Origin of the sequence: Rhizobium johnstonii 3841, assembly GCF_000009265.1 — a bacterium.
GTDB lineage: Bacteria > Pseudomonadota > Alphaproteobacteria > Rhizobiales > Rhizobiaceae > Rhizobium > Rhizobium acaciae.
This window is the reverse complement of sequence record NC_008381.1, coordinates 1-115,343: the sequence shown is the minus strand read 5'-3', so window position 1 is coordinate 115,343 and position 115,343 is coordinate 1. Positions and strand designations below refer to the sequence as shown.

General features: G+C 58.1%; 90 protein-coding genes and 27 pseudogenes (1 of these 117 running past the window's edge). 58 read left to right on the top strand and 59 right to left on the bottom strand.

Going from position 1 to position 115,343, the window contains the following annotated elements; genetic code table 11:
• The 4 genes and pseudogenes from RL_RS27975 to RL_RS27960 all read right to left on the bottom strand — a co-directional run.
• Positions 1 to 1,491: the 5' portion of an acyl CoA:acetate/3-ketoacid CoA transferase gene (locus RL_RS27975; protein ID WP_011654165.1), read on the bottom strand. It extends 183 nt beyond the left edge of the window; the window shows 1,491 of its 1,674 coding nt (coding positions 1-1,491); it begins with the start codon at positions 1,489 to 1,491; the stop codon falls past the left edge of the window.
• A gap of 263 nt (positions 1,492 to 1,754) precedes the next feature.
• Positions 1,755 to 2,928: pseudogene (locus tag RL_RS27970) on the bottom strand (iron-containing alcohol dehydrogenase).
• 121 nt (positions 2,929 to 3,049) lie between these two features.
• Positions 3,050 to 4,677, bottom strand: a pseudogene (locus RL_RS27965) (acetolactate synthase large subunit).
• A gap of 46 nt (positions 4,678 to 4,723) precedes the next feature.
• Positions 4,724 to 4,981, bottom strand: a complete 258-nt coding sequence (locus RL_RS27960; RefSeq protein ID WP_011654164.1) for a hypothetical protein — start codon at positions 4,979 to 4,981, stop codon at positions 4,724 to 4,726.
• 1,220 nt (positions 4,982 to 6,201) lie between these two features.
• Between RL_RS27960 and RL_RS27950 the strand changes: the two genes are divergently transcribed.
• Together RL_RS27950 and RL_RS27945 are read left to right on the top strand one after the other, a co-directional pair.
• Positions 6,202 to 6,843, top strand: coding sequence for an HAD family hydrolase (locus tag RL_RS27950; protein WP_011654162.1), 642 nt, complete (start codon positions 6,202 to 6,204; stop codon positions 6,841 to 6,843).
• Positions 6,830 to 7,675 (top strand): phosphoribosyltransferase family protein, encoded by an 846-nt coding sequence (locus RL_RS27945; protein ID WP_028744274.1) that lies wholly within the window; start codon positions 6,830 to 6,832, stop codon positions 7,673 to 7,675. Before RL_RS27950 ends, RL_RS27945 begins: the two co-directional genes overlap by 14 nt.
• A gap of 900 nt (positions 7,676 to 8,575) precedes the next feature.
• Here the strand turns inward: RL_RS27945 and repA (RL_RS27940) are convergent.
• From repA (RL_RS27940) to RL_RS39930, 9 genes and pseudogenes are all read right to left on the bottom strand, one after another.
• On the bottom strand, positions 8,576 to 9,823 hold the full coding sequence (gene repA / locus RL_RS27940; protein WP_011654159.1) for a plasmid partitioning protein RepA: 1,248 nt from the start codon (positions 9,821 to 9,823) through the stop codon (positions 8,576 to 8,578).
• A 379-nt stretch (positions 9,824 to 10,202) separates the two neighbouring features.
• Positions 10,203 to 10,412, bottom strand: a complete 210-nt coding sequence (locus RL_RS27935) for a hypothetical protein (RefSeq protein ID WP_011654158.1) — start codon at positions 10,410 to 10,412, stop codon at positions 10,203 to 10,205.
• Between the two features lie 80 nt (positions 10,413 to 10,492).
• On the bottom strand, positions 10,493 to 11,296 hold the full coding sequence (locus RL_RS27930) for a hypothetical protein (protein ID WP_032993738.1): 804 nt from the start codon (positions 11,294 to 11,296) through the stop codon (positions 10,493 to 10,495).
• A gap of 519 nt (positions 11,297 to 11,815) precedes the next feature.
• Complete coding sequence (gene phaC / locus RL_RS27925) at positions 11,816 to 12,922, bottom strand: class III poly(R)-hydroxyalkanoic acid synthase subunit PhaC (protein ID WP_011654155.1); 1,107 nt, start codon at positions 12,920 to 12,922, stop codon at positions 11,816 to 11,818.
• A gap of 3 nt (positions 12,923 to 12,925) precedes the next feature.
• Positions 12,926 to 13,585, bottom strand: coding sequence for a poly(R)-hydroxyalkanoic acid synthase subunit PhaE (locus RL_RS27920; protein ID WP_244432405.1), 660 nt, complete (start codon positions 13,583 to 13,585; stop codon positions 12,926 to 12,928).
• 35 nt (positions 13,586 to 13,620) lie between these two features.
• Positions 13,621 to 14,793, bottom strand: coding sequence for an iron-containing alcohol dehydrogenase (locus tag RL_RS27915; RefSeq protein WP_011654153.1), 1,173 nt, complete (start codon positions 14,791 to 14,793; stop codon positions 13,621 to 13,623).
• A 57-nt stretch (positions 14,794 to 14,850) separates the two neighbouring features.
• Positions 14,851 to 15,987 (bottom strand): annotated as a pseudogene (locus RL_RS27910) (thiamine pyrophosphate-dependent enzyme); the annotation flags it as partial.
• 133 nt (positions 15,988 to 16,120) lie between these two features.
• A pseudogene (locus RL_RS27905) lies at positions 16,121 to 16,762 on the bottom strand (thiamine pyrophosphate-binding protein); the annotation flags it as partial.
• An 81-nt stretch (positions 16,763 to 16,843) separates the two neighbouring features.
• Entirely contained in the window at positions 16,844 to 16,993 is a 150-nt protein-coding gene (locus tag RL_RS39930) for a hypothetical protein (protein ID WP_155251706.1), read from the bottom strand.
• A 745-nt stretch (positions 16,994 to 17,738) separates the two neighbouring features.
• On the opposite strand from RL_RS39930, the gene RL_RS41055 reads away from it, so the two are divergent.
• The 5 genes from RL_RS41055 to RL_RS27890 all read left to right on the top strand — a co-directional run bounded on the left by RL_RS41055 (position 17,739) and on the right by RL_RS27890 (position 22,578).
• Positions 17,739 to 17,867, top strand: a complete 129-nt coding sequence (locus RL_RS41055; protein ID WP_259671699.1) for a hypothetical protein — start codon at positions 17,739 to 17,741, stop codon at positions 17,865 to 17,867.
• A 549-nt stretch (positions 17,868 to 18,416) separates the two neighbouring features.
• Positions 18,417 to 18,566 (top strand): hypothetical protein, encoded by a 150-nt coding sequence (locus RL_RS39925; protein WP_155251706.1) that lies wholly within the window; start codon positions 18,417 to 18,419, stop codon positions 18,564 to 18,566.
• A gap of 127 nt (positions 18,567 to 18,693) precedes the next feature.
• Positions 18,694 to 19,104 (top strand): Nif11-like leader peptide family natural product precursor, encoded by a 411-nt coding sequence (locus tag RL_RS27900; RefSeq protein ID WP_011654152.1) that lies wholly within the window; start codon positions 18,694 to 18,696, stop codon positions 19,102 to 19,104.
• A gap of 67 nt (positions 19,105 to 19,171) precedes the next feature.
• The gene (locus tag RL_RS27895; protein ID WP_028744288.1) at positions 19,172 to 20,632 is read left to right on the top strand and encodes a radical SAM family RiPP maturation amino acid epimerase; all 1,461 of its coding nucleotides are present in this window, start codon (positions 19,172 to 19,174) and stop codon (positions 20,630 to 20,632) included.
• Complete coding sequence (locus RL_RS27890) at positions 20,629 to 22,578, top strand: RiPP maturation radical SAM C-methyltransferase (RefSeq protein WP_011654150.1); 1,950 nt, start codon at positions 20,629 to 20,631, stop codon at positions 22,576 to 22,578. Before RL_RS27895 ends, RL_RS27890 begins: the two co-directional genes overlap by 4 nt.
• 492 nt (positions 22,579 to 23,070) lie before the next feature.
• Here RL_RS27890 and RL_RS39415 read toward each other — a convergent pair.
• Positions 23,071 to 24,209, bottom strand: a pseudogene (locus RL_RS39415) (IS3 family transposase).
• 111 nt (positions 24,210 to 24,320) lie between these two features.
• Positions 24,321 to 24,521: pseudogene (locus tag RL_RS40020) on the bottom strand (IS6 family transposase); the annotation flags it as partial.
• A 24-nt stretch (positions 24,522 to 24,545) separates the two neighbouring features.
• On the opposite strand from RL_RS40020, the pseudogene RL_RS38320 reads away from it, so the two are divergent.
• Positions 24,546 to 24,770: pseudogene (locus RL_RS38320) on the top strand (hypothetical protein); the annotation flags it as partial.
• 53 nt (positions 24,771 to 24,823) lie between these two features.
• Here RL_RS38320 and RL_RS39410 read toward each other — a convergent pair.
• Together RL_RS39410 and RL_RS27870 are read right to left on the bottom strand one after the other, a co-directional pair.
• Positions 24,824 to 24,994: pseudogene (locus RL_RS39410) on the bottom strand (transposase); the annotation flags it as partial.
• A 78-nt stretch (positions 24,995 to 25,072) separates the two neighbouring features.
• Positions 25,073 to 25,273 (bottom strand): hypothetical protein, encoded by a 201-nt coding sequence (locus RL_RS27870; protein WP_028744322.1) that lies wholly within the window; start codon positions 25,271 to 25,273, stop codon positions 25,073 to 25,075.
• A 699-nt stretch (positions 25,274 to 25,972) separates the two neighbouring features.
• On the opposite strand from RL_RS27870, the pseudogene RL_RS38310 reads away from it, so the two are divergent.
• Positions 25,973 to 26,361 (top strand): annotated as a pseudogene (locus tag RL_RS38310) (AraC family transcriptional regulator); the annotation flags it as partial.
• A gap of 218 nt (positions 26,362 to 26,579) precedes the next feature.
• Here RL_RS38310 and dnaE2 read toward each other — a convergent pair.
• From dnaE2 to RL_RS41180, 3 genes and pseudogenes are all read right to left on the bottom strand, one after another.
• Positions 26,580 to 27,339, bottom strand: a pseudogene (gene dnaE2, locus RL_RS39405) (error-prone DNA polymerase); the annotation flags it as partial.
• 247 nt (positions 27,340 to 27,586) lie between these two features.
• Positions 27,587 to 27,838 carry an IS5/IS1182 family transposase gene (locus RL_RS41185; protein ID WP_011654147.1) on the bottom strand — a complete coding sequence of 84 codons (252 nt, stop codon included), beginning with the start codon at positions 27,836 to 27,838 and terminating at the stop codon, positions 27,587 to 27,589.
• Positions 27,810 to 28,202, bottom strand: coding sequence for an IS5 family transposase (locus RL_RS41180; RefSeq protein WP_281409974.1), 393 nt, complete (start codon positions 28,200 to 28,202; stop codon positions 27,810 to 27,812). The genes RL_RS41185 and RL_RS41180 overlap by 29 nt, the downstream gene beginning before the upstream one ends.
• A gap of 94 nt (positions 28,203 to 28,296) precedes the next feature.
• Here RL_RS41180 and RL_RS27845 point away from each other — a divergent pair, with 94 nt between their 5' ends.
• Positions 28,297 to 29,316, top strand: coding sequence for a 1-aminocyclopropane-1-carboxylate deaminase (locus RL_RS27845; RefSeq protein ID WP_011654145.1), 1,020 nt, complete (start codon positions 28,297 to 28,299; stop codon positions 29,314 to 29,316).
• Between the two features lie 15 nt (positions 29,317 to 29,331).
• Here the strand turns inward: RL_RS27845 and RL_RS40800 are convergent.
• The 12 genes and pseudogenes from RL_RS40800 to RL_RS27790 form a co-directional block, all read right to left on the bottom strand.
• A pseudogene (locus RL_RS40800) lies at positions 29,332 to 29,498 on the bottom strand (DUF4158 domain-containing protein); the annotation flags it as partial.
• Between the two features lie 421 nt (positions 29,499 to 29,919).
• Positions 29,920 to 30,898: pseudogene (locus RL_RS27835) on the bottom strand (IS5 family transposase).
• Positions 30,899 to 31,064: 166 nt separating this feature from the next.
• Entirely contained in the window at positions 31,065 to 31,409 is a 345-nt protein-coding gene (locus tag RL_RS27830; RefSeq protein ID WP_011654143.1) for a hypothetical protein, read from the bottom strand.
• A gap of 49 nt (positions 31,410 to 31,458) precedes the next feature.
• Positions 31,459 to 31,749 (bottom strand): helix-turn-helix domain-containing protein, encoded by a 291-nt coding sequence (locus RL_RS27825; protein ID WP_011654142.1) that lies wholly within the window; start codon positions 31,747 to 31,749, stop codon positions 31,459 to 31,461.
• A gap of 70 nt (positions 31,750 to 31,819) precedes the next feature.
• Positions 31,820 to 32,692, bottom strand: a complete 873-nt coding sequence (locus RL_RS27820; protein WP_011654141.1) for a glycine betaine ABC transporter substrate-binding protein — start codon at positions 32,690 to 32,692, stop codon at positions 31,820 to 31,822.
• 136 nt (positions 32,693 to 32,828) lie between these two features.
• Positions 32,829 to 33,638, bottom strand: a pseudogene (locus tag RL_RS27815) (ABC transporter permease); the annotation flags it as partial.
• 22 nt (positions 33,639 to 33,660) lie between these two features.
• Positions 33,661 to 34,893, bottom strand: coding sequence for a glycine betaine/L-proline ABC transporter ATP-binding protein ProV (gene proV / locus RL_RS27810; protein WP_011654139.1), 1,233 nt, complete (start codon positions 34,891 to 34,893; stop codon positions 33,661 to 33,663).
• 293 nt (positions 34,894 to 35,186) lie between these two features.
• A complete protein-coding gene (locus RL_RS39920; protein ID WP_131604168.1) occupies positions 35,187 to 35,405 on the bottom strand; it encodes a putative metallopeptidase in 219 nt (72 codons plus the stop codon).
• A 573-nt stretch (positions 35,406 to 35,978) separates the two neighbouring features.
• Complete coding sequence (locus RL_RS38290; protein WP_077979373.1) at positions 35,979 to 36,161, bottom strand: aminoglycoside phosphotransferase family protein; 183 nt, start codon at positions 36,159 to 36,161, stop codon at positions 35,979 to 35,981.
• A gap of 97 nt (positions 36,162 to 36,258) precedes the next feature.
• Positions 36,259 to 37,150, bottom strand: a pseudogene (locus RL_RS27800) (antitoxin).
• Entirely contained in the window at positions 37,147 to 38,229 is a 1,083-nt protein-coding gene (locus RL_RS27795) for a hypothetical protein (RefSeq protein WP_011654136.1), read from the bottom strand. Before RL_RS27795 ends, RL_RS27800 begins: the two are co-directional and overlap by 4 nt.
• Positions 38,230 to 38,477: 248 nt before the next feature.
• Positions 38,478 to 38,891 (bottom strand): annotated as a pseudogene (locus tag RL_RS27790) (flavin reductase family protein); the annotation flags it as partial.
• A gap of 2 nt (positions 38,892 to 38,893) precedes the next feature.
• On the opposite strand from RL_RS27790, the pseudogene RL_RS27785 reads away from it, so the two are divergent.
• The 10 genes and pseudogenes from RL_RS27785 to RL_RS27740 form a co-directional block, all read left to right on the top strand.
• Positions 38,894 to 39,505 (top strand): annotated as a pseudogene (locus RL_RS27785) (GlxA family transcriptional regulator); the annotation flags it as partial.
• Between the two features lie 668 nt (positions 39,506 to 40,173).
• A complete protein-coding gene (locus RL_RS27780; protein WP_041936818.1) occupies positions 40,174 to 40,941 on the top strand; it encodes a transporter substrate-binding domain-containing protein in 768 nt (255 codons plus the stop codon).
• A 54-nt stretch (positions 40,942 to 40,995) separates the two neighbouring features.
• Positions 40,996 to 41,646 carry an amino acid ABC transporter permease gene (locus tag RL_RS27775; protein WP_011654132.1) on the top strand — a complete coding sequence of 217 codons (651 nt, stop codon included), beginning with the start codon at positions 40,996 to 40,998 and terminating at the stop codon, positions 41,644 to 41,646.
• Positions 41,647 to 41,668: 22 nt separating this feature from the next.
• Positions 41,669 to 42,433 (top strand): amino acid ABC transporter ATP-binding protein, encoded by a 765-nt coding sequence (locus RL_RS27770; RefSeq protein ID WP_028743859.1) that lies wholly within the window; start codon positions 41,669 to 41,671, stop codon positions 42,431 to 42,433.
• Between the two features lie 16 nt (positions 42,434 to 42,449).
• Complete coding sequence (locus RL_RS27765; RefSeq protein WP_011654130.1) at positions 42,450 to 42,926, top strand: RidA family protein; 477 nt, start codon at positions 42,450 to 42,452, stop codon at positions 42,924 to 42,926.
• Entirely contained in the window at positions 42,926 to 44,425 is a 1,500-nt protein-coding gene (locus tag RL_RS27760) for an amidohydrolase family protein (RefSeq protein WP_011654129.1), read from the top strand. The genes RL_RS27765 and RL_RS27760 overlap by 1 nt, the downstream gene beginning before the upstream one ends.
• 65 nt (positions 44,426 to 44,490) lie before the next feature.
• Positions 44,491 to 45,243, top strand: coding sequence for a maleate cis-trans isomerase family protein (locus RL_RS27755; RefSeq protein WP_028743861.1), 753 nt, complete (start codon positions 44,491 to 44,493; stop codon positions 45,241 to 45,243).
• A gap of 3 nt (positions 45,244 to 45,246) precedes the next feature.
• On the top strand, positions 45,247 to 46,767 hold the full coding sequence (locus RL_RS27750) for an amidohydrolase family protein (protein WP_011654127.1): 1,521 nt from the start codon (positions 45,247 to 45,249) through the stop codon (positions 46,765 to 46,767).
• A gap of 100 nt (positions 46,768 to 46,867) precedes the next feature.
• Positions 46,868 to 47,545: a GntR family transcriptional regulator gene (locus tag RL_RS27745; RefSeq protein WP_049778464.1), complete on the top strand. Its 678-nt coding sequence runs from the start codon at positions 46,868 to 46,870 to the stop codon at positions 47,543 to 47,545.
• 17 nt (positions 47,546 to 47,562) lie between these two features.
• Positions 47,563 to 47,970: a DUF3830 family protein gene (locus RL_RS27740; protein WP_011654125.1), complete on the top strand. Its 408-nt coding sequence runs from the start codon at positions 47,563 to 47,565 to the stop codon at positions 47,968 to 47,970.
• 318 nt (positions 47,971 to 48,288) lie between these two features.
• On the opposite strand, the gene RL_RS27735 is transcribed toward RL_RS27740, so the two are convergent.
• Together RL_RS27735 and RL_RS27730 are read right to left on the bottom strand one after the other, a co-directional pair.
• Positions 48,289 to 48,981, bottom strand: a complete 693-nt coding sequence (locus RL_RS27735) for an ABC transporter permease (protein ID WP_011654124.1) — start codon at positions 48,979 to 48,981, stop codon at positions 48,289 to 48,291.
• Positions 48,963 to 49,895 (bottom strand): ABC transporter permease, encoded by a 933-nt coding sequence (locus RL_RS27730; protein WP_032993430.1) that lies wholly within the window; start codon positions 49,893 to 49,895, stop codon positions 48,963 to 48,965. Before RL_RS27730 ends, RL_RS27735 begins: the two co-directional genes overlap by 19 nt.
• A gap of 159 nt (positions 49,896 to 50,054) precedes the next feature.
• Here RL_RS27730 and RL_RS38285 point away from each other — a divergent pair.
• Positions 50,055 to 50,378, top strand: a pseudogene (locus RL_RS38285) (ATP-binding cassette domain-containing protein); the annotation flags it as partial.
• Positions 50,379 to 50,499: 121 nt separating this feature from the next.
• Here the strand turns inward: RL_RS38285 and RL_RS27720 are convergent.
• A pseudogene (locus tag RL_RS27720) lies at positions 50,500 to 51,480 on the bottom strand (aldehyde dehydrogenase family protein); the annotation flags it as partial.
• On the opposite strand from RL_RS27720, the pseudogene RL_RS27715 reads away from it, so the two are divergent.
• Positions 51,481 to 52,077, top strand: a pseudogene (locus tag RL_RS27715) (aldolase/citrate lyase family protein); the annotation flags it as partial.
• On the top strand, positions 52,077 to 52,427 hold the full coding sequence (locus tag RL_RS27710; RefSeq protein ID WP_011654121.1) for a hypothetical protein: 351 nt from the start codon (positions 52,077 to 52,079) through the stop codon (positions 52,425 to 52,427). The pseudogene RL_RS27715 and the gene RL_RS27710, both read left to right, overlap by 1 nt.
• A gap of 9 nt (positions 52,428 to 52,436) precedes the next feature.
• Here the strand turns inward: RL_RS27710 and RL_RS27705 are convergent, their stop codons facing one another.
• Positions 52,437 to 52,925 (bottom strand): Lrp/AsnC family transcriptional regulator, encoded by a 489-nt coding sequence (locus RL_RS27705; RefSeq protein ID WP_028743864.1) that lies wholly within the window; start codon positions 52,923 to 52,925, stop codon positions 52,437 to 52,439.
• 133 nt (positions 52,926 to 53,058) lie between these two features.
• On the opposite strand from RL_RS27705, the gene RL_RS27700 reads away from it, so the two are divergent.
• The 4 genes and pseudogenes from RL_RS27700 (at position 53,059) to RL_RS27685 (ending at position 57,601) form a co-directional block, all read left to right on the top strand.
• Complete coding sequence (locus RL_RS27700; RefSeq protein ID WP_011654119.1) at positions 53,059 to 54,246, top strand: amino acid aminotransferase; 1,188 nt, start codon at positions 53,059 to 53,061, stop codon at positions 54,244 to 54,246.
• 31 nt (positions 54,247 to 54,277) lie between these two features.
• Positions 54,278 to 55,906 carry a thiamine pyrophosphate-dependent enzyme gene (locus tag RL_RS27695; RefSeq protein ID WP_041936817.1) on the top strand — a complete coding sequence of 543 codons (1,629 nt, stop codon included), beginning with the start codon at positions 54,278 to 54,280 and terminating at the stop codon, positions 55,904 to 55,906.
• 23 nt (positions 55,907 to 55,929) lie between these two features.
• Positions 55,930 to 56,334 (top strand): annotated as a pseudogene (locus RL_RS27690) (Glu/Leu/Phe/Val dehydrogenase); the annotation flags it as partial.
• A 943-nt stretch (positions 56,335 to 57,277) separates the two neighbouring features.
• Positions 57,278 to 57,601, top strand: coding sequence for a helix-turn-helix domain-containing protein (locus tag RL_RS27685; protein ID WP_011654115.1), 324 nt, complete (start codon positions 57,278 to 57,280; stop codon positions 57,599 to 57,601).
• A 168-nt stretch (positions 57,602 to 57,769) separates the two neighbouring features.
• Here RL_RS27685 and RL_RS40795 read toward each other — a convergent pair.
• Positions 57,770 to 57,850 (bottom strand): annotated as a pseudogene (locus tag RL_RS40795) (type II toxin-antitoxin system RelE/ParE family toxin); the annotation flags it as partial.
• Positions 57,851 to 58,157: 307 nt separating this feature from the next.
• Here RL_RS40795 and RL_RS27675 point away from each other — a divergent pair.
• Together RL_RS27675 and RL_RS27670 are read left to right on the top strand one after the other, a co-directional pair.
• Positions 58,158 to 58,361, top strand: coding sequence for a cold-shock protein (locus RL_RS27675; RefSeq protein WP_011654114.1), 204 nt, complete (start codon positions 58,158 to 58,160; stop codon positions 58,359 to 58,361).
• Between the two features lie 298 nt (positions 58,362 to 58,659).
• Positions 58,660 to 59,136, top strand: coding sequence for a hypothetical protein (locus RL_RS27670; protein WP_011654113.1), 477 nt, complete (start codon positions 58,660 to 58,662; stop codon positions 59,134 to 59,136).
• A 114-nt stretch (positions 59,137 to 59,250) separates the two neighbouring features.
• Here RL_RS27670 and RL_RS27665 read toward each other — a convergent pair whose 3' ends face one another.
• The 3 genes from RL_RS27665 to RL_RS40790 are packed head-to-tail and all read right to left on the bottom strand — an operon-like array spanning position 59,251 to position 61,723.
• The gene (locus tag RL_RS27665) at positions 59,251 to 60,246 is read right to left on the bottom strand and encodes a tyrosine-type recombinase/integrase (protein ID WP_011654112.1); all 996 of its coding nucleotides are present in this window, start codon (positions 60,244 to 60,246) and stop codon (positions 59,251 to 59,253) included.
• Positions 60,243 to 61,163, bottom strand: a complete 921-nt coding sequence (locus tag RL_RS27660; protein WP_028743868.1) for a tyrosine-type recombinase/integrase — start codon at positions 61,161 to 61,163, stop codon at positions 60,243 to 60,245. The genes RL_RS27665 and RL_RS27660 overlap by 4 nt, the downstream gene beginning before the upstream one ends.
• Entirely contained in the window at positions 61,160 to 61,723 is a 564-nt protein-coding gene (locus tag RL_RS40790) for a tyrosine-type recombinase/integrase (RefSeq protein ID WP_244432404.1), read from the bottom strand. The genes RL_RS27660 and RL_RS40790 overlap by 4 nt, the downstream gene beginning before the upstream one ends.
• A gap of 916 nt (positions 61,724 to 62,639) precedes the next feature.
• Between RL_RS40790 and RL_RS27650 the strand changes: the two genes are divergently transcribed.
• The gene (locus RL_RS27650) at positions 62,640 to 63,518 is read left to right on the top strand and encodes a tyrosine-type recombinase/integrase (protein WP_011652218.1); all 879 of its coding nucleotides are present in this window, start codon (positions 62,640 to 62,642) and stop codon (positions 63,516 to 63,518) included.
• Positions 63,519 to 63,524: 6 nt separating this feature from the next.
• Complete coding sequence (locus RL_RS27645; RefSeq protein WP_011652217.1) at positions 63,525 to 64,721, top strand: IS91 family transposase; 1,197 nt, start codon at positions 63,525 to 63,527, stop codon at positions 64,719 to 64,721.
• A gap of 334 nt (positions 64,722 to 65,055) precedes the next feature.
• Here the strand turns inward: RL_RS27645 and RL_RS27640 are convergent.
• The 3 genes and pseudogenes from RL_RS27640 to RL_RS27630 all read right to left on the bottom strand — a co-directional run bounded on the left by RL_RS27640 (position 65,056) and on the right by RL_RS27630 (position 70,496).
• A pseudogene (locus RL_RS27640) lies at positions 65,056 to 68,308 on the bottom strand (error-prone DNA polymerase).
• Positions 68,308 to 69,820, bottom strand: a pseudogene (locus RL_RS27635) (DNA polymerase Y family protein). Before RL_RS27635 ends, RL_RS27640 begins: the two co-directional pseudogenes overlap by 1 nt.
• Positions 69,741 to 70,496, bottom strand: a complete 756-nt coding sequence (locus RL_RS27630; protein ID WP_011654108.1) for an ImuA family protein — start codon at positions 70,494 to 70,496, stop codon at positions 69,741 to 69,743. The pseudogene RL_RS27635 and the gene RL_RS27630 overlap by 80 nt, the downstream one beginning before the upstream one ends.
• A 204-nt stretch (positions 70,497 to 70,700) precedes the next feature.
• On the opposite strand from RL_RS27630, the gene RL_RS27625 reads away from it, so the two are divergent.
• The 3 genes from RL_RS27625 (at position 70,701) to dinB (ending at position 72,876) form a co-directional block, all read left to right on the top strand.
• The gene (locus tag RL_RS27625; RefSeq protein WP_011654107.1) at positions 70,701 to 70,961 is read left to right on the top strand and encodes a hypothetical protein; all 261 of its coding nucleotides are present in this window, start codon (positions 70,701 to 70,703) and stop codon (positions 70,959 to 70,961) included.
• Between the two features lie 77 nt (positions 70,962 to 71,038).
• Positions 71,039 to 71,716, top strand: a complete 678-nt coding sequence (locus tag RL_RS27620; protein WP_011654106.1) for an SOS response-associated peptidase — start codon at positions 71,039 to 71,041, stop codon at positions 71,714 to 71,716.
• A 77-nt stretch (positions 71,717 to 71,793) separates the two neighbouring features.
• A complete protein-coding gene (gene dinB / locus RL_RS27615) occupies positions 71,794 to 72,876 on the top strand; it encodes a DNA polymerase IV (RefSeq protein ID WP_028743870.1) in 1,083 nt (360 codons plus the stop codon).
• Positions 72,877 to 72,942: 66 nt separating this feature from the next.
• On the opposite strand, the gene RL_RS27610 is transcribed toward dinB, so the two are convergent.
• Positions 72,943 to 74,667 carry a hypothetical protein gene (locus RL_RS27610; RefSeq protein WP_011654104.1) on the bottom strand — a complete coding sequence of 575 codons (1,725 nt, stop codon included), beginning with the start codon at positions 74,665 to 74,667 and terminating at the stop codon, positions 72,943 to 72,945.
• 417 nt (positions 74,668 to 75,084) lie between these two features.
• On the opposite strand from RL_RS27610, the gene RL_RS27605 reads away from it, so the two are divergent.
• The 5 genes from RL_RS27605 to RL_RS40780 all read left to right on the top strand — a co-directional run bounded on the left by RL_RS27605 (position 75,085) and on the right by RL_RS40780 (position 80,240).
• Positions 75,085 to 75,342 (top strand): hypothetical protein, encoded by a 258-nt coding sequence (locus tag RL_RS27605; RefSeq protein ID WP_028743871.1) that lies wholly within the window; start codon positions 75,085 to 75,087, stop codon positions 75,340 to 75,342.
• A gap of 207 nt (positions 75,343 to 75,549) precedes the next feature.
• Positions 75,550 to 76,533 carry an AAA family ATPase gene (locus tag RL_RS27600; protein WP_011654102.1) on the top strand — a complete coding sequence of 328 codons (984 nt, stop codon included), beginning with the start codon at positions 75,550 to 75,552 and terminating at the stop codon, positions 76,531 to 76,533.
• A gap of 15 nt (positions 76,534 to 76,548) precedes the next feature.
• Positions 76,549 to 79,011, top strand: coding sequence for a S8 family peptidase (locus RL_RS27595; protein WP_011654101.1), 2,463 nt, complete (start codon positions 76,549 to 76,551; stop codon positions 79,009 to 79,011).
• Positions 79,012 to 79,089: 78 nt separating this feature from the next.
• A complete protein-coding gene (locus RL_RS40785) occupies positions 79,090 to 79,677 on the top strand; it encodes a phospholipase D family protein (protein ID WP_244432403.1) in 588 nt (195 codons plus the stop codon).
• Positions 79,674 to 80,240: a hypothetical protein gene (locus RL_RS40780; protein ID WP_244432402.1), complete on the top strand. Its 567-nt coding sequence runs from the start codon at positions 79,674 to 79,676 to the stop codon at positions 80,238 to 80,240. The genes RL_RS40785 and RL_RS40780 overlap by 4 nt, the downstream gene beginning before the upstream one ends.
• Positions 80,241 to 80,311: 71 nt before the next feature.
• Here RL_RS40780 and RL_RS27585 read toward each other — a convergent pair whose 3' ends face one another.
• Entirely contained in the window at positions 80,312 to 81,301 is a 990-nt protein-coding gene (locus RL_RS27585; RefSeq protein ID WP_032993442.1) for a hypothetical protein, read from the bottom strand.
• A gap of 942 nt (positions 81,302 to 82,243) precedes the next feature.
• On the opposite strand from RL_RS27585, the gene RL_RS27580 reads away from it, so the two are divergent.
• From RL_RS27580 to RL_RS27560, 5 genes are all read left to right on the top strand, one after another.
• Positions 82,244 to 84,232: a hypothetical protein gene (locus RL_RS27580; protein WP_244432401.1), complete on the top strand. Its 1,989-nt coding sequence runs from the start codon at positions 82,244 to 82,246 to the stop codon at positions 84,230 to 84,232.
• Positions 84,233 to 84,234: 2 nt separating this feature from the next.
• Positions 84,235 to 88,461 carry a DEAD/DEAH box helicase family protein gene (locus RL_RS27575; protein WP_011654098.1) on the top strand — a complete coding sequence of 1,409 codons (4,227 nt, stop codon included), beginning with the start codon at positions 84,235 to 84,237 and terminating at the stop codon, positions 88,459 to 88,461.
• A 3-nt stretch (positions 88,462 to 88,464) separates the two neighbouring features.
• On the top strand, positions 88,465 to 90,717 hold the full coding sequence (locus RL_RS27570) for a hypothetical protein (protein ID WP_011654097.1): 2,253 nt from the start codon (positions 88,465 to 88,467) through the stop codon (positions 90,715 to 90,717).
• Positions 90,718 to 90,932: 215 nt separating this feature from the next.
• A complete protein-coding gene (locus tag RL_RS27565; RefSeq protein ID WP_122330917.1) occupies positions 90,933 to 91,547 on the top strand; it encodes a phospholipase D-like domain-containing protein in 615 nt (204 codons plus the stop codon).
• Positions 91,547 to 93,244: an Eco57I restriction-modification methylase domain-containing protein gene (locus RL_RS27560; RefSeq protein ID WP_011654095.1), complete on the top strand. Its 1,698-nt coding sequence runs from the start codon at positions 91,547 to 91,549 to the stop codon at positions 93,242 to 93,244. Before RL_RS27565 ends, RL_RS27560 begins: the two co-directional genes overlap by 1 nt.
• Before the next feature lie 13 nt (positions 93,245 to 93,257).
• On the opposite strand, the gene RL_RS27555 is transcribed toward RL_RS27560, so the two are convergent.
• From RL_RS27555 to RL_RS27530, 6 genes and pseudogenes are all read right to left on the bottom strand, one after another.
• Positions 93,258 to 93,971, bottom strand: a complete 714-nt coding sequence (locus RL_RS27555) for a hypothetical protein (protein ID WP_011654094.1) — start codon at positions 93,969 to 93,971, stop codon at positions 93,258 to 93,260.
• 44 nt (positions 93,972 to 94,015) lie between these two features.
• The gene (locus tag RL_RS27550; RefSeq protein WP_244432400.1) at positions 94,016 to 94,591 is read right to left on the bottom strand and encodes a hypothetical protein; all 576 of its coding nucleotides are present in this window, start codon (positions 94,589 to 94,591) and stop codon (positions 94,016 to 94,018) included.
• A 101-nt stretch (positions 94,592 to 94,692) separates the two neighbouring features.
• On the bottom strand, positions 94,693 to 95,682 hold the full coding sequence (locus RL_RS27545; RefSeq protein ID WP_011654092.1) for a DUF4238 domain-containing protein: 990 nt from the start codon (positions 95,680 to 95,682) through the stop codon (positions 94,693 to 94,695).
• Positions 95,667 to 96,743: pseudogene (locus tag RL_RS27540) on the bottom strand (RHE_PE00001 family protein); the annotation flags it as partial. The pseudogene RL_RS27540 and the gene RL_RS27545, both read right to left, overlap by 16 nt.
• A 329-nt stretch (positions 96,744 to 97,072) precedes the next feature.
• On the bottom strand, positions 97,073 to 97,921 hold the full coding sequence (locus RL_RS27535; protein ID WP_011654090.1) for a bile acid:sodium symporter family protein: 849 nt from the start codon (positions 97,919 to 97,921) through the stop codon (positions 97,073 to 97,075).
• Between the two features lie 132 nt (positions 97,922 to 98,053).
• Positions 98,054 to 98,569: a DUF1269 domain-containing protein gene (locus RL_RS27530; protein ID WP_011654089.1), complete on the bottom strand. Its 516-nt coding sequence runs from the start codon at positions 98,567 to 98,569 to the stop codon at positions 98,054 to 98,056.
• A 393-nt stretch (positions 98,570 to 98,962) separates the two neighbouring features.
• Here RL_RS27530 and RL_RS38260 point away from each other — a divergent pair.
• Positions 98,963 to 99,298, top strand: a pseudogene (locus RL_RS38260) (transposase); the annotation flags it as partial.
• Between the two features lie 185 nt (positions 99,299 to 99,483).
• Complete coding sequence (locus RL_RS40775; RefSeq protein ID WP_244432399.1) at positions 99,484 to 99,672, top strand: hypothetical protein; 189 nt, start codon at positions 99,484 to 99,486, stop codon at positions 99,670 to 99,672.
• A gap of 6 nt (positions 99,673 to 99,678) precedes the next feature.
• Here RL_RS40775 and RL_RS27520 read toward each other — a convergent pair whose 3' ends face one another.
• Positions 99,679 to 100,017, bottom strand: a complete 339-nt coding sequence (locus tag RL_RS27520; protein ID WP_041936816.1) for a hypothetical protein — start codon at positions 100,015 to 100,017, stop codon at positions 99,679 to 99,681.
• A 277-nt stretch (positions 100,018 to 100,294) separates the two neighbouring features.
• On the opposite strand from RL_RS27520, the gene RL_RS27515 reads away from it, so the two are divergent.
• The 3 genes from RL_RS27515 to RL_RS27505 are packed head-to-tail and all read left to right on the top strand — an operon-like array spanning position 100,295 to position 103,808.
• The gene (locus tag RL_RS27515; protein ID WP_122330909.1) at positions 100,295 to 101,881 is read left to right on the top strand and encodes a Mu transposase C-terminal domain-containing protein; all 1,587 of its coding nucleotides are present in this window, start codon (positions 100,295 to 100,297) and stop codon (positions 101,879 to 101,881) included.
• Between the two features lie 2 nt (positions 101,882 to 101,883).
• A complete protein-coding gene (locus RL_RS27510) occupies positions 101,884 to 102,765 on the top strand; it encodes a TniB family NTP-binding protein (RefSeq protein ID WP_041936815.1) in 882 nt (293 codons plus the stop codon).
• Positions 102,762 to 103,808, top strand: coding sequence for a TniQ family protein (locus RL_RS27505; RefSeq protein WP_011654085.1), 1,047 nt, complete (start codon positions 102,762 to 102,764; stop codon positions 103,806 to 103,808). The genes RL_RS27510 and RL_RS27505 overlap by 4 nt, the downstream gene beginning before the upstream one ends.
• A gap of 19 nt (positions 103,809 to 103,827) precedes the next feature.
• Here the strand turns inward: RL_RS27505 and RL_RS27500 are convergent, their stop codons facing one another.
• The gene (locus tag RL_RS27500) at positions 103,828 to 104,517 is read right to left on the bottom strand and encodes an SMC-Scp complex subunit ScpB (protein ID WP_041936814.1); all 690 of its coding nucleotides are present in this window, start codon (positions 104,515 to 104,517) and stop codon (positions 103,828 to 103,830) included.
• A gap of 2 nt (positions 104,518 to 104,519) precedes the next feature.
• Positions 104,520 to 105,470: a DUF1403 family protein gene (locus tag RL_RS27495; RefSeq protein ID WP_041936846.1), complete on the bottom strand. Its 951-nt coding sequence runs from the start codon at positions 105,468 to 105,470 to the stop codon at positions 104,520 to 104,522.
• Between the two features lie 124 nt (positions 105,471 to 105,594).
• On the opposite strand from RL_RS27495, the gene RL_RS27490 reads away from it, so the two are divergent.
• Positions 105,595 to 106,749, top strand: coding sequence for a site-specific integrase (locus tag RL_RS27490; RefSeq protein WP_011654082.1), 1,155 nt, complete (start codon positions 105,595 to 105,597; stop codon positions 106,747 to 106,749).
• A gap of 5 nt (positions 106,750 to 106,754) precedes the next feature.
• On the opposite strand, the gene RL_RS27485 is transcribed toward RL_RS27490, so the two are convergent.
• Together RL_RS27485 and RL_RS27480 are read right to left on the bottom strand one after the other, a co-directional pair.
• Positions 106,755 to 107,105, bottom strand: a complete 351-nt coding sequence (locus RL_RS27485) for a type II toxin-antitoxin system RelE/ParE family toxin (protein ID WP_173364459.1) — start codon at positions 107,103 to 107,105, stop codon at positions 106,755 to 106,757.
• Positions 107,086 to 107,361, bottom strand: a complete 276-nt coding sequence (locus tag RL_RS27480; protein WP_011654080.1) for a type II toxin-antitoxin system ParD family antitoxin — start codon at positions 107,359 to 107,361, stop codon at positions 107,086 to 107,088. Before RL_RS27480 ends, RL_RS27485 begins: the two co-directional genes overlap by 20 nt.
• A 123-nt stretch (positions 107,362 to 107,484) precedes the next feature.
• Between RL_RS27480 and RL_RS40770 the strand changes: the two are divergent.
• From RL_RS40770 to RL_RS27445, 8 genes and pseudogenes are all read left to right on the top strand, one after another.
• Positions 107,485 to 107,715: pseudogene (locus RL_RS40770) on the top strand (integrase); the annotation flags it as partial.
• 353 nt (positions 107,716 to 108,068) lie between these two features.
• Positions 108,069 to 108,359 carry a type II toxin-antitoxin system Phd/YefM family antitoxin gene (locus tag RL_RS27475; protein WP_011654078.1) on the top strand — a complete coding sequence of 97 codons (291 nt, stop codon included), beginning with the start codon at positions 108,069 to 108,071 and terminating at the stop codon, positions 108,357 to 108,359.
• The gene (locus tag RL_RS27470) at positions 108,356 to 108,733 is read left to right on the top strand and encodes a type II toxin-antitoxin system VapC family toxin (RefSeq protein ID WP_011654077.1); all 378 of its coding nucleotides are present in this window, start codon (positions 108,356 to 108,358) and stop codon (positions 108,731 to 108,733) included. The genes RL_RS27475 and RL_RS27470 overlap by 4 nt, the downstream gene beginning before the upstream one ends.
• 11 nt (positions 108,734 to 108,744) lie before the next feature.
• The gene (locus RL_RS27465) at positions 108,745 to 109,074 is read left to right on the top strand and encodes a type II toxin-antitoxin system Phd/YefM family antitoxin (protein ID WP_011654076.1); all 330 of its coding nucleotides are present in this window, start codon (positions 108,745 to 108,747) and stop codon (positions 109,072 to 109,074) included.
• The gene (locus RL_RS27460) at positions 109,071 to 110,213 is read left to right on the top strand and encodes a site-specific integrase (protein WP_011654075.1); all 1,143 of its coding nucleotides are present in this window, start codon (positions 109,071 to 109,073) and stop codon (positions 110,211 to 110,213) included. The genes RL_RS27465 and RL_RS27460 overlap by 4 nt, the downstream gene beginning before the upstream one ends.
• Positions 110,214 to 110,331: 118 nt before the next feature.
• Positions 110,332 to 110,580 carry a type II toxin-antitoxin system VapB family antitoxin gene (locus tag RL_RS27455; protein WP_003555240.1) on the top strand — a complete coding sequence of 83 codons (249 nt, stop codon included), beginning with the start codon at positions 110,332 to 110,334 and terminating at the stop codon, positions 110,578 to 110,580.
• On the top strand, positions 110,577 to 110,963 hold the full coding sequence (locus RL_RS27450) for a type II toxin-antitoxin system VapC family toxin (RefSeq protein WP_011654074.1): 387 nt from the start codon (positions 110,577 to 110,579) through the stop codon (positions 110,961 to 110,963). Before RL_RS27455 ends, RL_RS27450 begins: the two co-directional genes overlap by 4 nt.
• Positions 110,964 to 111,150: 187 nt before the next feature.
• Positions 111,151 to 111,565: pseudogene (locus RL_RS27445) on the top strand (transposase); the annotation flags it as partial.
• Between the two features lie 67 nt (positions 111,566 to 111,632).
• On the opposite strand, the gene repC reads toward RL_RS27445, so the two are convergent.
• From repC to repA (RL_RS27430), 3 genes are all read right to left on the bottom strand, one after another.
• On the bottom strand, positions 111,633 to 112,940 hold the full coding sequence (gene repC, locus RL_RS27440) for a plasmid replication protein RepC (protein WP_011654073.1): 1,308 nt from the start codon (positions 112,938 to 112,940) through the stop codon (positions 111,633 to 111,635).
• 199 nt (positions 112,941 to 113,139) lie between these two features.
• A complete protein-coding gene (gene repB / locus RL_RS27435; RefSeq protein ID WP_011654072.1) occupies positions 113,140 to 114,129 on the bottom strand; it encodes a plasmid partitioning protein RepB in 990 nt (329 codons plus the stop codon).
• Positions 114,126 to 115,343, bottom strand: a complete 1,218-nt coding sequence (gene repA, locus RL_RS27430) for a plasmid partitioning protein RepA (protein ID WP_011654071.1) — start codon at positions 115,341 to 115,343, stop codon at positions 114,126 to 114,128. The genes repB and repA (RL_RS27430) overlap by 4 nt, the downstream gene beginning before the upstream one ends.

Below are 115,343 nucleotides of genomic sequence, written 5' to 3'. Positions count from 1 at the left end.
ATCGATCCCCGGCGCGACTTCGATTAGTTCCAGCCCCTCGGGGATTAGCGAGAAGACGCAGCGCTCGGTTACGTAGAGCACAGACTGGTGCGTCTCGCGGGCAATTTCGCCCGAGAAAGTGATCTGCTCGACCTCTTTGATGAATTTCGCCTGCCGGCCTTCCTGCAGGATGGCAAGCTTGCCGTCCCGGATCTCGATGCGCAGGCCCCCGTCCGTGAACTTGCCGCAGAAGGCGACGTGGCGGGTGTTTTGCGAGATGTTGATGAAGCCGCCGGCGCCGGCGAGGATGCCACCGAACCGGCTGGCATTGACATTGCATTGAGCATCGACCTGCGCGAAGCTGAGACAGGCGAAGCTCAGCCCGCCGCCGTCGATGAGATCGAACATCTGGTTCTGGTCGATGATCGACTCGAGGTTTTTGGCCGCGCCGAAATCCATCCCGGTCTGTGGGGTGCCGCCGATGGTACCGGATTCGGTAGTGAGCGTGATCTTGTCGATGATCCCCTCTTCCGCCGCTACCGCAGCAATCCCTTCCGGCATCCCGATGCCGAGATTGACGACACCGCCCATCCGCAGTTCGAAAGCGCAGCGCCGCGCGATGATCTTGCGTTCGTCCAGTTTCATGGAGGCGGCGCTGTCCGGCGGCGCACGGAATTCGCCGGAGAAGGCACCGCTGTAATGGGTCGCATAGGTCTGCATGTGATCTTCCGGCTGGGCCACAACGACGCGGTCGACTAAGTGGCCGGGGATTGCGATGTCACGCGAGTGCAGCGAGCCGGCGGGGGCGATGCCCTCGACCTGCAGGATGACGATACCCCCACCCGCCTTGGCGGCCATGGCGAGCGACAGGTTGTCGAGCGTCGCGGCCTCCTTCTCCATCGTGACGTTGCCGGATGGATCGGCCGTCGTGCCGCGCAAGATGACGACATCGATGGGGAACGCATTGTAAAGGAGCCGCTCCTCGCCGTGGGTTTCCACCATCTCCACGAGGTCTTCCGTCGTGTTGGAATTCATCTTGCCACCGCTGTTGCGCGGGTCCACGAAGGTTCCAAGCCCGACTTTCGAGATCAGCCAGGGCTTGCGCCCAGCGATCTCGCGGTAGAGATGGGAAATGACCCCGAGCGGCAGATTGTAGATCTCGCACTTGCCGCTGGCTGCCAGTTTCGCCAGCTTTGGCACCGGCTTGAAATGCCCGCCGATGAGGCGTTTCACCAGCCCGTCATGCGCCAGTCGGTTGAGGCCCTTGTCTTTGCCGTCGCCCGGGGCGGCGGCAAAGACGAGGGTGAGATTGCTCGGCTCGCCCGTTTCGAGGAAACGCTTCTCAAGGGCGCAGATCACCGCCTCCGGCGTACCGATTCCGACGAAGCCGGAAAAGGCGACTGTATCGCCCGAGCGGATCATCGCGACGGCTTCGGCGCCGGAGACAATCTTGGTAGCGGATTTGTCAATTCCGCCCTTTCCATAGAATGCAATCTGATGCCGTTCTGGCATATTTTGTTTCCTTCACGTGTTCGAACCAATGCGGTTAAACCGCAATGTGGATGGCGCCGGTCCCTCCCGCCGCCTCTCAATAGATTTCAAGATTCGTGCCAATCAGGCCGATTGAGCTGACGAACAATTATTTGCTGCTGTTTCAGCTACGTGGGCGGAAAATACGGGATCGGGCGAAGTGGAATGGGTGTTGCGAAGCCGACAAAGGTCACGACGATGTCGTAAGTTGAATGTGGAGATTCCGGTTGGTCGTCCGAGCTCGGTCATGGCCTGCTCGCTCCCGCAAGTGCTTTGGCATAGATCGCCCGGGCCTGATCGTCGTCGAGCTCGCGCGGATTGTTGACCAGTAGGCGCTCCGCGTGCTTCATCGCACCCTTCGCCAGCTTGGAAAGATCGCCTTCGCCGATTCCAACCGCCGAAAGCGAGCCGGGCACCCCGCAGTCTCGGCAGATCGCCTCGATCTCGGCGATGAAGGCCGCCGCGTCCGCCGCATCGGACTGCCGGCGATAGCCGGGCTGGATAACGTCGGAGAGCTCGGCATAGAGCGCTTCGGCCGCCGGCCGGTTGAATTCCAACACGTAGGGCAGGACCAGCGCAATGGAGAGGCCGTACCCGACATCGAAGATCTCGCCGATCGGATAGGCGAGCGCGTGCACCGCGGCAACCGGCGAGTTGGCAAACGCCATGCCGGCCAGCATGGAGCCGAGCAGCATTTCCGAGCGCGCTTCGAGGTCCGAGCCCGTCCGTGTAGACTTTCCTGAGATTGGCCGACAACAGCGCCAGCGCCTTCAGCGCGAACTGGTCGGAGGTCGGGTTCTTCTTGATCTTGCCGGTATAGGCCTCGATCGCGTGCGCCATGGCGTCGATGCCCGTCTGAGCGGTGAGGTGCGGCGGCAGGCCGAGCGTCAGTTGGGGATCGAGGATCACCCAGTCCGGGATGAGGAGCGGCGAGATCACCGCCTTCTTCTCGTTGTTCGGCGTCTTAACGATGGAGATCGGCGTCACTTCCGATCCGGTGCCCGCCGTGGTCGGAACCAGCAGCAGCGGCAGCCGATCGCCGGTGGCAAGGTCGACACCATAGATATCATCAAGCTTGTCCGGGGTTTTGGCGAGATAGGCGACGAGCTTTGCCGTATCCAGCGCGCTGCCGCCGCCGATCGCCACGACAGCGTCGACGCCGCGCTCGCGGCAGATTTCTGCTGCCGCTTCGATAACATGCGATGGCGCGTCGACGACCACGCCGTCGAACACGGTGCGCGCGATGCCGGCTTCGGCAATCGCCGCTTCCGCATTGCGCGTCAGCCCGGCCGCCCGCACCTTCTCGTCGGTGACGAGCAGCACATGGGCGGCCTTGTAGCCCTTGAGGAGCTCGCCGATCTTGCTGGACGCGCCTTCCCCGAAACGGATGTTGGACGGGGTTTGGAAAGTGATGGCCATGTGTTTGGTCCATTTGTTTGGCTCTCTCGGGCGGCAGGGCCTGCCGCCCGCCCCCTCTGAAAAGCCGATCCTTGCTGTGGACCGCCCCGGCACTCCCCGAGGCGGTTCATTTCGGGCCTGCTCAGGCGCTCGGCGGTTTCGCCTTGGGCGAGCGAAGTCCGCCGAGCAGTCGCTTGTACTTTGAATCATCGACCGGCACTGCGACCACATGCACCCCGCCGCCTTTGAGAGCGGCTTTCAGCGCCGGCACCGGATCGTCCAGCGTTTCGACCCGCGTGCCCTTGGCGCCACAGGCTTCGGCCAGTTTCACGAAATCCGGATTGAGGAAGTTGACACCGTAATTCGGGAAACCTTTGGCGGTTTGCTTCGCTTCGATCATGCCCCAGCCGCCGTTGTCCAAGATCAGGACGACGAGGTTGAGCTTTTGTTCGACGGCCGTCATCAGTTCCTGGCCGGTCATCTGAAAGCCGCCGTCGCCGCAGACCGCCATCACGCGGTGCCCGGGATTCAGCATCGCCGCCACGATCGCTGAGGGCACGCCGGCGCCCATGGTCGCGAGCGTGTTGTCGAGCAGCAGCGTATTGGGGTGATTGGTCCGATACTTCCGGGCGAACGGGATCTTGTAAAGGCCATTGTCGAGCGTAACAATGCTGCCTTCCGGCATGACCTTGCCTACAACGTGCACCACGTGATCCAGGGTGACCGGCCAACTTTTATCATCGGCACCCTCGCCAATCAGGGCGAGGATCTCCTCGCGCAGCGGCAGTAGCGCGCCGGCATTGAGCAGCTTGCCCTCGAGGCGATCCGCCAGCGCCGCGACTGAAGCGCCGATCTCGCCGATGACCTCGAGCTGCGGCCAATAGGCCTGTGTGAAGGTCGCAGGCTGATGTGCGATGTGAATGACCTTCGGGCCGCCCTCAGACATGATGAACGGAGGCTTTTCGCACGTGTCGTGGCCGACCGCGATGATCCAGTCGGCCTTGTCGACGGCCTCGTGGACATGGTCGCCTTCGGATAGCGCCGCCGTGCCCATATAGAGGTCGGAGTCCTCCGCCACGACGCCCTTGCCCATTTGCGTGGTGAAGAAGGGAATGCGCGTGCGTTGCACTAAGTCGCGGATTTGGGCGTTCGGGTGCTGGTCGAGGCGGCTTGCCGCCCCGCCCACCATGATCAGCGGACGCTTGGCCGCAAGGATCATTTCAACCGCGCGATCGAGGGTCTTCGTAGTCATAGTGCATCCTCCTCACCATCTTCGGCCGCAATGTCTTCCGGTATTACAACAGACACTGGGCCTTGCTTTTCCTCTTGAGCGATGCGGAACGCCTCACTGAAGACTGGCCGGATCATTTGCACCGACCCGATCTGCACTGCGTACTTGGTGAGCCCCTCCATCACGGAGACGAGGGGGCTGACCTGAAAGTGCCCATGGAGGCTGCTGTTGATCGGCTTCTGGCCGGCGATCATCACCAGCGGAAATCCGCCGAGATGCGCATACTCAGCGCCGTTGGGGAAGTTAAGTGCGCCCGGGCCGCAGGTGGCGAGGCTGACGCCTGGGCGGCCGGTGAGCCGGCCCTCGGTGGCGGCCATGAGGGCCGCACCCCACTCGGTACGGGTCGGCACGAACTTGATCTTCTTCGACTTGCGCAGCGACTCCATGATGTCGAGGATTTCCTCGCCGGGGACGCCGTAGATGCGCTCGGCGCCCATTTTCTCAAGGACCGCGACAACTCGGTCGGAACCCTTAATCATGCGTTGCCCCCCTTAGAGCTGGGTGGGTTCTTTTCCTGCTTTTTTGTCATGCCAGCCGCCTTTCAGTTGCTGCTGTGAATTCCTTGGTCGTCGCGCTGCCGCCGAGGCCGCCGGTCCTGACATTGTCGATGTTCAGCACCTTTTCGACCGCGTTGCGGATGGCGTTCGCCTTCTCGCCTTCGCCGACATGGTGGCAGGTGGCGAGGCACTGCGGTCGGATTGGCGAGACCGACCGCTCAATGTTCGGAGCATATCTCTTCTGTTGCGCGTAAAACAGTAAACCATGACGGTTTTTCTTCCACATACCGTCGATAATTCGTCATGTCATAGATAGACCGCTTAGACGAGCCAACAGAAAAATGCCGCCAACAAACTTAGCCCGCTCCATGGACGAAGCGGCCGTCGTCACCTCATTGAGTTTTCGTGGATTGTAGTCGGAGCGCATCGAGGCAAACTTCCTCGGCTCCGCGGTCCGGCGCGGACTAGCCTCCGACCGGGATGAACACCGACAACGCCTTTCGGACTGCAAAAGGTTAGCAAAGCATGAAACGCGGGCCGTTCGACGCATAACTGCGGCTGGCGGAATCTGTGACAAGCCCGTTAACTTGCCTGCCGCAAGTTAACTCGCTCCCGGCCTTGACCGGAGAGATCGACAACATTGCCGTCGCCTACGCCGTGAATAGCTGACGCGCCGAAGCCGATCACCGTTGTGCAGGTGTCTGCCGAATACCCCCAGTTACGCAGAGGCGGAGCGGCCTACTGCGCCAACGCAAGCTCATCATCCGGTAAAGCGAAATAATTGAGGCCGATCGGGAGGTAGCCTTCCGCAATCAGGGTGTTGGCCACGGCCGCGAGCTGACAGGCCCGGCAGCCAAGCGCCTCCTCCTCGTCAGACGTTGGTTTTTCCTAAGGATGGACCAGTGCGAGCCGAACACGGCAAATCGACTGGTGCATTGGGAGCAGCTCCTGCGGAGTTGACGCAGGACTGCACCGTCTGATTTGGACGACCGTAGATCAAGTCAAAATTGATTGAGGCTTATCCCGTGGCGGGGCAGTTGATTGACCACAGTCGCCGTCAGCTCCTCGCTTGGATTTCGTTTAATTGCTTTTTGAACATCGGGATCGAAGCTCTGTACGTCCGTACGTCTATGCTCGGTTCACCCCAGCCGCTAGTGGCGAGTTGAGTTGTTGCGCGGCAAATACGCAGATTGTTGACTAAAGAAGGCGACAGATTTAAGACTCAGACGGTTTAATCTCGTCATACGCTGAAAATAGCGTCACGGAGCCATCCATGCCACACCATGATAACACTCCCCTTGGAAAGAGGTCAGTGGCGGAGTGCATTCGCCGCCATGTTGCCGATCCGGGGAACGGCTTGTACGGCGGATCGGATTGGGCAGCCCGGCCAGTTGGAAGTAGCACATCCCGATCGTTTCGGACCGCCCACACGCCGCAGCCGAAACGGCTGCGGGACCAACCACAGTTACACATCGTTTGAGAGATCGAAGATCCCGGGGAGCCACGTTGATCAGTCACATTTCTTTTGACGTCTGGAACACTCTCGTAACAGCGAACCCAGGTCATGCGCCGATGAGGACCAAGTTTCTCGCCACCTGTTTTGATAGAGAAGAAGCAGTTGTGAGGAATGCATACGCGGAGGTCAAGAAGTGGGTTAACCAACACGCGATCGAGACGGGGTACGCCCCATCCCTGTCCGAAAATATTCGTCTGCTTATGATGCGTTGTAATGTTCAAAAAGATCCAGGCTTAATCGCAAAGGCGTTTGAGCACGTTTTTGAGAATTGCAAACCAGTTGTTTTGGACACCACTGTGAGGTTCGTCCATTCGCTGGCAGAAGACGGGTACACGCTATCAATTGGTAGCAACTCGAGTTTTATTAGCGGCACTACGATGCACAACTTTCTTGAGAGCACCTTTGGATGTGTATTTCGGTTCGGAATTTATTCCGACCTGCTTGGATATGCAAAGCCAAACGAGGCATTTTTCAACAAAATCATCAAGTCGTGCGGCGTTGCGGCCGACAACATCCTGCATGTGGGCGATGACGCCATCGGCGATCTGCAAGGTGCGCGCAGCGCTGGAATGCGCGGCGCCCTGGTGGGAAGATCTGAGGACATTCAAGAGGCTGTTTATGACGCAGTTTGAGGAGTTTGCGCTTCATGAATTTCAATCAATCGAGGATGCACCCTTTCGACCGGAGCAATATTCGCGTCTGAAGTTTGGTTGCGACGAGGCCGCTCGCGAGATGGGCCACCAGATTGCAGACGCGTTCTTCGAAAAACACGCATCCACAATACTGAACAGTCGCTGCCTGATGATTCCGTCGCCATTCAATTTCGTTCCGAATGCAGCAAATGTAATGACGATGCATTTGCTAGACCGCCTCAACAACCACATCGTTGATGAGAAAGGCAACCATGTGGAATATGCGACTGTCCCGCGAAAGATCAGTTACATGGACGATTATGGATTTCTTTCAGGAGAGGATCGCAAATCATTGATCGCTGGTGACAAATTCTACTTCAACTCGCAACATTTCGAAGGTCGTTGTCTTTTGTTTATCGACGACGTGAAGATTACTGGCACCCACCAAAACAAGTTGGTCCACCTCATGCGCAAGCAGCAGTTAGAGAACAAAACATTTTTCCTGTATTTTGCCCGATACACGGGCGATCGTCCTAACATAGAATCCGAGCTAAATTTTGCCGCCGTTAAGTCAATCAAGGATCTAAACCGGATCGTGGTGGAGCCTAATCATCACATGACCGCTCGGACAATAAAATATATCCTCTCGGCAGATCCAGATGAACTGTACAACGATTTCCTGAGATTCAGAAGCTACCGATATCTTGAGACTCTTTATTTCAATTGTCTAAATGAAGGATATTACAAAATACAGAAATATCAGGCAAATATAGATATTATTCGCAATGTCGCTAATGTTATGAAAGAGAAAAGACATGCTTCGCCTAGATAGTGCAAGGAGTTAGACAACCTGTCTTTGTTCCATCGCGTTCGCGGCCCACAATACTTGCTTGGGGCCGCTGCTCGAAGCGTTTCCTTTTTTGTTGGGGTCTTATCGTACGATTAAGTAGATAATTTGGAGAGCAATATGGTCTAGTCCATGTCCATGGTGTCACAGGCTTCCTGCAATTAAAGTGCAGAATTGGCGGCGTGGCGTGCCCCCCGCGAATTCCAGCGGGGAAAATGCGCGCCGTCGAATTTTAAGCCATATGTCGCGGACCATCGGCGATGCCCGACCTGATACAGCTGCAAAAGAAATATATGGCCGGCGGAGTTGAGATCGTCACAGTCGCGGTCGGGTTAGGCCAGTCACCCGATCCACGCGATCGAATAGGTCGGAAATAAGATTGGTTCGGCTGTAGCGGTGTTTGGGCCGGGATGCTCCCGGCTATGCAAGTAGGCATCGAGCTTTTTTGAGCATGTCATCGGGTGCGGTCATGTGTCAGGCCTCATCATTGCGGCATTACATGAACTGCGGGGCCGGTATAGCGATACGCGGATTAGGTCTAAACAAATTACGAGCTTTTAGCTCGTTGCACGCTCCTGGTTATCGTATCCCAATCATGTCGGTCATAACCGGGCCGAGCGGCTCGCGGACGCTGTTTTCGACCTTGGGACGTCTGGCGCCATTCTCGTCGGTGGAATCTGCGACCCGGCTCTCGATTTCCTCGAGACCGGTGGCAATCACCAAGCGGCGTGGCGGGCGTCGATGATATAACCGTTTCCTCAAAGAATGTCTGCTTCGGAGCCTCCGCCTCCGCCATGGCGTTGGCCGCCTTCAAGAGCTCAGCCGGTTCCGTACAACATCAAGCGTAGGCGCTGCGTACGTGGGCTCACTTGCTAAGTCCCTGGATTAGGAGCTCGCCTTACCTGCAGTCCGGGAAGCCCTCGCCACATACATCGGGGGACGGCCCCAAATCTTGGATAGTATGTCCATTACCTCCGCATTGGTGGAATTCAGCGTTTCCATCGCTTGCTCGTACGCCGACCGGCCTACCTCTCCCGCTGACAGCTCATACAACGATTGGTTTTTCATCGAAGCTTGCCGGATCGCGCCCGATTCCCAGACGGCCGCAGTCAACAGATCATCCCCCAGGGAGTCCCGCAGTAGTGCGACTGCCTCCTGCTGTGAGACGTCACGCGGATTGTGCCTTGTCACCAAATATTTGGTGAAATCGTGATTTACGGGCCTCCCAGCTTTTTCGATCAAGGAGACGGAATGCGAGTAATAGTCGACGGACATGGCCATTGACGCGATGTCAGCCATTTGCGGGCGGACGGTCATCAGCACGCCGGTCGCTGCTTCATAGGCACCCGCGGTCAGAAAGCTTTCACCTCCACAGTGGATAACGACGACGTCGTAATCCTCCTCGACTTCCTTGAGCGCATCCACCATTCTGATGCTAGCATCTGGATACCTCAATTTTTCACTATGGTAGCGTTGCCTACTTTGCCGTTCGAACCGGAAGAGCTCGATAGTACCCGGCACGAAATCAAGACCATCAAAATGGGTTGATTGAATTACAGAACGCACACTGACCCGATCGTCATCATAGCGTAAAGCCGCATACATGCTCGCAGGGTGGTCGGAAAAAATGATATCCGGAAAATAATAACCGAACATTTTCGACAATGAGCCATTCGCATCGAGATCTATAGCGAGGACGCGGTATCCTTGAAGTGCAAGGCCCTGAGCCAGATAGAGCGATGTGGTGGTGCTTGCGGAGCCGGCGGCTACTGAGATGATCTGTAGTTTCTCACCCTCGCGCCTGCGCGGGCAAAACTTCAAAGCCTCTTTCTGACGGGCCGAAGCGAGATAGGCACGGAGTTCGTTAATCTGTCGAAGCGTATAGGAGCGCCGTCCTGCGGTCCCTAGCTCCGGTGTTGGCCCCAGCCCATCAATTGACAACTGGCGTAAATAACTGCCCGACACGCCGAGAATCTCGGCAACCTCGCCCAAGGAGAACGAGCGAAGGGTCCTGTCGTCTCGAAATTTAGGAGCTGCCCCCCGCTCGATTAGGCGATCCCAGAGTTCTTTGGTAAGGCGCTGAATGCGCTCCGAAGTGATTTCCATTTGAGGTGGATTCTCAGAGCGTGGCATCAGTGACCTCGTGACGGCATTTCATGTACATGACGTGTTTATTCTGTCACGATTTACCACATTATCTGTCCCCGTCAACAAGCAGTTTTCCGCGCCAGGAAGCTTACGGCTGCATACTTTCGTCATGGAATTCTTATTCTCTATTCCTCTTAGGGCGGAACGAGATTTTTTGGGCGATCTGCTCCGGGGACCGGCTTGGGCTCGTGTTCGGCGGGACGAACAATCCTCCATGCCGCCGGGGCCTCTGCACATGAACCACTCGACCCAGCGTGCCACGACCTTCGCCGTTACCCCATATGGCCTGCCGCGGATCGTGCGGCCCGCTTGTCCCAATTAGCCTAAGACGTGGACTAGCGAATTGAATCGATCCAGATTCTTGTCACAACATGACGATCGTTGCGGTGCGGAGGATGATCTCGAAGCGCACAACCCGGGCCTTCGATATCCGCGCCAGCCGCCTGAATTCAGAAGAGGTCTGGCGCAGAACATTGCGCCGCTCGCGCGCAAGATCAGAGTCGTCCTCCGCGAAACCAGCGCGGCTATAGGTCCCTTCCGCTGCCGGGGCGATGCCGGACCGGGCGCCGATCACGAAGATAGACGGTCATAACTTCATCGCCGGGCAACTTTCGGCGGTTCGCTTTCTCGGGCAGCGTCGTGGCGGGGCCGGTGTTAGTCCCCGATTGCAAAGCGAGCAATTGACCAGATGAAATCCGTCTGCATGGCAACGGCTGCCTGGTCGAACTTGCCGGGATTGGTCCAGAACCAATTCGGATCCGGCGCGCCGTTGGGACTACAGGAACCGGATGGATTAGGGCAGAGCGCCGGGATCGGCGGATCGACAAATCCTGCTGGCGTCGTCATTATTCCCTTTGCGTTGACGGCGGCACGCGCATGGCAGGTGATGCAGGACGAAGTGTCGGCGAATCCAGCCTCCGTTACCGAATTGCCAAGATGCGTCGGCAAGCCGGTCGCCGAGACGAAGTCGGTCTGGCTGCCCTTCAGGCAGTAATGTTCCCACACAGGCGAAAGGCCTGCAGCGCTCAGCATGGCTTTCAGTGCGTCGTTCTTTGCACAGGCGCTGTAGGGCCGATCACGGACGTCACTCGCGTCCACGTCGGTGACAAGCGCACCATAGGCATCACGGCATCCGGTATAATCGCAACGGCCTGGATTGTTCTGGTGCTCGAACGTTGCCCAGGTCCAGTCGGGCAGCACCTTTCTGATGATATGCATGGCGGTTAGCGCGTATTTCTTCCCGTCAGGTGCCTCGCTGACATAATAATCGGCGCTATCGACCTCATCGGCGGGCACCCAATTTGCCTTGACTTCCATGGCGCCGACAGGAGCTGAGATCGGCCCGCCGGCATTATAGAAGGATCGCAGACCGGCCTTGGTAAAGAGCTGCTTGCAAACGATGTAATCGAAAGTCGCCTGGTTGCGGCGAACTTTCTTCGCTCCCGTCGGGCGACCCATGCGGGACGAGGCCCATCGGAGCCAACTGCTGGAGGGCTGGAATACTCAGTATTTTCGGGCTGGCCACGGGAGCGGCGATTTCCGCCGCTGCACCCGACTGTCCACAGGACGGGTCACCTTTGGCGCCCGGAAAAACCGGGTGCGGAGTGAATGTATCTTCGTTCGAAGCCCATGTTTCGAACAAAACCTTGCCAGGCGTCGCCGCGACGGGACCAGCGACATAAGCGAGGAAACGCCAAGACGCCTCGTCCGGCCTGTTGATTGCGAGGTTGGCATCGACAGACTCAGTGGAGCCGTCGAGAGGTATGGACGCCAACGTAAAAACGGCACCCGTTGCAAATAATCTGGAAATCCAGTGCATCTTGTTCTCCAAGCAGTTTCATCAGTCTCCGAGCTTTTTCGGAGGGGATTTTGTATTATATTGGAGACATCCCGGCCTCGAAGCGGAAAAGGCGACTGTATCGCCCGGATGGATGATCGTGACGGCATCGGCGGGGGAGACAATCTTGTTGAGCATCGCTACCCGTCCCGTGCCCGGAGCCATTCGGGTATGATTTTGATGAGCTTGTCCTGCGTCTTGCTCGAAACGAACAGGCCGACATGCCCGCACGGAAGCGGAACCTCCTTATAGTCGGCGCTGCCGATCTTGCCGCCGAGCGCCTTGGAACAGCTGGGCGGAATGATATGGTCGTCCCGCGCGTAGATATTGAGCACGGGCATGTCGATCGCGCGGAGGTCGACGATGCGGCCCGACAGCTCGAACCTGCCCTCGACCAGGCGGTTCTCCTGATAGAGCTCCTTCAGCCATTGCCGGCCGGCTGCGCCCGGGTGATCCGGCCGGTCGGCCAGCCATTTCTCCATGCGCAGGAAGTTCATCAGCCGGTCCTTGTCGTCGACGATGTCGAAGAGGTCGACATTGTACTTGATCAGCGAGTGCATCGGCCTCATGAGCGAGAATATCGAGCTCATGAATTCGCCGGGGATGACGCCCAACGCATCGACCATGCGGTCGATATCCTCGGGCGCAAGCGAGCGCATCCAGATGTTGAGGAGGCCTTGAATCGCCGCCGGGTCATCGATATCGGCGTGGAAGTCGATCGGCGTGATGGTCAGGACCAGGTTCTTGACCTTCTCCGGGTGGAGCGCCGCATAGCAGGTGGTGAAGACGCCACCCTCGCAGATGCCGAGCAGCGTTACCTTGTCATGGCCCGTCTCGCGGCAGATCCGGTGCACCGCCTCATGGATATAGTCGTCGACATAGTCGTCCATCGTCAGCCAGCGCTCGGTGCGGCCGGGCTTGCCCCAGTCGATCAGCCAAAGGTCGGTGCCCTCGGCGAGCAGGCTACGCACCAGCGAGCGGTCGGACTGGAGGTCCGCGATAGTGTAGCGGCCGACCAGGCTATAGACGATGAGGACCGGCGTCTCGACGGTGCGCTTGGCCGTCGGCTCGTAGCGAAACAGCTCCACCTTGTCGCGGCGCATGACGAGCGTCTTCGGGGTTGCTCCGACATCGACATCCTCGTCGCGGATGCCGGCGAGCACGTCCGCCCCTTTGTGAAACTTGCCGACATTCTCGGCGAAATCCTTCAGGAAGCTGGTGAAGGCGGTTTCGCGGGGTTCGGTCATCGCTCATCCCTTTCCTGGTTGTGTGGCGAAACCGCGTGCACCTTCGACTTCATCGCGCTGTGCCCTGATGCTGGCGCGCAGCTCCCGCCTGAGTTCCGTGAACTGCCGCGTCAGCTCGTCGAAGTCGTGCTGGCTCGGAACGCCTAACAGCTTGGCGACGCTGTCGGTCATTTGCTGCTGGCAGGTGCGCAGGTCCAGCGCGGCGAGCAGCAATTCGCGCTGCGCGGTGAGGAAATCCTTAGAGCGCAGGTTGCTGATCATTTCCTCGTTCGCAATGTATCTCCACTTGTTGAAGGCCTTGCGCCAGCCGAAATCCTTGGCGTCTTCTTCCTTCGTGTCGGCGAGCGTTGCGCTGTAGCGTTCATAGGCCTTGCTCCACGGCACGGAGGCTATGGCGTGATAGGCCGCCATGCGCTCGCCCACGTCCATCCAGGCCGCCATCAGAGCGTAGACCTGGTCGAGGTTCCACATGTCGGCAAGGCGCGGGCCTTCCACCATGCGCTTGATGGTTTTTGAGATCTCGCCGCCCTGCGCGGCGGCAAACAGGCTGCTGTCAGCCGCGCGCGGGGCGATGAAGGGCATCATCGATTTGAACCACAATTTTTCAACCTCCCCTGCCTGCTCGATGTTGCTGCGCCACATTTCCGACATGCGCAGCAGCATCTGCGAGAATTCCGGTTGGTCGTCCGAGCTCGGGGTCATGGCCTGCTCACTCCCGCAAGTGCTTTGGCATAGATCGCCCGGGCCTGATCGTCGTCGAGCTCGCGCGGATTGTTGACCAGTAGGCGCTCCGCGTGCTTCATCGCACCCTTCGCCAGCTTGGAAAGATCGCCTTCGCCGATTCCAACCGCCGAAAGCGAGCCGGGCACCCCGCAGTCTCGGCAGATCGCCTCGATCTCGGCGATGAAGGCCGCCGCGTCCGCCGCATCGGACTGCCGGCGATAGCCGGGCTGGATAACGTCGGAGAGCTCGGCATAGAGCGCTTCGGCCGCCGGCCGGTTGAATTCCAACACGTAGGGCAGGACCAGCGCAACGGAGAGGCCGTGCCCGACATCGAAGATCTCGCCGATCGGATAGGCGAGCGCGTGCACCGCGGCAACCGGCGAGTTGGCAAACGCCATGCCGGCCAGCATGGAGCCGAACAGCATGTCCAAGCGCGCTTCGAGGTCCGAGCCGTCCGTATAGACTTTCCTGAGATTGGCCGACAACAGCGCCAGCGCCTTCAACGCGAGCTGGTCGGAGGTCGGGTTCTTCTTGATCTTGCCGGTATAGGCCTCGATTGCGTGCGCCATGGCGTCGATGCCCGTCTGGGCGGTGAGGTGCGGCGGCAGGCCGAGCGTCAGTACGGGATCGAGGATCACCCAGTCCGGGATGAGGCGCGGCGAGATCACCGCCTTCTTCTCGTCGTTGGGCGTCTTAACGATGGAGATCGGCGTCACTTCCGATCCAGTGCCCGCCGTGGTCGGCACCAGCAGCAGCGGCAGCCGATCGCCGGTGGCACGGCCGATACCATAGATATCATCAAGCTTGTCCGGGGTTTTGGCGAGATAGGCGACGAGCTTTGCCGTATCCAGTACGCTGCCGCCGCCGATCGCCACGACAGCGTCGACGCCGCACTCGCGGCAGATTTCTGCTGCCGCTTCGATGACATGCGACGGCGCGTCGACGACCACGCCGTCGAACACGGTGAGCGCGATGCCGGCTTCGGCAATCGCCGCTTCCGCATTGCGCGTCAGCCCGGCCGCCCGCACCTTCTCGTCGGTGACGAGCAGCACATGGGCGGCCTTGTAGCCCTTGAGGAGCTCGCCGATCTTGCTGGACGCGCCTGCCCCGAAACGGATGTTGGACGGGGTTTGGAAAGTGATGGCCATGTGTTTGGTCCATTTGTTTGGCTCTCTCGGGCGGCAGGGCCTGCCGCCCGAGGCGGTTTATCCTAGGTCGCTCAGGCGCGTAGTTGGTTTCGCTTTGCGCGAGCGCGGCTTGTCGGTGAGCCCTCGCTTGTAATCCGAATAATCGGTCGCCACTTCGACAACATGGACGCCGCCGCCTTCGAAAGCGGCTTCCAGCGCCGGCACCAGATCGTCCCGTGGGTCGACGCGCGTGCCCTTGGCGTGATAGGATTCGGCCAATTTCACGAAATCCGGATTGTCGAATTTGGTGCCGAAATTCTTGAAATCCTTGGAGGCCTGCTTACAGCTGATCATGCCGTAGTCCTTGTTATTCAGGATGACGATGACCAGGTTGAGCTTGAGGCGGACGGCCGTCTCCAGTTCCTGGCTGGTCATCAAGAAGCCGCCGTCGCCGCAGAGCGCCATGACGCGGTGCAAGGGATTGAGCATCGCGGCCGCAATCCCCGACGGCAGTCCTGCTCCCATCGTTGCAAGAGCATTGTCGAGCAGCAGCGTATTGGGGGCATTGGTCTGGTAGTTGCGAGCGACCGAGATCTTGTACTGGCCGTTGTCCAGCACCAGGATGCTGTCATGCGGCGTCATCACCTCGCTTATATCGTTGACCAAACGTAGAGCGAAGCGGTCCTCCGTCGCCCGCGCGGCGGTGCGCTCGAGAATGGGCTTGCGTAGGTAGAGAAGCGCCTGCGCGTTTGGCAGCTTGCCCTCGAGGCGATCGGCCAGCGCCTTCAGCGAATGGCCGATCTCGCCGATGAGCTGGAATTGCGGGAAGTAGACCGGCTCGACTGGTGGCGCCTGTTCTGCGATGTGAATGACCTCCTGGCCGCCCTTGCGCATGATGAACGGTGGCTTTTCGGTCGTGTCGTGGCCGATCGGGAGGATCAGGTCGGCCTTGTCGATGACCTCATGCACATCCTCGCCTTCGGATAGCGCCGGCGTGCCCATATAGAGGTGGGAGCTCTCGGACACGGTGCCCTTGCCCATTTGGGTGGCAAGGAACGGAATGCCGGTGCGGATCACAAACTGCGCCATATCCGCTGCCAAGCCGAGATGAGAGGCGGCGGCACGCGAGGCGGCGGCTCCGAATATCAGAAGCGGACGTTTGGCTGCGGTGATGCGGGCGGCGATTTGATTGAGTTTCGCATCGCTTGCTATCGGCCGTCCGAACTGGTGCAGGAGGTCGGACCCCTTGACCATGCGCTTTTCGCCCTCAGGGCTGCGAGTGTTCTTTTGTTGCCTTGTCATGTCAATTCCTTTCGATTGCTGCCTGTGCGAATCGTAAACTGCGCGAATCCGGTGTAGAGCGGGGACGCGAGGCGACTGCCCCGAACATCAGAAGCGGACGTTTGGCTGCGGTGATGGGGCGTCGGCGCAATCATCAGACCTCCTCCTCCTCGCATTTTTCGGCCGCAATATCGTCCGGAAGCTCAAGATACACTGGCCCCTGCTTTCCCTCCTGGGTGACGCGGAAGGACTCCCTGACCGTCGACGGGATCAACTGCGCCGATGCGATTTGTATTGCGAGCTTGGTCACTGGCTTCATCACCGCGACGGCGTCGATTCTTTGAAAACCTGCCTGGGGGCGGCTCTTGATCGGCTTCTGGCCGCCAATCATCAGCAGCGGCGCCCCGCCGAGAAAGGCATAGCCAGCCCCGTTGGGCAAGTTGAGCACGCCCGGACCGCAAGTGACGAGGCAGACGCCGGTCTTGCCAGTCAGGCGGCCATAGCTCGCAGCCATGAGGGCCGCGCCCCACTCGCAGCGGGTCGTCACGAACTTTATCTTCGTCTTCGACTTGCAAATGGATTGCATGATGTCGAGGGTTTCCTCGCCGGGGATGCCGAAGATGCATTTGACCCCCTCGTCCTCAAGCCCCCGAATAAGAAGGTCGGACCCCTTGACCTTGCGCTTCCGACGTCTATCAGATTGCGGCATAGTATGCCTTCTGACGGTTTAGTTGCGATATGATGGAATCAAGCCGTCATTTGCCGAATTATGATCTTTTCGGCAGGAACGTCAACGGCCATTAAGCTGCCGCGCCAACAAAATTACCTGCTCCATTGGAGCAAGGCCTTTCGCGACGGCTTCGGCGGCGGAGACAATTTTGGTAGTGGACTTGCCAATTCCGCCCTTTCCATAGAATGCGATCTGACGCAGAGCTGCCATGCTTAGGGTTCCTTCATGTGTTCGAAGCAATGCGGTTATCCCGCACCGCGGATGCGGCGGCCCATCCGCTGCCTCGCAATAGCTCTCAAGATTCGTGCCAAGTCGGCCGATTGAGCTGACCAACAATTATTCGCTGCTATTTCAGCGATGTGGGCGGAAAATATGGGATTGGGCGAAGACGAATGCGTGTCGCGAAGGTGACAAAGGCGACGACGATGTCGTAAGTTGATTGTCATCAACAGCCGACCCCACCGGAAAACACTGGCAGGCCAGTGCTATCGCGCTAAACCACTCCCTGGGATACGATCCCACTTACCCAATAGCGCTGTCTCCGGTGGGATCATCGATCAAGCGCCGCGGCGAGCGATCCCATTCACCAGGACGAGGTAACCTCGTCCCGCATCTGGTACCCTGCATAATGTTGCCGTCTGGCGCGCGCGCCTGCTCCGCCATCGGCCAAAAATGTTTGAGCGGCCTCTCCCCACTCAAGGGACCACGACGTCGAGCAAATGACGCTTGCCGTTTCATAAATGTATCCGGCCCTGCGCGCCTGGAGTGCTGTTGCAGCTGGTCATGATGACAGGTCCGCACGCTCCGTTCGGAATAAAGAGTTCGGGCACGAAGCCTTTTTTCACAGGATTTACGGCATGTTGATCGATCGTTTCGTCCATCACTATGCCAGAGCGTTGTAATTGAGCGAAGAGCGTCAGGCGAAAGCAGGATCTCCGAAGGACGATTGTCCGGCATGCAGGAAAAGTCCGAACACAGCGATTCCCTGCTTGATGATGCCAAGGCCTTGCGCAGGGAGGCGGACGATCCCGTTGGTGTGGGTGACCTCAGCGAGGCTCTCGCCGTGCGCCTGCGACCTGAATAATCATGACGCTTGCATGAACGAAGGTGACACCCCTGCAGCACGGTCTTGTTCAGCGATAGCTCGGCGACAGTTCGCTTCAGCTTGACGTTCGCCCTTCCAAAATGGCGTTGACGCTTCACTTGCGAGGGCATCAGACCGGTATATTTTGTGCTAATTTAGAAGGTCGCGTTAGAAGCTTCTACTTTGCGACAGACATCGGCGATCAGCCTCCCCCTCTATCAAAATTCGGGACAATGCGATCTCCGCTTAATTTTTTCCTGCGCGGGTCGTAAGTCGACAAATGCAGTTCCAGATGACCCGATTAACCGAAATTCTCCACGCCAACCCACCACATCGTCGTCACCTTTGTCAGCTTCGCGACACGCATTCGTCTTCGCCCAATCGCGTATTTTCCGCCCACATCGCTGAAATAGCAGCGAATAGTTGTTCGTCAGCAAAATCGGCCGGCTTGGCACGAATCTTGAGAGCTATTGCGAGGCAGCGGATGGGCCGCCGCATCCGCGGTGCGGGATAACCGCATTGCTTCGAACACATGAAGGAACCCCAAGCATGGCAGCTCTGCGTCAGATCGCATTCTATGGAAAGGGCGGAATTGGCAAGTCCACTACCAAAATTGTCTCCGCCGCCGAAGCCGTCGCGAAAGGCCTTGCTCCGATGGAGCAGGTAATTTTGTTGGCGCGGCAGCTTAATGGCCGTTGACTTAGTACCGTCACATCGTAATTAAACCGTCAGGAGGTTTGTTATGCCGCAATCTGATAAACGACGGCCGTGCTCGCCGGCATCCGCGATGAGGATGTCGATGTTGGAGAGACGCCGAAGACGTATCATGCTTCACGCACGGCCAAGGCTCTCTGAGCTCGAGGCGATCTGGAGATTAAAGACGTCCAAAACTGAACCTAAGCGTTTCGTTGGCGATCTGGGGAAAGACGTCAACCTGCTAGAATACGTGAAAAAGCATGCTACCGGTCTTGCATCACTGGTGGCAAGCGGAAAGGCGCACGGCTACGATTTCACGATCGATGAGGCAAAGAGCTACATAAAAGCCAGAAGCCCGGGTGGTATGACTGACAAGCAGACCGATCCAGCTGTCGGCAAGCTCCGTTCCGACGTTGTGACCTCTATCAAAGCAGTCCAGACCATCGTGGCCGCCACCACCGCTGTTGAGGCGGCAGAAGCGGCAACGACGGTCTTTGAAGCCGCCGAAGCGATTGTCGTGGTCGCTGCGGTCCTCGTCTAATCAGACGGTCCGGGGGTACTCATTCACCCCCGGACCGATGAGAAAGTGGAAATGGGAGGTCAACCTCGTGGCGCATTCTGCCAAGGAACACTATCGACAGATCTTTAACCGGCGGACACCTGGAGAGGTCCGCACGCTGGCCAATATTAAGCGCTTCATGGAATGCCTCTCCGGCGACGCGGCATTCAAGAGCGCGCTTTCGGAGAACGTCGACAACCCCCGTAGCGTAACCGCACGCTATGGGATTGAAGTCGACCCGATGGAGATGCTGCCGCTCTGGCATTCCAGCTACCGGAAATTCTATCGCACGCCGGAGTGTAAGTCGTGGCCATTGGCTGTAACTTGGCGTGAGTATATGGACGAGATGGTGCGCCATCGCGACATCCTGCGCGACCAAGGCAATATGTCGGTGGCCTCCCCCCGTTTCCATGCCTGGCGCGAGCGCCAAATGCGCCGCTGCGATGACGTTTTGGGCTCATCGGCAAAGTCGATCACGCACCCCGTCATTGCTTTCGAGCTGAGCGAAGGCTGCACCGGGGGCTGCTGGTTTTGCGGTCTCTCGGCGGGCCGGTTCAAAGGTTTTTTTGAATATAGCAAAGGCCATGCCCACCTGTGGCGCGGCGTGGTCGGCGTCGCGAGGGAAATGTTTGGTTCGGCAGCAAGCACTGGCTTCTGCTATTGCGCCACAGATCCGATGGATAATCCCGACTACGACCGCTTTCTCTTCGACTATTATCAAATCACCGGCACATTGCCGCAAACAACGACGGCAATGCCTCTCAAGGATCTGGCACTCACCAAGCGCGTGCTCGAGCTGTTCAAACGCTACCGCTGCGTGACCAATCGCTTTTCCGTGCTGAGCACTGCTCAACTCAATCAGATCCACGCGATATTTTCGCCCGAGGAGCTGATGGGCGTTGAACTCGTGCTGCAGGGCAAGGAGATGCGAAGTTCAAAAGCTTTCGCCGGCCGCGCGCGAAAGGAGAAACTCAGCGCAGTCAAAAACGGCGATGCAACCATGGAATCTGAGAGCGATCACTCGACGATCGCCTGCGTTTCCGGCTTTCTCGTAAACATGCCGCGGCGGCGTGTGCAATTGGTGACGCCGGTACCGGCGAGCGGACGTTGGCCTCTCGGTTATCGCATCGTGGATGAACGTTTCTTCGGAACGTCAGACGAGTTCCGGGACGAAGTCCAGAGCATGATCGATGACCACATGCACGAGAGCCCGCCTCCCAACCGGCCGATCCGCTTCCGCGGGGACTTGCAGTACGAGCCCAAGCGCCATCACTTCCTCCTCCGATCTTGCCACATTGAGTATCAGGTGCCCGACAACGCCGCCTCCTCCGTTGGCGACCTGATCGCAGGTGGCCGTTGTACTGCGTCGGAGTTGGTTGCGCAGATCGTAACGGATGGAGCGAGCGCCATAGCAGTTGCCGATGAGCTCGACCAGTTGCACTTAAGAGGGTTGCTCGAAGAGGACCTCGACGAACGCTTGGCCTGGCGTAGTGGCGAGGGCACGACATGAGCCCCGATATGCAGATCTTCCTGGTGAACATGCCGATGTCAGCAGTTGAACGACCGTCGTTGGCGCTTGGCCTGCTGAAGTCGGCGCTGACGCGGGCCGGCCTGAGATCGAGGATAGTTTATGCCAATATCTGGTTTCTGGAATACGCTGGCCTCGCCGACTATAATTTACTTGAAACTTCCCCTCCGGAGGAAGCGCTTGTTGACTGGCTGTTCGCAGGCGTCGCATTTCCCGACTTCGAACCCAACCACGCCCTGTTCCTCGAACGGTACTTCCGGCGCAATCCGTGCCCACATAATAATGAGGCCGAGCTTCGTGCTAATTTCCTCAAGCTGCGTTCGCTCATCGGCGGCTTCATCGATTGGACATGCGGCAAGATACTGAAGGAACGGCCGGCTATGGTCGGCTGTACCTCAACATTCAATCAGCATGTTCCCTCGCTCGCGTTGCTGCGACGCTTGAGGGAGCTCGCACCAGGCTTAATCACCCTCATGGGAGGTGCAAATTGTGAATCCGTGATGGGACGTACTACTCATGCGCGGTTCCCGTGGGTCGACTACGTCGTGTCGGGGGAGGCCGACACACTGATCGGAGGGCTCTGTCGCGACATCCTCACTCATGGTCGCGACATCCCAGCAGCCGACCTGCCGTTCGGCGTTTTCGGCCCAGCTCATCGCCAGGCCGGCGATCCCGCCACGCTGACAGGCGACTTGGTGCACCGCGCAGTGGTCGAGAATATGCATGCCCTGCCGCTGCCAGATTTTTCGGATTATTTTGCCGAGCTTCAGAGTTCGCTCTATGCCGACCGCGTGCATCCCGGGCTGCCGATGGAGTTCTCTCGCGGCTGTTGGTGGCAGCGCAGCAGCCCCTGCACGTTCTGCGGCTTGAACGGCGCATTGATGACGTATCGCCAGAAGCCGGCCGCACAAGCGTCAGAGGAGATGATCGAGATGTCCAAGCGCTACGGCACGTCGCGCATCGAGGCCGTGGACAACATTCTGGCGAATGACTATGTTGAAAAGGCATTGCCTCGCCTCGTCGCCCTACCCGAAAAGCTCGCCATCTTCTTTGAAGTCAAAGCCAATTTGAAGCGCGATGAAGTCGAGAAGTTGGCCGCAGGCGGTGTCCGCTGCATCCAACCAGGTATCGAGAGCCTGGATAGCCGCGCTTTGAAGCTTATGGGCAAGGGAACGACGGCAGCGCAAAATGTTCAACTCCTGAAATGGTGTCGCCAATTCGGCATGCGGGTCATTTGGAGTATTCTGTGGGGCTTCCCCCGCGAAAGCGACGCCTGGTACGCTCAAATGGGCCGCTTGTTGCCGCTGCTGCATCATCTGCAGCCGGGACACGCTGTCAGATTGCGCTACCAGCGCTTCAGTCTCTATCATCGCGCAGCCGACCAATATGGGCTGACGCTCAGCCCGGCGGCTTCCTATCGCTATGTCTATCCGCTCTCTGAGCGCGATCTTGCTGATCAGGTTTACTACTTCGAAGACAGTGAAGACGATGATGCCGGCCGCGATTTCCGCGCACTTGACGCAAAACGCCGCCCCGGAGTTCAGGCGGTTATTCAAGGTATGGATGCCTGGGGGGACGCATGGTGCGGCCTCACGCCACCCATGTTATCGATGCGCGACACCGGTGACGAGATTATAGTCGAGGACACACGTGAGGTCGCAGCGGAGCGTGAACAGGGAGTCAAGGGCCTGGCGCGTGAAATCCTACTGGCTGCTGATCAAGGCATGCCAGAGGCCCGCCTGGGTGGACAGCTGAAGGGGGCGAGCCTGATGGAGATTGAGGAGGCGACTGCAGACCTTATTGCTCGCAAGCTGATTGTCCGGCTGGACGCCCGCTTGGTTGGGCTTCCACTTTGGAACCCCTGTACGCCAATGCCCGCTCTGACCGCGTTTCCAGGAGGCTATTTAGACCGACGTGTCGGCGGCTAAGGTTGCGTGCATATGCTCTTGGAACTCGAGGGATGGGGCACAAATATCAAAGCGAACCTGTAGCAATTTACGGAGACTTGGACGTGTAGCGCATTGCTGGATTTGAAGCGAAATTAAATGGCGACGACATGATGAGGCAGCGACCGTTCAGTATTGCGGACGCGCGTTTTCGAAGAACTTGTCTACACTCTGTTGCCCCATCCCGCGAGCTGCTTCGTCGCAACCGAACTTCAGACCCGATGATTGTTCCGGTCGAAAGGGTGCACCCTCGACCGACTGAAATTCATAAAGCGCAAACATCACCCAGCATCAACTCGTCCAGCTGGCGCATCAACTCAAGTTAGGCACTCATAATGTCTGGGATTCAAGACGCTGGCCGAAGTCTTCGTCACCCATGCGCTCGAAAATGGCTGGTCAACAATTCCGACAACAGAGCTGGTTCGGTTTGTCTGAACAGTTTCGGGCGTTTCGCTAAGTGGATTTCTGCCTCGATTATGCCGCCACCATCATTGGTGTCAGCGCGTTGAAGTAGGCCTGATCCGGCGTCTGCCGGTCAAGGGATGAATGTGGGCGTCGGCCATTGTAGAAGGTCAGATATCGGCCAATGCCGACGCGGGCCTCGGATACGGTCTTGTAGGCGTGGAGATAAACCTCCTCGTATTTGATCGACCGCCAGAGCCGTTCAACGAACACGTTGTCCCGCCACGCGCCCTTGCCATCCATCGAGATGGCAATCTATGCTTTCTTCAGGACCGCCGTGAAGTCGATGGAGGTGAACTGCGATCCCTGGTCGGTATTGAAGATTTCCGGCTTGCCATAACGGGCAAGTGCCTCCTCGACCGCTTCTATGCAGAAGGCTGCTTCCATCGTGATCGACAGCCGCCACGACAGAACCCTTCGACTGAACCAGTCGACGACGGCGCAGAGATAGACAAAGCCCCGTGCCATCGGAATATATGTCAGGTCCATTGCCCACACCTGGTTGGGTCGGGTGACCGCCAGCTTGCGCAGGAGGTAGGGATAGATTTTGTGTCCAGGCGCTGGTTTGGAGGTGTTCGGCCGACGGTAGATCGCTTCGATGCCCATCTTTTTCATCAGCGTGGCGACGTGCAGCCGCCCAGTCTCCAGCCCTTCTCCCCTCAAGAGCCCTTGCAACATCCGACTTCCGGCAAAGGGGTAGTCGAGATGCAATTCGTCAATCCGTCGCATCAGGGCCAAATCCCCGTCAGACACCGGACGAGGCAGATAATAGACGCTGCCACGGCTGAAGCCGAGAAGCTTCGCTTGGCGCACGACCGACAGTTTATGCTCGCGGTCGATCATTTCTTTCCGCCCAGCAATCCCGCTTTGCCGAGCGCACCGGATAAAAAATCGTTCTCCAGTGTCAGTTCGCCGATCTTGGCATGCAGGGTTTTGACATCGACGGTTGGTCCCGCCGGTTCCGCCTTGGTTTCATCACCGAAAACGCCTGTCGTCCCCTCAAGGAGCTGGTCTTTCCACTGTTTGATCTGGTTGGCGTGCACGTCAAACTGCTGGGACAGTTCCACCAGCGTCTGCTCGCCTCGAATGGCGGCGAGCGCCACTTTTGCCTTGAAAGCCGGGCTATGGTTCCGGCGCGGTCGTCTCGTCATGGTATCTCCTGTTCCTGGCATCTAAGCCGAAGTCAGGCAGAAATTCCACTTATCCCCGCTGTGCAGATTTCCCGAGCCAGCTCTGACATCGCCTTTCATCGGCGCCTTGCGGCGTATGCGGCGCGCATAATCAAGGCCATGCTTTCGGCACCATCGGCGGATGGTCTCGTAGGAAACGACGATCCCGAAATCAAGCAGCATTTCCTCGACATCGCGCAGGCTCAGATTAAAGCGAAAGTAGAGCCAGACAGCACGGGCTACGATTTCGATCCGATAGCCGCGGTTCCTGTATGTCGGTGCACTCACGGTCATGGGTGCGCTGCTACCTCAATTCCATACCGCTCAATCAATGTGACAGTACCCTCTCATCAACCCGTCCGACGGCGGGAGAGGATCATGAAGCGCTTCAAGTCAGCGCGACACCTTCAGCGTTTCGTTTCCGTACACGACCCGATCGCCAACCTCTTTAACGTTCCCCGCCACGGTATTCCATCCACCCACCATCGAGAATTGCAAGCAACTGACATGCAAGCATGCGCCAAATCGCGCCACGCCGAATGAACCAAAGCCTCACTCCCAGATCTTGTCTTCGCAGCGTTAAGTTTACAGTGCCCGCCGAGCCGTTCGGGCAGGTCACGCCAGCGACCGCCGGAACGGGCCACCCACAACAGCGCGTCCAGGAACAGCCGGTTGTTCGTGCGCGGGCGGCGTTTGCCCTTCGTGCCGCCCGGCACACAATCCTTGATCCGTTCCCACTGGTCATCCCGAAGCGCATCACAATCCACGGCCGATCTCCAAAAGTCAGCCTTGAATCTGATTTGCGCCTCCGGCGGAATCCCAAACCGTTAAATCGTCACCACGACCTAATTCGGTCGAAGCCTTTTGGTCGCAATCAGCATGACGAGATCTTCGGAGGCATCTGCGAGCGCCAGTGCCAATTCCGCAGCCGACCATCCACGTTTCTGCAAACTGACGAGCATTTCCACCATCGCGACTTCGACTTCTCGTCTGCAGCTCGAAATCGGCTTCAATTCGATATATTTCTCATCACATGCCGTGGTCATCTTAGCCTCCGCTCTGCCATCTGAAAGGCAGCGTAAACAATTTCGACAATGGGTGGATATGGGAGGGGTTGCATGCAAGCCTCAAGCCACTACGCATCGACACAGATTGCCTCGGCTGCGCGCAACCCCTCGCGCGCCATTATTTGCCGATGTCCGGCATCAGGAGCGTCTCGCATGAATCTGCACAATAGGCGGTGGAATTCTTCCCGGCGCCTGAGCGGGTGCACGCAGAATGATTCCTGTTGCAAGCCAACGCTTGCGCAAAGCGCGCAAGAACAATTCTCCGATAGTTCACGACCTATCCTCCTATTTTTGCATGTTTTGTTTTGAATAATATCGTTTTATGTTGCCGGCGCCCCGAAACTACATTGCACCGGCAGCTGCGTATTTTGGATTTCCGAACTTCCTTCGGAATTAATCACTACTCATCTAGATATATGAACAGGACGCAATTGTCGTTATCGCCGCATCCTGAAAATTATCGGTCCGTCCATTTCTGCTCGCCAGGGAATATGATAAGTAGCTTATGCACGTAAAGCTCTAGCCAATTCGGCTTTTGTCGGATGGCTGCAAGGTTCAGCCGCGAAAACGATTGTTTGCTTCAGTGTCAGCCGCCCGGATCGGCTTATGCGCTGGAGGAATTGGATGGCTACGGAGTCTGGAGATGACCCCGCTGCGGGACAGGAATGACCGGCGCACCTGGAGCGGCGGCGCTGGTGCCCTTTGATTTTCGACGCATAACCTGCCACCGAAAGAACAGTTCCAGTCCTGGCAATCACATATGGCGACCGCTTGTGGATGTTCATCTGCCGGATGGAAAATCAGAGGGCGACGGTTTTCTTGCGGAACAGACCGGATGGCATCTCGGCGATATCCTCATCGTTCAGCAGCGCGCGCAGGCATGCAGCTATATTCGCGATCAGGCCATGCTGCGATCGAGCCCAATTGATCACGGGAACGTCGGCGTAATGCGCAGCGGCTGGGCGTGGACCGAGGCCAATCGGCATGTAACGGCGACCGGCCCAGGTGAGGTATTTTTCAGGTCTCTTGGTTATCCTTACCGCGGGCGGATGACCGATTCAGTCGCTGATGCTCGTCTTCTTGCCGTAGCTGCTTGATTGTGACCCGATGTCCTCGGACGTGAAGTGCGTCGGCTTAGACTTCGGCGACAGAATCGTCCCGCCGCCGAACACCCTCCAGCTTATAGAAGCCGCGGCCATCGCCAATTTCGTAGCAGAGGTCGAGGTGCGGTACCGTCACGGTAACCGGGCATCGATCAAACGTGGGATCTGGCGGTATGACAAGCCTCGTCACCGCGACCCGTCGGCAGTTTGAACTCCCCATCACGATCCGCCAAGGCGGATAGGTCGCCCGACAGATCGAAGAGCTGTTCGGCTATGAGGTGCACGACCTCCCCTTCCCGTTGGATTCGGCCATTGATAGCCATCATGCTCGATCCAAGTACAACGCGCCGGCGTCCCTCGAAGAGCTTCGGCCAGGTGACGTTCGCCGGACCTGCCTCATCCTCGATCGTCAGAAACATCACGCCTTTTGCCGTTCCCGGCATTTGACAGACCAGAACAAGGCCAGCGGTCATCAACCAACGGCCATCTCGAGCCGACATGGCTTCTCCGCAGGTGACGATGCTTCGAGCGGCAAGGTCCTTGCGCAAAAACGCGATCGGGTGCTCGCGTCGAGTCAAGCCGGTATGGCTGTAGTCCTGGATGACGTTGTGCCCATCTGTCATCTGCCGGAGTTTGACATCAGGCTCCTTGCTGCTCGGCGATCGTCTTCATCTCGCGCTCGGCCGCGGCAACAAAGAGCGGCAGTGGCTCGTCGCGCAAAGCTTTTATCGCCCACAGCGCATCCCGTCGCTGAACGTCGAGCGATGGCAGGAAAGGATCGGCCTCCGCCAAATCGACCAACGATGCTGCCGAAACGCTCGCGCGCCGCCACATGTCATCGATGCTGTCGAAGGGGTGATTGGCACGGGCGGCGACTATGCGTGCTGCGTCGACCGCCGCTAGTCCACGCACCAAGCGCATGCCCAAGCGGACAGCATGGCGGCGCTCTCCCTCCAGAGCGAAAATTACGTCGAGGGACCAAGGGGAAGACCTCCAAAACTACGAATTCTCGCAGCTATCCGTCTTCGATTTTTCAACGCGCGGCGCGGCGGCCATCAACTGGCCGACCCGATTATAACGGCTGCCGCGAGGTGAATGATTGCGCTGAAACTTTGGTCGGTTTTGTCCGCTCGCATTCAATGCGTTTGAACTCTTTGAGTTTGCAGAAGAAATTCTCGATGAGGTGCCGCTATTTGTAGATTTCGCTGTCGAGTGGAAGAGCTGCTTTTCGTCGTGGATGCTGGGAGATGACGACCTTAGCTCCACGCTCGTTTAAATCAGCGACGATTTGGTTGCTGTCGAAGGCCTTGTCAGCGATCAGCCCGTCAAAACCAATGCCATCGATGAGCGGAGCAACGCCTACCGTGTCGAAGCGATGACCGGGCAGAAGAACAAAGAGATTTCCAAGTGTGTCAGTCAACGCAAGGATCTTGGTCGTCAAGCCGCCCTTCGAACGCCCTATAGCCTGGCTCTGAGTCCCCTTTTGAGCCCTGTCCGTGGCGGTGGACCTTGACGATGGTGGCGTCAACCATGGCATATTCCATGTCAGGCTCATCTGAGCAGACCTCAAAAAGCCTTGTGAAAACATCGGCTTTGACCCAATCACGATACCGTTTGTAGATCGTGTTCCAGTTCCCAAAAGCCGTGGGGAGATCTCGCCACGGGCTTCCTGTACGCACAATCCAAAGAATTGCCTCGATGAAGCGCCGGTTGTTGCTGCCACTTCGGCCGGGATCAGACGGCTTGCCGTGGCAATGTGGTTCCATTTTCGCCCATTGGGCGTCCGTCAGCACAAATCGTTCCATCTGCAGCTTGAATCACAAACAAGCCCCAGAAGAAACCCTGAACCTCAACAGCCCCTAGCCTTCGACCACAAATTCGGCACGGAGGTCCTGATCGATGTCACTGTTGGAAAAGTTCGAACGCTACCAGCTCACCTTCGGCCCGACGCCGATCGAGCACCTGCCGCGGCTGACTGCGGCGCTGGGCGGCAAGGTCGACATCTATGCCAAGCGCGACGACTGCAATTCCGGCCTCGCCATGGGCGGCAATAAGCTCAGGAAGCTCGAATATATCGTGCCCGACGCGATCGCCTCCGGCGCGGATACGCTGGTGTCGATCGGTGGGGTCCAGTCGAATCATACCCGCATGGTGGCTGCGACTGCGGCGAAGATCGGCATGAAATGTGTCGTCATCCAGGAGAAATGGGTGCCGCACTACGATGCGGTCTATGACCGTGTCGGCAATATCCTGATGACGAAACTGATGGGCGCCGACAGCCGGCTGGTCGAGGATGGGTTCGACATCGGCATCCGCAAGAGCTGGGAGGATGCGATTCAGTCGGTAGAGGATGCGGGCGGCAAGCCCTACGCGATCCCGGCTGGCGCTTCGGTACACAAGTTCGGAGGCCTCGGCTATGTCGGCTTCGCCGAGGAAGTCGCGGCACAGGAAAAGGACCTCGGCTTCATCTTCGACTATATCATCGTCTGCGTTGTCACCGGTTCAACCCAGGGCGGAATGATCGTCGGCTTTGCCGCACTAAACAGGGCCGACCGGGTGATTGGCATCGACGCCTCGGGCACCCTCCAGCAGACGCGGGATCAGGTGCGGAAGATCGTCGATGCGACCTCGGAACTCGTGAACCTTGGTCGGTCGGTGCGTGAAGACGAGATCGTCATCAACCCTGACTACGCCTATCCCGCCTATGGAGTGCCCTCGGAGGAGACCAACGAGGCGATCCGGCTCGCGGCGCGCACCGAGGCGATGATTACCGACCCAGTCTATGAGGGAAAGTCGATGCAGGGGATGATCGATCTCGCACGCAAGGGCTTCTTCTCCGAGGGCTCGAAGGTGCTGTACGCCCATCTCGGCGGCGCCCCGGCGCTCAACGGCTATAGCTATTACTACAAGGACGGGTGATTGGCACCGTCAGGTTAACCGGCCCGGGTATCGCGTTAAACATAGCTGAATGGCAAGTCGAGCCGATTATGATCACGCCTCCGCAGGTCGATCTCCAGTCGATCCGACAGTGAAAACGAATAGCGTCGGATGAGGCTGTCTTCTCGACTGTTATAACGAAAAACTTCCGTGGATCCGCGCACGTTTCCCCAGGGATGAGATAACCCCAGCGCGGACCAAAAAGCTACCCGCATAAGCGGAAAGCGAACAGCAAACGATCAGGACAACCATGACATCTCACCTCGCAAGACAGAAGCATGCTGAGGAAAGACTAGGCGCAGCCCTTCAACAAATGAACGACGCCATCCGCGACGTACACAAATCCGGTATTGATGTCGATATCAGCACCCTCACCATGCACACGCCGCGTGGCCCGATGGTTCAAGTCGACCTAAAGGCGTTCCGCGCATGTGGAGCCCCGCCAGTGTTGCGGTTGGTGGAAGAATAAATGCGGTGACATCGGGCATTTGTCACCGTGCCGCAATATCACGTGCCTGGGCTCCCACCAACAGCACTGTTGCATGGATCAGACTTTGGACAAGGCAACCCTATCCACTGCATTTTTCATGCAACGCGCTCGAACTTGGGCCGGCCAAGTTCTGTCGTCCGGTTAAGAACACGGACGCCAATCTTCGCTTCAGTCTTCTGATTTTCAAAATGTCGTGCTTTGAGTTTGGGCCCGGCACAGCCTTCCATCGACCCATCTGGGTCTCAGCGCGACTGCGCTTGTTGTAGTCGGTGGATTTCTGCAATGGCCATCCGCCCTTTAGTCTGGATTTCTGCAATATGGCGATCGCGGACGGATGGAACCAGCCCCGATTGAGGGCTGGCAACGGCAGTCTTGGGAGGTGGGATAATGACCTCTACGATCTCACCAGAGCGTGTCGCCAAAAGATCTCGGCTTGGCGTTCCATCATAGGCGCCGGCGGCAATGAACTTCTCGAAGGGGCCACCGATCTGGTCCAGAAGTCCTGGTAACGCTGTCGGATCGCCGACATCATCCACGGTCAGATCGGAACAAACAATCTCACCAATGACAAGATGAGACCAAGGTGCAGTTTGCGCCATCTTTTGCGTTTGGCCTTGGTTTTGTGCTTGTTTTCCACCCACTCGCCCTCGCCGAAGACCTTCAAGCCGGTGCTGTCGACAACCAGATGGACCGGACCTGATGTTGTGGCTCGGGACTTTGTCGACGGCAACGCCAGCCCTTTGCTCCGGCGAGACAGGGTGGAGACGTCAGGCACGGCAATATTGAACCCCATCAGCGCCGCAACACTGCGCATCAAGCCTTGGGTCTGGCGTAGCGCCAGCCCGTAGACGACGCGCAGGATCAAGCACAACGTAATCGCCAGATCCGAGTTTTCGGCTGACCACCCCGCGATGTCCGCCTTCGCGCCGTCCATAAAGACAGGGCCTCATCCTTCACCCAGATGGTCAAATCACCACGTTGACGCAGGCTTTCATTATATGCCGGCCAATTCGTCACCTGATATTTCTGCTTGGCAATCTTGTCCCGCCGATCGGCTTTGGACGTGTGCGGCATCGTCGAAATCCCGATCAGGAGACTGAAAACAACCGCTCAATATCAGTCGCCGGGTGATCCACGCAACAACGCCACTAGGAAGGGGGCTGGCCGAAGACGAACAGGCCGGCATCTGCGATCCACGCTGATGCCGGCCGAGATGGGCGGAACTTGGCAGGGGAAAAAGCTATCCGTGGATATAGGCAGCGGACAACGGCCCGAGCTCCGCCGAGATCTGTCGCCACCTCGCCGGCTGCGCGCCGGTGCGGGAAATCATCGCTTCGATCAAGCCGGTCGATACCGCATGCTTCAGTTTGGGGTCACCGCTTCGCATGCCGAGTTCGATCAGCTCGAATACCCTCTGGCGGTCTTCAAGCGATGAAAAACGCTCGGCGATCAGCCATCCCATATCCGAATAGAGGGCGTGCATGGCAGAGAGATCGATCGGCTGGCCGGTTGTCGATCCTGCTTCCAGGGCCGGCGCCCCAGGTATGTTCTGCGTCAGTTCGGATGTGATTGTGCTGGTATCCATCGATGTCGTTCCTTGTCCTGCTGAAATCGTTTGGCGCGGCCGTTGGCCGTCAGTCCGGACGAAAGGCAGAAGCGTTGTCACTGGTGATCCAGGTTGGCCCTTCGCCACGTCCGCTGACGAGCCACGCCAGGCTGACCCCGAGCGCTTCGGCAATCATCACGAGGCGGTCGGGGAAGGGAGCGTCACGATCGTTTTCCCAGTCGATCCAGGTGCCTGCCGCGATGCCGATTGCGAGGGCGGCGGCTTCGACCGACAGGCCGTTCGCGTCGCGCGCCAGCGATATCCGGCCGCCGATGGTGTCGTCAGTCGTGTAGAACGTGTCCGGGCTGTCGATATACAACTGCCGCTCCTGCTCAATCTTGCGAAGATGCTCACCAGCACGATGGTGCTGGGGAGCATGATGTCGGAGATCAGCCTTCCTCGCCGATCCAGCTCTTCACCTGGTCGGGGTGGTCGGCAATGTACTTGTCGACTGCTTGATCATAGGAGCTCTGCTGCGCGGTAAACATCGCCGCTTCCAGATCGGGAATCGGCAGCTTCATGCGCGACAGGAAGTCGGCAACCTTGGGATATTCCGACTTGAAGTCCTTGCGCGCCAGAATGTCGACGTGCTCGGCTTCACCCAACGATTTTTTCGGGTCGTCGAGGTAGCGCAGCTGGTGCTTGCCGAACATCCAGTGCGGGCTCCAGGCGGTGGCCACGAACCACTTTTCGCCGCGCACGGCGCGATCGACGGTGGTCAGCATGCCGGCTTCGCTGGAGATCTGCAGCTTGTAGCTGCCCAGCCCGTAATCCTTCTCGGCCTTCTCCGACAGGCGCGTTAGGCCGGCGCCGGGGTCGATGCCCTGGATGGTGCCGGAGAGCTTCTTCTGGACGTCTTCCTTCTTGAGATCCTCGATCGAGCCGATCTGGTCTGCGGGAATGTAGTCCGGGACGACCCAGCCGAGCTTGGCGCCGTCATAGACGGTGCCGAGCGTCTCGACCTTCTCCTTGACCTTGGCATAATAGTCCGCATGGGTCTGCGGCAGCCAGGCCATCATCATCGCATCGAGATCGCCGCGGCCGACACCCTGGTAGAGCGGCGCCACGTCTGCCTGCACAAGCTCGACCTTCTGGTTGAGCTTGGTCTCGATCAGCCTGGCAGCGAGCTTAGTGACGAATTCGGCGTCGGACCATGCGGCCCAGCCGATCTTCACCGGCTTGGCATCCGCAGCCATGGTCGCTGTGACGGTGCCAACGAGAAGGGCGGCGGCGAGGCCGAGGGTTGCGAGTGTTTTGAACATATGTGCTCCTTTTGTGAAGGTCCGCATTAGACGGGTCGTTGCCCGCATTGGTCTGACGCGGGGGTCAGGCAGTAGCGGTCGCCAGTTCCTCGCGCTCGGTCTTGCGGAACAGTCCCAGCCAGAAGGCGGCGCGGGGTTTTCCGAGGCTCTGGGTGATCCGGTCGAGAATGACGGCCAGGATGACAACGGCGATACCGCCTTCGAAGCCGGTGCCGACATCGAGACGCTGGATGCCCGTCAGTACCGTGTTGCCGATGCCACCGGCACCGATCATCGAGGCGATCACCACCATCGACAGCGACAACATGATCGTCTGGTTGATGCCGGCCATGATCGAGGGCAGGGCATTCGGCAACTGCACCTTGAAGAGCAACTGCGTAGCGGTGCAGCCGAAGGCATTGCCGGCCTCGATGAATTCGCCATCCACCTGGCGGATGCCGAGATTGGTGAGGCGGGCCACCGGTGGCATTGAGAAGATCACCGTGGCGATCGCGCCGGGTACGGCACCGAGGCCGAAGAACATCGCGGCCGGGATCAGGTAGACGAAGGCCGGCATGGTCTGCATCAGGTCCAGAACAGGGCGCACGAAGGCGGCGACGGAATCCTTGCGCGCCATGGAGATGCCGAGCGGCAGGCCGACCAGCATGGCGATCAGCGTCGAGGCGATCACCAGCGATAGCGTCTCCATCATCGGGCCCCAGAGGGCGATGTGATTGACGAGCAGCAGGCCGAGCGCGGTGAACACCGCAAAGCCGATGCCGACACGCCAGAGCGACAGGATCACGAAGATCGCGATGCCGACAGGCATGGGGATAGCCAGCAGGGCATTCTGGATACCATCCGTGACGAAGCCGATGGTCGCGGCGATGGCGTCCAGCAGCGGTGAGAAATTGTCGAGGACGTAATTGACGGCAGCGTCGATGCCGTTTCCGATATCGAAGTTCATAGTATATCCGATGTGTTTGGGGTCAGCTGGCGCGATCGAGCGTTTCGAGCAGCGCCGACTTGCTGATGGAGCCGATATAGCGGTTGCGATCGCAGACGACGGGTACCGGCCATGGGCTGGCGGCGACCTTGCCGAGCACGTTCGACAAAGGCTCGGAAGCCGGAATGGCCTGGATCTCGGTCAGGAAAGCACCGCGATAGGGGTCGGCTGCCTTGGCCCGCATCTTCTCGATCAGCGAAGTTTGGCTGATCATGCCGTGATAGGTCTTGTCGCGGCCGAGGATGATCGCGTATTCACGATCGTAGTTCTTCATTCGCTCGAGCGCTGCGGCAGCGGACACGCCTTCGCGCTCGATGATCGTCACCTGCGACTTGCGGGCAACATCGCCGGCCTTGAAGACATGGGCGACATCGACATTGCGGAAGAACGAGCGAACATAGTCGTTGGCCGGCTGGGTGACGATTTCATCGGGCGCGCCGACCTGCACGACATTGCCGTTCTGCATGATGCAGATCCGGTCGCCGATGCGCATCGCCTCGTCGAGATCGTGGCTGACGAAAACGATGGTGCGGCTGTGTTCCGACTGCAGGCGAACCAGTTCGTCCTGCATTTCCGTGCGGATCAGCGGGTCGAGGGCCGAGAAGGCTTCGTCCATCAGCAGGATCGTCGGCTCGCTGGCCAGTGCGCGGGCAAGGCCGACGCGCTGCTTCATGCCACCGGAGAGCTGGTCCGGGCGGCTGTCGGCATAGCCATCTAGGCCAACGGCCTTCAGCGCCGCCAGTGCCTTCTGCTTGCGGCCGGCCTCGCCGACACCGGCGACTTCGAGACCGAAGGCGGCGTTGTTGAGGACCGTGCGGTTCGGCAGCAGTGCAACGGATTGGAAGACCATGCTGATGTCGCGGCGGCGAAGCGCGATCAGCTCGCTGCGCGACATGCCGGTGATGTCGCGGCCATCGATCTCGATCGATCCGGAACTCGGTTCGATCAGTCGGTTGAGAAGGCGCAGCAGCGTTGATTTGCCGGAGCCCGACAGGCCCATGATCACGAATATCTCGCCGGCACGAATATCGAAACTGGCGTCGTTGACGCCGATCGAGCAGCCCGTTGCTGCATGAATTTCAGACTTGGTCTTTCCGGCCCGCAGTAGTGCGAAGGCTTTTTTCGGATGCTCGCCGAAGACTTTGTAGATGTTCTTGAGGCTGATCTTGGTCGTTGCCGATTGTGTCGGCGCGTCTTTTCCAGTTGCAGAATTCATATAATTTGGGCGCCGAGCTCAAGAGGCTAGGCATTCTCCTTTTTTAGCCGATGCTTGTCGAGACGGCAGTATTTACTGTGAATTTCCAAGTGTCGGGTGTGTTTCCAATGTAGAAAAGCGCTATTGATTTAATCACGTATCTGGCCATCCAAGTATGGCTTTGCCATAATGGCAATCATCGATAGTAACGTCTGCGTTCGGCGCTTCATGTTCCATTCGAAACCAGCGCTTCGGCGGAGGCATTGAACGTTATGTAGGTGGATATACGCTCGATGTCCATAAAAAAATGAAATTTATTGCCAGCGGGTCATCGTGATGGCGCAAAAATAGGCTGTTTTGGGCTTCTGCGACCCTGGCGTTGTGCGCGGCTTCGGGTGAATCCGACGCTTGCGGAACTTCGGGGCTCCGAAGTCGTCGAGCTCCTGCGCACAGTGCGATAGCTCATGCTCCATGAGGGCGCGGGCCTGAGCGTCGCTTGCAGACATCCAGAAGTTGGCATCGATCGTGATCATGAAATCAGGGACCGACCCGAACACAGCGACGACGCCTTCAAGCGCAACCTAGTCCGTCAGGGCCCTGGCCAGATCTGCAGCGCGAACTGGTCGGGTACGGGCGCGACGCCGAAGGACCTCGTAGTAAGGTTTCACAACGATATAGAAGGTGAAGCTTCCTTCACCTTCTCCATTTCCCTGCGCTCGCCTTTTGCTGTCTTTCGTTATCTTGGAGCATTGATGCGATCCACCCCCAATGCCTTCAGGCTCCAGACGGAGGAGGCCCTTCGGCGGGCGACCGACACATCGATTATCAAAGTTACTCGGGGACGATCGCACAACTGCTTTGCCGCCACAGTCTACCGTGGCTCGGCTTATTGCGTCCCAGAGAGGGGCGCCGAAAACACCAATCAAGTCTTTTCGATCCTCGCCCAGCTTATTGCGCTCAGCGTTACCCCGGGGACGCTGCCGGTTACAAGTGACGTGCGCCTGATCCAGTAAGTGGTATGTTTAGGTGCGCCTTTCGCGATGCTTTGTGGCAAGTCGCAACAGTCGGAATACTCGCATAGGCCAGCGGAGCAGCGACCATATTGACTACCGACTACGGTGCCTCCGTTCAAAGACGCGCCTACCCTGACGCGGTCGATCCAAGATTGCGTTAAACCATTGCGCCAGTGGAAGCAGCTCGGGCAACTGATGCTTTCTTGCTTGATGGAGTCGCGCGGTAGCCGCACATATAATGGCACTTGCCTCGTCGTCTTGGCCGTGTTCGGCCATTTGTGGTGCGGAAAAATCCTGCGCTTTCTGGCCGCGTTGGCCGGAGGGCGATGATGCTCGACGTCGAGTTCACCGCCTGCGGCCCGCGCTCCGAGCATCACTTGAACGCAATACCAAGCGCGCTTAAAAACTCGAGCATGATGTCATTGACGGCACGCTGGCGCAAAATCCGGGCTTCTCTGATTTCCGTGTCGTCTGGCAGCACCTTCAATTTCGAACTGCGCCACGGCAACGTTGCCTTCGCGCAAGTAGCCTTCGTCTGGAGCAAAAGCGTCAGGGCACGTTCGATGACCTCCCGATCGTTGCCTTTCAGAGCCTCTTGGAATTTGGCGATTGCGCCGGCGAGCCCGCCTTCTCCGTGTTCGAGGCAGTAGACGAGATCGTGCGCATCTTTGCGCTCACGCCGGTGATCAAAGGCAAACGCCTTGAGGCATGTGAATGCCACGATATCGGCGTAGGGGGATGGATTCTGTCGAGCGGCCTTTTTCCCCCAACAGATCAGCGGTGACTTCCATCCGATCGTGGTGCCCGAACACGAGCGACGCGTGAGGGATATTCACTGCAGAAACATTTCCTTCCGTCGGCAGTTCCTGCAATGCGCCACCCCGGAGCTTCGGATCGTCTGCCAAGAACTCCAGAATGACGAGAATGCCGTGCTCGGTCATGGTCTGCCAACGCCAGTTGACCTTATTGCCCTTGTCATTTTGCGCACGCTCGAAACCCATTTTTTTGAGGTTCTGCTCGAGCGTCCGGTATGCCTCTGTGTCGGCGAGGATCGACAGATCGACGACGACATCGATATCACCGGTTCCTGCATGAGGCGGGACGTCAGGCGGCCTCTTGGTGACGATGTAGCGCGGTGCAAGCCCACCGACCAGAAAGACGGAATCACGCCAGGGGCCGAGGCCGCTGAAGAGCGTAACCAGGACGCGCTCGCAGTCGCGGGTAACATCGGCACTGTATTCAGTCAGTATCTGGGGCTTTGTCATTCGGGTACCGCGAGTTTTGTCAGCCGAAGATGGTCGGCCAGTTCCTTTGAGCGACCGCTGTCAAGCTGCAGGAGATCGAGGTAGGTTTGAAGTGGATCTGTGACCCAGACATGACCGACCCGTTGGCGAAACAGAAAGTCGTGGCGTGGATTAGAGTCTATAACTCCCAGATTCCAGCCCTCTTTGACAGCCTTTGCTCCCAGTTTTCGAAGAAGGCTTTCGCCGCCATGATCGATGCGGCAATGGATTTGGGATATCTTCGAGAGGTGCGGTGCATGGATCTGCCCGGCCATAAGCCCGGAAATTTCGTAGCGAGCTCCCGTCTCATCGCAGATGCGGTCAATCTCACGGATCGCCTCATCGATATTGGTCATCCGCATATAGTATGAGCGAAGCGGCTTCGGCTTGATCGAAGCGACATAGGAAGACCACTCGTCAAGCAGCGCGCGGGGATTGGAGAGTATCCTTTCCTTCGATGGACCGGCACCCTTGGAGCTCACCCATTCGCGGCGCTCTAGTTCGATAAGAACCTGGGATGCAGTTGTGGGAGATACGGATGCCCGCTCGGCCAGTTCATGCACACCGAACCATTGGTCCTTAAATGTCCAGACGGCATGGAGGGCCTTTGCGCGACTTCCAACGAACAGATTGTTAAGCGATCGAGCCTGCTGCTTCGAGGCTGGCTTTTCGACGAGAACAAAGAGATTGTCGGCCGAAAGATAGAGGCTGCCGCTACGATCGAAATAACCGATCTTTTCCTGTCGCAGGAGTGCACGCGCACCCGGGGAAATGGTATCGGCCATCAATAGGGGGAGAACTCTAAAATTGCCTGGCGGCATAGCGGCAATGAATTTCTTCAGCTGCCAGATTGCTTCCCTGACATCTCTTGGGAAAGCTGATTTTTTGACCTCGACAACAAGTTTGAGAGGCGCATCAGAAAATCGTGCATCTATAAGGAAATCTGCGTGAGAGTTTCCCATCTGCGGCTCAAACCTCGGCTCGGACGTGATTTCCCCGCCTGCCTCCGTGAGGCTGGCCGTCAATTCACCCAACATATCGATAGCTATGAAATCTTCCACGATATTCCCTGCGCAGCAAATATAGCCTCTATGCCGAATATCCGCAAAAATGTCTATATGTACTGCGCAGCAAACAAAAGCAAACTGCTGTTCTGGCTTGCCTCATGCCCGATTTGGAATCGTCCACGTCGCGCGAGCGCCTTGAAGGGACACGAACTCCAGAACGTCATTTAGCTACTAAAATACAGCCGCGACAGCCACACAAAATGCTCAATTTTCGCGTGGCCACCTAATATCTAGCTTAAGCCTTATCGCTCAATAATCAGATCGGTGAGCGGTTTCGAACAGCAGGGCAGGAAAAATCCGGCGTCGATTTCGCGTTGGCGGATGCCGCCGTTGTGGTGCATGTTGATGGTGCCGCTGACGAGTTTCGATTTGCAGGTGCCGCAGAGGCCGTTCGAGCAGGATGACGGGATTTTAATGCCGGCTTTTTTTGCGCAGGACAGCACGGTCTGATCGGATGTGACGTCAATCGTACGACCCTGCTTGGCAAACTCGACCTTGAAGGGTGCGAGCACTGCCTCGCCCGTCATCGGAGGCGGAGCGTCGTCGATCACGGCGGCGTCGAAACTCTCTTCGATGTAATTTTCGGGCGGCACGCCGAGGTCGGCGGAAATCGTGCGTGACGCCGCCATGAACGGAGCCGGGCCGCAGCACCTGATCACTGATGAAGGAACACCGGACCTGCGTCAGCTGGTTACATTACAACGCGTTTCGCGAGCGCTTCCCCGACCACCAGGTTCGCTCCGACCGAATTTTCAACCTCGACCGGACACGCGGATCCTGCGCCGGCGGCAGCAGCGCCGCCGACATGGCGGCGCTGATCGTGCGGCGTCACATCATCAAGGAAGCCGAGCGCAATGCGCTCGAGGTTCTCCACATCGAAAAAGCGCGAACCGCGCTTGCCATCCAGACCCGCAAACCGCTCTCCATCGAATGCAAGGATCCGAGAATCAGGGCCGTGCTGATCATGATGGAGCAGCATATCGAGCGACGGCTGCCGATCGAGGAACCCGCCGCATCGGTCGGGCTCTCCAGGCGGCAGCTCGAGCGCCTGTTCATGGGCGAAACCAAAAGCTCCCCCGCCCTCGTCTACCGGCGGGTGCGGATGGAACGCGCCAAGCAACTGCTCATCAAGACCAAGGCATCCTTGATCGAAGTTGCCCTTGAAGTCGGGTTCGAGAATGCATCGCATTTCTCGCGTGCATTTTCCCAGACATTCGGACAAAGCCCCACCAGAATGCGTGCTACGGAGTTGAGCTACCGTGCGCTTTGATAATTTTGGGATACGGTCCCCAGCATACGCATTTCGATCGCTGGCTTCTCCGACAAAGTGGTCCCATCTCTCTTGCGCCGTTTGACCACATCATGACGTCGAGGCTCAACCGCCAGCCCGTGTCTATGCTGAGAGGAAAGCGTCGTCCATCAAAGCCAGTGCAGGCTGCCCGAAAAACCGCCTTCAGCGGAATGAGGGTCGGAAGGCTTTTGACGAAGCCTTCTCTCTGAACAATGAAGAGCCGCCGCCACATCACCTCGTGAGCAAGGGTGTTGCGCACTCGGGTGCATCAAATCCCTGCGTTGGCAGATGGCCAAGTGACACTTCAGTCATCAGGAAAAATATCGCCCTCGATATTCTCTAGAATGAATATTCACCACTTCCAGATTTCGTATTTCAAAATTACCAACTATCCAAGGCTGGAAATATTGTACATTACCTGTTCGAATTGGCATATTTATATTGTTAGAAAGCATTTGCATATTTTTTGATCACGACTTTGCCTATTTTTTTGATATTTACTATGATTGTATAATGTATTACATGATTGCTGCTTCCTGGATTTCACTCCTGGAATAAAAAAGGGGAACACAATGCAGAATTTCACTCGCAGACTGTTTTTGGCAGCCACAATGGGTTTGGCTGTAGCCGTTGGCGCAGGATCCGCCATGGCAGCCGAGCGGACGCTCGCCGCCATCAAGGCAGACGGCGTCATCAAGATCGGGGTCGAAGGCGTTTTTGCGCCTTTCAGCTATCGGGAGAATGGCGTGATCGTTGGCTATGACGTTGATCTCGCTGAGATGATGTTCAAGGATCTCGGCGTGAAGCCGGAGTTCGTCGATACCCAGTGGTCAGGCATCGTCCCTGCCCTGCTTTCCAGCAAGTTCGATATCATCATGAGTTCGCTGTCCTATACCAAGGAGCGGATGCAGAAGGTTAATTTCTCCATCCCTTACGCGGATTCCTCGCTTGCCATGCTGGTACGCGCCGCAGACGAAAGCACGATAAAGTCCTTCGACGACATGTCGGGAAAACCCATTGCCATCAAGGCCGGCACGCCCGAGGAAGCGTCGATGCCGAAATTCAACGAGCAGGTGGAGAAGGCCAAGGGCAACGGTTTCGGAGAGGTCAAAGTTTTCGATTCTGAGCCGATGTCCATTCTCGCCCTCAACCAGGGCACGGTCGATGGCGTGATCAGCAACATGACCAACCTTGGTCTTGTCATCAAGAACGCGCCCGGCAAATATGCGCTGGTGCAAAATGTTGCCGGCAGCAGCCTAGCCGGGATCGGCATCCGCAAGGAGGACGAGGAACTTCGCAAGTATATTGACGAACAGCTCCTGGCTGCGACCAAGAGCGGCAAGCTGATGGAACTGCAGACGAAATGGTTCGGCGTTGCGTTCGACATGCCGACCACCGTTCCCGTAATGGAATGATTTCCCTGACCGGTGGCGCGACGCCACCGGCACCCTCCCTCGGCAGGCTCGATAATGATTGACTGGAACATAGTGTGGCTGTCTGTGCCACTTCTGGCAAAGGCTTCGGTCGTAACGATACAGATCGCGGTTCTTGCCGGGATAGCGGAAATCGTTTTCGGAATCGCGCTCGGGCTTGTGTCGTTGGCACAGTCGCGGCTGATCCGCACGCCGGTTGCAATCTATGTCGACGTTATCCGCGGCACGCCGCTGCTGATACAGATCTTCTTCGTCTACTTCGTGCTGCCTGGCTTCGGCATTGGCTTCAACGAGTTCTGGGCGGGCGTGACCGCCCTTGGGCTGAACGGAGCGGCCTTTATAGCGGAAACCGTCCGCGGCGCTGTAGGTTCGATTGAGAAAGGGCAGTCCGAGGCCGCCCGCTCGATCGGAATGCGGGAACACCAGACCTTGATCTGGATCCTGCTGCCGCAGGCGCTCCGCCAGATCGTGCCGCCAACCACCAACGAAGTGATCAATCTCACCAAGAACACATCGCTTCTTTCGGCTATCTCCGTTTTTGAGTTGACCCGGTCCGGTCAATCCATCGTCTCCATGTATTTCGCGCCTCTGGAAGTCTACGGCCTACTGGCGATCTACTACTATGTCATCGTCAAGGCGCTGACTGTTCTCTCCCGAAAACTCGAAAACATCCTGCCGAAGTGGTGACGTGATGCCTTCTACAGTTCCCATGCTCAGGACCGAACAGCTCAGCAAGTCTTTCGGAGGCACTCAAGTGCTGAAGGGCATCGATATCAACGTGCCCCAAAAGTCGACCGTGGTGCTGCTCGGCGCGTCCGGCTCCGGAAAGACCACCCTGCTTCGCTGCCTCAATCTCCTGGAAATGCCGACATCGGGCGTCGTCTATCTCGAAGGCGTCAGCCTTGGCGGCAGCTTCATTGGTGATGGTGGAAAATGGGTGCGGGATTCCGAAGCCAGGATTGCCGGACAGAGATCGGACATCGGCTTCGTGTTCCAACGGTTCAACCTTTTCCCCCACTTGACCGCTCTCGACAATGTCGCGATTGGGCCACACCGGGTTCGGGGTAAGAGTAGAACTGAGGCACGAGAGATAGCCACCGCCGCTCTCGAGCAGGTCCACCTCGGCAGCCACATGAATAAACGTCCCTCGCAACTGTCCGGTGGCCAGCAGCAGCGCGTGGCGATCGCCCGGTCCCTGGCCATGGGGCCGAAGGTCATTCTTTTCGATGAACCGACTTCGGCGCTAGACCCTGAGTTGGTGAATGAGGTGCTGGACGTCATGCTCGATCTCGCCCGCACCGGCATGACGATGGTCGTGGTAACCCATGAACTGAAGTTTGCGGCAGATGTGGGGTCCGAAGTCATCTTCATGGCAAACGGCCTGGTGTGCGAGTCGGGAACGCCTGAAGAGCTCTTCCGCCATCCCCAGCAGCCGGAAACCAAGCAGTTTCTCAGGTTTTTCAACCATGTCTGACGATGCGAGCCTAACAATGTCACACGCGACGATCACCCAGAGATTGGCTGATATGAGCATCGTGCTCGGAGGCTACAGAGAGCCTGCGAGCCGCTACAAGCCGGCCATCCGCGTGGGAAATCTCCTGTATTTCTCCGGACAGCTGTCGGCCATGGAATATGACGGGGTCGTTGCCGGCATCACCGGACAGCTCGGCAGCGAGATTGGAGTTGATGCAGGCTATGAGGCGGCGCGGCAATGCGCCATTGGTCTTCTCAATCGTGCCCAGACAATGCTTGGCGACCTTTCCCGGATCAGGCAAATCGCCAGGCTTACCGGCTACATCAACTCCGGCCCGGGCTTCACCGACCAGCATCTCGTGCTGAACGGCTGCTCCGATGTTCTGATAGCCGCCCTTGGCGAGGCCGGCACGCACACGCGCCTTGCGATCGGTGTCGTAGGCTTGTCCTTCAACACCTCCGTCGAGGTGGATTGCATTGTGGAGGTGGATTAATGGACACGATCACATTGACCGCCGCGACGCTCGCCGGCAACGAGCGCGGCCGTGCGACGGATATCTTCATTGAGGCCGACCGGATCGCGGACCTTCAGCCCACCGGTGCCAGGCCTCCCCAAGGAACTGTCATCGATGCAAGCCGGCTCCTGGTCACTCCGGGGCTCATCGACGGACATCATCATTCCCACGAGAATTATCTGAAGGGACGGTTCGAGGGGCAACCCCTGGAACTTGTCATGAACTTCGTCCGACCGCTGAAACCGGTGCCGCTGACGGCCCGGCAGGTTTATGTCAGAACGCTTATCAGTGCGATCCAGGCGATCCGCAGCGGTGCCACCACGCTGGTAGACGACATGAACGTCGGTCCGATGCTCGATCGCAGCCATGTCGATGCAGCCTTCCAGGCCTACGAGGATTGCGGCATCCGCGCACTCCTGGGGTTCACCCTGTTTGACCGGCCGTTCTTTCGGGCCATGCCGTTTGTCGAAGAAGAGTTCCCGGCAGAACTGCTGGCGCAACTCGACGCCGTGCGTCCGACCCCTGCCGGCGATGTCCTCGCGCTGGCGCGGGAGATGGCACGTTCCCGTCATCCTTCCGAACATCGCGTCGGATATATCGTTGCTCCATCGGCTCCCCAGCGGTGCACCGACGATTTTCTCAAGGCGACCCGCAGCCTCGCCGACGAATTCGACCTTCCTGTGATGATCCATGTGCAGGAAACGCGCCTTCAAGCCGTCACGGGCCAGATCATGTATGGGTCGAGCATGTTTGCCCATCTCGATCGGCTGGGCTTTCTCAAGGAAAAAACGGCGCTCATACACGCGGTTTGGCTGACGCCGGCGGATATCTCCATCATCGCCGCATCAGGCGCTTCCGTGCAGCATAATCCCACCGTCAACATGAAACTCGGCTCCGGCCTGATGCCAATGCGGGAGATGCTGGATGCCGGCATCAATGTGAGCCTCGGCACGGACGGGTGCGGCCTCATCGAAACGGCCGACATGCTGCGCGCCGTTTCCAATACCGCCTATGTCCAGAAGCTGCGTGGCAACGATCCGGACCGATGGATCACCGCCCCGGAGGCATTTCATGCAGCGACCAAGGGCGGGGCACGGGCACTGGGCCTTGAGAAGCAGATCGGCGAGATCAAGGTGGGCATGAAAGCCGACCTGTCCGGCTACAGTCTCGACCAGATCGCCTTCGTTCCCCTGAACGACCCCATCCGCCAACTGGTCTATGCCGAGACAGGCTCCGGTCTTCGTCTCTCCATCGTCGATGGCACGGTCATTTTCCGCGACGGAAAGCTGACGCTGATCGACGAGGCGGCGATTCTGCGGGAAGCACAGGAAATACATGCCGAGCTTGAGCCGATCATTACCGCCGTCGAGGAAAGCGTCGCGCCTCTGCTCGCACCCTACAGACGCATCCATGCCCGGTGCCTCTGTCATCCGATTGCCTCCGACACCTATCCTGCCCGGTTCGAATGCGCCCTATAAAAAAATCGTCAGGAGGAACCCCCATGCCAAGTCACGATGCTGACGGCTTTACAAGAGGAAACGCCTTGGATGAGCGGGTACGGCTGGGAATGCTGACCCCATCCTCCAACACGGTGCTGGAACCGGTCACGGTGGCCATGACGGCCGATATCCCATCGGTCAGCAGTCACTTCCAGAGATTTCGGGTGACGCGCATCTCGCTCGAACCACATGATCTCGTGCAGTTTCAGACATCTCATATCGTTCAGGCAGCCGAATTGCTGTCCGACGCGAAGATCGATGTGATCGGCTGGAGCGGGACTTCGGGGAGTTGGCTGGGACAGGCCAATGATGAGGCACTTTGTGCTGAGATTTTCCAGCGCACCGGCATTCCCGCGACAACATCGGTATTGGCTATCAACGAAATACTATCGATCACGAATTGCCGGAAGGTAGCGCTTGTCTCGCCCTACCAACCCGAAATCCAGCGAAAGATCATCGAGAACTACGCCGGTCTGGGCATTGATTGCTCGATCGAGCGGCACCTCGACGACCCCGGAAACTACAGTTTTGCGCAGTGGAGCGAAGACCAGATTGCCGATCTCATCCGCGACGTCGCCAAGGAGAAACCCGACGCGATCATGGTGATGTGCACGAATTTTAGGGCCGCTCCCATAATCGATCGCATGGAGCAGGAAATCGGGATACCCATTTATGACAGCATCGCCGCCGTCGTATGGAAATCCCTCTTCCTGGCCGGAATCGATCCGGGTTTGGTAAAAGGCTGGGGCAGCCTGTTCCAGAACGTCCAACCCATCGCCATGCGCGAAGGAAACTAGCCGATGACACCGATATTGCTGAAGCCGGAATACCTGCTGCGCGGCCACGATGTTCCTCTGGAACAGGGCCATGGGCTGGTTGTGGACGGAAAGCTGATTGCCGACAGCGGCCCTGTCGCTGCACTTGAAGCAGCCTACCCGCATGCCGAGGTCATCGATCTGCCGGACGCGATCCTGATGCCTGGGTTGGTCAACGCGCATCAGCATGGCCGGGGCGTCAGCCAAATCCAGCTTGGCTATCCCGACCAGCGTCTGGAACATTGGATGGCGCAGAGACGCAGTCGCGGCTCGCCGGATCTTGGGGCCATAGGAACCCTGGCATCAGCGGAGATGTTGAAGAACGGCGTCACCTGTGCCGTGCATGCCGATCTGGCCTATGGGACAGGGAATTACGAAGCCGAGTTGCGGGGCAGCATTGCCGGGTATGGCGCGGCCGGGTTACGAGCCTGCATCGCCATTGGTGTCTGCGACCAGGGCAACATTGTTTTTCCGCAGGAAGCGGAAGCCGAGTTTCTTGCCGGATTGCCAGACGATCTGGCGAACCGCCTGCGAGAACGCAACGATACGCCTTATGAAAAAGACTTTACCGCAACGTCGGCTCTCCTGGATCGGCTGCTCGCAGACTTCGGACAGAACGACCTGGTCTCGTTCTGCTATGGTCCGTCGGGGCCTCAATGGGTTACCGATCCGCTGTTTGCCGCCACTGCCGCGGACGCACGCCGCCGCGATATCGGTCTCCACATCCATGCGCTGGAAACCACTGGGCAATACGCGGCCTGCCGTTACCTCTATCCCGAAGGGACCATGCGTCATCTGGCAGCACTTGGCGCAATCGGGTCCAAGACCGTCATCGCGCATGGCGTGTTCCTCACCCCTGACGATATCGAAATCCTTGCGCAAGGCAACGCAATGGTCGCGACCAATCCCGGCTCCAATCTCAGGCTCTGCGACGCCACCGCTCCGGTGCCGGCCCTGATCGCAAGCGGAGTCCGCGTGGGCGTGGGCAGTGACAATTCCAGCGTCATGGATGACGAAGACCTCTTTTCCGAAGCTCGGGTAGCCTCCATGCTGACGGGGCGGCGCAACTGGACATCGCCGCCAAAGCCCTCGGCCAGACAGGTCATCGAGATGCTGACGACATCAGGGGCCGCCATCGCGGGATTTGATGGACGTATCGGCAGGTTGGAAAACGGCTGGTTTGCCGATCTCACTGCCTTCTCGCTCGCCCACACCAGGGGCGTCTATCTCGACGAGGACATGCCGATCATCGAGGCGCTCGTCGCGCGGGGCCGAGGTGTCGACGCACGTCTGACGATGGTGGCCGGCAAAATCCTCTACCGCGATGGCGTGCTCACCGCGCTCGATGCGGGCGAGGTGGCGCGCCGGGCAGCCGCCGCAGCAAAGGCGGCAAGACTGCCCGAACGCCCTGAGGACGTCCAGTTCACCGAAAGGCTGAAGCCTTACCTGACTGCATTTTACAGCCGCCTGACGGCCGACACCCGCGTTCCCGATATCTTGTCCTGAATGCTATGAACGTCCCAACATGTTTTGAGGGTAGTGCATGCCAATAGACCCGCAAGAGAAATCCAGGACATGGAATTCTCAGCCTACAAAGCGCCTGACCTTGCATGAGGATCTCGTCGCGCGTCTGACGGAGATGATCCAAGAAGGGGAACTTCCGCCCGGCAGCCGCATGCCGGAGATCCAGCTTTGCGAGCACTTCGGCGTGTCGCGAACCCCGCTGCGCGAGGCGCTCAAGGTATTGGCGGCGGATGGATGGCTGGTTTGGAAGGCTAATCACGGTGCGCGGGTTTCGGAAGTCGACGTCGGCGAAGTGGCCGAGGTCTTTGAACTACTCGGCGGCATCGAACGATTGATAGGCCAACTTATGATCGAACGGATGGTACCGAGCGAGCATCTGGAAATGCAGGCAATGCATCTGGAACTGGCGCGCCGCCATGCGGCCGAGGATAGGGTCGGTTATTTCAAGATCAACCAGGAGATCCATCGGCGGATGTCGGCGCTCACCCGCAACAGATCGCTGCAGGATACCTATGAGGCACTGTCCAAGAAGGTCTACCGGGCAAGAACCATGGCCAATTACGGTCATGAGCGATGGGACCAGTCGCTGGTCGAACACACTGACTTCATGGACGCCTTGCGTCGCCATGACCAGGCGGAATTGATGGAACGGCTTGATGCACACAACAAGGCGACCTGCGAAGCCGTGATTTCCGCGCTGAGCGACCTGCGGGCCGCGCAGGCGGGCCAAAAGCGTTTGCGACCATCGGCAAAATTCTGACTGAAAGAGAGCACGAAATGATTGAGATACAAGCAGCAGACCTCACCTTCAGAGCACGTCTGGAGATCGAAGCGGCGCCAAAGACATGCGCTCGGTTCCTGGAACTGCTGCCATACGCAGAGCGCATCATTCATGTACGCTGGAGCGGAGAGGGATGTTGGATTCCTCTAGGTGATACCGATCTTGGCCTGGGATTTGAAAACGCCACGAGCTATCCGGCGCCCGGACAGTTCATCCTTTATCCCGGCGGCTTCAGCGAAACCGAAATCCTGCTTGCCTATGGCGGCGTCAACTTTGCCAGCAAGATGGGCCAGCTTGCCGGCAACCATTTCCTGACCATCACGGAAGGGCTCGACCAGCTCCCCGCACTGGGAAGGAAAGTGCTTTGGGAGGGCGCGCAGGACATCAGGTTCAGCAAAATCTAAAGCAATTCCAGCATAACTGCGGAGCGATTTTGCGTGCGGAATTGCGAAAAAAAATCCAATGCGCCCTCTCATGCGATCGCCGCGCGCCGCTCCGCCATCACCGCCCGATAGTTCGAAAACAATTAATCGCGCCGCCGGGAAAGACCCGGAGGTCGATGGCTTAGGCATAAGCATCAGAACCCACCAGGGCAGCCATAGGCACCCGCAGGAAGTCGATCGGCATGGACGACGGAGGCGTCAAGGCGCTTCAGCGCCTGGGCCGAAAACAGATCGCCCCGCAGCGGTGTAGCGGAGCGATCTAAGCGCTTAGATCTCTCCCTATCGAGCCCCAAATATTCGCTTCCAAAATTGTCCGTTGGACAGATTGATGCCGGCTTGGATGAAAGCGAAAGCAATCGCGATCATTAAGCTGAAGACCGCAGCAATAGTCGGATCCTGCCGGGATTCGAGATAATGATAGAGCGCAACAGGCAAGGTCTTCACTGCGGGCTGGACCAGAAAAAGCGTAGTTTCGACTTCATCGACAGATGTGATGAAGCAGAAGAACGAAGCTGAAAGCAGCGCGATGCGCATTTGTGGCAACGTCACCAGAAAGAACGTACGGATCGGGCCGGCACCGAGGTCGCGCGCGGCCTCTTCAAGTGTTGGAGCTACCTCTTCCAGGGCCGCGAGAAATATCACCCCGACGAAAGGGACGACCAGGATTACGTGTGCTAGTGCAATGCCCGGAAGCGTGCCGAATAGCTGGGACCTCGTTGTCACGAACAGGACGAAAAGTCCGAAACCCAGCACGACCCTCGGCACGACAAGCGGAGCAAGGAGGATTGCCCGCAAAAGTTCGCACCCATGGAAACGGAAGCGCGAGATCGCGTAGGCAGTAGGTATTCCGATCAGGATAATTGTCAGGGTCGCAAAGATCGCAACAGTCAGCGACCTCCAGAGCCCGGTGATGAACCCTGCAGTGGATAGCGCCTTTTGGAACCACGACAGCGTCAGCCTGGTGGCGGCCATGCGTTATAGGCACTGATATTGAATGCATTGATGACCACGACCAGAATGGGGGCGGCCATGAAGACGAGGGTCGCGACAAGCAAGATATTGAGGACCGTATGTTTCAATCTCTCGCTCCGTCGTAGCGGCAAAGTCGACCGAGGCGTCGAATGCTGAGAAGAACCAGCACGGTAATGCCGAGGAGCATAAAGCTCTGAACGGCCGCCAGAGCCCCAGTCGAGGCTGCCTATATTGTCGTAGATCAGGCGGGGCAGCGTCAGGACGCGTCCGCCGCCGAGAATGGTTGGTGTTACGAAGGCTGAGGCAGACAGCGCGAACACGATTTCAATTGCGGATAGGATTCCCGGCAAAGTCAACGGAAATATGACGCGAACCAAAACCTGAACGGGGGGGCTAGCCCCAAGGTCTCTCGCCGCTTCGATTCCGCTCGGCGGCAATTGATTGATGGAACTTAACAGCGGCAGCACCGCAGACGGCAGCATGACATGTGCCATTGCAATCAGAGCACCGAAATCGTTTAGCATCAGGCGAAAGGGACCGATTCCGATATACCCAAGAAGCGAGTTCACCAGCCCCTGGCTGGAAAGAAGCACCATCCATCCATAGGCCCGCACGATCACGCTCATCGGGAGAGGCGTGAAAAGGACGGTAAAGGCAAGCCCGCGTGCCATCGGCGATTTCAGGTTGTTTAACGCAAAAGCAATCGGGTAGCCTATCAGAAGACAGAAGAAGGTCGCCCGGGCAGCAAGCCAGAACGTTGTCCAGATGACTTTCCAAGAGAATGATCCGTCAAGAACCTGACCCAGACTTCCAGGCCGGCCGACTGCCCCCCAAAAGCCGAAAGAGGTCATGAGCACCAGGCTTGCGATGAAAGGCAGCACCACAATCACCACCACGGGCGATATGAGCGGCAACCATGGAGATCGTCCCCGAAGCAGTTGCGATAAGGCCGACGTCCTTCGTTGCCACTGCAAGGGCGGAAAGAAGCGTCAGAGGCTCGAACAGCCAACTCAGCCCTTTCCAAGGATGGTTGATGATTGAGAGACCGTCGGCGATGAAAAGGGAGGCGAACTTACCCCGGGCAACTGTCGGGCGGTCAGAAGCAGCGGGTTGCGATTGCACGTGCAATCGCCACCAAACCCGGCGATGATGTTCGATGAACCCACGTCCGCCCTTGATCCCGAGTTGCGAGGAAGTTTTTTGGCGGTGATGCAAGATCTCGCCAAAGAAGGCATGACCATGGTCGTAGTCACGCACGAAATGGGCTTTGCGCGGGCAGTCGGCAACCACATCGTGTTTCTCGAAAGCGGTGAAATCATCGAGGAGGGGCTTTCGAACGATTCCTCGACCACCCAAAGACCGAACGTGCTCAACGTTTCCTATCTGAGATCGCTTGAAGCCAAACTGGCGGACACAGGTCTCCTATCGGTAGAATTCGGAGCCTTCGATCCCGGAACAACATAAGAAAAGGGACGCCGGGTTCGCCGGCGTCCCTTTCTTTTCTCGCGCTCCAGGCTCTTACTGAAAAATGACCTGGATCGTCGTGTATTCCGCCAGGCCATCTTCAGCAAATTCTACGCCCAGACCGGAGCCCTTCACGCCACCGAACGGCACGTTCGGCTGGATAGCCCCATGCTTGTTGATCCATACGGATCCACATTCCAGTTGGCTTGCCACTTTCTTTGCTTTTGCAATGTCTCTGCCCCAGACGGAACCACCAAGACCGTTGGGGTTGTCATTCGCGCGCCTGATGACTTCGTCGAGATCAGAATACTTGATGATCGGGAGAGCCGGCCCAAACTGTTCCTCGTCCACCAGACGATCACCGTTATTAAGGTCCGCGACCAGCGTCACGGGATAGAAATTCCCAGGAGCGTTGTCGTCAGAATTCCCTCCAATGAGAATGCGCCCGCCACGCCCCTTCGCGTCGTTCACCAGGTCTTTGACCTTCTGGTACTGCATGCGGTTCTGGACCGGACCCAGGACACTATCTTCCGAAAGTCCATCACCGACTTTGACTGTCGCTGCAAAGCTTGTCAGCTCGCGGCAAACGTCCTCGTAGATGTCCTCGTGAACATAAAGTCTCTTCAATGCCGCACAGGTTTGCCCGCCATTGATGAAAGCGCCCCAGAATAGTCCCTCGGCAATCTGGCGGGGATCGCAATCGGGCAGGACAATGCCGGCATCATTACCACCGAGTTCAAGAGTCAGGCGTTTCAATGTCGCCGCAGCGCCTGCCATGATTTTTTTGCCGGTCTCGGTCGAGCCCGTGAAAACGATCTTGGCAATACCAGGGTGGGAGGACATCGCGGCCCCGATGTCGTTTTCACCCGTCACGCAATTCAACACACCTGCGGGTAGAACTGTGTTGAGCAGTTCGATCATCCGGATGGTGGACAGCGGGGTGAGCGGGGAGGGCTTGATCACAACGGCGTTCCCGGTTCGTATGGCCGGTACAATGTGCCAGATCGCAATCATCAACGGCCAGTTCCAGGGCGTATCCGGCCGCCAATCGGCGAGACGTACATCATAAAACAGCTGCTCGACATCGGCGCGCAAACACTCCTGATCCCGATGGTTGACAGCAAAGAGGTGGCCGAGAATTTGGTGAAAGCCGTGTCTTATCCCCCACGCGGGGTCCGGGGCGTTGGTGCAGCGCTGGCTCGTGCCTCACGCTTCAACCGGATTCCGGACTACCTCCAGACGGCAAACGACGAAATCTGTCTCTTGCTTCAGATCGAAAGCCGCGCAGGCCTGGCCGCGCTCGATGAAATCGCATCGATCGACGGCGTCGACGGCATATTTATCGGCCCGGCTGATCTTGCAGCTGACATGGGCCATCTCGGTAAGCCGGGAGCCCCGGAAGTTCAAAAAGAAGTTGAGAAGGCTCTCAAGCGCATCCAGTCCCATGGAAAAGCTGCAGGAATTTTGACTGCCGATCTGTCACTTGCCAGACGATACGTAGATCTCGGCGCAACATTTGTTGCCATTGGAAATGACGTCACCTTGTTCGCGAACGCCACGACGCGGTTGATTGAAGAATTCAATCGCACCGTCTCCAGCCAGGGTTCTGCCAGCTCAGGGAGCGTGTACTGATGTCGTATCCTGAAAAATCCAAGGCGGACCGTCTCGCTCTGAAGCAAGACGGATTGCTGTGTTTTCTTCTGCTGCTCGTCGCATCGGCTATCCTTACAATATGCTCATTCATACTGGCTTATCGTCCGGATGCTCTTTCTGTAACGATCGCTCCAGCAGTCGTCGGGATGATTCTTATGACAATTGCATTCACCAAATTCGCGCTTGAGCCGTCGCTTTGGCGGAGAAGGCGCTATCTTCTTCCGGCAGCTTCAATCGCCGGAATGGTTATGGCGTCCGGTTTTGTCATCGCAATCGCAGATCGGGTAGCGATATCGAAGGTAGCCGATAGCCTGCTTTTGTCGTTGTAGTTGATCCCGCTAGGTCTGAATAATCTGCAACGGGAGTTCAGTGCTCTTCTTAATGGTCCGCAGCACGATGCTCGAGGTGACCGACGCTAGTCCACCCGTGACCTTGATCATACGTTCCAAAAAGATGCTGAGGTGGTCAAGGTCGCTAGCCACGATCTTCATCAGGAAATCCGCATCGCCCGTCTGGGAATAGCATTCCAGAATCTCAGGTGCTGTTTCGATGAAGCGATGCAGTTGAGCATTCCCTTCCTCCGTGTGGGACCGAAGACTAACCAACGTGTGCGCGACTACGGAAAAACCGAGTTTCTCTGGGTTCAAGATCGCTACAACGTTCTGGATCAGACCCTCACTTCTCAGCCGGTCAAGCCGCCGCGAACATTGAGCTGCTGACAGATTGACGACTTGCGACAGCTCAGTCTGTGTCAGCTCAGCATTGCTTTGAATGGCCGCGAGAAGACGGACATCGAACAGATCTAGAGGGTGTGACTTTGATGTCATGTCGAAATATCTGCATATTTGGCGGAAACGTGGTGATTTCCATGCACGATAATATCTCAGTGTGTCGAAAATTGCAAACAAACCTCACCAAAGCGCCTGTAGGCTTACGCCACGTTCTTAGGAGGTAGACAACATGTTTGAGAAACTCACCGCGCAACCAGCCGACAGCCTACTTGCGCTCATCAAAGCGTTTCAGGCCGATCCAAGAGGCTACAAAGTCGACCTCGGCGTCGGCGTCTACAGAGACGAACAGGGGCGAACACCAGTCATGCGGGCCGTCAAGCTCGCTGAAAAGCAGCTCCTCGAGACCCAGGACAGCAAGCGGTATCTCGGGCCTGAAGGGGACCTGAATTTCGTCAACCTCCTGAAGCCGATCATTTTCGGCGCAACTCATAATGCCGGCAACGTTGTGGGCATCCAGACGCCAGGTGGAAGCGGCGCTCTGCGACTGGGCGCTGAACTCATCGCCTCTGCCACGCCCGGTGCGAAAGTCTGGCTTGGCACACCAAGCTGGCCCAACCATGCTCCGATTTTCGAGTCGGCGCGCTTGACCGTGAAAGACTATCGTTTCGTCGACCTTGCCAAGCAGCAAATCGACTTCGATCGTGTTTTGGAGGCACTCGACGCGGCGCAGGCTGGTGATGTGATCCTGCTACACGGCTGCTGCCACAACCCAACTGGCATTGATTTTGATATCCAGCAATGGAAGCAGATCGCTGCAAAGCTGGTGGAGCGCAAACTCCTTCCCTTCATCGATCTTGCCTACCAAGGCCTGGGCGACGGCCTCGAAGCGGACGCAGAGCCAACCCGCCTTATCCTCGAGGCAGTAGACGAAGCGCTTGTCGCCTATTCGTGTGACAAAAATTTCGGTCTTTATCGCGAACGTGTTGGTGCCCTTTACCTTGTTAGCCGCAATGCGGACCAGCTTAAGATTGCCGATGGCAACATGGCTTCGTTGGCTCGCGTCAACTGGTCGATGCCCCCGGACCACGGCGCGGCCATCGTACGTGTGATTCTGGAGAGCGCGGAGCTAACCCAAATCTGGAAGCAGGAGCTGGTTGAAATGTGCGCTCGGGTCAATGGTAACCGCGCCGCTCTTGCAGCTTCTCATCCGGAACTGGGCTTCATCGCGAACCAGCGAGGGCTTTTCTCCAACCTGGCGATGTCGAAAGAAACGGCAGTCGCGTTGTGCCACAAACACGGCATCTACATGGCCGATTCCGGTCGCATGAATTTGGCGGGGATGCAGCCTTCTGACGCGGCCGCGATCGTCAAGGCTTTGTCGGCAGAAGGCACGCTAAGCACCCGCTCGGCGGCCTGAGCATCCTCAAAAACCAGGTTTGGACATCATTATGAAGAACAAAGAGACCACAGGGCAGGCCATCGCTCGTTCACTCGTCGAAAACGGTGTGGACACTGTCTTCGGCATCCCCGGCGCCCATATGTATGACTTCAACGATGCTCTTTATGAAAAGCGCAACGAGATCCATTTCATCCATACCCGCCATGAGCAGGGTGCGGGATACATGGCATACGGTTACGCGAAGTCCACTGGACGCATCGGCGCCTATACGGTTGTGCCCGGTCCAGGTGTTCTCAATTCCGGCGCCGCCCTATGCACTGCCTATGGAGCGAATTCCCCGGTCCTGTGTTTGACGGGCAATATCATGTCGCACTTGATCGGCCAGGGCCGTGGCCAGCTCCACGAGCTCCCGGATCAGTTGGCGACCATGCGTGGGATCACGAAGGTGGCAGAACGGATTGATCATCAGTCCCAGACAGGCACGCTCATGGCCGAGGTCATCGGGAAAATGCTCTCCGGACGTCAGGGACCCGGGGCGGTCGAGGCGCCGTGGGATGTGTTTGGAATGACCGGCCCGGAGCTGAACCTTCCTGAAACCAGACGCGCAGAGGACCCGCAGGTCAATCCTGACAATATTCAGGCTGCGGCTGCTATCCTGGCAAACGCCAAAAATCCTCTGATTATGGTGGGCGGCGGCGCTGTTGATGCGGGTGCGGAAGTTGCCGAGTTGGCCAAAGCGCTTAATGCGCCGATTACGTCCCATCGATCGGGAAAAGGCGTGGTGAGCGACGACCACCCGAACTATCTCAATTTTGTCGCCGCGTTCGATTACTGGAAAGACACCGATGTGCTCATCGGTATTGGCAGCCGTCTTGAGCTCGAATTCATGCGGTGGAAGTGGCTCCCGAAGGGCCTAAAGGTGATACGGATTGATATCGATCCAACGGAAATGGTTCGGTTGAAGCCGGATGTCGGAATTGTCGCGGATGCAAAGGCTGGAACCGCGGCTTTGTCCGAAGCCCTCGGCACAACCGGCAGCGCCCCACGGACTGAAGAGTTCGCGGAGTTGAATCGCAACGCGAAACAGCGGTTCTCCGCCGTTCAGCCTCAAGTCGATTATTTGAACGCCATCAGAGAGGCGTTGCCGCGGGACGGTTTCTTTGTTGAAGAAATCAGCCAGATGGGCTTCACCGCCAGGTTTGCTTTTCCTGTCTACGGTCCTCGACAGTACGTGACGTGTGGCTATCAGGACAATCTTGGTTTCGGGTTTAATACCGCGCTTGGGGTCAAGGTCGGCAATCCGGACAAGGCAGTCGTTTCAGTCTCGGGCGACGGTGGCTTCATGTTTGGTGTGCAGGAGTTGGCTACAGCCGTGCAGCATAACATCGCGGTCGTCGCTATCGTGTTCAACAACAATGCCTACGGAAACGTATTGCGGGATCAGAAGCAAGCCTATTCCGGTCGGTACATTGGCTCAGACCTCACCAATCCTGATTTCGTAAAACTGGGCGAGAGTTTTGGCGTGAAAACGTATCGCGTGACCTCTCCGGATGGGCTGAAGTTGGCAGTCAGTGAGGCTCTCCAATTGAATGTTCCCGTTCTTATCGAAGTGCCGATCGAGAAGGGATCCGAAGCAAGCCCTTGGCCCTTCATCCACCCAACGCCGCCCGCTGGATAAGAAATATCAACTGGGTTTTCAAAATGACAGACATCTATTCCGGTCCCGTCTTTGAGATGGCGAGGACCCAGTTCAATCGTATTGCTGACCGTCTGGATCTCCCAGACGGTCAGCGCAATCGCCTTCTCTATCCGAAAAGGGCGATAACGATCTCTTGTCCTATCCATCTCGACAACGGCGAAGTCGCCGTCTTTCAGGGCTATCGCGTCCAACATCACTTGACCCTCGGCCCCACAAAAGGTGGGACACGATTTGCGCCGAACGTTGATATCGGGGAAGTCGCGGCCTTGGCTGTTTGGATGAGTTGGAAATGCGCCCTCGCAGGACTCCCTTACGGAGGAGCCAAAGGCGGCATCACAGTAGACCCGCGACAGCTCTCAATTCGTGAGCTGGAAGCTCTATCGCGCAGATATATGCAAGGGATGATCCTCGCCTTACGGATGCCGGGGCAACCTTGTTGTCAGGATTGGTGACCGCTTTCGACCAGATCGATGTGTCCCAGCGCGCCGTCGCTGCCACCAAAGACGGGCCGCTGGATGTAGAGGATGGGGACATCAGACAAAGCCGTAGCTTGTAAGTAGGTGATGGATCCAGAAGGGGCTAATTTCAAAAACCTGCCGGGAGACTAACGCGCGGTCGGGGTGTATTTGGATCGGTTGGTCGACAGCCACGTCATAGTAGTTCCGGGAAACTTCGCCCGGCCACGAAAAGCTCGGGTCAAATGGCACTTCAGCATACGGATTAAAATAAATATGCAGTCCATCTAGATGGCTTTCCTGAAGGAAGGAGGAATGCTGGATGTGCACGTCGGCGCCTATGATATCGCGACCGAAATCCCACCTCTGCGTCAAAAGGTAGTTCAGCTTGTCGATTTGAAAACGATGGGTCCCGAGCTCCCACAGTGGTGAGCCAAGCGGAACCCTTTCCTTTGCGAACCCCTCGTGGGTTGACCGTCCAAGGACGGGACTGGATTAGGGATGCCAGACAAGAGAGCGGGATCGGAAACGCCAATGGTTGGAGCGTTCGTCGATCCGGTCTGAATTGCAGGCCAACCATCCGATCATTCGATCCGTCGGCGTACAAAACCCCGGATAGCATTGGGTGAGTTCTGCCTTCCGTATGACAGCGGGATTGTCAAAGTCGCTTCTGATGCGCTCCGAACGCCCTCGCCAAGACAGGCACCAGGGATGAAAGCTTGAACGGTGAAGACTTGCTGGCAGCAAGACTTTAGCGCAGCCACCTGCCCGGCCTAAGGGCGATAGCGTGGCAGCGTTCCGCATCGGTTCGCACGATACAGCGTCGCCAACTTGACGGCTCCGTCATTTTGGCCTATTTACAGAATTCTGTAATTTTGAAGTTTGGAATTGTGCGATGACACAGCTTGAATACGATAACATCTTTGAAGCGATCACGGGCGATCCGATCGAAGCTGCGGATTTGACGTTGCGATCGGACCTTGTCAACACGCTGGTCGCCATCTTCAAGGAGCGCGGCTGGAAGAATGCCGATATCGGCGCCGCGCTCGACATCCCGCAGTCGCGCGTCAGTGAACTCGTGCGCGGTAAGATCGCCGTCCTTTCGGTCCAGAAGCTTTTTGGCTACCTGGCAGTCCTCGGCTACCGCTTCAAGCCGTCGCTTGATGGCAACCATCACGTGGTTTGCCGTGTCGAAGAAAAACAAAAAGAGGCCGCATAACCGGCCTCTCCTTGCTCCAGTTTCGGAGCGTTATTTCTTCGTCGGTTTTTTGTCTTTAGCCGCCTTCGCTTCAGCCTGGGTCACTTCCCGGACCTCGGCCATCATCTCCTTGTAGCGGGACAGTGCAGTGTCCATCTCCTTCTGATCGGCCTTTTCGCTGGTCTTGGTAAAGGCGTGGAGAATGTAGACGGTGTTGAGGTGTTTTGCGCAGTAGACCGCTCTATAGGCGGGCGAACCATTTTCGCGCAGTTCGATGACGCCCTTCCATTCGCCTCTGAGAACCTTGAAGTCATCCAGCGGGTTCTCTCCCTCCCTCTCCGGATCTCGCCTGAAAAATTGATTCTAATATCGGTCGGCAGGTCCATAAAGGCGCGCTTGGCGCCGTCGTTCACAAACTTAAATTTCTTGGACATCTAGTTTCAAATTCCTCATTGCTTATAGGACTCTCTTTCTCCCGCTAAGCGGGGTTGGATTTGCCTGGATGCAAAGCGCACCCAGATATGCAACTTTAACACAGCTTTGAGTGAACGGCTGCGAAAATTGAAAAGGAACTGTCATGCCAACCGGTACTGTTAAATTTTTCAACGACGACAAGGGATTTGGTTTCATCACCCCTGAGACTGGCGGAACGGACGTGTTCGTTCACGTGTCTGCTTTGCAGCAAGGCGGGTCGCTGAGAGAAGGTGACAAGGTCACTTTCGAAGTTGGCCAAGACCGCAAGACCGGAAAATCGAAGGCTGAGAACGTTAGCGTGCTCTGACCTGCGGGCCGCGAGACCAGCCTGATTGATAAATCTGGGAAAGCTGGTCTCGCGCTCTACGGTGCTTATTGAAAATTCCTACTCTTCACCTTCAGCATGTCGATGTGCATGTCAGGGATTTATACCGAGCCCGATACTATGCCGAGCCCATTCCCTAAGGCCCGAGATTTCCGGTAGTCCAAGATCGAAAGCTCGGCATAGTTTGAACGCGTTGGAAGACCGGGTTCCGCCCAATGCGGACGATTGACTGTTAACGCCTCATGGAAGTAGCTCTGGACCACCTTATCTGAGCAGCGTTATGATCGTCACTATTCCGCACCAGTCCCACTTTCCCGATATTGGCGACCAAGAGATTGCCAGTCTGGGCGTACCTTTTGCTTTTGTCTCAGTTTTCGACCATTGGTTGACGGAGCCGGAGTGTATGGCGACGAATTTGTTCACCTATAGAAGTGCCTTTAAGGCCAATCAACTTCAGGATTATTTAGCGGGGGAAAGAAAATTTCTCGCCCTCTATAATCATCTCGGAAACGCCGGCACCATCGTGAACTGTCCGGGAGTGCTTCGGTCCATAAATTCCGCTAGCTCCGAATTTCAACGAATATTGCGGCGTAGTCTGCGCGAGGCTCTGCTCATGGATATATATCTTGAGGGATATGGGGTGCGCATCCTCGGAAATTTTGACCGCACTGATGTAATTGTCGCGGATACACGCGAGCAACTAGATGTGTTGGAAGCGGAAATCGCTAAATTCGGTCTTCATATGCTGCGTAAGTAATATAGGCTGGCGACCGCTTTTGGCGCTTTCCTGCCTAGTGAAAACTCCTCGATGATTGGTGGGCTCGGCATGACATCGCCGCTCTCGCTGCGATGTCAATTGCTCCGGCAGGGATCAAAGTTTGTCGAGAAACGCCAATAGCTCATCGCCAGCCCTGAACCGGCCAGGCGATTGTTTATCGAACGGGTCGATCTTGGCTAGAGCGGCTTCCTTGATTGCCAGGTGGGCATGCAAGTACGGCTGTGTGGACCGCGTAGACTCATGGCCGAGCCACAATGAGATCACCGTGCTGTCGACACCAGCATCCAACAACTCCATCGCCGCGCTATGTCGAAGGACATGGGGTGATACCCGCTTTGATCGTAGCGACAAGCAGCCCTTCGATGCTGCCAAAACGTATTTGGCCAGAAGATACTGAACGGCATCAGGGCTCATCTGCCCGCCGTGAACGGTCGGGAAAAGAGCATTGCCGTTCCCGACCGGCGGCTCATCCAACCAGGCTTTGAGCGTAGCATTGAGCATTCTGGTTATCGGCGTTGTGCGTTCCTTGCGGCCCTTCCCGAAACACCGGATATGCGCTCCCGTGCCAATGGTGACGGCACTTCTATCAAGGCCCACGAGTTCGGAGAGACGCATCCCTGTCTGCACGGCGGTCAATAGCAAGACATAGTCGCGGCGGCCAACCCACGTTCTTCGATCAGGAGCCGAGAGGATCGCTTCGATTTCGTTGCGCAGGAGGAATTGCACCTCCCGCTTCGACCCAATCTTCCCAGGGATCGCAAGCACCCGCTGTATCTGCCCGCTATACGCTGGTTCCTCAAACGCCAGGAAGCGGAAAAAACCGCGAATTGCGGTGAGCCGGAGATTATATGTGGCCGGGCTAGCATGACGCCCGCTGTCCAGATCGTCGAGGAAAGCGACAATCAGTTCCGCATCCAAATCCTCCAATCGAAGGGCTGACGGATATTTGCCAGTTCGACGATGCGCAAACTTCAGCAAAAGCTTGAAGGTATCTCGATAGGAGGCGATTGTGTGCGGGCTCACGTTGCGTTGGCGAGCGAGCCGCTGCCCAAAGAAGCGCTCGATGAGCCGTGGGAGTGGATTGGTCATTTGGCTGCCTCCCATCGTGCGTCGAGACGAAGTCTTGCCTGGTCCAGCAGATCGGGATGCGCCGTAAGGTACCAATAGGTGGCGCTGACGTAATTATGCCCGAGGTAGGTAGAAAGCTCTGGCAATCGTCGCTCGGTGTCTTCGCCATCCCGATACCAGGACAGCAGTGTTCGAACTGCGAAGGTGTGGCGGAGATCGTGAATTCTGGGACCGTCCCGCTGCTCCGGCTGCCTCAGTCCCGCCTGGCGTGTCCAGAGGATAAAGGAGAAGTGCGGATTGGCATGGATCAGAGGTCTGCCGAGGTCGCCAGTGAAGAAGAATTGGCTGACCCGTCTGACCGGATGATCGTCACGGATTGCCGCATATCGCCCAAGGGCCAGCGTCGTGCTTGGATGCAACGGTACGATGCGGGTCTTTCCGAACTTCGTCTCGCGGATCGTCAGCATGCCTGCATCAAGGTCGGCATCCTCTCGAAGAAGGCGAGCCGCCTCCGAAAACCGCAATCCGGTGGATGCAAGCAAACCGAGGAAGTAGTGATATGTCGGCCCCCGGAAGCTTCCGGGATGGAGATCGAGCATCGACTTCAGTAGATCGGCGACCTGTTCGTCTGAATAGATGAATGGGCGCGGTCTTCGTTGTGGTGGAAAGATGTGCGGAGGCGGAATCTCAGTTTGGGGATCGACCACCTGGAGGTGGCGGGCAAATGCTCTGACCGTCGAAAGGCGCGACGACCACGTTGCGGGACCACATTGGTGGCTTGCCCAATCCACCGCAGTCTTCGCGGTGACCCGCAGTTCGCCAAGCGCAGTCGCATACCTCACAAAATTGCGCAGGCGGCTCTCTTGAGTTTGGAGCTTGAACCCGAGTGAGCGCCGCAACGTCAGATATTGTTCAAGGGCATCGGACATGTCCATCATAGAACCACTCCCGCCCATGGCCGTGAAAGGGAACGCAGGCCCTCGATATCGAACTTTGCATAGATCCTGGTGGTATCAGGGTCTTTGTGGCGAAGGAGTTGGGCAAGCTCGGTCATGCCCACGCCAGACCTGACCGCAATCGTGGCGAAGGTGTGCCTGAAAATATGCGCGTGATGAGACCGCGTGCCTGAAATCTTCGCCCGCTTCAGCGCCCTGCGCGCAATCAGGATGACGGGCGTGGCCGTCTCGAACGGTGTGCATGGGGTCTGCACCCTGTGAAAGATGGTGCGGGACCCGTATGTTGGACGTCCATGCAGGATGTAGTCAGATATTGCCGCCCCGACGTCCTTCGGAAGGGGCATAGTCGCGACCCTACCGCCTTTGCCGTTAACACGCAGGAGTCCTGATCGCCAATCGATGTCATCAAACGACAAAAGGGCGACTTCGCTTGCACGCAGACCAAGCCTAGAAAGAAGCAAAAGCACTGCAAGGTCTCTGCGGCCAGGGATCGTGGACAGATCACAGGCCTCCAGAACCGACTTCAGTTGCGAGACGCTCATGTAAGCTGGCAATGCCGAGAAGCGCAGGTTCCTTGGACTCGGGACCGCTGCGGAGAGATCATGCTCCGTGAGTGCCGATGCGTGCAGGAAGCGGAGCAAGACCCGAAGGCGGGAGAACCAGGTCCCAAGGGAGTTGCTCTTCCGGCCTTCGAAGTTGTTCGCCAGATAGTTCCGTACCTCGATGTGTGTGAGTTGGGAACGCCACTGTGCTCGGCCCAGACGGTCCGAAGAAAGCGCCGTGCCGACCAGACGTGCCCAGAGATCGAGTGCTTCGAATAACCTCGACGATGTAGCTCCGCGCCGAAAAGCGTGGCGACCTTCTCGGTCGGTTCGGCTTTCTCTGCCGGTGGGCATAGAACACCAGCTCTCACGAGTTCGATTTGCAGGCGGCGCAGTGCGATGCGATTACCATTCTCTATGGCACCTGTAGACAATCGGCTGGCGATAAACTGGTCGATATCAGCAGCGTCCAGTCTTTCTGGCTCTCCACCGTGGCGTCTGTTCTGGCATTCGACGAAAGCCCCGATAAATCGAACGGCTCTCAACATGGTCTCCGACGAGTAACCTTTGTCGACCATGGAGGTGATTACGGCATCTACACTCGCCCGATGTGGCCAATCTTCAATCAGCTTCCAGCGCTTTATTGTCTCGAAAGAAGGAAATGTCATGCGTGTCTCCGCTAAATTGCAGTTGCGGAGGCAGACTATTATGCCGAGCTTTCGATCTTGGACTACCGGAAATCTCGGGCCTTAGGGAATGGGCTCGGCATAGTATCGGGCTCGGTATAAGTGCCTTTGGACTAACCCGCTCCGCTACGCCGGAGCGGCAAGGAGGTCAGGTATATTCAGTAGGAGCCCCAACTGCGCGAGGATGGCACGGCTGTTTGCAGCCATTCCATCAGACTGAGGAGCTCATCATGACCCCACTTCGCCAGCGCATGAGCGAGGACATGCAGGTGCGCAATTTTTCGCTCAATACCCAACTCGCATATCTGCAACAGGTGTCGCTGTTTGCGCGATACTTCAGCAAGTCGCCGGACTTGCTCGGCCGCGAGGATGTCCGGATCTATCAGGTCTATCTGGCCAACGAGAAGAAGCTGGCGCCAAGCTCGATCCATACCGCAATTTCGGCGCTGCGTTTTCTCTATAAGGTGACGCTCGAGAGAGACTGGGTGCCTGAAGAGGTCCTCCCGCTTCCCAAGAAGCCACAGAAGCTACCGATTATCCTCAGTCCGGATGAAGTGCAGCACTTTCTCGGCTGCGTGCTCGATCCCAAACATCACGCCATCCTGACCACGTGCTATGCCGCGGGCCTACGCATTTCGGAAGCGGTGCAGCTGAAGCCCACGGACATCGATAGCCAGAGAATGGTCGTCCGTGTCGAGCAGGGTAAAGGCCAGAAGGACCGCTATGTGATGCTGTCGCCCAAGCTGCTTGAGATCCTGCGCGATTACTGGAAGATGCGGCGGCCGAAGGCGTGGCTCTTCCCCGGCGATCGAGCCGGCCAGCCGATCACCAGGGATGCAGTGGGGGAAGCTTGCGCGAAAGCGCACAACCTCTCCCGCTTGTCCAAACCGGTGACGCCGCACAGTTTGCGGCACGCCTTCGCCGTCCACCTCCTGGAAGCCGGTGCCGACGTGCGCACCATTCAATTGTTGCTCGGTCACCGCAGCCTCGCGACCACCGCCCATTATCTGCGCATCGCCACGAACAAGGTCTGCGCCACGTCGAGCCCCTTCGAGCTTTTGCCGCGTCCGGCGCCCACCCTGCCGCCCGCTAAGCCTGAGTACTTCTGAGCGCTGATGGCCCGTCCGGGGCCGGAAGTGGCGGATATATTCCGTCGCTACGGCGAGGCCTATCGTGCCCAGCACACATCGCTGTCGACCGCTCAGCGCCGTGTCATGACGGCGATCGAGTTGTGCCGCACCGCCGCGCTCGGGGGGCATGTCGAAGCGTGCGATCAATGCGGCCACCGGCGCATCGCCTTCAACAGCTGCCGTGACAGACATTGTCCCCGCTGCCAATCACTCGCCCGTGCACAATGGCTGGAGGATCGTCGCGCCGAGCTACTCGACACGCAGTACTTTCACGTCGTCTTCACGCTGCCGGAGGCCATTGCCGCCATCGCCTATCAAAACAAGGCGCTCGTCTACGGCCTGCTGTTCCGCGCCACCGCCGAGACGCTGCGCACCATCGCCGCCGACCCCAAGCATCTCGGCGCCGAGATCGGCTTCTTTGCCGTGCTGCACACCTGGGGGCAAAATCTGCTGCACCATCCCCATCTGCACTGCGTCGTCCCGGGTGGCGGGTTCTCGCCGGACGGCACGCGATGGATCACCTGCAAACGCGGCTTCTTCCTGCCGGTCCGGGTGCTCTCACGCCTGTTCCGCCGCTTGTTCCTCGAGCACCTGCAGAAAGCCTTCGACGCCGGCAAGCTGCAGTTCTTCTCCGACTTGCGAGCCCTGAGCGACCGCAACGCCTTCCGGCGCACTGTGGCGCCCCTTCGAAAGGCCGACTGGGTGGTCTACGCCAAGCCGCCCTTCGCCGGGCCCGAACAGGTGCTCGATTACGTCGGCCGCTACACGCATCGCGTCGCCATCTCCAACAACCGCCTCGTCGATATCGAGGATGGCGCGGTGCGCTTCCGCTGGAAGGATTATCGGCACGGCGATCGGCAAAAAGTCATGACCGTCTCCGCCGATGAATTCATCCGCCGCTTTCTGTTACACGTCCTGCCAGAGGGCTTCCATCGGATCCGCTATTACGGTTTCCTTGGCAATCGGTATCGCGAACAAAAGCTTGCCCGTTGTCGCGACCTGCTCGGCATGCCGGTACCAGAGCCATCAGAGAGCCGAGCCTCGAAGGACTACCGAGACCGCTACGAGGAACTTACTGGGTGTTCCCTCAGGCAATGCCCGGCCTGTCGTCAAGGGCAGATGATCACCATCGAAACCTTCGACGGCGTCAGCGGACCACCGCGATACTGGGATACGTCATGAAAGAAGAGCACCGCTTTCATCGTCACCGTCGCACCGTTCCGCCGGAAACCGGTCGGTCCCGCGAAGGTGCGTGCCGTCGCGCCTGCCAGTTCCTCGCGCCAGGTCACGATGGCAATCTTTACCCCTTGTCGAGTTCGAAATCGGCGCTGCTTTCGTCCCGTGCACCCCGCGGCGGCGCAGGTCGATACCGCCCCTGCAACGCCCTTCGTTGGAGCCGCGCCATTCAATACCCATAGAACCTCAATCGCGCCCGCGGCTTAGCCCAACACGTTTTTAGCTCACCGTCGCTATCTGCCTCGGTGCGCCTCTCATCGTCGATATCAGCGACGCCAAGCTAAAAACGCTCTGCCTTATGCCGAATTCGGCATAACGGTACATAAATTTCACGCGCCTTGACGCCCATCGGCGGCCGCTCGCGGCTGTCCGGGCTGCCTGGTGATCCATGGGCGAATTCATCGCCACGCCCTGACGGCAACCGAAATGTGTCCCGCTCGCCTAGACTCGCCAGATCGCTGGTCAGATCGAACATCCGTTGCGCCACCAGATGCACGACGCCGCCTTCGCGCTGGATCTTGCCGTTGATCGCCATCATTGCGGATCCAAGCACGATGCGACGCTGTTTTTCAAAGAGGCTAGGCCAAACGACAATATTGGCAACGCCCGTCTCATCCTCGATGGTCATGAACATGACGCCCTTGGCACTGCCCGGCTTTTGCCGAACCAGAACCAGCCCCGCCGTCATCAGCCAGCGCCCGTCGCGTGCCGAGGTCGCCTCGGCGCAGGTGACGATATTTCGGCGGGTGAGATCGTCGCGCAGGAAGCTGACCGGATGGGCACGCAGCGTCACGCCCGTATGCCCGTAGTCCTCGACGACATTGGCGCCCTCCGTCATCTGCCGAAGCGTCACATCCGGTTCCTGCTGTTTCGGCGATCACCGCCCTCTCGCGATCGGCAGCCGCCGCGAATAGTGGAAGTGGCTCGTCGCGCAAGGCTTTGATCGCCCAAAGCGCATCGCGCCTTTCAAGTTTCAAGCCCGGCCGAAACGCATCGGCCTCGGCCAGCTTGACCAGGGAGGCCGACGGCACACCGGCGCGCCGCCACATATCGTCGATGGAAACAAAGGGCTCGTCACCCCGCGCCACCGCGATTTTTGCCGCATCCTGTTCAGGCAGTCCTCTTACCAGACGCATTCCGAGACGCACGGCATGGCGGTCGGTCCCCTCGATTTCTTCGAGCGTGCAATCCCACCGCGAACGATTGATGCAGACCGGCCGGATCGTCACGCCGTGGGCCCGGGCGTCGGTAACGATCTGAGCCGGCGCGTAGAACCCCATCGGTTGCGCATTGATGAGGGCGGCACAGAACACATCCGGATAGTGGCATTTGATATAGGACGAGGCGTAAGCGATGAGAGCAAATGACGCGGCATGGCTTTCGGGAAAGCCATAGGAGCCAAAACCCTCGAGCTGCGAGAAGGTTTTCTCGGCAAATTCCTCGGTGTAGCCGTTCTTCACCATCCCCTGGACCAACTTGTCCTTGAACTTGCTCACGCCGCCGGTGAACTTGAATGTCGCCATCGAGCGCCTGAGGGCGTCGGCCTCGCCGGCGGTAAAACCGGCACAGACGATCGCCACTTTCATCGCGCTCTCCTGAAACAATGGCACACCCAGCGTCTTGCCAAGCACGGCCTCCAGTTCCGGCTTTGGATAGACGACCGCCTCCTTGCCCTCGCGCCTTCTCAGGTAAGGATGCACCATGTCGCCCTGGATCGGACCAGGGCGAACGATCGCCACCTGGATGACCAGGTCGTAATAGGTCTGGGGTTTCAGCCGCGGCAGCATCGACATCTGCGCTCGGGATTCGATCTGAAAGGTGCCGAGCGTATCGGCCTTGCGGATCATTGCGTAGGTCGGCGGATCTTCCGGCTCGATGGTGGCAAGATCGAGCGTTACCCCCTTGTGCTCCTGCAAAAGGGCAAAGCCCTTGGCCATGCAGGTGAGCATTCCCAAGGCAAGCACGTCGACCTTCATGAACTTGAGCGCCTCGATATCGTCCTTGTCCCATTCGATCGTTTGCCGATCCTCCATCCGGGCCTGCTCGATCGGCACCAGTTCGTCGAGGCGGTCATTGGTCAAAACGAAGCCGCCGGGGTGCTGGCCCAAATGACGCGGAGCCCCCATCAGCTGCTGCGCCAGTTCCAATGTCAGCCGCAGGCGACGGTCGGACATGTTCATGTTCAACTCGTTGACCTGCTTTTCGCCGACGCCCTCCTTGCTCCAGCCCCAGACATCGGCCGACAGCGCCGTGATCGTATCTTCGGGCAGGCCGAGTGCCTTGCCGACATCACGAAGCGCACCCTTGGCGCGGTAGCGCGTAACGGTCGCGCAAAGGGCAGCCTTTTGCCGACCATAGGTCTTGTAGATCCACTGGATCACCTCTTCGCGCCTAGCATGTTCGAAATCGACGTCGATGTCGGGCGGTTCGTTGCGCTCAGCTGAGATAAAGCGCTCGAACAGCAGATCGTTGGCGGCTGGATCGATCGCCGTGATCCCAAGCACATAGCAAACGGCGGAATTAGCAGCACTTCCGCGACCCTGGCAGAGAATATCCTGAGATCGCGCAAACCGCACGATGCTGTAGACGGTCAGGAAATACGGCGCGTAATCGAGTTTGCGGATCAAATCGAGTTCGTGGTTGAGGATCTTCACCACATCATCCGGAACACCCTCGGGGTAGCGATCGCGCACGCCCTCCCAGGTGAATTTTTCCAGCGATTGCTGTGCCGTCAGTCCAGGGATGATCGCCTCCTCAGGATATTGGTAAGTCAGTTCGCTCATATCGAAGCGACAGCGGTCGACAATCTCTTGGGTGCGGGCAAGTGCATCCGGGTATCGGCTGAACAGCCGGTGCATTTCCTCCGGCGGCTTGAAAAAACGATCGGCGTGCCGTTCGCGCAAGAATCCGGCCTGATCGATGGTGGTGCGATGGCGAATGCAGGTGACGACATCCTGCAATTGCCGCCTGCCCGGCTCGTGAAACAGCACGTCATTGGTGACAACCGGCCGAACCTTGTGCCGGATCGCCAGCGTGTTGAGATCGTGCAGGCGCAGTTGATCGTTCGGACGTCGGCGCAGGGTCAGCGCCATATAGGCGCGGTCGCCAAATATCTCCCTCACCTTGCGCAGCTGGACGGCGCACGCGTCATCGGCCTCGTCCGGCACCAGGATGGCGAGCAGACCGTCCGCATAAAGGGCGACGTCCGTCAGATCGAGGATGCATTTTCCTTTGCCGCCCCGCTCCTTGCCGAGCGACAGCAGCCGGCAAAGCCTCGAATAAGCTGCCCGGTCCGTTGGATAGATTAGGATCGGCATGCCGTCCGCCAGATCGAGCCTGCAGCCGACGACCAGCCGGACACCGGTTTCCTTTGCCGCTTCCCAGGCGCGCACGATCCCGGCCAGGCTATTGCGATCAACAATGCCAAGCGCCTCAATGCCGAGTGACTTGGCGGTAGTGAACAGCTCATCGCAGCCTGACGCACCGCGTAGGAAGGAAAAATGACTGGTGACCTGGAGCTCGGCGTAGCGCATCAGCCATAAATCCCGTGCAGGAACCATTTGGCCGTTCCGGTTGTGGGATCCACACCGTCGCCGGAGCGGTAGACCCAGAAGCGATTGCCGTCCTCGTCCTCGATCGAATAATAGTCCCTCACCGCCTCCATCTCGGATGTGCGAACCCACCATTCGCCGAAGACCCGTTCCGGGCCGTCACCGCGTTTGATGCGCCGGCGTTTGCCGCGCCAGGTCATGGAGGCCGGCGGATGGTCGGGTGTGAGAGCAATCACCTCGATCCGTTCCGGGCGCGCCAGCATGCGGCTCGGCCGTGGCCAGCGGGTCGGCCAGGATTGACCGAGTTTTGCGGAAACGGCGGAGACACGCTGGACATTGCGCTCCGGCACATCGCTTTCAACCGGCGCCAGCCGGTACATGCGTTGGCCGCGGTTTCCAAAACTGTCGAGCAGGGGCGTGACGTCGACGATCATCTCCTCAACCAGCGAGGAGATGGACTGTTTCTCTTCAAATGGTTCGATCATGGTCGCGGCAAGGGACAGTTTTTCGATACCGAAACCCGGATCGATTTTCTCGATGCTGGAACAGAGAAGTTTTGTCAGGCGGTGGGCATCGCGCACCGGCTTTGCCGTGCCGGCACGCAGGGACTGCAAGGTGTTGTCGACCCGGTAGACGATCAGATCGGCGCGACGAACGCCCTGCCCGCGCGTCTCCAATGCGGCGCAGAGTTCGACGACCAGCTTGCCGATATATTTGGCGATGGTCTCGGCAGCCCCTATCGGCTCGGAAAAGGATCTGATCACTTCGATCAGGCCCGCCGTGCGAATGGGGTCGATCGGTTCGGCAAGGCGTCCGAACATCTGATCTAGCCTGCGACCGACCTGCGGCCCGAAACGCAGAGCCAAAGGCGCCCGCGGCGTTGCCGAGACCTCGCCGACGGTCCGGAACCCCGAGTACCGTCAGACCGCTGACGATGTCGGAAGGCAGACGAAGGCTGGAAATCGGCAGATTGACGACGGCTCTGGCTGTCTCGCCAACCGGCACAATAATCACCTCACGCCGGGTAGTGCGGGCAATCGCGTGGGCGCTGCCCCAGGTGTCGGAAATGGCGCCGCGGGCTTGAAGACCGTGACCTCTCAACGCGTTGACAAGACCAGTCAGCATCGGCAACTCACCGCCGCGCAGATGGTCGGCCCCCTCGGTATCCATGACAATGCCGTCGGGAGCATCTATCGCCACCACCGGCGTATATTGGCGCAGCATCCATAGCGCCAGGCGCTCGATTGCCAAGGCATCTCCGGCCGGATCGGCATCGACGAGATGCAGACCGGACATCATCGCCTGGGCTTTGGCGGCGGGCATGCCGATGCGGACGCCGGCCTTGAAGGCGGCCGCATCAATCGCGGCCACGGTGCGTTTCGATCCACTGCGGGAGACGACCACGACAGGTGTTTCAGGCAAAATTCCGGGATCCGCGCGCCTGATCCTGTCCGTCGCGAGCGTGGGGAGAAAGACTGATACGACCCGTGGCATCGCAGGCACCTATTTCAAATTCCGCGGCTTCTCTCGCTCTTGCTCTGATCAATTCCGCCAGCCACCGCGCCCGGCCGATGCCCGGCACAGGAAGCGGTTCGGAAGGAAGAACGCTGATGCGCCAGCGTGTCGTGGCGGCTGTCGGCTGCCCGAAATCAGCTGCCTCCGTCGGGCGCCGCCACCGTCGAAGCGCAATGCCAATCGTTCCTGAAGCCTCGGCCGCCAGTTGCAGGCGTCGCGAGGCGGTCATGGGCAGGCGCACAAGCTCGGCAACGACGGCGCCAAGTCCACCAAAACGCAGGCCCTCTTCAAAATTCGTCAGAACGTCCTCTTCCCGGTCGGCCTCGACATAGATCACTCGATCATGATGGAGCCCAGCCTGCGCTAAGGCAGGGGCAAACAGGTCGGGTCGTGTCAGACACCAGAGGACATCGCCTTTGGTGCGCGCCACGATCCCAGCGACAAACAGGGCGGCGGCCGCGCCATGCACCGCATCGGCGCCACCACCTGCCACCTCATGCAGGGCGCCGCAGGCCAACCCACCACCGGGAAGCTTTGCGTCGATCTCGGCAATTCCGAACGACAGCACCTCGCCCTTGCGCGCAGCTCCGCCTTCAAGCCGCCGGATGCGGTCCTGCAGTTCGGAAATGACGGGGTTGGCGGCAGTGATTGGCATCGGTTTCCCACGTCAAGAGTGCATTTGCATAGCCAAAAAAAGCTGATATGTTCTGTTTTTGTTCTTTAAACAATGAGTCAACGGGCTAGAATCGGGTGGACTGCAGCCGGCATCACGAGACGGCTGTTGCGCAATCGATTCATCAAGCAGATTCAATTCGATGCGGAATGTGACGAAAAATATCGTAGATGAGAAAATAGAGATATGCCCGGCCTGCTGACGCTCAGAGATTTCAAGGGACCGGTGATAACCGTCGAATGCAAGCCGTGCGGGCAACGGGGCGAGCTTGATCGCAAGGCGCTGGTGAAGCAGTTTGGCGCCAGCATGCGTTTTGTTGATCTGCGCCGTCGCATGGCGATGGGTTGCGACAAGATGCATTGTTTTGACGGGCAGGATAGATGCGGGACGGGATTTCCCTGTTTGCTGGAGGCGGCCGTAGCTTTTGGGTTGCAAAATCCCGGGTGATCGGTGGAGCTCAAAGCTTGATTGCATCCGAAGGGGTCGGAAACTTCGCCTTGAGCCGCACTGGATAGGAGGACGGCATGTGTAATCTCTACAATGTGACGACCACACGCGACGCGGTTCTGCAATTTACAAAGGCGTTCCGGGATCGAGCCGGTTGGAATGAAGCGAGCTTCGACGTTTATCCCGGCTATCAGGCGCCGATTGTCCGGGTTGCCGAGGACGGACAGCGCGAGATTGCCCGGGCGACCTGGGGGATGCCGTCGCCGCCTGCCTATGTGAAAAACTACGATCCCGGCGTCACCAATATCCGCAATGTAAGCTCGCCGCACTGGCGGCGCTGGCTCGGCCCAACCAGCCGGTGCGTCGTGCCGTTCACCTCCTTTGCCGAACCGGATCCAGCCAGCAAAATCGAAGGCGGGCGTGTGCCGAACGCTTGGTTCGCCGGCAACGAAGACCGGCCGCTGATGTTTTTTGCGGGCTTCTGGACGCCCTGGAAGGGTGTGCGCAAAGTCAGGGATGGTGAGCAGGAATATGAACTTTTCGGATTTCTGACGACCTCGCCCAACGAAATCGTCTCGCCTATCCATCAAAAGGCTATGCCGGCCATCCTGACCACGCCTGAAGAAGTCGAGACCTGGCTGACAGCACCGTGGGATGAAGCTCGCCTTCTACAGCGTCCGCTACCGGGCAACATGCTGGTGATTGTGCCGCCACAGGCCAAACCGAAGCCGGACGAGGAAGGTCTGTTGCTTTGATCACCAGCACTCAGCACGACCAGAGCAGTCAGATGCCTGTACACCAAATGCCGGTTTATCCTGTGGGAACTGACGTCATGGGGAGAGTGCAAACCGTGCGCAAAATCATCCATGTCGATATGGATGCATTTTATGCCTCGGTCGAGCAACGTGACAATCCGGAGCTGCATGGCCTGCCACTGGCCGTCGGTGGATCGGCGGCACGCGGCGTTGTGGCGGCCGCGAGTTACGAGGCCCGTGTCTTCGGCGTGCATTCGGCCATGCCGTCGGTGACCGCCAAGCGCAAATGTCCTGATCTGATCTTTGTACCGCCGCGCTTCGAGGTTTATCGGCAGGTCTCGCAGCAGATCCGCGAGATCTTTGCCGAATACACGCCATTGATCGAGCCGCTGTCGCTCGACGAGGCCTATCTCGACGTCACCGAAAACTTGAAGGGCATGGAGATCGCCACCGAGATTGCGCTGGAGATCAGAGCGAAGATCAAGGCGGTCACGGGCCTCAATGCGTCGGCCGGCATTTCCTACAACAAGTTCCTGGCCAAGATGGCGAGCGACCTGAACAAGCCAAACGGCCAGGCCGTCATCACCCCGAAGAACGGTCCGGGCTTTGTCGAAGCGCTTCCTGTCAAAAAATTCCATGGCGTGGGGCCGGCGACGGCCGAGCGGATGAAACGGCATGGGATCGAGACAGGGCTTGATCTGAAATCGAAGTCGCTTGCCTTCCTTCAGCAGCATTTTGGGAAGTCCGGTCCTTATTTCTACGGCATTGCCCGCGGCATAGACGAGCGGCAGGTTAGGCCGGACCGGATCCGCAAGTCCGTCGGCGCCGAGGATACGTTTGTCGAGGACATCGACAATTTCGATCTCGCCAAAGCCGAGCTGCGGCCGTTGGCTGAGAAAGTCCGGCGCTACTGCGAGGCGCACGACATCACGGGAAAGACCGTAACAGTCAAAATCAAATATTCGGATTTCAGCCAGGCGACACGCAGCCAGACAGTGTCGGGAGCCGTCTCCGACGTCGACCAGATGCTGGAGATTGCAGAGACCCTGCTCGCCTCGGTGTTCCCGTTCAAACGTCCGGTGCGGCTCTTAGGGGTCACCCTTTCGTCGCTCAATACCGAAGAGAGCGGGCAAGAACCGCAACTCGATCTCGGACTCTGATGCATCCGCTCCTGAAACGAAAAAGGGCCTGCTTGTTTCGGTGGGCTTGGCAACCTGATCCGATTGCTATTCCTCTTCCTTCGGCGTTTCTGGCGTTCTGGTCTCAAACCGCTCTATCAAGCCCCACCTCCGTGCGCGCATGGCGTTCAAGGGGCTGTCCTTGGCGATATCGAGCAAGGCCTCTCCGGCTTTGTCCATGATGGTGTTGATGGCGTCGGTGGGGTTCACTAGCCCCATCCACTGTGCCAGCCCCTTCATTATCACGCCGAGCTGATCGCCGCTGTAGGAGCGCAGAACCCTGATGTAATCCTTGACGGGCACTGCAGCCAGTCGGGTGGTTATATCGGCGTCGTAGCCCTCGGACGCCAAACGCAGGAATAGCTCGTCCGCAGTATAGTCTGGAGCTTGCGCATTCTCTGCCGCCTGCATTGCGTCGGCAACGTCCTGCTCCAGTTCGTCTTCGCGGGTAATGTATAGGTTGCTGAGGTCGAAGACCCCCTTCATGTCCTTCTTCGCGACAACGAAGGCGTCGATCATCTCCTGCGCCCGCTTGGGGTCGTCCAGCTTCCGGAACAGCTTCACCGCCGAATGCAGGTCATTCGCGGAGTAGAATCTCACGTTCTTCATGAAGCAGGCATATAGGGCGTTCAAGACATCATCGCGGTTATTCGTGAACGTATAGTGGTAATGCGACTGCCAAGCCGCCCGCAATTCATTTTGCGCCTCTGCCGCTGCCGCCCGCTCGTTCAGCTCTGCCGCATGAGAGTTGATGCTTTTCTGGTTGAAGTAGCCATCCCATACTCCTTGCATCAACACCAAATCGAAATCGTCGGTGTATCGATAGCCATAGTCCTCCAGCAGCGCTTTCCATGCCAGCTCTTTGGGTTCTGCGTTCTTGGCGTCCTTTTCCTTCGTAGAGAAAAACGTCTGCTTGTCCTTCAGGAAGGGGAGCGGTGGCGCGATCTCGGGCTGGTAGACCGACCAACCGAACAGAATGATGGAGCTCGCCACGTCCCGCAGCACTTCCGGCTTGAAATCCTGCAGCAGCGGCTCGATCTGGACGATGAGGCGGAAGACTTTCCGGATGACGCGGATATTGTCGATGCCGAGTTGCTTTACCCGCTCCTGTACCAGCGGCTTGATGTTTTCGTGGCCCTTGACGTCCTTCAGCGCAATGTCCGCGCTCTCCTCAGCCGATGGCGCAAAGTGTAGGTTCAGGTCAACCACCTTCTCCAGATAGCTGTAGAACTCCTTGCGATCCTCAAGCTGCTCGTCATTCAGCAGGAGCACGATTTTGCAGGCGCGGTCTTCTTTGAGCTGGGAGATGAAGCCCAACACGTCGATGCTGCGAAGGTTCTTGCCCTTCCGTTCCAGGTCATCGATGCAAATGAGTTGGTTGCGGATGGTCAAGTTCGCCAGCGATGCGCTTGCTTCTCCCAAACCCGCTGGGAGTAACCGCCCAATCACGCCGGAGCCTGCCTTGGTAAGCTCGCGCACGCCCTCGTAAACGGATTTCACGTCATCCGCGTCGAACTCCTTGCCTATGCTGGATCGACCGACTGTGTTGTGGAATAGGTCGCGCTTCAGCTCATCCAGCGAATTCAGGCCAAATAGGGAAACATAGGAATAGCGGTCGCGTTTGAGTGTCTTAATGTCCTTGGATGCGTCTGCGAGCATTTTTCGCCAGCTGTATGTTTTGCCCGTGCCCCAATTGCCACGAATGCAAAGCACCTCTGAATCCTCGGACGCGAGAAACAGGCCAATTTCGCGCTTCACATCATCTGTGGACATGCCGACTCCAATGGAAAGAGCCGGTTTAGCAGATTCTGCAGCTATCTACCCATAGGTGCGAAGAGTTCTGCACACAAAGAAAGAGCGCCAGAATCCGACGCACCAACAGGTGCCGCAAGATACGACGGAGTTGGTAAGGCAGTGCCTGGATGTCCCCTTCGCGCGTACCGGCGGGGCTTAGTCGCCTTGATGAGATTCGAACCACCGACTACACCATGCCAAGTACTTGAAATGGAACGATCTGGCCCATGCAAAAGGCACGAGATCAAGGGTTTTCAATGGCCGATTTAGTTGCTACGTTCCCTTTTTGTTTCGAATAGGATAGGGCAATTTGGATGTCGAACATTGCCACTTTGGCGCTCGGCAGGAACGCGACAGCGACATAGGCGTATGTGCAGATAATCCCAGAGGGCCATGATGCGATTGCACACTGAACCTGACACCGAATGGAAGAACATCTTTCAGCTCTGGCGTGAGAGCGGTGAGGTTCTGCCGCTGAAAGTTGCCAAGAGTTCCTGGAGCGCCGAAGCTGGCCACTTCCTGATTGTCGAAGATGTTGAGATCAAGAAGTGGCCCTACGGAACGGCATGGGGTCAATATCATTGGAAGGGGATACCCGGCGCGAAGGGTGAGAAAATCAATCAGCCGGGAACATACACATGGAGAAAGCTTTAACTTGCACGCGACTGAGCAACTCGGCGACGTACAAGGAATTGTTAAACGCCTCGTGCGATGTATAACGATAGCCTTTGCAACCTGAGTGAGTATCTGTGGACAGATTTATTTCTGAAACGACGTACGAGAAATATCTGGCACATTGAAATGGATAGACGCTAAGGTGCCCATGGCACCGACAAACTGGCCAATGATTAGTTCGAGAAAATGACCACGGCACAACACATCGTAGCTTTGCTGAAGAGCCACATAGACGGAGATGAAGGTCGCTTCCTTTCCGTGGCGACACAGCTTGCCGCGCACGAAGCCCGGCAAGGTCATGGCAAGCTCGCTCAGGAGCTCAAAGAGCTAATCGACACCGCTCGTGGCAAGACCTCGACGGTCGCACGCATTGGCGCGGGTCCAGTGCCGATCGCACAGCCGAAAGGCGAGTTGACGAAATTGCTCGCCGCACGTTTCTCGGACACGCGGCTAGCGGACATGATCTTGTCCGACGAGCTTCGCGAGCGGCTTGGAAGAGTGATCGCTGAACAGCGGCACCAAGAGCGCCTGCAAGCCCATGGCCTGACACCTCGCCGCAAGTTGCTCCTCGTCGGCCCACCAGGGTCTGGCAAGACAATGACTGCGGCGGCGTTGGCGCATGAACTTAAGTTGCCGCTTTTTACAGTGCTTTATGATGGGCTCATCGGCAAACTCATGGGAGAGACAGCTTCGCGCTTGCGACTGGTATTCGATGCCGTCGCGGCGCAACGGGGCGTCTATTTCTTCGACGAATTCGATGCGATCGGATCGCAGCGGTCCGGGCCAAATGATGTCGGCGAGATTCGTCGTGTGCTGAACTCCTTTCTCCAGTTCATCGAGAACGACCATGGCCCGAGCCTAATCATCGCTGCCACGAACCATCCAGAACTTCTCGATAGGGCGATCTTCCGTCGCTTTGACGATGTCATCGCGTACGAACTACCGGACGAACGCATTACGCGTGGAATCCTGGAGACGCACCTGTCACGCTTTAAGCCAAAGAAGATGAATTGGTCGGCAATCCTGGATGCAGCCAAGGGGCTCAGTCAGGCGGAGATAGCGCGAGCTGCAGACGAAGCGGCGAAGGTCGCTATCTTGAGCGACAAGCCGACGGTCGAAACCTCTCTTCTGCTGGGTACCCTGTCGGAACGTCACAACACGATGCGATAAGGCGACAAGCAGTACATGGCCAGACCGCCTCGCAATCGATCTCACTTTTTCTTGGACGGTGGCGGGCAAGCGGAGCCTTACACCTCGCCGCGTACGGTCATTTCCGGCCTACCCCCCGCTCGTGCACGTGCACAACACGCTGCAAAGCTTTCTCAATCGCTCGCAACCGCTATCGCCGGAGCACAGCAGACTATGGCGGCGAGAGAACCGGGTATTGCAGAAGGCGACCGTGGTTTCTATTTGCAGTTTGAAATTCCCGCGGCTGAACGGGGAGCAGTCGATGCATTGGAAAACAAACCGGCTGGCATTGAACTGGTCGCCGTTCCTCAGATTGCGGCTGGCGAGGAGAGTATCACCGCGACCGTCTTCGTGCCTGAGCGCTCACTTGAGTTCTATAGCAAGAAGATCGACGCCTACCGGACCGAGCAGACGAAGACGGGCCGGCCGAAAAACGAAGCGTTGATTGCGCGTATTGAAGATGTTCACCTGGCCGCCGTGCGATCACTGTTCACCGACGCTTCTGAGCTCTATCCTCAACCGAACGCAGCCGCGTGGTGGGAAGTCTGGATCAGAGACGGAAGGCTCGCATCGTTTCGAATAGTCGCCGGGCGGTTGAATATTCCTCTCAAGGATCACGCGATCCGCTTTCCTGAACGGGATGTCGTGCTCGCTCACGGCACAGAAGCCACGATCGCACGCGTCGTGAGCAATTCGAACGCTATCGCTGAACTTCGACTCGCCAAGGACACACCATCAATCTTTTTGGAAATGGGGGCACCTGAGCAAGTTGAGTGGGCAGAGGATCTCGTGGGTCGTCTTGTCGCTCCGGACATGCTCGCGCCGGCGATATGCCTGCTCGACAGCGGAGCGACAAGGGAACACCCTTTGATCGCTCCCGCGTTGCCGGCCGGCAACCAGCATGCATACGACGACAATTGGGGTGTGGGCGATAGCCAGTTCTGGAACGGGCATGGCACGTCGATGTCTGGCGTGGCGCTCTATGGCGATCTCCAGCAGACGCTCGCGCAGCAAGGCGCGGTCGAATTACCCTATTGGCTCGAGACTGTAAAAATCCTCCCGCCAAACGGCGGCAATGATCCGCTGCTATATGGCGCGATTACAGAAACCAGCATGACCAAGGCCGAGGCAAACGCTCCCCTTCGCAAGCGGGTCTTTTGCATGGCGGTTACAAGCGAAATCGGCCTCGCACGCGGACGTCCTTCGTCCTGGTCGGCTGCCGTCGATCAGCTGACCTACGGTGGGGGCGCTCTTCGACGTCTGATGGTCATCGCCGCCGGCAATCTGCGCGGTGACATCCACGCAGCAGAATATCCCGATCGAAATGATTTGGAGGAGGCGGAAAGCCCAGCCCAGGCTTGGAACGCGCTCGTTGTCGGAGCCTATACTGACAAGATCAATATCGTTGATCCGGCGTTCGGCGATTGGGCTGCGGTCGCTCCGGCCGGTGATCTATCACCAGTCAGCAGGACTTCGGGCACGTGGGATCGTCAATGGCCGGTCAGGCCGGATGTCGTCTTTGAAGGTGGAAACTTCGCGCACGACGGCGTGAACCCGAGTTCTCACATCGACGATCTGCAGCTCCTGACGACGTACTACCGACCCAATGTTCGTTTGTTCGATACATTTGGTGATACGAGCGCCGCCGCTGCGCTTGGCGCGAATCTTTGTGCGAACATCATCGCCGCTCGTCCGACGCTATGGCCGGAAACGGTACGGGGGCTCGCCATTCATTCCGCTGAATGGACACCGGCAATGAAAGGCCATTTCGACGGCGCCGGCACGCAAGCCATGAAAATGGCAATGCTCCGACGCTACGGCTGGGGCGTGCCTGACATTTCCCGTGCATTGAGAAGCGCTACGGACGACGCGACCCTTGTAGTCGAAGACGTTTTGCTGCCGTTCAAAAAGGAAGACTCGAGGATCAAGACCCGAAGCATGAACCTACATGCTTTGCCATGGCCACGCGACGAGCTTCTCGATCTCGGCGCAGCTGACGTGGAGCTGAGGATCACGCTGTCGTATTTCATCGAACCCAATCCTGGCGAACGCGGGTGGACACGTCGACATCGTTATTCGTCACACTCCCTGCGATTTGCCGTCAAACGCTCTCTGGAAGATCTGCAACAGTTTCGGACGCGCATCAACAGAGCAGCGGAAGCAGAGGAAGAAGGTCAGATTGGCGCGGCGGCTGGCGGCGACAACTGGTTTCTCGGCATGATACGTGATCGAGGGTCTGTGCACTCCGATATCTGGCGGGGCAGTGCTGCAGCGCTCGCCGAACGTGATGCGATTGGCGTCTTCCCGGTCAGCGGCTGGTGGAAGGAAAAGCCAGGACTTCAGCGATGGGATCGAGCAGCCCGCTATGCGCTTGTAGTGTCTATCCGGGCACCGGGCGCAGACATCGACATCTACACCGCGATCGAGAACAAGCTCGAGGTCGAAATTCCAGCCGGATGAAGCGCGTTTTGCTGCACCCGCACGCTCGGCGGGGGATTAATTTGGCGACTGTTCCATGAAGTGCTGGAGGGGGGATCGGTGAGCTTCAAACTATTGGACTCCGGCTGGGCGGACGAAATCGATGCGGGAGTCCGGGCCACCCCCGGCAGCATCTTGATTGTTTGTCCGTTTATCAAGAGGCGCACCGCCGAGCGCTTACTTTCGGTGCGACCGCCCGCGGACTTTCGGATTGTGACCCGGTTCGATCTTAATGCATTCAACGCGGGCGTTAGCGATCTGGATGCTCTGGAGCTATTGCTGCAAAACGGTGCGAAAATTCGCGGTATTGTTGGCGTCCACTCTAAGATGTATGTCTTCGGCAGCACCCGTGCGATCGTCACCAGTGCCAATCTCACCGAGTCCGCGATGTTCAAGAACAAGGAATTCGGGTTCACTACGGATGACCCCGATATTTCCTTGCAATGTCACAACTACTTCAAGGGTTTGTGGGACTGCACGAAAAGAGACCTTACAGCGTCAGCCATTGAGGAGTGGCGCCTAAAGCTTGCTCCGCTTCGCGCCGGGGCTAGGATTGGCAGCCAGCTGCCAGTTTTGGCGAAGTTGTCCGGACGGTCTCACCGTTCGTTCTGGAGCCCCCCACAGAGACGCCGCTGCAGTCTTTTGTGAAATTTTTTGGGCGGGCAGACAACCGCGCATCTCTGACCACACTGGTAGAAGAGGAAGTTATTCGCTCTGGATCGCACTGGGCCTGCACCTACCCAAAAGGGAAGCGCCCCCGCCAAGTTCAAGATGGCGCCATTATGTTTATGGCGCGCATGGTTCAGGCACGAAGCGACTATGTAATCTACGGACGCGCCATCGGCAGAAAGCATCGGCCAAACCTCGATGATGCCACGGAAGCCGATTTATCGTTGAGAGCATGGAAGGCAAATTGGCCCCACTATGTCCGCGTTCACGATCCGATTTTCATCAATGGGTCGCTTTCAGCAGGTGTCTCCATGGTGGATATGATGGAGGAGCTTGGGGCAGCATCCTTTATGCCTACTCAACGCAATTTAGATAGTAAGAGTGGCGACAACATCAACCCGCGCCGCGCCATCATGAGAAAACCACACATGGAACTCACGCCACAGGCTTGCAGATGGATTGCTGATCGCTTGGATAAAGCACTCCTGCGGCACGGTATGTTGGACATTACAAAGTCGAGCTTCGACTTTCCAACAGGATAGGCATGCACCGCGCCAGCACGAATACTGGTCCGTGAGACGTGCCGATGGACAGCATTTTAGTTGCGAAATGCTTACTCTTTTGCGGATAGAAAACCTGGCATCTCTGGGGGTTGGATATCCAAGATGTGAAATACTACTTTTCGTTTGAGCCCCAATTTCAGCGCGTCCCTGAAGTTGTCAATGCTGCGAACGACTCGTTCTTTCCGAGCAAGATGCCGCCAGTTTGTGGTCTCGCCATCCAGCGTTTCCCATGCCAGGAGTTTAACGAGAGCGGTGTGAGCAAATTGAATACCGTCATCCTCATGCGCAACAAAGCTGTTTACTATATGCGTGGGTGAATGTTCTTGCGTCTCCTTCAAATCCCACGTTTGGAAGAGCGATTGTATCTCGTTTTCGGGATCGACAATCAAATGGCCATTGTAATCCGTGCACCGAAACTGCTCGAATCTCATCATCCACGTCTCGGTGAATCCATCGTCATTATTGACGGTTTCAACGAGCTTTTCCTTACGGAATGTCAAGTGCACGCCAGCGCCGGCACCAATTCGATAGGCTACGTCCCCGACAAGGGAACAAAGAAGGGTGTGCTGGAACGCTTTTCCAAAGCCGATATTGAAATTCTTCTTGGCCTTCACAAGCTGCTGAGCATCGAACAATGTCCACGCGCTGTGATGCTTCCACGCGATAAGAAGGGGAAGCTTGAGCAACCGAGCATAGTTCTGCAGCTTTTCAAGATAGTCCGGTCGAAATGAAAGGGTTCGCGACGTGCTGGACTTCACCTCGATCAGCACAGGAGTGACTGCGGTCGAAAACTGACCAAGAAAATCAGGCACCTGAAACATCTCACGCGAAGCCACCGGCGATTGTACTTGATCGAGCTTGTGCAGGAGGAGACACTTCCCGAGCCATGCGCAGACGACCGCAAACTCGTCCTCCACCGGAAGGCCAATATCCAAGCGTCGAACCTGTTCGGCAATGTCTGCTGGATCAGCGTCCCAGCCAATCTCGGCCATGACCTCCTGGATTAGACGGTCAGCATCTTTCGGCGTCTTTTTCGTCATTGTGTGGTCGATCTCACTACTTGCAATTCTGAAGTGCACTGTCGCACAGCGAAATAAGAGCCCCGTGGGTTAACCATCAGAAAACATGGTTTAACTCGGATACTTGCCGATTGTTGACCTCGAATACAAATTTTTCTGCTTCTTGTAACTTGCATTCACTTTTTCAACCGTATCGTGCACATTGGGCGGCGTAGATTCGAGGGCTTAAGTTACGTGGTACGGGGGAAAAGGGGGCGAGAGTGGGAGGGGCGCGACGGTGTCGAGCGTTTGGCAGATTCTACGCGTCAACACGCCGAGCGTGTGCAAGCGCTGCTGGCGGCTAAAACACGGACTCAGCCTATCCGTCTTGATCGGCCAGGGCTCACAATCCCCACTGAAATGCACTACGCAACGACTGCTGCGCCGACCGAGTGGATGACGGCTGACGCCGGACGGACCATAGTAGACGCTATAGGTGAAGCCATCGAAGATGGTACGGACCGAGTCATTCTCGCATGGCCTAACCGACCGGGAGGCGGCTTTACCGCAGCTGCACTAGCCCTGCGCGAGATGCGTGCCTCGGGTCGACTTGCTCATGCGACTGTTGGGTTATGGCCATGGCGATCTGGTGCGACTTGGCCGGCGCGCTCAATTCTTGTGCATCCAGCAGATATCGCCCAAACCGCGGCGCGGGCAGCAACAGAAATGCAGCGCGGAGCGACCTGGGTCTTGCCTCACCTCGCCCACGAGGCACTGTGCCTGCTGGAAATGCGTCTCCGCGATTTGGTGCCATCGAATATACAGAGCCGCCACCAAGGGCATACATCTGCAAGTGGCATCGTGGTTAGGAGTCCAACTCTACTAGAGACTACATCGGTCTTCGTGCCTGGGATTGATTTGAGAACCGCGCCATTTCCTGCCGATGCACGACAAGTCTTGCGCCGGGTCCGGGATCACACGCACATGGGTGACAAAAATGCCGGCCTGGAGATACACGTCGCGGCGATTGGAGATCCTTTGCGCGCGCCCTTTGCGATATTTGGAATTCCACCTCTCTCGAAGCTCGAGCCTCTGAGCCGTTTGATGGCTTATCGTCGTTTTACGCAGACTGGCCTCGATGCCATCATCGTGGATGTAACAAGAACTGGACGTTCTGAGCTTCCTGACGATTGGGAGACCCGCCTCACCCTTTTGGCCCAAGCTCTGACGGATGCTAGCGGTCGGCGCCCACCGATTGTGGCACTCACTGAAGACGCGATTGCAATGCGCAAGGTTACGCGTACGCTTCGATCGGTGGGCGCCACGCTGCGGCCAACCAGGCGTCCCACAGAGATCGGGGTCTATCTGCCCCGTATGGGGATGCTGGGAAGCGCTCAGCCTTTAGACATCAAAATGCTGCCAGCGATCCGGTTTGATGCCGATATCAAGGATGCGTCGCTCGCCGGCCTGCGTCGCGACCTCATAGAATTGGGGCGAAAGCTGCGAAAGGTTGGCGACGCGGTTGCTGCAAAAGGTGCGTCGGAAGCTCTGGCGTTTCTTCGAAGAGCGGCTTCACTACCGATTGGAATTCACGAAGCCCGTACAGCAGCCGACATTCTTCATGACGGTAATGACGAAGTCGACGCATCAATCCGGGCAATGTTTCGTCCACGGATGGCATTGGCTCGTCTTGCGGCCTCCGCGGATTTGGCGCCGGCATACGCTGAAGAGATTAGCCGCCTCCTCGCGACACTCGCGGGGAAGGTCGAGAGCTGGACCGATGAAACACCGGTTTCCGCAAAGCTTTCTCACCTTTTCACCACCCAACCCGATTGGAACCTATCAACAACCCTGCTGGCAATGCCGGACCGCCGGATCGCCGATCTCTTCCTCGCCTCTGATCGTGCAGTAGGTTGCAACTGCCAAGTGGTCGATCACCGAGGTATGGCCGACGCCATGACGCGTCAGCAGCCATTGCGTATCGTTGTTGTGAGCCCCACACCTGACGCAGTCAGGAGCCTATTGATCACCTCGATCACGCCTGAACGCGTCCTTTTACTAGGCGATGCAGCGGGAAGCGCACTACTTGCGGCGGAGCTTGCTCCACTGACGCGTCTTGCAGCATTCGCGACAGTCGGGGGCCGGGCCAAAGCACTTGCCGCAGCGCTTCATCGCGGCGGCGCTGACGAAGCGCTGGATGTTGCCGAAGCGGAATTCCGGCTAGCTGCGGTTACGCCCGAGGCCGAGATCGATTTTACTCGCGCTGGTGAGGCATACAAGGGAGATGTCGTCAGGCTTCTAACCGCGCGAAATCATAAGATCGCCTATCGGCCAACAAGTGATGTCCTCGTCTTCTCTGCGGGAGAGATCCGTCCGTTTGAGCGAATGAACGCACGAGAGGTTCGCACAGGCGACAGAATCCTTGTACTTGACGCTTCGGTCCGCGAGCCCGTGCGACGGGCGCTTGCCGGGTCTCGTCAAAGTCTGAAGCAACTGACCAGTTACCACGATCACATCGCCCAGATTCGCAATTCTATCCCGGGCTCAAGCCTGTCAGAAAAAGCAAGAGCCGTGTTATCGCGGATGCACGAACTTGATCCAAATTTCGGGCCAAGCGAGCTACCAAACCTTTTAAGATGGCTCACCGCTGATCAAGCGCTCGGTTTCTCCGATGGCACCAAACAACCCCGAGCGGCTCGCGACTGGCCTCGGTTTCGAGTGTTCATGCAGGCGGTAAACGTCGAGCCATCGCTGGCAGAAATCTACTGGCGTACCGCTGTAGTACCAACCAGATCCTATCGAGCGCAGGAAGGCCATCTCTTTAATCAGCGTGTCGTGCAGTTTGTGCTCGATCCAGAAGGTGTCGCGATTGGCGCTGCTGGGTGGAAGCCGCTCCAAGGCCTTTGGCAGCTAGTGCTCGAAGCGGTGGACGAAATTGTCGACGCCAAAATTGTTACATCCGGAGGGGACTAGCGATGGCCGAACTACGCGCACTTGACAGGTTAAACGCCGACGAGCGACAGCTTCTTAAGGAAGCAGTATGTGATGCCGTTCTTGAGCGGACCCGAGGGGTCGTCTCCGGCGAAGGGCCTCATGGCGCAATCATTCTCGGCGAGAAGCCGTCAAGAACTCTCTCAAGCGCTTTTATTCTGCCGCGTCTCGACGAGGACGGTGATGACGAGGCCAGCGATATAAGAATTGCGTCGCACGGGCTCGACTTGCGCTTGAGGCCTTCCGCAGGCTCCTTGCACCTTCGCCCGTCCCTATCCGTTTACGTTCGGGCGCTCCCCCTTGCCAACGAATTGTTCGCGCGCAACGGGCGGCTCATCCCACGCGCTGATTTCAATGATGTAGCGCGGGCGCATGCGAGAGCGGAGATGAGTCGGCGAGCTGCCGCTGAGATTCCAGCGGGTCTTCAACCGCGTGACCGTGCGACGCGACGTGCGACGATATCACGGGAGGTCTACCTAGCCATGGGAATTGCCGTCCCAGTCGATACACAGTTGCCGGGCGGTGATGATCGCGAGCCTGGCGCTGACGGTGGAGATATTCCCCCTTCACCAGTAGTTGGCGGACGCCTGCGCATCCCTGACAACTTATCGAGGCGATATGACATCCCACAGAAATGGGTCCGTCTTTCTGTCGACGCGCCCCCCTTGGAGATGACGCTTCCCTGCGATCCAGCCGTGTGGACAAATCTCGCAGCAGGTTACAAGACAAGTCTATTGCAGGCGATCCGAAATGCCTACGAGAGATGGATAGCATCCCCCGAGGGACAATTTAATGCCTGGCGAAAGCTTCGCCCGCCATCTGAAGCCTTCTGGACGCCGGAAGCGTGGGACGCCTTTCTTACTGCGACCAGAGCAACGCCACCAAATCTTGCCGATCTGATTCCGGCGTTCGACGTCAACACGCTCGTACAAGCACTTCCTGATCCGCTTGAACCGGGTTGCTTTTCGGTACGCATAGCGGTCGAGAATTGGCGAGAGGACGATGCCAAAAAAGAGTGCGGTCTCTTCACGTTGTCGATGGCTGTAGAATTGCCGGACGGCGCACTTGCGCCCATGCGCCTAGAGAGGGTTCGCCGCAGTTATCATCTTGCTGGTTTCATGACGATGCCTGCCATCGGTGTGAACGGGGGGGTGATCGACCTTGGCAAAACTGGCGAAAATCGCACCCTGCGCACGACTTGGATGCCACGCTATGTCCTGCCGCGCGCGCGAGCTACCGAGATCGATGACGTGCCAACCACATACGCAGAGCTCGCTTCGGAGACGACAGACCTTACAGCACTCCTGACCCTGCCAGATACCATGGATCGGTGGATCGATGAGGTTGCTGCAAATACGCGCTTGTTTGCAGCGGGAGAAGAGGGAAGTTTGGAAGATGAAGCGAGCCAGCGAGCGCGCTTCGAAGAAGATCTGCGGGTGTGGACCGACGAGGCAAACCGAATTCGAAAAGGAGTGGAACTTTTAGTCGCTTCGCAGGCGGCATCGCGTGTCACGCCCACCGCTGCCGGCGCAATCCCATTCAGAGCATGGGTGCTCTTGAACCAATCGTTTGCTGCGGCAAATCCTCAGCGAGACAATGAGCCGCCGTCGGGCTGGAGGCTATTTCAGCTGGCATTCGTGTTAGCGCACGTAACAACTCTCGCCTCGCGGCTGCCCGAGTATACGCATAGTTTCGACGCGGCGTTCGATGAGGACGCCGCTAGCCTCCTATACATGTCAACCGGTGGCGGCAAAACAGAAGCCTTCTTCGGCACATTGGTCTACGCGCTTTTTCTCGATCGCTTGCGGGGCAAGTTGCTCGGGATTACTGCCATGATGCACTATCCCTTGCGATTGCTCACAGTGCAACAGGCTCAACGCCTTGCCCGCTTGCTGGCGCAGGCGGAGCTCGTCCGCCGAAGAGAGAAAATCCCCGGTAATCCTTTCGAGATCGGCTTTTGGGTGGGTGGCACCAACACACCGAACCAAACCGAGAAGAAGCCCGGTGAGATCGCGGATACTCTACGCTGCATACCGACATGGAGCAGTCCTCGCGCTCGTGATGAAGCTGCGCTCCTAAATAGCCAAGAGAGAGTCGATCGCGAATACACTGTCGCCAACGAAGCATGGAATAAGCTCTCAAGTTGTCCCTTCTGTCGCTCCGAACATGGGACGGGGCTTCGGCTCTTCCCTGAGCGTCATCACCAACTCGGGATCGTGTGCTTCGATTCAACGTGCGACTGGAACCGCGCTCACCGCACGAATCCCGGTCGTGCGCCCGAACCACTACCGTTTTATTTAGTGGATACGGACATTTATCGGCGCGCGCCGGCGGTCCTACTTGGCACAATAGACAAGCTCGCACTATTGGGTCAAAGCACACATACCGTAGACCGTATCGCAGGCATGTTTGGCATGGCTCGGTGGATCGACGCGGCATCCGGCAATCTCCTTCATATGCCAAGCGGCACACCGACTGGTGCTGCCCCACCCAATGGGTGGCAACGCGTTGCCCCAGCCTATGGTGATGGTATCGAGGTGTTTCATGATCCCTTTCCAAGCATCATCGTCCAGGACGAAATGCACCTACTTGAGGAGAGCCTTGGCACCTTTGGTGGTATATTCGAGACAGGGCTCTTCGCGTGGCTATCGCGCTTAGCACCGCTTCTCGGAAGTAGGGCTTGTCGGGTACCTAACGCCCCCGATCGCCCGAGACTGCCGCACGTCATCGGAGCGACCGCGACCGCCGCTGACGTTGCAAAGCATACCCGTGCGCTTTACCAACGCCGCGTCGTGCAATTCCCCCACCCGGGTCCGTCCCTCCACGGTGGGTTCTATACACGCATGGCGGCCTTCACTCCCGGTGGCCCAGCGACTGCGGAACGAGCAGATGCTGCTCCTACTCCCCGCGGTAGGGAAGCTGCCGCGCCCTGGGGACGTGTCTACGCGAGCCTGATGACCAATGGCAGGCTTCATACGGTCACCACACTTTCTGTTCTAGCAGCGCACGCGGCGACCATCACACGCTGGCAACGCGACCTTGCCGCCGTTGACCCGGCAAGAAAGGCGCGTGCCGCCCTCGAGATAGAAGAATCTGTATCAGACGCGAGATGGGCTGCAGGTCGCAGGGCAGCTATTCGAAATGTCGCCGCTTTGGGCCGCTACGACCAGCTTGCAGCGCTTGTCGATCTTCACAGGATTCAACTGACATATGTCACGAACAAAAAGGGTGGCGATCAGATTCTCTCTGCTCTCAATACCGAAGTCCGTGAAGCACACGCCGCGATGGGCTCCGACTACGAGATAGCAGCGTACAATATGGAACTTATCTCCGGTGGTGTTGACATCGGGGGGATACAGAAGGTGATCCGCGCGGCAGAACGCCCCTTCGATCCAACAATTGAAGATATATCGTCGACGCTGAGAGGGATTGTCGCCACTTCCGCGATCTCGCATGGCGTTGATGTCGAGGCGTTTAACGCAATGGCGTTCGCTGGAATGCCCTCTGATATCGCGGAATACATCCAGGCTTCATCTCGAGTTGGCCGCATGCACGTCGGTTTCTCGCTCCTAATTCCAACGCCGCAAACGCGTCGAGACCGCTTCGTGGTCGAAGTCCACGAGTCCTTTCACCGCCTTTTGGAGCGCATGATCGCAGCGCCGGCTGTGGAGCGGTGGGCCGATCGCGCGATAGAACGCACCATCCCGTCTCTCGTTCAAACCTGGCTTGCCGGCGTTCAGCACCAAGAACGCTTCGTCCGAGCCAAGGACGACGAAAAGGCGCTGATTGGCCTTCCGGCAACTGTCGAGCAAGTCGATCGACTCCTTCGCGACCCCAGAGCGTTCGATGATTGTGTTCGGTTTGTCATTACGGCTGTCGGTGTGAATGCTCCAACGGGTTCTCCAGCCAACCCCGACTACTATTCTGATCTCGTCAGAGCCGCCGCGTCACGCATTCAGTCGACCATCGGAAGTGGTGACTTTACGGGTAAGCTAAGTGATTTTTGGTCAAATCCCTTAAGCGGCCTGCTGCGGCCTATGACAAGCCTGCGCGACGTTGATGAAGCAGGATGGATCAAGGCGTCAGCGAGAACACAGCGAAATCAGTCGATATCGTGGGAAGACGTCGGCGAAGCTATGGCAATGGTTCGCAACAGAGGCGTTTCTCGGGGACGCCGCTCTTCGGCGAGCGAGTTGGATGGAGAGGGTTAGGTTATGAGCACAATGAAGCCACCAACCATGCAGCGCTCGCGTGGCCAGCTGGCCACCGCATATGCGCCGCACAGCCTTTTCACGTTCGAAGGCGGCTCCGGTGCGTGCATGGCGCTTTCAGCGTCCGGAAATCGCACTGCCGACCTAAGCACCCTCACCAAGAGAATCATTGGAGAACAGATTCAAGAGTATTTTGAGGCCTGGGCGACACGTGCAGGCCGGGGGTTAAATCTCAGACACCCTGTGCCGCTGGCTCTTGCTGTGGATGGGCGAGTGCTGAGTGACGACGTCGTGCGCGTACGGGTCGGCGACCTAGCATTCCAAGTCCCGGAGAATGTCGGTTATGTCCCCTTTCCTTTGGCGTTCACGTGCACACGATGCGGCCTCCATCGCGAGTGCAAGCAGCTTGATCGTCTTTCTGGTGAAGCCGCCCGATTCCGACAAGCTTGCCCAACCGGGGCAAAGAGCTGTGCTGATGATTGGCAACAAATCGATGTGGTTTTGACCCATTGGTCAGGCGAGATCGAGGGCCTGACGCCCAACTATCGTCACTGGGTAGCCGCCTCCGGGGATATTAGAGAAATCGGCCGTTGCGCGTCGTGCGAAATGGACCGGTTCTATCTGAGGCGCCCCCCAGGTGCGCTTGCTGGGTGGCACTTCGAATGTGTGCAGTGCCGCACGGTCCGACCAATCTTGCAGCGTGATACACGAACGCTGGAATTGCTGGGTCCGCTGATCGCTCAGAACCAGGCGCTCATCGCCGAAATCAACATGGAGCCGGTCTCCTATAGAGCGTCCGCAGCGTATTACCCACATGGCGATCGGCTACTTGTGTTCGACGAGGATCGGTATCTGTCCCTTCTGGGGACGGCCCAAACTGCCCAGCTCGAGGGCTTCCTTGCGACGACTTACGGGTACCCGCCAACGCGACTTGATGACGCGGAAAAGGGACGCCTGCTTCGCGCAGCCGGTAGGGGGGATCAATGGGACAACCACGTGCGAATTCGCGACATGATCCCAATGCTCGAGGCCACGCCGAACATTCCGCAAGAATATCTCAACGCGCAGCGTGAAGAGCTGTCGCGGCGCGAAGAAGAATGGAACGCAAGCGTGTTCGCGGGCCACCAGCAAGCCACGCCCGGAATTGCGAGAGCCTGTCGCGAGCGCCAGGGCTATGTTCGCCGTTTCGATCCTGTCCGCATGGCGGCCGAACACGCAACCCTCGTTGACGAGAAGTTGCGGGGTGGACAGATGAGCGACGGCAAGGAAGTCTCGGTCGATGTCACGATCCTCGATGATTTCCTCATTCCTGACGGCCTGACGCAGCCTGAAATCGACAGGATGCGAAGCGAGGTTAGCAGGCGCTGTGGCCTGCTCGGACTTGCCGAGATGCGCCTCATTCGAGATATCAAAGTTTGCGAATATTCATTTGCGTATACCCGCACCTCAGCCTCGCCAACGGTAACCCGCGACAAGGCAGGCAATGCCGAAATGCCAGTTCGGCTCCGATTGTTTGATCGTGTCCAAGTTGGTGATGCTGCCCGCCATCCCGTCCTATGCCTCCTCCAGTCAAACGAGGGTTTCTACCTGCGCCTGGACGAAGCGGCAGTTCTGGATTGGCTCGCCACGAACGGGATTCCGACGACTGCCGCCCTGGCAAATGTACGCTTGGGTGGGCGTTTGATTGAAGAGTTCGCTGCAATGGATAGCGATCCGTCGCTCAGATTCTCGCGGTTTCTCGACGAGTACCGGCGGGAGCATGCAATCCCTCGACTAGCCTATCCGTACATTTACACACTTCTCCACACGATGGCGCATCATCTCATTGGTGTTTCTGCCTCAATGTCGGGGCTCGATCTGGGGTCCTTCGGCGAGCACATATTTGTCCCCGATTTGGCATTCCTTGTTTACCGCAGAGGAATGACAATGGACCTAGGAAATTTATCCTCTATGTGGCGAGATCGAGGGGATCCACCTTATGGAAACGAGGTTCTCGACCGCATGGTCAATCCAATCAGTCTGCGATGCGGCTCCGAAAGCGTATGCAACCATCGTGGCGGCGCCTGTCCAGACTGCATTCTAATCCCAGAAAGTGCATGCATTACCAGAAATGAATTGTTGTCCCGGTCCACTCTGATTGGCCGCGGCGCACCACGCTGGGATGCGGCCGGTCCAAGCTTGACCGGGTACTACGAAATCGCTGCACGACACGCTAACGCAAGGGCGGCCGAACATACGGCCGCGGGCTCGACGTGAGTGTCGTAGCGCCAATTGGCAACGCCTTGGCCCGATCGCTGATCGCCGGCCTCGGAGCCGACTGCGCGGCTGCGGCCAGTTTAGCGCGCGCTGTAATTCTGAGCCAGGTAGGATGGATTGATCTCAGTCGTATAGATGGATATCAGCCTTCGAGCCTAGCGCGTGCCACGGCAGATTTCACTGGTCGCGGCTGGCTCATTTCATCGAAGAGCGGCTTGGCTGTTGGTGCAAATCACATTCCTGCTGGCGTACCGGCGTTCCTAGAAGGGGCGGCGGCCATGCGTGGGTCAATGCCTGACGACGCCCGGGCGTCGGCTGTTGTGACAATGCCGGTGGCCCCCAGCGCGATAGCGCGAGCGCTGCCGACCACCGGTATCTCCCACGCATCCCTTATGACCACTCAACAAGCTCTTGAACAGATCGCCGACGCAGCAGTCGGCAGCCTGACAGTGATGACACCATTTCTTAACCGGGACGGTTTGTCTCTGGTTCTTGAACTGTTTCGCAGGACGCCTGCGCCGCTTCGGCGCCTGATCATTCGGCGTGTCGGTTCGGCACATACAACGGTGCTGGCCGGGCGCAAAGACCTGATTGCTGCTGACGTTAGCGTATTGGACTATACGCTCCCTGCCGAAGTGGGGTTCGAGACCTTTCATGCCAAAGTCGTTCTTGCTGATCAGAATATTGCGTATGTTGGAAGTGCTAACATGACCGTCTATGCACGGTATTCAATGGAGCTGGGGCTGATGACCGAAAATAGAGCCGCAAAAGTGATTGCAAGCGTTGTTCGCGCCGTGGAGCGAATCGCGACACCGGTTGATCTTCGCTGATGCACAAGGGTGACCTCTCTGTTTCAGTTTCGTTATCGGAAACCAGACCGTCTGACACTCTTTCGGTGGTAACGGAACAATACTCCGACTTAGCTCTTTCGCACGCTCAAGCGGGAACCGAGGTGTCGGCTGCTCAACCTCTACGAATGCCGTTGGCGTTGATTGGGCAAACCCTGACCCGTTTGCTCACGAGTTACCGCAGACGGCGCGGCACAGTCGAGCCCTTGGCTCATTGCCTAGAGCTCATAGGAGGTCGCGGGCCAAGCGTCGTTCAGCTCTTGGTTGATAGCCTGCCACACGCATGGTCAGATCACGCTATCGCCAGCATTTATGCGGTCCTGATGCCGCGCGACCGGCGCAAGCAGCTGGGCGCCTATTTCACGCCACCACATTTGGTTGATCATCTCGTATGGCGCCTGCAGGCTTGCGGAATGGATCTTGGGCGAGACCGATTGCGTGATCCGGCGGCGGGCGGTGCCGCCTTTCTCGTCCCATTGGCGCGGCTCATGATTTCGGAATGGCGATCGGCGGGGGCCACTGACCTCGAGATCTTAACTCGACTGCCTATTCGTCTTCTCGGGAGCGAGATCGAGCCTGAGCTGGCGATCATTGCGAACGCGCTGCTGCACCGCATGCTCGTCAAAGAATTCGGTATTGATGCTGAGAAAGCTGCCGGTATCGGTCTAGTTCAAACCGACGATTCATTGGCAGAAGGACGCACGAACGGCGACGTCGATCACGAGATCGGTAATCCACCGTTCCTAAGACTGTCTCGATTGGATCACGCTCAAGCCCGCCCACGATTCGCCGACATATCAAGCGGCCGACTGAACCTCTATGCCATGTTCGTGCGCAGAGCACTCGAGGCCGTCCCAGTCGGAGGACTTGTGGGTTATATTCTGCCCGCCTCCTTCCTCGGCGGACCAGAGTTTTCTCTGTTCCGCCGTCGTGTCTTGCAGCTCGCCGAGGTACTCGCAATCGATATGGTGGAGAAGCGTAGTGACGTTTTCCTGGACGCCATCCAAGACGCCTGCTTTCTGATTTTGCGGCGAAGGCGCGCCCCTATCGATGTCGCCCCTCCTACGCTGGCGCGCAGTGGGATCCTCCAACGAGACGGCCGATTTGAAGTATTCGGACTTGTGGAACTTGGCGCTTCGGGAGCCCCGTGGCGATTACCAGGCGAGAGCTGCAAAGGTGAAGCGACGTTGACCGATTGGGGATATCGAGGCAGCATCGGCTACCTTGTGGCCAACCGGCAGGCCGAACGGCTTCATGTCGAGGCTGGCGAAGGCCGGTTTCCATTGATTTGGGCGAAAGCGGTCACGACTGAAGGTTCGTTTGACTTTGCGCGCGGTGCGGCATTCAAAGATCGGGGTTGGGTGGCCGCTCCGCCTGACGCGCCCTACGTCGTTCGTCAGGCCTGTGTTGCAGTTCAGCGGACGTCGTCACGTGGCCAAAACCGACGTCTCAATGCGGCCGCGATTCCGGAGGATTTCGTTCATACTCATGGCGGAATTGTTGGAGAAAATCACGTAATCCTGCTCGTACCAACTCGCACCGACGCCCCACCGCCGGAGGAACTGGCGCGCGCGCTCAACGAGCAAGCTGCAAGTGAGGAATTGGACCGAATCTGCGGATCTGCCTCAATTTCCGTGCGGCTATTGGAGTCAATGCGGCTACGCAAACCGCCGACATAATCGAGAAGGTCGATCACAAGCGGGCGGTTTCCAGAAGTTCTAACACGTCAAGATCCCGCTCAATTTCCAGCAAACCATTCACGAAATCGGTCTCGAGTTCACCGGCGTCGTCTAAGAGCTGCAACGCGTTGTATCGCACCGCGTCGTCGTAGTGATCCGTTGCGAGACTCCGCAAAAGGCGGTTGCTGGCGAGAGGGAACAGCGACTGGCCAACGGCCATCACCGCGATCCATTCTTCATAAGGCAAGTCGCAATCCATGAAAGCCGCAGCGTTCCCGACACGCAATGCCTCAACCATATCCCCGCTGAGTTCCCGGAACTGCCTGTCCACGGCGAACCTATGCTCCACAAGCGGAACCCAGCGAAGCCCCAAAGCTTCTGTCAGGGTTACAGTGAGATGGCCGATGCCTTCCCAGGTAAGATGATTGGCTGCCGCGATCGAGAAACCTTGCGTGGACACCATGATAGCCGGAATGCCACCAATGTCTTGAACGAGAGCGATCGTCGCGCCCGCACGAGGTGCATCCACCGCACGCATATGCCGCTTGACCTCAACAATCAAACTCGGTTCTTCGGAACCTTGTTCATATATCGCTATGTCAATTTGACGTCGGACCTTTGTGGCCTGCCCAGTCAAGCGCACATTGTGGCGCACCACGAATTGTGGCGGCGGCCACGCCGTTTTGAACCGCTCCAATACAGCTTCTTCGTACTCCTTTGGTGTCATCTGACCTCCGAATCCCTTCTAGACTATCGAACGTGTCCATAAAATCACAGGTCAGGCCAAAGATCGAAGAAGGCGGCCCTTAGTGGCGTCTTGACTGTCTTTGGGGCGTTGCGGATGCAGTCCTTAGCAAGCGCAAGCTTCTCCGATGGAAGCGCTTTGAGATAGATCATAGCCGCGTCGACCGAAAATTCGACCGACTGCATTTCAGCGAAATTCGGTGCGAGAGCAGTCCAAATGACCGCGTCGAAGTCGTGTTGCGCGGCCCACTCTCTCACAATAGGCACCGTGTTTGGATGGCGTTCGAGCGCCCGTTCGCTAACAACATCGTGGAGGAGATCGACGAAGCCCACGCCATTGACATGAGTCATGCCCTCGCGATCACGTAAGTTGTCACGAGCATCGTCGAGATTGTCGAAACTGCTGATCGCATAGAATGTCTCACACCCTTCCCCATGCCGCTCATCTATGACGAGGGTCAGGCGGCCGTTTCCAGATATCCTTGCGAACTCGATCGGCAGAATGGGACCGGTTTCTCGAAAGGGCTCTCTGATCTTAAGTTTCGCAGGTTTCCAAATTAAAGAACCCCATCCGAGAACGGCGATACGCATATCCTTTTCCATTTTCCGCCCCGCAATGGACTTTGTGCTTCCAACTCATCCTGGGCATCCATGTTAGCGATTCTTCTACAGTGCGAAGGCAGCAATTCCTTCAAGAGTCAGCGCTAGAGTTTTCTGACGACTTTTATCTTCGGTGAGGGCACACCAGTGCCCAGCAGATTTACCGGGTCCCTGTATTTCATTGCCAAGTTCAGCAGTCCCTGATCGTGATCCCGAAAGAACAGAAACCTTTCCTTGTGCTTGGCCTGATACTGGTTCGCCAGCTTTGCTCTCTGGCGATCCAATTTGAGTTTCTTCCATTCGATGTCGGGACGCCAATCGAGCCGCAGAATGACGCTAGGGCTAATAGGAAAAGGAATCACGGCATGTGAATTGCCAAGTCCGAAGCCATATGCCCCAATATCGGCTGGCCCTCCTCCTCGAACCCAAAACATTGGGTTGTCGCTTGTGACCAGCTGTTGGTTCTCGCTGATTTCATAATTCCAGGTCATTCGCATCATGATCTTTGATAACGATGCAGCCTGCTGGAACGCGAGCAGCCCAACGCGGCGATCAACGCTCATAGTAAATAGGTCGTCGTCGTGCAGGATCTCCCGAACGGCCGCGTCCAGCTCGGACAATTCGCCATTCTCTTCCTTCAGGCGAAACTCACGCTCCATTTCATGCTTGGTGCCCCACGAAGTCATCTGGCCCATGAACTGCGCGAATTGACGAAGCTGGGCAGGGCTGCGGGCAAACATGGTGCCGAGGAAGGCGGCAAAATCGGCTTTGGCTACGTTCGACAGTCGCCTGAATGACAGGAGGTCTGGATAGATTTGCGCCGCGCTTGACTCGATTTTTGCGAGGGAGTCTTCAACCAAGTCAATGCGCACACCATCCTCGCCGAGCGGCGTGTAAATGTTCGTCTCGTATGCTGTTTTCTCGGGTGTGGACTTCCGAGCGCTTCCCGAGACGCAATCATGCGTCCAGAGTTCTCCATCCGCCTGGGTGAAATGCCGTAAATAAAACCTCGGTACGATATGTTGCCGTTTAGTTCGCTCGCCCATCCTGCCCTGATTCAGTTGCCGATGTCCTGAGTTCAAAGTATCCCCCATGCTCGAAACCTCCCCCTCCCCGTCACCTCGCGCAAGCCTAGCTCCTCGACAATCCGCAGCGCCGCCCGCGGCGTGACGGCAAGCTCCTTGGCGATCATCCCGGCCGACACCAGCGGCCGCGAGATCACCAGCTCGATCAATCCCGGCAGCTTTGACGATACCCGCTTCCCGACCAGTTTTCGCTCCATCATTTTTCGCGCAAGCAGCAGACGGTCATGTTCTTTCAGGCCGAACTCTGCGGCGGCAATGATTCCGCCGAGAATGGCCAGCAACCGGGTCTCCCGGTCGCGATGCCGGCGGCGATCGACGGCAACAGTTTTGAGACCAAGATTGAACGCTGCAAGATGCGCCCCGGCGGTAAGGCCGGCCTGGCGCAGGATCGAGGCTGCCAGAAGCCGTCCGAGCCAGGGAGCATGCTGTAGCACTGACAATTCGTTCCAGGCATCGAGGGCGACCACAGCTTGCAGCACCGGCGGCAGGATTTCAGCTTGCCGCATCACCGCACGCCATTCGTCCAGCCGTGCGTCCTCATCCCAGTCGAGATCATATACCAACGGATCTTTTTCCCCGGCCCTCGGGCTTTCGGCGGAGCCGGGCGTCTTTGCCTGCTCGATCGCAGCGTTGGAGCGGGCGAGCAACGCATCAATGGCGGCATAATCGACGCCAGGCAGGCTGACACTTTCATCAACATCCCCGTTCTCCCTATTCCCTGCTCCGATCGGACCGTCGGCGACCGGCTCATCCTCGCTGCTCACAGCGGCGCCATCCAATGCCACCGTCGCCGCTTGGCCCCGCAGGCTGCGGATGCCTTCCGCAGAGAGTGCCCAGCCAGACGACTGAGAGGCGATGCGCCGGCGGGTTTTCAGAACATCACGCGCGATTGTCAGCTCGTGGGTCGGCGTGCGAATATCCTTTGTCGCGTCATGGAGGACGAGGTCTTCGAGGTGCACCAGTTCGCCGTCGATCCACAGCGAGGCGCAGGCCTCGGTGAAATGCGAGCGTTCGATAAAACCCTCGCCGACGGGCGAACGGGCAATGCGCTCATCGAGCCGGGTCAACGCCGAGTGTGGCTTTTACGTTCTCATTTCAAATCGGAAATTGTCATAGGAACGTTAGGTTTAGGCGTTAAATCCAGGTCAATTTTCCGCTAACGATTTCAATTGCCGCGCCTTTGAACCAGGTTCGTAGCGGCGTCGCCCATCGCGCCCCACATGCCGGACACGCAGTTTCTGACCATCGTCACTCATATTTGAGTGTCCACCTATTTCAAGTGGACACTTCATGCGGCAGAGACCTCAACGCGAAAAGGTGCCAGGAAATTAGCGGCTACGCTTTACCGGCGGCAAGGGCGCCGCCTTCAGGGCGGCGACCCATTGGACACGGGTATTTTTCATTCAGCGCCAGGTTTTACTTTAAGAATAACGGATAATGGTACAAGTATTATCAGCATAAATATTACCAACAAAGCGATCATCAACATTACATCTACCTGATCATGAAACACATCGTTAGCAACCATTATTGCAACACTGGCATTACGAGCACTATGCATGTATCCCATGGCCAGACTCGTCCCGCGTTCAGGTAGTCCGAGCAGGTAACCGATCCCGAAACCGCCAACAACATACAAAAACCCTGCAAGTACTGCATATGTACCAAATAAATCAATAATTCGCCTGTAGTACAACAGGACAACTATTACAGTAAGTACTATTACAAAAATGCGTGAAATGGCGTAAATGTACTTTTCAGCAGTGTTGGCTATCTTCTCAAATCGGGACCTAATAAAGAAACCGAGAATCAACGGCGCCACCACTGTAACGCATAATTTTATCAGCAGATGCCCGAGTGGAAAATGAACGCCGGGCAAAAAAACTCCCAACATGACAGGTAGATAGACGATCGTGATGGCGATCGAAATTACGAGAAGGCCACCGGCAAGCCTGACATTACCATTCGAGTTAGCTGTTAATAGTGGACCTATCTCTGCGCCTGCTGCCATGGACATAAGTACCAGACCGAATCTCAATGCAGGATCAAGACCAAACAGCGTGGCAATTGAGACAGCAATTAGAGGAAGAATTATGTAACTGGCAACGACGGCTGACAGCGTAATGCGTACATTGCGAAGAGAATCAAAAATCTGATTCACTGTTTGACTTAATCCCAAAGCAAGCATCGCGCTCACAACATAAATCAGAATCACAGGCGTCAATGAATTTGATAAAAATTCAATCATTTTACACCTCCATCTTTTGCAGTGGATGAACCGATAGCTGATTTAGGCAACCAAATACCCCCTCCACTCGTAGTACCTAGCGGTACTTTCCATCACGGACGAAAGGCCTAACGCGATGATACGCGCACAGATTTACGAGGTGGGAGCGGTCTTCGCAGCCTCAGAGTTGGCCGCCGCAAGCGCTTTCTGCAACGCATCTTCCTTCGCGTGATCGAATGACGTCCGCAGGACTTTTCCGCCAATGTATTTGAGGTCTTCCAAGGCCTTGTCCGTCGTATTCCTGCGGATCAACAGGAAGAGCGCAGCATTACCTTCATCCAGACCCGTCGAGACATCTCTTATGAAGCGATCATTGATGCCGACATCGGTCAGCGCCCGGTTGAGGGCTTCTGACGCCGCGTCGACAGCTGCGCCCACCAACGGGAAGAACATCACCCCCATCAAATCGCTCCAACGCGTGCTGGCAGCAGCTCCCGTCACGGTCGGGCGTAATAGCTGATTGAGCTTGACACTGCCGTCGGCCTGCTTGGTGGCGATCGCCACATGGCCATGGTTAGCAAGATATTCCGGCTTCATATTGAAAAGCTTTTGCCGCGCTTCTTCGGCCTTCGCTTCGGAAGGGAATTCGATGACGACCAGATCGCTCATACTATGCACTCCCTTTTACCAATGGTTTGCTTTACACTCTAGCACACAATCTGGTCACGGACGAACGTCCAGCTTCAGGGATCGGGTGTTTCGATCAGACCGATCACCCAATCCCTGATCGTTTCCCTGTCGGCTGGTCGATTTGCCGGTCATCATTGCACCTCACCGGCTTCGTCGGCTTCGTCGTACTCGAACGTCTCGCCGCGAGCAGCTTCGGCCCGCGCCGCCTTGCGATCCGACGCCATCGCGCGGTCGCTTCGACGAACAGGCAGCAGGCGGTCGACAAGCGGATCAGGGGTCTTCAGTACACGTCTGATCGGCTTTGGTGCATCGATCCTTTTTCAATGGTTTGGAAGTTGGCCCTGTTGGATCGCAATCAGTCTGATCCGAGCCATGCCGTTCAAACATAATGCCGCCCGCCGCCATCGCATTGGCAAGATGAAGTTCAAAGTGACAAACTGGCGGGAATACGAGGCAGGTCTTCGCCGGCGTGGTAGCCTGACATTATGGGTAACGCTGGAAGCATTGGCCGGATGGCATGCGCCCCGGCGGAGAATCCGTGGCGGCCAGCGCCGGTATTCCGATCTTGCCATTGAAACAGCCCTGACACTGGCTTGCGTATGCAGCCTGCCCCTTGGCCAGAGCGAGGGATTCATAGGGTCGATACTTGATCTTTTGGGACTGCAACTGCCTGTCCCTGATCATACAACCTTGAGCCGCCGGGCACAGCGGTAGGAACGACGAGCCGGAAGACTGCCGTCTCGACCGGATCTTCACCTTACGCACCGGCTATGAGGCACTCGACAAGCTTCTCGAGCGGCTGCATCGAAGGAAAGCCGAGCTGCTGAAAGTCCTCGATCACCCCCGACATTCCGCTGCACACCAACGCATCGGAGAATGCCCTGCGGACGTTTGTGACCAAGCGAAAGATCTCCGGCGGCACCATGAGCCGAGGCGGTCGTGTTGCCCGCGATACCATGCTCGGTCTGATGAAGACGTGCCAGAAGCTCGGGCTTTCGTTTTACCACTATCTCGGTGACCGGCTCGGGCTTGGCGGCGAAGCCATCCCGCAATCGGCAGGCCTTATCGCGGCAAAAGCCTGAACACCGCTACCGGGCGCCGGGCTTCTTAAATGGCACCACACGTCCGTCCTTGGACACCACTTCATCCAAAACATGCGGACCAGTCAGCCGTATCAGCGACGGCGAGACGTTCCAATGCCTCTCGTCATCGGTGTGTATAGTGACGGTCTTGCGATTGCGACGGATGACGATACCCCTGATCGTCCTGCCATCCGGCCCTTCGAACGTGACGCCGCTGCCGATCTTGATCTCCTGCAGGGCAATTGCTGTCTTTTGCTGATGCAAAATCTGCAGCCGTTCGACAATGCGTGCATTCAACGCCATCAGCGTTGCTTCGTCGAGGCTGTCGATATCGAACTCGTCCATGCTGCAATCCTCAGCTTGTGGCATCGAGCTCAATATGACTTGCCGGTCTGCAGGCGACAATCACATCGCCAGCTTAGTCGAACATAAAATCGGCACTGCCCACGAAAGTGGCTTTTACGTTCTCATTTCAAATCGGAAATTGTCATACGAACGTTAGGTTTAGGCGTTAAATCCAGGTCAATTTACCGCTAACGATTTCAATTGAACCACCTTGCAGAAGCGATCTCAGGATCAAATCGCGCCCACGACGCGCCCAATTTCAGACGAGCAGTGGTCGATGGCGCGTCGCGTCGCCCGCGAACTGGACAAGATCCTCGATAGCGGCGATCCGAGACAGGCGGCCATCAAACGCGCGGCGGCTGAACTGCGGCTGACCACACGGCAAATCTACAATCTCCTTGCGCGTTATCGCACCGATCGGACGGTGACCGCCTTGCTTCCTCGCGCCGCCGTCAGTCGGCGCAAGCGGCTGCCGGAACAGGTGGAGGAGATCATCGCGGCCACGCTTCGCGAGAAGTGGCTGACGCTCGAGCCGACCGCACTTGCTCCCGTGGTCGACGAGATCCGCGCACGGTGCGAGGAAGCTGGTGTTGCCGTCCCGTCTTATGTGACGGTCGCTCGACGCATCCCGGTGTTGTTTTCGCCTGAAGAGATCGCGAAGAAGCGATCGGCCAATCCAAAGCACTTGCTGCGGCTGAAGCCGCGGCCCGGCTATATCCACGCGCCGTATCCGCTCGCCGTGTGCCAGATCGACCATACGCCGACCGATATCAATTTCGTGGAGGTGGTCGATGGCGCCGGTGTGTTCGTAGGCCGCCCGTATTTGACGGTTATCACCGACGTGGCGACACGATCCATTGTCGGCTTCTGCCTCACCTTGGAAAAGCCGTCGGTTCTATCCGTCGCGCTTTGTCTGGCCCACGCCATCTGCCCGAAAGATGCCTGGCTTGCCGCCCGCAATCTCAATCATGCCTGGCCGATGTTCGGCCGACCGCGGCTGCTGGTCACGGACTCGGCGATGGAGTTCAAGGGAAACGCCTTCCAGCGCGGCTGTGACGACTACGGGATCCGGATCCGCTATCGCGATCGCGGCCGCGTCCATCAAGGCGGCGTGGTTGAACGGCTGTTGGGTAAACTCAACGCGGTTCTCGTTACCTATCCCGGTTCTTCGGGGCGTTCGGTCGCCCACCGCGACGAATATCCGTCCGAGCGGCGTGCTTGCCTCAGCTTTGCCAATCTGGAGCGCTGCATCGCGCTCGCGGTCATCGATCACAATCTTCAGGAAAATTCCAAGACCCTGAAGGTGCCGCTGACCGAATGGCAACGCAGCAGCAGTGAACTGCGCGACTTTGGCGACGATGCGCGGCGCGTGCTGCTGTCGTTTCTGCCGGGGACGGAAAGACGACTGTCGCCGCAAGGGATCAGCATGTTCGCCATGCACTATTATTCGCCGTGGCTGGGCATCCTCGTTCCCGAGCGTGACCGGCACGAAAAGCTCGAGGTGCGATACGACCCCCGCGACATCAGTCATGTCTACGTCCGCGACCCGGAAACCCGTCAGTTTCGGCCGGTCCAGCGACGCGACGGCCAGCTGATGCCCTTGACGCTGTGGGAACATGAGGCAGAGCGCGACCGCCGGCGTACAATCAATCAACGCTCAAACGTCGAGAAGGTAGCGTTCCGCCGTGAGATCGCAGCCATAGTGGAGACCACCAAGTCTTCCAAGCGCCGGTTGCGCGACACGGTGCGCAATGCCCATGCCGCTGCGGCAGAAAAGCCTTATGCGGGCATGCAGTCGCCGGCGCCTCCCCCCGCAGAGCATCCCCCGCGCCAGAAGCGCCGGCTGCCGGTGGAGGATTGGTAGCCATGGCGGATCATTTGCTCGAGCATGTCCGACCTTATCTTCACCGTGATCAGCAAGAAAGGATCGCCTATATCCGCGCGCCTCGGTGGATCGGGCATCATGTCGCCCAGGACAGTCATCGGCGACTGGCCGAGCTCTTGGAACGACCTCCGTCTTTGCGAACCCAGGGGCTGATGTTGGTTGGGCCCTACGCCAACGGCAAGACGATGATCGCCGAGCGGTTCGCCGTTGAGCACCTAAAAACCTCGCCCGAGCAGCAAAAGGTATGGATGGTCCAGACACGCGAAGGCGCCGGTCTCGGCCATTTCTATGCCAGCATTCTGCAGGCATTGCGCGCTCCTGGCGGCGACATATGGGATCTTCGCCGCAAGGCAGAGCAGCTCGACCACTTGCTGTCCATCCTCAAGCCGAGGGTGCTGATATTCGACGAGTTTCACAATGCGTTACGGGGCCGGGCGTGCGACGTCGAAGCCGTCTTCGCTTTCCTGCGGCGGATTGGCCGCCAGTACGACATCTCGCCGGTGTTGATCGGCGAAGTAGCCGTCTGCGATTTCATCAACGCGACCAGCGAGATGGCAAGCCGCTTCGACCTGGTTGCAGTTCCCCGGTGGCAATATGGCGAGACCTATCTCATGCTGCTCGACAGCCTCGAAGGCGCTTTGCCGCTCGCAAAGAGCTCAGATTTGTCGAATGAAGCATTGGCACGGCGGATATTCGATCTCTCTGAAGGCTTGATCGGTGAGGTCGTCACCATCGTCACCAAGGCCGCCATCGCCACGATCAGATCCGGGACCGAACGCATCAGCAAGGCCAGCATCGACGAGTTGCGCCACGTGCCGCTCTCACAGCGGCGCAGCTCGGCTCTGCGCGAGAGCCTTCTATGACGACGGCCGACGCGCACGCGCCGGCCGTCAGCATCCGTGAACGCTATCGTGACGTTGTTTCTGACCGCTGGCCCGTCACCGTAGCGCCCCAGGCAGACGAGTTGGTGTCGAGCTGGCTGCACCGGCTTGCCTACGCCAATGGGGTCCCCCCGAAAGCCTTCGTTCGTGTGCTCGGGCTTAATCCGGGAATGTGGTCGGCAGCCCTTGATTTGAGGCTCCCGGCCGACATCGCAAACTTGCTGTACGCCAAAACGGGTGTCGCGCCCGATCGGCTTGCCGCGATGACGTTGTCGCAGGATCTGCCGGGGCAACTTCTGCTGCCGCTGCGCTACAACAGGGATCGCGACAGTTCTGCTTGGCTGCAGTTCTGCAGCCGCTGTTTGACCGAGGATGCGCAACCATATTTTCGGCGTCGATGGCGGCTGGCGACACGGGTTTCATGCACACAACATGGCTGCAGGTTGCGTGACCGATGTCCATCCTGCCACGGCTGCATTGCGGTTTTTGATCAGGCGGGACTCGTGCCGCAACATTATTGTGTCGCATGCGGCTATGACTTGCGCCGCGCACCGGTTCCTTACATCAGTCCAACGACGAGAACGCTCGATCGATGCATCGACAATATCTGCAGTCTGGAAGCAATCGCCCACTCCCCGTTCGGCCCTATGCTTATTCGTCGCCTGTTGAGCATGCCCAGTGCTGCTGGCGGCTACTACTCGACGATGATGCTCACCGGTCTGTCGACAGCGGCGCGGACATACTGCGCCGAACGCCTCAGCAGCCGAAGTGAATGGCCGGTGGACTATGCTACGTATGACGAAAAGGACCGCAAAGCACGCCGTCTGCGGCACCTGATTCCGCCGACGAGTGATCACTGCGCCTGGATCGAGCTGCTTGCGAACGCACTCGGACGAAGAAGAGGACGGCCGGTTGTATCGGAGGGCAATGAGCCTGGCATAAAGCTTCTGGATTTGCTCGGCGCCTATGCCGGAATGAGACCTGGTCCTGGCCGTCGCCTGGTGCAGGAGCTGATTGGAACGTAACGATACCCGCAGACCATCGTCACTCCTCCAAAACGTCGCTCTCAGGCGCAGCGGTTGCGCTCTCCTCAAGCGCCTGCCGGCTGAGCAGACCGGCATCCTCCAATCGCTCGAGGTCGGGCAGATCGCGCAGCGTCTCCATGCCAAAGCTTGAAAGAAAGTGTTTGGTCGTCACATAGGTGTAGGGTGCCCCAGGCGTCGGGCTGCGGGGTCCGGATGCAAGGAAGCCGGCACTACGCAAGGCGCCGATGGTATCGCGTGAAACCTCCTTGCCAAAAATCTTCGAAAGCTCGCCACGGGTGACCGGCTGGAAATATCCCACCGCCATCAGCACCATCGCCTCGAATTCGGACAGAGGTGCCGCGCCTCCCCGCGTTGACGCCGACGAAGCCCGTATCGCGTCCGCGTAACGCGAACGCGTTCGATGCTGCCAGCCGCCGGCGACCGACACCAGTTCATAGGGCCGGGAACGAAGTTCCTCGCGCAAATCATCAATGAGCAGGTCGATGCTGCAATCCCTGCCGACCACCCGCGCCAATGTCTCTCGGGTCACCGGCTCGGCGGAAGCAAAGATCACCGCCTCGACGCGCAGCATCCATTCCCGCCAGCGCAGCTCCGACGGCAGGTCTTCCAGTTCCCGATCGAACAGCAGCTCGTGTTGTGGATCCTTGTCCTGCCGGCGTTTGGTTTTCGCTGCGCTCTGTCCCGCCATGTTCACAACCCGTAAATCCGGAAGGACGAACGGCCGGACAATTCGCGCACTGCCCCAAACCCTTCGAGCCGCTCGAACAATCGCGTGCTGGCCCAGCGGGAGAGACCCGCGCCTGGTGCGGAAGCCGGCATGGCATCCTCGTCGAGCAACTTGCGGATGACCGCCTCGGCGCCCTTGGTGCGCAGCTTCGGCGCGACTGCGAGAAGCTGGTCGGCCCGGCGGGCGATTTCCGACGCGGAACGTAGCGTTGCGCTGGCACCGTCGACAAGGGCGAGGCAGACGGCCCGCGGGAAAGCCGGATCGCCGGGCCGCACCCGTCCCCTGCCGCCGATCGTCCGGAACGCCGGTCCATACCGTTCGGCCATCAGCAGAGGCAGAGGAAAGGGCCATTTCAGCATCGCGGCGATCAGCACGTCGGCCAGCGCCCAGGCGAGCACTTCAGCATCCGGGCGCTCGGCATGGACAGCCGCGACCAGCTCCGCCGCGGCGAAGGGTGCCGGGTGGCCGGACTGCAGCGCGGCGTCGGCATGATCGGACACGGCGGCGAGGTGATCGTCCCAGGCAAATCCCATCAAATCGCCCAGTTCGGCAACGAGCTTCGACGAAAATCCGGGTTTTCGCGCGGACAGCTTCTTGTAGGCCGAAAACACCTTGCCGGCAGGGCCGGGATCGTCGCCCGCCGCGATGAGCAGCACAGCGTCACGGAGCGACGTCTCGTCCTCGGTTCGTCCCATCAGGCGCACCGCAGCCGCAGCGCATTTCAGGGCTTGGCGGGACCGCCAGCAGCCGGACCAGGCTGGCTCTGAACGCACGAGATCGTCAAGTGATTTCAAGGCGATGCCAGAGGCGAAAGCGGCGCCCGCTTCCGTCATCTCTCGCCCGCGCGCCACTGCCCATTCGGGCAACCGCGGCCAGGTCGGGGTCATCGGTGACGGTGTGACGGGCGAATCCATGCGGCGGAGCATAAATCAGATGTGCGGTTTAAGCCAGTCACTGTTCTCATAACCGCACGCCATGTCGATATATCACAACGAACGATAAACTTCCATTATCGTTCATTTCTGTCATTATAGAGAAATGACGCAAATCATCGAGCAAAACGACGAAAATGACGCTCAGGCGATCTCAGCTCCGTCTGGCAGCACGGCCGCCAGCGACGATCTTTCCGCGCCGCCGGCGTCGCCCGGCATGCCGATGCGCAACGCCGGACTCCCCTCCCCTCTTCCGGAAGCACGCACCGCATTGCCCGCCCACCTGGAGCAGCTTGCCGATCGGGCCCGCGATTATGTCGAGGCAGCCAGCTCCGCCAACACTCGGCGCGCCTATGCCACGGACTGGAAACATTTCTCGGCCTGGTGTCGGCGCCAGAATGTTTCGCCCCTGCCCCCGGATCCGCAGGTCGTGGGCCTCTACATCACCGCCTGCGCGTCAGGGACCGCCGAACGCGGCATGAAAGCGAACACGGTTTCAACGATCGAACGGCGCCTGTCCGCCATCAGCTGGAATTGTTCGCAGCGCGGCACTCCGCTCGATCGCAAGGACCGCGCCATCGCCACCGTGATGGCCGGCATTCGCAACACCCATGCGTCCCCTCCCCGGCAGAAGGAAGCTATTTTGCCGGAAGAGCTGATCGCCATGCTGGAGACGCTGAATAGGGGAACCCTGCGCGGCTTGCGCGACCAGGCGATGCTGCTGATCGGCTTTGCCGGCGGCTTGCGCCGCTCGGAAGTCGTCGGCCTCGACCTTGGCCGCGACCAGACGGAAGATGGTCGCGGCTGGATCGAGATTTTCGATAAGGGTATTCTCGTCACCATTCGCGGCAAAACCGGCTGGCGCGAGGTGGAGATCGGCCGCGGCTCGTCGGATGCGACCTGCCCCATCATCGCCGTCGAGACTTGGATCCGCTTCGCAAAGCTGGCCAAGGGGCCCCTCTTCCGCCGCGTGACCGGGAAAGGCAAGGACGTTGGGGCGGACCGCCTCAACGACCAGGAGGTGGCTCGCCTCGTGAAGAAGACCGCGCTGGCGGCCGGTGTTCGCGGCGATCTCAGCGAAGGCGAGCGCGCGCTCAAATTCTCCGGCCATTCGCTGCGCGCCGGGCTTGCCTCCTCGGCCGAGGTCGACGAGCGCTACGTGCAGAAGCAGCTTGGCCATGCGAGCGCCGAAATGACCCGCAAATACCAGCGCCGACGCGACCGATTTAGGGTCAATCTGACGAAGGCCTCGGGGCTGTAGGGACCTTATCCCGCCAGCATACGCGCTAGCATATTTCTGGTGTGGTCCTGCGCGCCGTAGAAAATTGCCGCGACCATGATTGTGCGGCTATGTTCTACCGGTAGAAACCAAATAGCCGCCTTGTCCCGCCGAAGAAACCGGATCCCGGGATGAATATCGGACCGCAGAGTCCCGATATAGGGTGTATCGACGAGACGATCGATTTCGACACGCAATTTGCGGATCCGTTCAGCGGTACGCTCCACAGCCTCGTCAGGCGAGTCCCCGAATTCGACATAGGCGTCGAACAGATGATCGAAGATCAACTCGAAATCGCGTTCGGCATCCCCAGAATATTCAAGGGTCCACACGAACAACTCGTCGCTTCCGCTCAATCATTGCCGCGACGCGACTTTCCATTTCCGTCGCAGAAATCATCGGTCCGTTCAATCGCCGCTGGACCAATTCGCGAAGCGCTGCCGTTTCGACGGTCTCACTTTCCGTCTTTTGGCGAAGCAGTTCTAGGCCCTGCTGAAGAACGGAACTCATGCTGGAATACCGGCCGCTCTCCACCAGCGAACGGGCAAACGCATCCTGCTGGTCGGTCAGCGAGATCGACGATTTGATACTCATCGGTTTACTCCTTTGAGCCTTAATTTGCTACTCAGTAGCACATTTGTCAATCTGACGAGATGATCCGGCAGTCGACAAAGTCAAGGACGTCAGACCGGATTGTCTTAAGGGCCAGCAGGGTGGCGCCTAGCCGTGCGCACGGCGATTGCCGCCGGCGCGGGTGACGACCCCGCCGAGGTCGAGCGAGGACTTAAATTCTCTGGCCACTCGCTGCGCGGGTCTAGCGTCTTCGGCGGAGATCGACGAGCGATATGTGCAAAAAGCAGCTGGGGACGCTTCGGCCGAAATGACGCGCAAGTATCGCGCCGACGCGCCCGCTTCCACACCAATCTCACCAAGGCGTCGGGTCTTTGAGAGCCCCTCGCCTGCTCTCGGCGTGAAATCGTTACGTCAAAATTTAGGGCTCGGTTTTCACCTTAGCGCTTCAATTGAAATCGGGAAGTAAAAGCCACAACACCGACGTCGAAAGCCGGCCGCATCAGGGAATTCATGCTGAATTTCGCGATATCATAAGCCATTGAAATCATAGTAAATGATTTCCTAAACGAACTCTATGTGAATATTACGGTTCGCCACATGGTATGATTGCCAGTTGGACTTCTAACCATCGATAAGTACTGGTTATCGGAAGTGATACGTACAGATGGATTGTACGCAGGGGTTTACGGTGCTATCGTGCAGCTTGAGAGGCAAAATCGGAGCGCACGATGTCCCAGACCAGCTACAAGATCAGCGAAGCGCGGAAAAATTTCGCCGAGGTGCTCGAACGCGCCAACCAGGGCGAAGAAATCATTATCATGCGAGGCAGCGAGATCTATGCCCGCATCGGCCCAGCCGATGGCGGCAAGCGCCCCTTCGGCTTGCTGCGCCAGCGCGGTCTGCCCGACGACCTGTTCGACGAGGTCGATGCCGAGCAGGCGGCAATCGACGCCGGCGACTGGACCGATGATGTCGGCGTCTGGCAGGGTGGTCCATCCGACCGCCAGTCCCAGCCATGAAGATTCTGCTCGACAGCCACGCTGTCTACTGGTGGACAATCGGCAGCGAGCGGCTGTCCGGGATGGCCCGGTCGCTGATCGAGGACAAGGCCAACAGCGTCCTCGTCAGCGCCGTGTCCTTCTACGAGCTTGACAACAAGATGCGTTTGAAAAAGCTCGATCTTAAACCGCAGGAACTGCGCGCTGCCGTCTCTGACAGTGGCCTACAGACACTTGCCATCACCGACCTACACGCCGAACTGGCGGCAAGCTTCGACTGGGATCACCGCGATCCCTGGGACCGCATTCTCGCCGCCCAGACGCGGTTGGAACATTGTGCCTTCGTGTCGCTCGACATCGCCTTCGATGCGGTGCTGCACGAACGGGTATGGTAAGGAGGTTGGTGATGATGATATTCGCTGATGTCCAGGAAGCGGCGGAACGCTTGGAGGAGCTCATCGAATTGGCCCGTCAGGATGAGGTCTATGTGTGCCGGGACGGACGACCTGTTGCAAGGCTCACCGCGTTTTCTTCGAGCCCTGTTCTCGGATCTGACCAGCCTACGAAGAGCCTTGGCGACGGGGTAGCGGCCGCTTCAGCCAGCAGGATCGCCGAGGCCGGAAGACCTTCTTCGCTAGATGATGTCTGGGCTATTGCTGCGACAGGCAGGCCGAAAGGCGTGGATCTGACGTCCGCGCACGATGACTTCTACGACGCAGACGGCGCGCCGCGATGAGTGTCACGCATTCTGCATCCGTCACCAGCCGCGCCGAGGCCCTGGACACCATCGCAGCCGTGCTGCCGATCGACCGCCGTGACAAGCTCGCCGAGCTGTTGACCGACCAGGATGTCGAGACGCTGCGGCATCTCGTCAATGCCGGTATGGGCGACAACACGCTGCGGGCACTGACCTCCGACCTCGCCTATCTCGAAGCCTGGTCGCTTGCGGCGACGGGTAGCGCCCTGCCCTGGCCAGCGGCGGAGGCGCTGCTGCTTAAATTTGTCGCCCATCATCTGTGGGATCCGCAACGGCGCGAAAACGACCCCGAGCATGGCATGCCGGCCGATGTCGAAGACGTCTTGCGCTTTCGCGGCTTCCTGAGGTCTCTGGGGCCACACGCACCCGACACGGTGCGTCGGCGCCTCGCCAACTGGTCGACGCTGACCAAATGGCGCGGCCTCGACGGCGCCTTCACCTCCCCTGCCCTCAAATCAGCCATTCGCCTCGCCGTTCGCGCCGTCCCCCGGACGCGGCGTCGCAAGAGCGCCAAGGCCGTCACCGGCGATGTGCTGGCAAAACTGCTGGCGACCTGCGCGACCGACAGTCTGCGCGATCTCCGTGACCGGGCAATCCTGATGGTCGCCTTCGCCTCCGGCGGTCGTCGTCGCAGCGAAGTCGCGGGTCTGCGCCGGGAGCAACTGACGGTCGAGGCGCCGGTCACCGGTGAGGACGACATCGCCCTCCCCTCGCTCGCCATCCATCTTGGCCGCACCAAGAATTCCGGTGCCAGCCAGGACGAGGTCGTCTATCTGACCGGCCGGCCGGTGGACGCGCTGAACGCCTGGCTGACGGCTGCAAAAGTCGATGGCGGCAGCGTGTTTCGAGCGATCGATCGCTGGGGCAATGTATCCCGACGGGCGCTCGACCCAAAAGCGGTCAACGATATCGTCAAGCGGCGGGTGGCAGCAGCTGGGTTGGAGCCTGGGGAGTTTTCGGCGCATGGACTTCGGTCGGGCTATCTGACGGAGGCTGCGAACCGCGGCATCCCGCTTCCTGAAGCCATGGAGCAATCGCGCCACCGCTCTGTGCAGCAGGCATCCAGCTACTATAACAACGCTACGCGGCGAAGCGGTCGCGCTGCTCGAATGCTCTAGGTGGCTCCATCTAAATGTCCGGTAATTTATCGGACATTATTCGACAGGCTTGAAAATGAAGAAGATTGCGCATAGAAATCTAGAAAGAACGCTATTTTTCTAGACGGAAATTATCGGAATGAGCCTCAGCATCAAGGATCCGGAAGCCCATCGCTTGGCGCAGGCGATCTCCCACGCCACGGGAGAAAGCATGACCCGCGTTGTCACCGAGGCGCTGCGCGAGCGGTTCGCGAAGATCGAACGGCGAAAGGGGCGTGCCAGCGTCGAGGAGCTCCTGGCGATCGCCGATCGCGCCGCAGCGCACGTCAAACGCCCCTACGTCGACCATGCCGAGTTCCTTTACGACGAGAACGGCCTGCCGAAATGATCATCGATACCTCGGCCCTGGTCGCAATCCTCTACCGTGAGCCCGAGGCGGCGAGTTTCGTTAAGATCATCCATGACGCGGAGCTCACACGGATCAGCGTCGCCAATTACGTCGAGTTGTCGATGGTGGTCGAGGGTCAGCTCGGCCCCGACGGCATGCGCCAGGCCGACGCCTTCTTCCGGCGCGCCGGCATCATCATCGAGCCTGTCACGCTCGAGCATGGCGAATTGGCAAGGCAGGCGTTTCTCGATTTCGGAAAAGGTCGTCACAAGGCCGGTCTCAACTTTGGCGACTGCTTTGCCTATGCTCTGGCGAAAGCGTCCGGCGAGCCGCTGCTGTTCAAGGGCAACGATTTCGCTCAAACCGATGTCCGGGCGGCGTGATCATGGCGGAAGAGAGACTGCAGTCAGGAGTTGAGGCCCTACCGCCTGCGAATGAGCCCTCCCCTGCCGCTGCCGCGATGGCTTTTCGCCCGTTGTTGCGTCCGGCGCAGCCGGCTTGGTGGATGGCACCCTCTTCGGCCTCTTCTTGGCACGAGAAGATTTTCCGCTGCCCCGATCGATGTCACGGGTGAAGCTATCCCACGATACGGTGTGGCAGTTCCTGCGGCGTGAGGGATTGCGGTTCAAAAAAACACTGTTCGCCCTTGAGCGGGCGCGCGCTGACGTCGCGCAACGGCGACAGCGCTGGCGATCCTGGCAGTCTGGCCTCGATCCAAGACGGCTGGTCTTTATCGATGAAACCTGGATCAAGACCAACATGGCGGCGCTTCGAGGGTGGGGGCCGAAGGGCAAACGCCTGCGCAGCTTCGCCCCGCACGGACATTGGCGCACCCTGACTTTCCTCGGCGCGTTGCGCTGCGATCGGCTCACCGCACCCTGTGTCTTCGATGGACTCGATCAACGGTGAGTGCTTTCGCGCCTATGTCGAGCAGCAACTCGTACCAGTGCTCAAACCCGGCGACATCGTCGTGATGGGTAATCTCGTAGCAGCCTGCAGAGTTTTGCCCGAGCTTAGCTATCTATCGGCGCCGCCCGCACGGAGCCGAAGGCCTATCCAACTTTCCGCCCGGCCGGCGCATTTGCCCGCAGAAGCGCCATCAGCATTGGGCCGATCGCGAATTCGCCCTTTTCGCTTCGCCGCGTCAGGCCACGAAGATAGCCACCGGCCGAATTAATGTGGCCGCCTCGCTCCAGGATGCATGCCATTACGGTCGCGGCGTTTTCCGGACCCATCACATTGGCGGCCTCTTCGTAGGCCGATGGACTGACGCCCAGCATCGATCGAACGATGACGGCTGCGGCCATCAGATCGCGCCAGTTGCGGATTGCGCCATCCGGCCCATAGGCAAGGATTTCCGGGCAGGCCTGCAGAACCAGGCCAAGTGGGAAGGATTTCAGTCCGCCACCATCGTTGCGGCCCCCCGGCCGTCGACTTTGCTCTTCCTCCATCTGATGGAAGGGATGGGTTGCCTTACCCCTTCCCTTCTCTGCCGTCACGGCCCCTCGGTCGTTGTCTGGCTCAGCTATCGCGCCCTGCTTCGTTTCGAAGCCTGGTTCAAGTTCAGATTTAGATTCGGGATTTGAATTCTGTATGTGACGCTCGATATAATCGGCATTGCCGCGCTGTTTTGCTGATTTAACCCGACTTTCCAGCCGGTTAAGAATATCTGTGCGCAGACCCGTCAATTCGTCGAGCAACAGTTCAAGCTGCGCTGTCGTCGGCGATCGCGGCAGGCTTTCGATCAGGTCCCGGAATTCCCGGTACAGGCCTTGCCAATCCCCAACGATCTCTTCTTCAACGGCCGCTTCGATCAGTTTTGCAATGTCACGGCGGCAAAGGGTGATGCGTTCACGCAGGCGCTGGACATGCAGCCGCTCAGCCATCACCGCGGCCGCGAGCTGTTCGATCTCCTCGGCACGGGCAAGCAGCGGCGCCAGCGAGAAGCCAAACGCCTCGTCGACCTCCCCTGCCCTGTCCCTGCGCACGTAACGCTTGCCGTTGGGGCTATCCTTGCGCAACAGAAGGCCTGCCTCGACGAGCGCGGCGAGATGACGCCGCACGGTTTGTTCGGCCATGCCGTGCGTTCTGAGCGAAAGCTGGATATTCGATGGGAAGACGATCAAACCGTTTCCCTGCGCCAGCTCATTCTTCGGATAAAAGCTCAAAAGCGCGTTGAGCACGGCAAGCGCCCGATCGCCGACGCCGAGCAGCGGCTTTGCTTCGCACAGTGCGCGAAACAATTTCCACTTATCGACCGACTGATCCGGCTTGATCTTCCCTGCCATAACCTGGCTTGCGAGCATGCCAAGCGTCATCGGCCGCCGCCCGAAGGGCGTCGTCACACTTCCGGTTTCCATATCGTCTACCTCAACGAGGCAAAAGAAATCCGCTCACCAAAACGGCGCCAAAAACTCTTGACAGCGATTCTCGGAAGTGCGATTCTCGGAGGTGTTCAAGACTACGAGGAAAGCTTCCGTGACGGTGACGTTCGGGGGCTTTTTTCTTTTGCGCGTTATCTCCTATCCGAATTGTCAGCTGACAATCGGTCTAACTGCCTCATTTTCCCTCATTTTCCTCTTCGAACTCGGCGGCGAGGCCTGCCAACCGCTGAGCCAGGAATTCCGAAAACGCCGCCGATTTGACGGTGATGCGAAAGGTTTTGCCGGAGCGGGCCACCAAAGCAAGTGGCGCGCCACCTTGGGTCCGGAGCGTCTGCTCGGCACGCTGCGGTGCGCTCTTTTCCTCCACCGCCTTCCAGATGACATCGAAGCGGCTGTTGGTCTCCAACGTCCCGAAACCGGCGGTTCTGATTGCGGCCTGCGCCTTTTTCTGCCCGCTCGTCTCCCTGAATTTCTCGGCAAACGCCAGCCAGCGCGGGCGTCCGACCTTGGGGGCCGGCCCAATGGCGAGAATGATCTCGGGGTCGATCGTCTGAGCTACCTGCAGGAGCCTTGACGTTTCCGGCTTGTCTGTCGCCAGCGCCTTGGCAATCATGTCGCGACTGAAGCCATACTCATCCATGCGGCGTGCAAACAGGGCCCGCTCGATAAAACTCAAGTCGACACGGGGACCATTTTCCTGACCCTGTGCGAGGATCAGTTCTTCATCCGTGAGCTTCCGCACGACGGCCTTAACAGGAACCCCGATCTCCGCTGCCGCCCGCAGGCGCCGGTGGCCATAGGCGGCCTGGTAGTGCCCGGCCCTTACCGGGTCCGGCCGCACCAGGATCGGAACCTGCTGTCCGCTTTCCTGGATGGACTGCTTCAATCGCTCGAACTCGGCATCCTTGTCGACCGGGATACGGTCACGGATGAAGGACATTTCGACGGCAGCCGGGTCAATCTCCAGCACCTTGTCACCGGAAGCCAACGATTCGCGCAGCGCCTTGGCGGCGGCTGCTTCCTCTCCCAACCGACCAAGCGACAAATTCATCGCCTTGACCGCTCCCGATGGCCGGTGCGGCTGTTGCACGCTCGGCACCTCAGGCCGTGTCGGCTCGACGGCGCCGACCATGCTCTTCAGGATATCGCGTCCTTTTGGGCTCATGTCCTGCTCCATGCGCTGCGAATGAGTTGCTCGACCTCGGCATTGACGCTGTCGACGGATTCAACGCCTCGGTCATAGGTCTGGCGATGCATTGTCTCGCGTCCCGCCTCGTAGATTGTCTGCTTCGACAGGCCCGCGTCCGAGACCGCTGTCGACTTGACCATCATCGATGTCAGCACGCGCTCGCCGAACAGACTGCGCAGGAAGGCGACGATCTGCGCCTGCGGTCCATCATTGGCCTCATAGCGGGTGATCAGATAGCGCATCCAATCATAATCGAGATTGCCGCCTGCCTGCTTGACGACGGCCAGCAGGTCGGAGGTCATCGTCAGGAACTGGTTCATCGACGCCACGTCGAGCATCTGCGGATGGACGGTGATGAGAACCGAGGTGGCAGCGCAAAGAGCAGACAGTGTCAGGAAGCCGAGGGTCGGCGGGCAATCGATGATGACGACATCGTAGCTCCGCTCCAGCGAATGCAGCGCATTGCCGACCCGCATGAAGAACATGTCCTTGTCGTCGCGGTTGGTGTCGGCGAGCGCCTTTGGAGTATCGTGTTCGAACTCGTGCAGTTCGAGATTGCCGGGAATGAGATCGAGCCCAGGAAAATAGGTCTGGCGAACGATGTCGGCTACGTCGCGGCGCGTTTCGTCATATTTAATGGCACCGTAAAGCGTCTCGTTTTCGCCGACGTCGAATTCTGGCTGATATCCGAGCATCGCCGACATCGAGGCCTGCGGATCGAGGTCGACGGCGAGCACGCGGTAGCCGCGAAGGGCCAGGAACTGCGCCAGGTGAATTGATGTCGTCGTCTTGCCGGAGCCGCCTTTGAAATTGGTGACGGCAATCACCTGTAGATGGTCGCCCGGCCGGCGCATCGGCAGATAGGAGGGTTTGGTGCGCCCGAGATGGTGGCGCATTGCATGGATTTCCTCAAGCGAGAACACCCGTCGACCGGCCGCCGTCTTTTCCGGATTGATGCTTTCCACCTGGGCGGCGAGGTGGCGAACATAGCTGTCGGTAACGCCGAGCAGCTTGGAAGTCTCGGTGCTGCTGAACCGCCGTAGCGATTTGCGGGCGTCGGGCGAAAACAACCGCTCGAACAGCACCTGCAATTGGCTGCTGAGCATCGTCGAGTCCTGCGCGATCGTCTCGTCGATCGAAACTCGACTCGCTCTCTTGGCTTTCTCAACAATCGCGGCCTTGGTCGGCAT

Excerpts from the sequence above, each read along its gene's own strand:
- RL_RS27515 (WP_122330909.1), top strand. The coding sequence starts at position 100,295 with ATGGCGCGTCGCGTCGCCCGCGAACTGGACAAGATCCTCGATAGCGGC.
- RL_RS27510 (WP_041936815.1), top strand. The coding sequence starts at position 101,884 with ATGGCGGATCATTTGCTCGAGCATGTCCGACCTTATCTTCACCGTGAT.
- RL_RS27890 (WP_011654150.1), top strand. The coding sequence starts at position 20,629 with ATGAGCCCCGATATGCAGATCTTCCTGGTGAACATGCCGATGTCAGCA.
- repA (WP_011654071.1), bottom strand. The coding sequence starts at position 115,343 with ATGCCGACCAAGGCCGCGATTGTTGAGAAAGCCAAGAGAGCGAGTCGA.
- RL_RS27915 (WP_011654153.1), bottom strand. The coding sequence starts at position 14,793 with ATGGCCATCACTTTCCAAACCCCGTCCAACATCCGTTTCGGGGCAGGC.
- repB (WP_011654072.1), bottom strand. The coding sequence starts at position 114,129 with ATGAGCCCAAAAGGACGCGATATCCTGAAGAGCATGGTCGGCGCCGTC.
- RL_RS27920 (WP_244432405.1), bottom strand. The coding sequence starts at position 13,585 with ATGCTGCTGCGCATGTCGGAAATGTGGCGCAGCAACATCGAGCAGGCA.
- RL_RS27710 (WP_011654121.1), top strand. The coding sequence starts at position 52,077 with ATGTCGTATCCTGAAAAATCCAAGGCGGACCGTCTCGCTCTGAAGCAA.
- RL_RS27610 (WP_011654104.1), bottom strand. The coding sequence starts at position 74,667 with ATGTCCACAGATGATGTGAAGCGCGAAATTGGCCTGTTTCTCGCGTCC.
- RL_RS27670 (WP_011654113.1), top strand. The coding sequence starts at position 58,660 with ATGATCGTCACTATTCCGCACCAGTCCCACTTTCCCGATATTGGCGAC.
- RL_RS27595 (WP_011654101.1), top strand. The coding sequence starts at position 76,549 with ATGGCCAGACCGCCTCGCAATCGATCTCACTTTTTCTTGGACGGTGGC.
- RL_RS27560 (WP_011654095.1), top strand. The coding sequence starts at position 91,547 with ATGCACAAGGGTGACCTCTCTGTTTCAGTTTCGTTATCGGAAACCAGA.
- RL_RS27535 (WP_011654090.1), bottom strand. The coding sequence starts at position 97,921 with ATGATTGAATTTTTATCAAATTCATTGACGCCTGTGATTCTGATTTAT.
- RL_RS27930 (WP_032993738.1), bottom strand. The coding sequence starts at position 11,296 with ATGGGTCGCCCGACGGGAGCGAAGAAAGTTCGCCGCAACCAGGCGACT.
- RL_RS27740 (WP_011654125.1), top strand. The coding sequence starts at position 47,563 with ATGATTGAGATACAAGCAGCAGACCTCACCTTCAGAGCACGTCTGGAG.
- RL_RS27555 (WP_011654094.1), bottom strand. The coding sequence starts at position 93,971 with ATGACACCAAAGGAGTACGAAGAAGCTGTATTGGAGCGGTTCAAAACG.
- RL_RS27765 (WP_011654130.1), top strand. The coding sequence starts at position 42,450 with ATGTCACACGCGACGATCACCCAGAGATTGGCTGATATGAGCATCGTG.
- phaC (WP_011654155.1), bottom strand. The coding sequence starts at position 12,922 with ATGACCGAACCCCGCGAAACCGCCTTCACCAGCTTCCTGAAGGATTTC.
- RL_RS39930 (WP_155251706.1), bottom strand. The coding sequence starts at position 16,993 with ATGGCAGCTCTGCGTCAGATCGCATTCTATGGAAAGGGCGGAATTGGC.
- RL_RS27580 (WP_244432401.1), top strand. The coding sequence starts at position 82,244 with ATGGGTGACAAAAATGCCGGCCTGGAGATACACGTCGCGGCGATTGGA.
- RL_RS27900 (WP_011654152.1), top strand. The coding sequence starts at position 18,694 with ATGCTTCACGCACGGCCAAGGCTCTCTGAGCTCGAGGCGATCTGGAGA.
- dinB (WP_028743870.1), top strand. The coding sequence starts at position 71,794 with ATGGGGAGAGTGCAAACCGTGCGCAAAATCATCCATGTCGATATGGAT.
- RL_RS39920 (WP_131604168.1), bottom strand. The coding sequence starts at position 35,405 with ATGATCACGATCGATGCCAACTTCTGGATGTCTGCAAGCGACGCTCAG.
- RL_RS27845 (WP_011654145.1), top strand. The coding sequence starts at position 28,297 with ATGTCACTGTTGGAAAAGTTCGAACGCTACCAGCTCACCTTCGGCCCG.
- RL_RS27490 (WP_011654082.1), top strand. The coding sequence starts at position 105,595 with ATGACGCAAATCATCGAGCAAAACGACGAAAATGACGCTCAGGCGATC.
- RL_RS27700 (WP_011654119.1), top strand. The coding sequence starts at position 53,059 with ATGTTTGAGAAACTCACCGCGCAACCAGCCGACAGCCTACTTGCGCTC.
- RL_RS27455 (WP_003555240.1), top strand. The coding sequence starts at position 110,332 with ATGAGCCTCAGCATCAAGGATCCGGAAGCCCATCGCTTGGCGCAGGCG.
- RL_RS40790 (WP_244432404.1), bottom strand. The coding sequence starts at position 61,723 with ATGAGCGTCTCGCAACTGAAGTCGGTTCTGGAGGCCTGTGATCTGTCC.
- repA (WP_011654159.1), bottom strand. The coding sequence starts at position 9,823 with ATGCCACGCTCTGAGAATCCACCTCAAATGGAAATCACTTCGGAGCGC.
- RL_RS27945 (WP_028744274.1), top strand. The coding sequence starts at position 6,830 with ATGACGCAGTTTGAGGAGTTTGCGCTTCATGAATTTCAATCAATCGAG.
- RL_RS27665 (WP_011654112.1), bottom strand. The coding sequence starts at position 60,246 with ATGACCAATCCACTCCCACGGCTCATCGAGCGCTTCTTTGGGCAGCGG.
- RL_RS27630 (WP_011654108.1), bottom strand. The coding sequence starts at position 70,496 with ATGCCAATCACTGCCGCCAACCCCGTCATTTCCGAACTGCAGGACCGC.
- RL_RS27770 (WP_028743859.1), top strand. The coding sequence starts at position 41,669 with ATGCTCAGGACCGAACAGCTCAGCAAGTCTTTCGGAGGCACTCAAGTG.
- RL_RS27625 (WP_011654107.1), top strand. The coding sequence starts at position 70,701 with ATGCCCGGCCTGCTGACGCTCAGAGATTTCAAGGGACCGGTGATAACC.
- RL_RS27600 (WP_011654102.1), top strand. The coding sequence starts at position 75,550 with ATGACCACGGCACAACACATCGTAGCTTTGCTGAAGAGCCACATAGAC.
- RL_RS27480 (WP_011654080.1), bottom strand. The coding sequence starts at position 107,361 with ATGAGTATCAAATCGTCGATCTCGCTGACCGACCAGCAGGATGCGTTT.
- RL_RS27520 (WP_041936816.1), bottom strand. The coding sequence starts at position 100,017 with ATGGACGAGTTCGATATCGACAGCCTCGACGAAGCAACGCTGATGGCG.
- RL_RS27585 (WP_032993442.1), bottom strand. The coding sequence starts at position 81,301 with ATGACGAAAAAGACGCCGAAAGATGCTGACCGTCTAATCCAGGAGGTC.
- RL_RS39925 (WP_155251706.1), top strand. The coding sequence starts at position 18,417 with ATGGCAGCTCTGCGTCAGATCGCATTCTATGGAAAGGGCGGAATTGGC.
- RL_RS27705 (WP_028743864.1), bottom strand. The coding sequence starts at position 52,925 with ATGACATCAAAGTCACACCCTCTAGATCTGTTCGATGTCCGTCTTCTC.
- RL_RS41180 (WP_281409974.1), bottom strand. The coding sequence starts at position 28,202 with ATGGAACGATTTGTGCTGACGGACGCCCAATGGGCGAAAATGGAACCA.
- RL_RS27505 (WP_011654085.1), top strand. The coding sequence starts at position 102,762 with ATGACGACGGCCGACGCGCACGCGCCGGCCGTCAGCATCCGTGAACGC.
- RL_RS27570 (WP_011654097.1), top strand. The coding sequence starts at position 88,465 with ATGAGCACAATGAAGCCACCAACCATGCAGCGCTCGCGTGGCCAGCTG.
- RL_RS27735 (WP_011654124.1), bottom strand. The coding sequence starts at position 48,981 with ATGGCCGCCACCAGGCTGACGCTGTCGTGGTTCCAAAAGGCGCTATCC.
- RL_RS27605 (WP_028743871.1), top strand. The coding sequence starts at position 75,085 with ATGCGATTGCACACTGAACCTGACACCGAATGGAAGAACATCTTTCAG.
- RL_RS27660 (WP_028743868.1), bottom strand. The coding sequence starts at position 61,163 with ATGATGGACATGTCCGATGCCCTTGAACAATATCTGACGTTGCGGCGC.
- RL_RS27550 (WP_244432400.1), bottom strand. The coding sequence starts at position 94,591 with ATGGAAAAGGATATGCGTATCGCCGTTCTCGGATGGGGTTCTTTAATT.
- RL_RS27780 (WP_041936818.1), top strand. The coding sequence starts at position 40,174 with ATGGCAGCCGAGCGGACGCTCGCCGCCATCAAGGCAGACGGCGTCATC.
- RL_RS27820 (WP_011654141.1), bottom strand. The coding sequence starts at position 32,692 with ATGTTCAAAACACTCGCAACCCTCGGCCTCGCCGCCGCCCTTCTCGTT.
- RL_RS27530 (WP_011654089.1), bottom strand. The coding sequence starts at position 98,569 with ATGAGCGATCTGGTCGTCATCGAATTCCCTTCCGAAGCGAAGGCCGAA.
- RL_RS27650 (WP_011652218.1), top strand. The coding sequence starts at position 62,640 with ATGACCCCACTTCGCCAGCGCATGAGCGAGGACATGCAGGTGCGCAAT.
- RL_RS27545 (WP_011654092.1), bottom strand. The coding sequence starts at position 95,682 with ATGGGGGATACTTTGAACTCAGGACATCGGCAACTGAATCAGGGCAGG.
- RL_RS27475 (WP_011654078.1), top strand. The coding sequence starts at position 108,069 with ATGTCCCAGACCAGCTACAAGATCAGCGAAGCGCGGAAAAATTTCGCC.
- RL_RS27695 (WP_041936817.1), top strand. The coding sequence starts at position 54,278 with ATGAAGAACAAAGAGACCACAGGGCAGGCCATCGCTCGTTCACTCGTC.
- proV (WP_011654139.1), bottom strand. The coding sequence starts at position 34,893 with ATGAATTCTGCAACTGGAAAAGACGCGCCGACACAATCGGCAACGACC.
- RL_RS27465 (WP_011654076.1), top strand. The coding sequence starts at position 108,745 with ATGATGATATTCGCTGATGTCCAGGAAGCGGCGGAACGCTTGGAGGAG.
- RL_RS27500 (WP_041936814.1), bottom strand. The coding sequence starts at position 104,517 with ATGGCGGGACAGAGCGCAGCGAAAACCAAACGCCGGCAGGACAAGGAT.
- RL_RS27960 (WP_011654164.1), bottom strand. The coding sequence starts at position 4,981 with ATGTGGAAGAAAAACCGTCATGGTTTACTGTTTTACGCGCAACAGAAG.
- RL_RS27495 (WP_041936846.1), bottom strand. The coding sequence starts at position 105,470 with ATGGATTCGCCCGTCACACCGTCACCGATGACCCCGACCTGGCCGCGG.
- RL_RS27685 (WP_011654115.1), top strand. The coding sequence starts at position 57,278 with ATGACACAGCTTGAATACGATAACATCTTTGAAGCGATCACGGGCGAT.
- RL_RS27470 (WP_011654077.1), top strand. The coding sequence starts at position 108,356 with ATGAAGATTCTGCTCGACAGCCACGCTGTCTACTGGTGGACAATCGGC.
- RL_RS27830 (WP_011654143.1), bottom strand. The coding sequence starts at position 31,409 with ATGGATACCAGCACAATCACATCCGAACTGACGCAGAACATACCTGGG.
- RL_RS27575 (WP_011654098.1), top strand. The coding sequence starts at position 84,235 with ATGGCCGAACTACGCGCACTTGACAGGTTAAACGCCGACGAGCGACAG.
- repC (WP_011654073.1), bottom strand. The coding sequence starts at position 112,940 with ATGGAAACCGGAAGTGTGACGACGCCCTTCGGGCGGCGGCCGATGACG.
- RL_RS27775 (WP_011654132.1), top strand. The coding sequence starts at position 40,996 with ATGATTGACTGGAACATAGTGTGGCTGTCTGTGCCACTTCTGGCAAAG.
- RL_RS27620 (WP_011654106.1), top strand. The coding sequence starts at position 71,039 with ATGTGTAATCTCTACAATGTGACGACCACACGCGACGCGGTTCTGCAA.
- RL_RS27750 (WP_011654127.1), top strand. The coding sequence starts at position 45,247 with ATGACACCGATATTGCTGAAGCCGGAATACCTGCTGCGCGGCCACGAT.
- RL_RS41055 (WP_259671699.1), top strand. The coding sequence starts at position 17,739 with ATGCAGGAAAAGTCCGAACACAGCGATTCCCTGCTTGATGATGCCAAG.
- RL_RS27645 (WP_011652217.1), top strand. The coding sequence starts at position 63,525 with ATGGCCCGTCCGGGGCCGGAAGTGGCGGATATATTCCGTCGCTACGGC.
- RL_RS38290 (WP_077979373.1), bottom strand. The coding sequence starts at position 36,161 with ATGGCCGAACACGGCCAAGACGACGAGGCAAGTGCCATTATATGTGCG.
- RL_RS27870 (WP_028744322.1), bottom strand. The coding sequence starts at position 25,273 with ATGACCACGGCATGTGATGAGAAATATATCGAATTGAAGCCGATTTCG.
- RL_RS27450 (WP_011654074.1), top strand. The coding sequence starts at position 110,577 with ATGATCATCGATACCTCGGCCCTGGTCGCAATCCTCTACCGTGAGCCC.
- RL_RS27760 (WP_011654129.1), top strand. The coding sequence starts at position 42,926 with ATGGACACGATCACATTGACCGCCGCGACGCTCGCCGGCAACGAGCGC.
- RL_RS27460 (WP_011654075.1), top strand. The coding sequence starts at position 109,071 with ATGAGTGTCACGCATTCTGCATCCGTCACCAGCCGCGCCGAGGCCCTG.
- RL_RS27675 (WP_011654114.1), top strand. The coding sequence starts at position 58,158 with ATGCCAACCGGTACTGTTAAATTTTTCAACGACGACAAGGGATTTGGT.